This window comes from Streptomyces sp. NPDC007164 (assembly GCF_040634135.1).
Classification (GTDB): Bacteria; Actinomycetota; Actinomycetes; order Streptomycetales; family Streptomycetaceae; genus Streptomyces; species Streptomyces sanglieri.
Map to the genome: position 1 here is coordinate 591,365 of NZ_JBEYFB010000001.1, position 110,824 is coordinate 702,188.

Below are 110,824 nucleotides of genomic sequence, written 5' to 3' on the forward strand. Positions count from 1 at the left end.
ATCACGGCGGCCAGGGCGCAGATCAGCACGGTGTAGAGGGCGTCCCCGGCGTACTCGGCGAGGTCGCCGCCGGTGAACGCCCTGACCCCGAGCCCGGCGAGTACGGTCAGCGCCGCGGCCCCGGCCGCGACCGCTCGTACGCGCAGGGCCGCGACCGCGCGCGGGGCCCTGCGGGACGGCGCCGCCGCTCCCCCGTCCCCCGTCATCGGATCCGTTCCAGCCGGCTGATCGGCCGGGACACCAGCAGCACCGCCACCGCCAGCAGGTTGATCACCGCGCCGGCCAGCAGCACCTCGGGCGCCCCCACCCGGTCCGCGACCGGTCCGGCCAGCGCCCGGCCCGCCGCCAGCATCAGCAACGAGCCCGCCACGTCGTACGCATGCAGCCGGTTCAGCGCCTCCGGCGGCACATGGGTCTGGACCGTCGTCGACCACATCACCAGCCAGAACGCGAACGCCGCGCCCGCCACGAACTGCCCCGCCCCGAGCGCGAGCACCGGCATCCCGAGCCCCAGCGCCACCAGGTTCACACAGACCCCGGACAGCGCCACGGCCCCCGCCGCGAGCGGGCGCCGCGGCCTCAGCCGCAGGGCGAGCAGCCCGCCGACGACGCTGCCCGCGCCGTTCACCGCCATCATCACGCCGTACGTCCCCGAGCCGTGCGCCTCGGTGACCTCGACCGCGGTGAGCGGCAGCATCGGGCCGAGCACCGTGAAGCCGTACACCGTCCAGATCGCGATCACCCCCCACAGCCAGCTTCGCGCCCGGAACTCCCGCCACCCGTCGACCAGTTCGGCGACGAATCCGCCGCGCCCCGCCTCGTCCGAGGGGGCCGGGGCGAGCCGCAGCAGGAACAGGCAGACGCCGGAGACCAGGAACGTCGACGCGTTCGCCGCGTAGACCGCCCCGGCGCTGGCCAGCCCGACGAGCATGCCCGCGAAGGCCGGGCCCGCCATGGTCATCAGCGCCTCGGAGACCCGCAGCACCGCGTTGGCCCGCTGCACGTCCGAGGCCACCCGGGGCACGGTCGAGGCGACGCCCGGCTGGAAGAGCGCGGCACCCACCCCGGCCACCGAACTCAGCGTGTACACCACCCACAGCGGGGGGTTCCCGGTGGCGAAGGTGACCGCCAGCACGGAGGCGCCGACCAGTCGCAGCGCGTCCGCGATGATCATCATCCGGCGGGGGGTGAACCGGTCCGCCAGTACGCCGCCGAAGAGCACGAAGACCGCCAGCGGCCCCATCCAGGCCGCGAGCGCGAACCCCACGGAGGAGTGCGGGCGGCCGGCCCCCAGCAGCCCCGCGGTGAGCGCCACCGGGATCATGCCGTCGCCGAAGAGCGCGGCGGTACGGGCGACGAAGAAGAGCCGGAAGTTACGGTTCCAGAGCCCGTCCGGGCGGCCGTCGCCCATCAGCCGTGCAGGGGATGAACCAGGCAAAAGGGGCTGCACACCATCGCGCTCGGCGGCGGGAATGCGCGGGTGTTCCGCTGACTTTTCCTTCACAGGAGTGACATGTATCAGGGTTGAGGTCTATACCACTAGGGGGAAAGGGAGTCCGCCAATGCCGCACCGAATAGCCGTCCTGGCCCTCGACGGGCTGCTCCCCTTCGAACTGGGCATCCCCCAGCGGATATTCGGCCGCGCGTTCGGCCAGGAGCCGCACGACGAGGGCCGCAGTCTGTACGAAGTCGTGACCTGTTCCGTCCGTGCGCCGGGGCCGGTCCGCACCGACGCGGACTTCACGATCACCGTCGGGCACGGCCCCGAGGCCCTGGCCACCGCCGACACGGTGGTGATTCCCGCCAGCTACGAACTCGGCCCCGTGTTCGACGAGGGCAGGCTCACCGACGAACTGGCCGCCGCGTTCACCCACATCCGGCCGGGGACCAGGATGGTCTCCATCTGCACGGGCAGCTATGTGCTGGCCGCCGCCGGATATCTCGACGGCCGCCCCGCCACCACCCACTGGTCGCACGCCGACCACTTCCAGCAGCTCTTCCCCGAGATCCGGGTCGACCCGGACGTCCTGTTCATCGACGACGGGGAGGTGCTGACCTCCGCCGGGGTCGCCGCCGGGATCGACCTCTGCCTGCACATCGTGCGCCGCGACCACGGCACCGCCGTCGCCAATGACGTGGCCCGCCGCACGGTGGTGCCCCCGCACCGGGACGGCGGGCAGGCGCAGTACATCCGACGCCCCGTGCCCGACACGCAGTTCGCGACCACGACCACGGCGCGCACCTGGGCGCTCGGGCGGCTGGAACGGCCGATCCTGCTGCGCGACATGGCGCAGCAGGAGTCGATGAGCGTACGGACCTTCACCCGCCGGTTCCGGGAGGAGGTCGGCGTCAGCCCGGTCCAGTGGCTGACCAGGCAGCGGGTCGAACGGGCCCGGCAACTGCTGGAGTCGACGGACCTGTCGATCGACCAGGTGGCACGGGACGCGGGCTTCGGCACGCCCACGTCGCTGCGGCAGCACCTCCAGGCGGCGCTGGGGGTCTCCCCGACGGTGTACCGGCGCACGTTCCGGGCCGCCGGGAGCGGCTGACTCCCCGGGAGGCGTTCAGAACACCAGCACTCCTCGCGCCACCCGGCCCTGGTGCGCGTCGTCCGCCGCCCTGTCGAAGTCCTCCACCGGGTAGGTGGTGGTGACGAGTTCGTCCAGGAGCAGCCGGCCCTCCCGGTACAGCTCCGCGTAGAGCGCGATGTCCCGCTGCGGGCGCGAGGAGCCGTACCGGCAGCCCAGGATCGACTTGTCCAGGTACATCGACGAGACGAGGAACGACGCCTCCGCAGTGGCCGCCGGGACACCCAGCAGGATCGCCTGGCCGTGCCGGTCCAGCAGGTCGATCGCGGTACGGATCAGCTCCGTACGGCCGACGCACTCGAAGGCGTGGTCGGCGCCGTTCGGCAGGATGTCCCGCACCCCGTCCGCCGAGGTCAGGAAGTGTGTCGCGCCGAACTGCCGGGCCGCCGCCTCCTTCGCCGGGTTGGCGTCCACGGCGACGATCGTCAGCGCGCCCGCGATCCGGGCGCCCTGGATCACGTTGAGCCCGATGCCGCCGGTGCCGATCACCACGACCGTGTCGCCCCGGTCGACCTTCGCCCGGTTGAGCACGGCGCCGACCCCGGTCAGCACCCCGCAGCCGATCAGGGCCGCCGAGGTGAGCGGCAGCTCGTCCGGGATCTTCACCGCCTGCACGGCCTTGACCAGGGTCCGTTCGGCGAAGGCCGAGTTGGAGGCGAACTGGTACAGCGGCTTCCCGCGCCGCGAGAACGGCTGCCCCGGCATCCCGATCGCCTTGCGGCACATCGTCGGACGCCCCCGGTCGCACTGGGCGCACGCCCCGCAGTTGGCCAGCGTGGACAGCGACACGTGGTCGCCGGGCGCCACATGACGGACGCCCGCGCCGACCGCCTCGACCACCCCCGCGCCCTCGTGCCCGAGCACCACCGGCGGCGGGAACGGAATCGTGCCGTCGATCACCGAGAGGTCGCTGTGGCACAGCCCGGCCGCGGCCACCGCCACCAGCACCTCGCCGGGGCCCGGATCGCGTATCTCCAGGTCGTCGACGACCTCGGTCCGCTTGCCGTCGAAGACGACGCCTCTCATCTCGGCTCCCTCGGTAGGCCGAGCACCCGCTCGGCGATGATGTTCCGCTGGATCTCGTCCGAGCCGCCGTAGATGGTGTCGGACCGGGTGAACAGGAACAGGCGCTGCGCCTCGTCGAGTCCGTACGGTGCCTTCGCCGACCAGTCGTCCGGGCCGACGGCCGCCGCCGCGCCCCTGACCTGCACGGCCAGCTCCCCGAGGCGCTGGTGCCAGCCGCCCCAGAGCAGCTTCGCCACACTGGGCGCGCCCGGGTCGCCGGTGGAGCCGAGGGTGCGCAGGGCGTTCCAGCGCATGGTGCGCAGCTGCGCCCACTGGCGTACGAGGCGTTCGCGCAGGACCGGGTCGGTGACGGCGCCGCCGTCGACGGCCGCCCGCACCACCCGGCCCAGTTCGGCGGCGAAGCCGATCTGCTGGACGAGCGTGGAAACGCCGCGCTCCAGGGCCAGCAGCCCCATGGCGACCGTCCAGCCGTTGCCCTCGCCGCCGACGCACTCCTCGGCGTGCGCCCCGTCGAAGAAGACCTCGTTGAACTCGCTGGTCCCGGACATCTGCCGGATCGGCCGCACCTCGATCCTGCCGGGCTGGTCCATCGGTACGAGGAGGAACGAAAGGCCGTGGTGGCGGCTGGAGCCGGGCTCGGTACGGGCCAGCACGAAGCACCAGTCGGCCTCCTTCGCCAGTGACGTCCAGATCTTCTGCCCGGTCACCCGGTGGCCGCCGCCGCTCCGGTCGGGCACGGCGGCGGTGCGCACCGCGGCGAGGTCCGATCCGGCGTCCGGTTCGCTGTAGCCCTGGCACCAGAGCGCTTCGCCGCGGGCCACCGGGGGCAGGAAGCGCCGCTGCTGTTCCTCGCTGCCGTAGGCGATCAGGGTCGGGGCGAGGAGGTTCTCGCCGATGTGGCCGACCCGGGCGGGGGCGGCGGCGCGGGCGTACTCCTCGGCCCAGACGACCTGCTGGGTGAGGCTCGCGCGGCGGTTGCCGTGGCCGGCGGCGCCGTGGTCGTCCCAGCCGATGCCGATCCAGCCGTCCCGGCCCAGTTCGCGTTCCCAGGCGCGGCGGACCGCGACGCCCTCGTGCTCGCTGCCGGGACCGCCGGTGCCGGCGGCGGCCGCGTACTCGCCCACGAGATGCGCTTCCAGCCAGCCACGTGCCTCCGCGCGGAACGCGGTGTCGTCCGGACCGAAGGTGAAGTCCACGGTGCCTCCTGCCGTTGCCGCTCGCCGTCCAGGCCTCACGTGCCGTTGCCACTCGCCGTCCAGGGCCTCACGCGTTGGGGCGCGCCTTCGCCGCGGCCGCCGCGGCCATCTCCTCCAGCCGGGCCAGCATCGGCATCGGGTCGGTGCCCACCGTCCCCGGCAGGAAGTCCGCGATCCGTTCCGGGGTCCACGCCCCCTCGACGTACCCGGCCCGCAGCTCCCTCGGCTGGGCCCAGACCGCGATCTTCGGCCCCGCGACGGTGTACACCTGGCCGGTGATCTTCTCCTGGCGGGCCCGTTCGCTGAGCAGGTAGACGACGAGCGCCGCCACGTCCTCCGGCTCGCCGATCTCCTTGAGCTCCATGGGCACGTTGGCGGACATCCGGGTGCGGGCGACCGGGGCGACGGCGTTGGCCGTGACGCCGTACTTGTGCAGGCCGAGGGCCGCGCTCCGGACCAGCGAGATGATCCCGCCCTTCGCGGCGCTGTAGTTGGCCTGGGCGACGCTGCCCTGGTGGTTGCCGCTGGTGAAGCCGATCAGGGTGCCGCCGCCGTCCTGCTTGCGCATCACCGCCGACGCGGCCCGGAAGACGGTGAAGGTGCCCTTGAGGTGGGTGGCGACCACCGGGTCCCACTCCTGCTCGGACATGTTGAACAGCATCCGTTCACGCAGGATCCCGGCCACGCACACGACCCCGTCGATCCGGCCGAACCGGGCGAGCGCCGTGTCCACGATCCGCTGGCCGCCCGCCATCGTGGAGATGTCGTCGGCGACCGCCACCGCCTCGCCGCCCACCGCCTCGATCTCCTTGACGACCGACTCGGCCACCTCGCTGCTGGGCTCGCCGCCCTCGATGGAGACGCCGTAGTCGTTGACGATCACCCGCGCCCCCTCGGCCGCCGCCGCGAGCGCGACCGCCCGCCCGATGCCGCGCCCGGCACCCGTGACGGCCACCACCTTGCCTGCCAAGAAGTTCCCCATGCCCGGCCCCTTCCCGCGGTTTCTGACGGACCGTTAGATTTTATGGGCCATCAGGTCCACGAGCACAAGCCCCAGGAGGCGCCATGTCACTGCCGGCCGAGTTCCACGACATCGCGAAGCGGGTCAGCAACTGGGGCCGCTGGGGCGACGACGACGAGATCGGGACGCTCAACCTGATCACCGACGCCGTGGTGCGCGAGGCCGCCGCCACCGTCCGCAGCGGCCTGCGGATCCCGCTCGCGCTCCCGCTCCAGCAGGACGGCGTGCAGAGCGGACTGATCCCGGGACGGGTCAACCCGCTGCACACCATGATCCAGATAAACCAGGAGCTCTTCGGCCCCGGCACCGTCGCCACCAGCGACGACACGGCCGTACTGAGCCTGCAGACGGCCACCCACTGGGACGCCCTCACCCACGCCTCGCACTCGGGGAAGATCTACAACGGCCGCCCGGCGGCGACGATCACCGCCCACGGCGGCGCGCAGTTCAGCGGGATCGACAAGGCGCCGCACATCGTCTCGCGCGGGGTGCTGCTCGACGTGGCGCGCGCCCACGGCGTGGACCGGCTGCCCGGCGGCCACGCGGTCACCCCCGAGGACCTGGACGCGGCCGAGGAACTGGCGGGGGTACGGGTCCGCTCCGGCGACATCGTGCTCGTACGGACCGGGCAGGTGCAGGTGTATCTGGCGGGCGACAAGCACGCGTACGGCTATCCGTCGCCCGGACTGTCGATCCGGACACCCGAGTGGTTCCGCGCGCGCGATGCGGCGGCGGTCGCCAACGACACCCTGACCTTCGAGATCTTCCCGCCGGAGATCGAGGACCTGTGGCTGGGGGTGCACGCCCTGGACCTCGTCGAGATGGGCATGCTCCAGGGCCAGAACTGGAATCTGGAGGCGCTGTCCACAGCCTGTGCACAGGAGAAGCGGTACGCCTTCCTGCTCTCCGCGATGCCGGAGCCGTTCGTCGGCGCGACCGGCACCCCGGTCGCGCCGGTCGCCGTCCTGTGACGGGACCGGCCGGCGCCGGACAGCAGTCCGAAAGAACTGCTTTAACCTTTATGCAAGGTTCGTGATGGCCTTCGATGCCTTGTGGGCATCACAACACGTGTCCCCCGCGCGGGGCGCGACGCCCTGTGCGCCGGAGTGCAGCGGCAGCCGGCTCAGCGGCGCGCCCCGGTCGACCTCGCACCAGATGCGCTTGCCCGCGCCCTCCGGCTGCCAGCCCCAGCGGTCCGCGAGGCCGTCGACCAGCTCCAGGCCCCGGCCGTTGGTGTCCTCGCCGGCCGCGTGGCGCTGCTGCGGCGGGCGGCAGCTGGTGTCGGCCACCTCGACCCGGACCGTCCCGGGCACACCGGCCGAGCCGGTCAGGCCGAACAGCATCCGCAGCACCGCCGGGCACCCGGTGTGCACCACCGCGTTGGTGACCAGCTCCGAGATCAGCAGGATGAGCGTCTCGGCCAGCGGCTCGTCGTCCCTTATCCCGGACCCGACCAGTCTCGACCGGGCCCATCTACGGGCCCGCCCGACCTCCGCGGGATCCGGCCCGACCTCCAGCTGAACCTGAAGCACCTGCACCGCTCACACCATCCGAACCGGCGGACACATCGCCTCGCGCCTCCTCGGGGTCACGGAACGTGATTCCCCTGCGAGACAGCATGGTTGACGTACAGTCACCGCAACAAGCGCTTCGGGCATATTCCAGCGCGAAGGAGTACGCGTGATGCATACTGTGCGACGCACGTTGCGGGGAGTCGAACAGAGGCACGCGGAGGCCGCCCGAACCGCCTCCCGGGCGCTCCCGGCGCTTCTGCCAGGAACGCGAGCAGGGCACCGCTCCGGACCCGGAGTCACCGCACGGGCAACCTCCGGATCGCCCGGTTCCAGTTCCTGTCGCATCCAACGGAGAGTACCCGAGCCCGGCGCCGACTCCACCCCGTGACAAAGAACGTGAAGGCCGGAGACCGGCCCCCGCGCCCGCCGACTGCACTGCGTAACTCCGCAGCGTGAGGCTCGTGGCCCTGTCTGTCACCTCCATGCACGGTGCATACACCCGCTGCCGGGCGCCGAAATCCTGCACGGAAACCCTCCGGATTCAGCACAGGTCCCCCGCAAGCGCCTCCTCGGCCGCCGCCGCCGTGAGCCACTGCCCGGACCGCAGCCAGGCCCGTTTGAGGTGCAGGTGAACATCTGCCTCCCAGGTGAAGCCCATGCCTCCGTGCACCTGGAGGCAGTCCCGCGCGTTGCGGACCGCCGCGTCGTCGGCGAGCAGTTTCGCGCCCGCGATCTCGACCGGGTCCGCCGTCACGGCCGCCGCGTACACGGCACAGCGGGCCAGTTCCGCCCGGACCAGCATTCCGGCGCACAGATGTTTGACCGCCTGGAAGGAGCCGATCGGCGAGCCGAACTGTTCGCGCTCTCCGGCGTGTTGGACGGCCATCTCGGTCGTCCGGGCGGCACTGCCGAGCTGTTCGGCGGCGGCCAGCAGCGCCCCCTCGTCGCGCAGCCGCCCGCCCCCGGGCAGCGGTTCGCCGGCCTCCACCGGATCCTCGGCCCGCCACAGGGGCGTGAACGGGTCGATCGAACGTACGGGGGTGGCGTCGCCCCGTACCCGGGTGACGTCCACCGACGCGGCGGACGCCCGCGGCCCGTCGCCGGGGCCGTCGCGGGGGCCGAGGACCAGCAGCGCGTCCGCCTCCCCCAGGTGCGCCACCGGCTGCCCCGGGTCGAGCACGGCGACCACCGTCCCGCCCTGCGCCGCGCCCTTCACCGGACCGGCCGCGAGGTGGGTGGCGATCAGCGGCCCCGGCAGCAGCGAGCGCCCCACCTCCTCGAAGAGCAGCACCGATTCCGGCAGCCCGAGCCCGACGCCCCCCTCCGCCTCCGGCAGCCGCAGCGCGAAGAAGCCGGCTTCGCCGAGCTCCCGCCACAGTGCCCGGTCGACGCCCGTGCCGTCGTCGAGCGCCGCCCGCATCCGGTCCCTGCGGAACCGCCCGGCGAGGAGTTCCCGCACCCCCGCCCGCAGGGCCCGCTGGTCGTCCGAGAGCTGGAAGTCCATGAGTGCGTCAGCGCCCCTTCGGCAGGCCGAGCATGCGTTCGGCGACGATGTTCCGCTGGATCTGCGAGGTGCCCGCGGCGATGGTGTACGAGAGCGAGGAGAGCCGGTCCAGGACCCATTCCCGGTCCAGGTCCGCGCTGTCGGCGCCGAGCACCTCGGCGGCCGCCTCGTACAGCTCCTGGCGGGCGTGCGAGTAGCGCAGCTTGAAGACCGAGCCGCCGATGCCGGGCACGCCGCCGCCACCGGCCCGCTGCGCCTCGCTGACGTTCCACTGGGTGAGCCGCCACAGCGCCCGGAATTCGGCGTTCAGCCTGCCCAGCCTGCGGCGCAGGACCGGATCGTCCCAGCGTCCGCTGCGCCGGGCCTCGGCGGCCAGCTCGTCCAGGGTGCGGCGGCAGGCGACGACCTCGCCGACGAAGGCCGTACCGCGCTCGAAGGAGAGGGTGACCATGGTGACCCGCCAGCCGTCGTTCTCCGCGCCGACCCGGTGCGAGAGCGGCACCCGCACCTCGTCGAGGAACATCTCGGCGAACTCGGTGGACCCGGCGAGGGTGCGCAGCGGGCGGACGGTGACCCCGGGCGCGTCCATCTCCATCGCGAGCCAGCTGATCCCGCGGTGCTTGGGCGCCGCCGGGTCCGTACGCACCAGGAGTTCGCACCAGTCGGCGACCTCCGCGTGCGAGGTCCAGATCTTGCTGCCGCTCACCACGTAGTGGTCGCCGTCGCGCACCGCCCTGGTCCGCAGCGCGGCGAGGTCGGAGCCGGCGTCGGGCTCGCTGAACCCCTGGCACCAGATCTCGTCGCCGCGCAGCACCGGCGGCAGCCAGCGCGCCCGCTGCTCCGCCGTGCCCTCGGCCGCGATCGTCGGGCCGGCGTGCAGCAGCCCGACGAAGTTCGCGCCGACGTACGGGGCGCCGGCCTTCTCCGTCTCCTCCAGGAAGATCAGGTGCTGGGTCGGGGTCGCGCCCCGGCCGCCCGCGTCGACGGGCCAGTGCAGACCCGCGTAGCCGGCGTCGTGGAGCAGCCGCTGCCACGCCGTGTCGTACGCGCGGCGCCCCGGCCAGTCGTCGGGGCGGGGCTTCGGCGGCAGTCCGGGCAGCACTTCACCGAGCCACTCGCGCAGCCGCGCCCGGAACTCCCGCTCCTCCTCCGTGTACGCGAGGTCCATCGCGGGCCTACTTCGCGCGGTCCCGGTCGAGGTCCAGACCGAGCATCCGGATCGCGTTTCCGCGCATCAGTTTGTAGACGGTCTCGTCGTCCAGTCCCTTGACGTGGTCCAGGGCGACCTCCTTGGTGTGCGGGAAGGTCGAGTCGACGTGCGGGTAGTCGGTCTCGAAGGTGGCGTTGTCCCGCCCGACGACGTCGAGCGAGGCGACGCCGTGCTTGTCCCGGAAGAAGCAGCAGAAGATCTGCCGGTAGTAGTACGCGGACGGCGGCTCGGGGATCAGATCGCGCACCCCGCCCCACGCCCGGTGCTCCTCCCAGACGTCGTCGGCGCGCTCCAGGGCGTACGGGATCCAGCCCATCTGCCCTTCGCTGTAGGCGAGCTTGAGCTGCGGGAACTTCACCAGGACCCCGCTGAACAGGAAGTCCATCATCGAGGCCATGGCGTTGTTGAAGGAGAGGCTGGCCTGTACGGCGGGCGGGGCGTCCGGCGACGCGGCGGGCATCTGCGAGCTGGACCCGATGTGCATGTTGACGACCGTGCCGGTCTCCTGGCAGGCCGCGAAGAACGGGTCCCAGTACCCGGTGTGGATCGACGGCAGTCCGAGGTGGGTGGGGATCTCGGAGAAGGTCACCGCGCGCACCCCGCGCGCCGCGTTCCGGTGGATCTCCGCGACCGCGAGGCCGATGTCCCAGAGCGGGATGATGCAGAGCGGGATGAGCCGGCCGCCGCTGTCGCCGCACCACTCCTCCACCATCCAGTCGTTGTAGGCGCGCACGCAGGCCAGCGCGACCTCCTTGTCATGTGCCTCGGCGAAGGTCTGGCCGCAGAAGCGCGGGAAGGTCGGGAAGCAGAGGCTCGCCTCGACGTGGTTGAGGTCCATGTCCTTGAGCCGCTCGACCGGATCCCAGCAGCCGCGCCGCATCTCCGCCCGGGTGATGCCCTCCAGCGTCATGTCGTCGCGGTCGAAGCCGACGGCGGCGATGTTGCGCTTGTACGGGAACTTCAGGTCCTCGTAGATCCACCAGTCGGTGGGCGGGCCGTCCGGGTCCATCGTGATGACGTATTTGCCGCCCGTGTAGGCCAGCTCGCCGATGCCGGCGGTGAGCGGCTGCGGGCCGCGCTCGCGGTACTTGGCGGGCAGCCAGGCCGAGAAGAGGTGCGGCGGCTCGATCACATGGTCGTCGACGCTGACGATCCGAGGCAGTTCCGTCATGGTGTCCCCTCCGGCGCACGATTTTCTGATGGCCCGTCAGATTTACGCACCCAGGCTAGCCCCGCACCCCTGGACCGACAAGGCGCGGCGCTCTACGCTCTCCGCACTATCTGACTGTTCGTCAGCTGTGAGGGGTACGCCGTGACCGAGACCGCGCACGCCCTGGGTGCATCGGGCACCTTCTGGGAACTCGTCGAACGCCGGGCCGGCCTGACTCCGGACCGCCTGTTCCTGATCCAGGACGACCGCACCCTGACCTTCGGCGAGCTGCGCGAGCGCGGCGAGCGGGTCGCGGCCGGGCTGTGGGGGATGGGCGTACGCCCCGGCAGCGTCGTCGCCTGGCAGCTGCCGACCCGGATCGAGACGGTACTGCTGTCGTTCGCGCTGACCCGGATCGGGGCCGTGCAGTCGCCCGTCATCCCGTTCTACCGGGACCGCGAGGTGGGATTCGCGCTGCGCGAGTCGAAGGCGGAGTTCTTCGCCGTACCGGGCACCTGGCGGGGCTTCGACCACACCGCGATGGCCGGACGGCTGACGGCGGACCGGCCGGTGACGGTGTTCGAGGCGTACGCGTCACTGCCGGACGGCGACCCGTCGGTGCTGCCGCCGCCGCCCGGCGACGGTACGGCGGTGCGCTGGATCTACTGGACCTCGGGCACCACCTCCGACCCGAAGGGGGTGCTGCACACCGACCGCAGCCTGATCGCGGGCGGCTCCTGCCTGGCCCACGCGCTGCGGCTGTCGGCCGACGACATCGGCTCGATGGCCTTCCCGTTCGCCCATGTCGCCGGGCCGGACTACGCGATGATGCTGCTGCTGTACGGGTTCCCCGCGGTGCTGTTCGAACACTTCGCGATGCCGGACGCGCTGGAGGGCTACCGGCGCCACGGGGTGACGGTCGCGGGCGGATCCACCGCGTTCTACTCGATGTTCCTGACCGAACAGCGCAAGGCCCCGGACCGCAGGCTGATCCCCACCCTGCGGCTGCTGGCGGGCGGCGGGGCCCCGAAGCCGCCGGAGATCTACCACGCGGTGGTCCGGGAGATGGGCGTACAGCTCACCCACGGGTACGGCATGACCGAGGTCCCGATGATCACGATGGGCGCCCCCGACGACACGGTGGAACACCTCGCCGGGACGGAGGGGCGCCCGCCCGCGGGCATGGAGATCCGGATCACCGACGAGGACGGCAAGCCGCTGCCGCACGGCACGGACGGCGAGGTGCGGCTGCGCGGGGAGGCCGTCTGCAAGGGCTATCTGGACCCGGCGGCGTCCGCGTCGGTCTTCGACGCGGAGGGATTCCTGATCACCGGCGACGTCGGCCACGTCAGGGAGAGCGGGCATCTGGTGCTCACCGGGCGGCTGAAGGACATCATCATCCGCAAGGGCGAGAACATCTCCGCGAAGGAGATAGAGGACCTGCTGCACCGGCACCCGGACGTCGGGGACGCGGCGGTGATCGGGCTGCCGGACCCGGAGCGGGGCGAGCTGGTCTGCGCCGTCGTGGAGCAGCCGGCGGGCGCGGCACCGCTGACGCTGGCGCAGCTCACCGGGTACCTGCGGGCCGAGGGGCTCTCCGTGCACAAGCTGCCGGAGCGGCTGGAGGTGGTCGCCGCGCTGCCGCGCAACGACGCCCTGCGCAAGGTGCTGAAGTACCGGCTGCGGGAACAGTTCGCCTGAGAGCCCGACGAGGGTGCGGGGGCCGCCCCCGCACCCTCTCGGCCCTACGCGTCCGGGGCGATCACCGTGAAGTAGCCGGCCAGCGCCGACACCGCCTCGTCCTCCGCGATCCTGCCGTCCTGGTCCGCGTCCAGGCTCCGGGCCGCGAGCCGCGCCGTCGCGGCGTCCGCGCCGAGCACCTGGAGCGCCCGTTCCACGGCGGGTACGGCCGCCGTGCCCCGGTCGTCCCGGTCCGCCACGGCGATCGCCGCGCGCAGGAAGGGGCGGGCGATCTCCGCGAAGCGCTCCGGGTTGTCGCGCAGCCGTTTCACGGCCCCGCCCACGAACTCCTCACGGGTGACGCGCTGGTCCCCGTCGACATCGGCGATGCCCGCCATGCCCTGCCAGAACGCCTCGGCCCCGATGTAGAGCGCCTGACCCTTGTCGCAGCGCGCCGTCGTACCGAATTCGGCGAGCAGACGGGCCGCGGCGGCACTGAAATCCGCGCGATCGATGTATCCGTTGCCGTCCTGGTCGAAGGCGGCGAAGCGGAAAGCGATCTTGCGCTCATACTCTGCGCTGTCCATGCGGGGAGCGTACGACGCCGGAGGGCGTCACGTGTCACATACGCGCTCCACCGGTGTGACGACCCGGTCGTCACCGCCCCCCGCCGCCCCCGCGGACGGCGCCCCGGAGCGGCTTCACGCGGAGAGCGGCCTGGCCCGGTCGTCGACGGCGGTGTCCCAGTCGGGGTAGACCTCGAAGAGCCGGCGTACGCCGAGGGCGGCGAGCACCCGGTTGACGTGCGAGCCCTCCTCCGCGCCCCGGGCCGGCAGGATCAGCCGCAGCCGGCCCCCGCAGGAACGCATCAGCCGGCGGGAGGCGATCAGCACACCGACCCCGCTGGAGTCGCAGAACAGCACCTCGGAGAGGTCGAGCACCACATCGTGGCGGCCGACGGCGACCGCGTCATGGACGGACTGGCGCACCGCGGGCGATGTCAGCAGATCCAGTTCGCCGCGTATGTGCAGTACGGTCCATTCGCCCTGCACGGTCTCGGCCACTTTTAGTGTCACGCCACTGGGCCTCTCGTTCCGGGGCTTCCGACGATCCGGAAGTTTCCGTTCCTTCTCGCGGCTGCCCCAGCCGCACCCCTATGAAACACCGGGCGGCCTGGCAGGACACAGCCGGATTCGAACAGAAATGATCGGTTCAGGTCCGATTCAGCCGGAGCCGACCGACGCATTCCCTATCATCCCGGGCCTCTTGATGGGCGTACTTGCCGTAAAGAGAGGCATGTGGTCGCCGGCGCCGACTACATTCGGTGTGACGAGGGGAACAGAGCGGACGGAACAGGGTCGGGGGTCGCATGGCCAAAAACGCACCACCCCGCTGGGACCGCAAGATGCAGCAGCGGCTGGCACGCGGTGAGGCGGCGGCACTCGGCGAGCTCTACGACCGGTTCGCCTCGCTCGTGCACAGCCAGGCCCACCGGATGCTGGACGACGAGACCGCCGCCGACCTGGTGACCCGCGAGGTCTTCGGCTACGTGTGGGAGAACCCGGACGCGTACGACCCCAAGGAGGGCTCGATGCGCTCCTGGGTGGCCCGGCTCACGCACCGCCAGTCCGTGCGGCGGCTGCGCGAGGAGAGCGGCCTGCGCGAGGAGAGCGGCCTGCGCGAGGAGAGCGGCCTGCGCGACGACCCGGACGAGGACGGGAGCGGTCTGGAGGAGCGGGTGCACCGGGCCACGGTCGCGGCCCGGGCCGACTACATCGTCGCGTCCATGCCCGCCCCGCTGCGGGCCGCCCTGGAGCTCGCGTACATCCAGCGCCGGGACTACCGGCAGACCGCGGCCGACCTCGGGGTCACCGAGGACGAGGCCCGCCGCCGGCTCCGGCTCGGGCTGCAACTGCTCTCCACCGCGCACACCCGTCCGCTCGAAGGGATGTCGCCGCCCGGATACGGACGGCCCCTGTGACCGACGACGAGGCGGACGGCCGCGGGGACGGCGGACGCGACGACGAGGTCCGGGGCGCACGGCGCATACCGGGACCCAGGGCCGCCGCGGACGACTTCGACCTCTCCGCCGTACCCCTGCCTCCGCCCGTACCCGCGACCCCGCCCGAGGAGCCGGGCACGACCTCGCGGCCGACAGCACCGGAACCGGAAACCGCCGTGTCACCACCGGCCCCATCGGCCCCGTCGGACCCGCCGGTTCCGGCGCATCGCGTCCTCCGGGCGCTCCTCGGCGCGTGGGCCCTGGCGGCCTGCTCGGCGGAGGAGACCGAGGCCGTCGAGGCGCATCTGACCGAGTGCGCCGCCTGCGCGGACGAGGCCCTGCGGCTGCGGGACGCGGTCGGGCTGCTGCACACCGACCGCAGCCTGGATCTCGATCCGACGCTGCGGACCCGGGTGATCGACGCCTGCCTGAGCCGCCGCCCGGCCGACATCCCGGTGCCGGACTGGGCCGCTCCGTACGACGCGGAGACCGCGCGGCTCGACGCGCTGCTCCGTGACATCGGCAGCTCTGAGTGGCACGCCCCGGTGCGGCTGAAGTGGTTCGAGGGCGAGCAGGAGGCCGGCCGCAGGACCACGGTCGCGGGCGTCATCGGCCATCTCATGGCCGTCGACGGACTGATCGGCACCGCCCTCGACATCGATGTGCCGCTCGGCGACGGAGTCCTCGGCCGGGGCGCCGACTGGCCGCTCTCGCCCACCGCCCGCACCGAGCGGTACTGGTCCGCCGCGCTGCGACCGCCCACCCGCACGGTCCACGAGCCGTGGCGGGCGCAGAGCCACACCCTCATCCGTACGGTGTCGTTCGCCGGCCGCGGGGTCTCCGAGCTCTCCGTCTCGTACGGGGACTTCGCCCTCCCGATGCACGACGCCCTGCTGGACCGGGCCTTCGAGTGCTGGGTGCACGGCGGCGACATCGCCCGGGCGGTGGACTATCCGTACGAGGCTCCGTCCGCCGCCCACCTCAACCGGATGATCGACCTGGCGGCCCGGCTGCTGCCCGCCGCCCTCGCCGAGCGCCGCAGGACCGGTCTGGCCGGGCCCGCCCGCCATCTGGTGACGGCCGGTTCGCCGGGCCGTTCGCTGCATCTGGAGGTCGAGGGTTCGGGCGGCGGCGACTGGTACATCCCGCTGGACTCCCCGGCCGCGCTCGGCTCCCCCGCGCACACCGTGGCGCAGGTCGCGCTGGACGGCGTGGAGTTCTGCCAGCTGGTGGCCGGGCACGTACCGCCCGTCGAGGCGGCGGCCGGTCAGGAGGGCGACCGCGAGGCGATCCGCGACGTGCTCTCCGCCGCGGCCTCGCTGAGCCGCCTGTAGTTGCTGTCGTGCCCGGCTTCGTGCCCGGCTTCGTGCCCGGCGTCGTGCCCGGCTTCGTGCCCGGTGCTCAGGCGAAGACCACCGTGCGGCGGCCGTTGAGCAGGATGCGGCGCTCCGCGTGCCACTTCACGGCCCGCGCCAGCGCCTGGCACTCCACGTCGCGCCCGATGGCGACCAGCTGGTCCGGTGTGACGCCGTGGCCCACCCGCTCGACCTCCTGCTCGATGATCGGCCCCTCGTCGAGGTCCGCGGTCACGTAGTGCGCCGTCGCACCGATCAGCTTCACACCCCGGGCGTGCGCCTGGTGGTACGGCTTCGCGCCCTTGAAGCTCGGCAGGAAGGAGTGGTGGATGTTGATGATCCGGCCGCTCAGCTGCTTGCAGAGGTCGTCCGAGAGGACCTGCATGTAGCGGGCGAGTACGACCAGCTCGACGTTCTCCTCACGCACCAGCTCCAGCAGCTCGGCCTCGGCCGCCGCCTTGGTGTCCCTGGTCACCGGGATGTGCCGGAAGGGGACGTTGTACGAGGCGACCAGCTCGGCGAAGTCCGTGTGGTTGGAGACGACGGCGGCGATGTCGACCGGCAGCGCCCCGATCCGGGAACGGAACAGCAGGTCGTTGAGGCAGTGCCCGAACCTGCTGACCATCAGCACGACCCGCATCCGGTCCGAGGAGCGGTGGATCTGCCAGTCCATCCGGAAGGAGTCGCCGACGGCGGCGAAACTGGCCCGCAGCTTCTCCACGGTCACCGGGGCGTGCGCCGAGAAGTGGACCCGCATGAAGAACAGACCCGTGTCGTGGTCGCCGAACTGCTGGCTGTCCTCGATGTTGCAGCCGGTCATGAAGAGATAGCTCGACACGGCGTGCACGATGCCCTGCTTGTCGGGGCAGGAAAGAGTGAGGACGTACTGCTCGGGGTCGGCGTCGGCAGGCCGTGGCACAGTCATCCTCGTAGCGTGCCACACCGGCCCGGTATCAGGCAGACCTGGTCATGATGCGGAGCACGTCGAGGGAGCGCGGCGGTGTGTCGGGGTCCTCGCCGTCGTTGCCGGCGAGCAGCACATGGGCCTCGCGGGCGGCCCGTATCGCCTCCTGCCAGCCGTGGTGCTCCAGATACGCCGAGACCGGGGCGTCCGCGCCGACCTGATGCATGATGCGCAGCACCCGGAGCACGGCGACGTCGACGAGAGCGGCCTCGTCGGTGTCGCGGAAGATCGTCCCGACGTACTTCTCGGCGGACCAGTTGTCCAGCCAGGTGTCCTCGACCAGGCGGTACACGGCGTCGGTGACGTCGCCGTACCCCTCCCGGCCGACCAGCCAGCACTCGTGGTGGAAGACGGGGTCGGAGAGCATGTGCAGCGCCGAGCGCACGTTGCTGCGCCAGCGCCACCAAGGCATGTCATTCAGCGGCATGCCGCCCATGGTGGAGGAGCGACGGCCGCGACGGGAAGAGTTCTCCGAACCTTGCTGCACGGTCATCGATCGTACGTTCCCTTTTCCGCCGCCCACACCGGCCCCTGCAATTCACCTGGATGTCACTGAGCGTTGAGCGGGGCACACTGTGGCGTTACCCCGCGGCCGGAAATGTTCGTGTCCATGACCGGACGGCGACGCCCCACCTTCCCCCGCCCCTACAAGCTCCTCACAAGTGCGGCGGCGGCCGGGGCGTTGCTGGTCACCGGCTGCGGCGCACTCCCTGGGGCCACGGGGGGCTCCAGGGAGCCCGTCACCGTCGTGACATGGGCCCCCGACGGCGCCACGGGGCCGGACGCGGCGAACATGGCGGGCATGACCGCCATGGCCCGCACCTACGCCCGCTGGGCCAACGACAACGGCGGGCTGGCCGGTCACAAGCTGCGGGTCGTCACCTGCGACGAACAGGACACCTCGATCGGGGCGGCGAACTGCGCGCGGCTGGCCATCAAGCAGAAGGCGGTGGCGGTGGTCGGCTCGTACAGCCGGCACGGCACGGCGTTCATGCCACCGCTGGAGGGCGCCGGAATCCCCTACATCGGCGGGTACGGCGCTTCCGACGAGGAGTTCAGCAGCTACGTCTCGTTCCCGGTCAACGGCGGCCAGCCCGCCCTGCTCGCGGGCAACGCCCGGCAGCTGTCCCGCAGTTGCGAGCGGGTGTCCGTGGTCCGTCCCGACACCCTGGCCGGCGAGGGCCAGGCCTGGCTCCTCAGGACCGGCCTCACCGAGGCCGGCCGGCCCGCGCCCGCCGACATCCGGGCGCCCGAGTCGGCCACTTCGTACGACGAGGCCGCCGCCCCCGCGCTCCAGGCGGCGGGGGCGTCCGACGGCTGTGTGACGGCGGTGCTCGGGAAGCGCACGGAGACCTTCTTCGACTCCTTCCGGCGGCTCGAACCGTCGTACGGGAACGTCCGGATCTCCTCCGTGCTGGGCAGCGTCGATCAGCCGCTGATCGACAGCACCGGCGGCCGGAACAGCCCGTTCGAGGGGGCGTACATCACCGGCTGGTACCCGGACGCGGGCGACGCCCGCTGGGACCAGATGCGGAACGTGATCCGCAAGCACGCCTTCGGCGACAACCGGATCGACCCGGACGACACGGGCGTGCAGACCACCTGGATCGCGTACACCGTGCTGAAGGAGATCGTGGAGTCGGTCGACTCCGCGCAGATCACTTCCTGGAAGCTGACCTCCGCCCTCAACCAGGGCACCCCGGCGGAGACCGGCGGCCTCACCCCGGTGCTGCGCTGGGGCTTCACGGACGTGCTGGGCTCGTCCTCGTACCCCCGGATCGTCAACACCAGAGTGACGTATCAGGTGGTGCGCAACGGCCGGCTCGTCGCGGACCGGAAGGGCTTCATGGACGTCTCGAAGACCTTGTCGGACGCCAGCGCTAGGAGCTGACCCGCGGCGCCCGCCCGGATGCCTGGGACGGGGCACCACGGGACCGGGCCCACGGGACCGGGCGCCGCGGGACGGGCCGTCAGAGCGCCGTGGCCGCCCGCTGGGTCAGTCCGTACTTCGACGCGATCGAGTTCCACAGCCCGGACGCCTGCCGCTTCTGCTTGCTCGCCTCTTCGCTCTGCTGGGTGGCCGCCTGCGTCTCGGAGGTCGTACGCGCCTTCCCGTGCTTGCACACCTTCTTGCCGTGCTTGGCCTGCGCGGCCCACGCGGCGTAGTGCTCGTCGGCGGCGGCGGAGGCCCGCCAGGCCTTGGTGAGGGAGGAGGTCAACTGGGCGTGGTTCGGCAGCTTGTCGACGGACAGCCCCTCCAGCCGCGTCACCAGATCGCGGCGCTGCTGGGCGGCGCCCTTCAGATCGGTCACGGCCTGGTCCAGATCCGTGCAGCTCTTGGTCTTCTCGACGGCCCCGATGACCGCGGCACGGCTGTTGTTGCTGTCCGCGAGGAGCTTGTCGAGCGCCTCGGCCTGCGGCTTCGCCGGATCGGCGGCGGCCTGCGTGGAGGGCTTCTGGACCGGTGAACTCGCCGCGGCGACCGGCTGCTTGTCGTCCTGGTCCTTGTCGTCGCCGCCGCTCAGCAGCGCACCGGCGCCGAGCCCGACCACCGCGCAGCCGACCACGACCGCCGCGATCAGCGTGACGTGGGCCCGCTTCCTGCGCGGCGGCTGCGGCTCCTCGCCCACCGGCTGGTACGGGGCCTGCGGGGGCTGCTGCGCCTGCGGGGCGCCCTGGTACTGCGGGCTGCCCTGGTACTGCTGACCGGGGTGCCGGCCCGGGTCGAGCCGGGGCATCTGCTGGGTGGCGCCCGCCGGTTCGTCGTTGCGGAACAGGTTGTCGAACTCGGCGGGCGGCTGCCGGTCGCCCGGGGCGCCGGGCCTGATGCCGTAAGGCGTGGAGCCGGGGACCGGCGGGATGAACTGGGTCGCCTCGGCGTCACCGCCGTTGCCGGGCTGCTGCTGGTACGCCTGCTGCTGCGGCGGCACCCCGTGGCCGAGGAACGTCGTCGACTCCGCGGGGCTCTCCGGCGGCAGCCCGCCCGGCACGGGCCCACCGGGCACCGGCGCGATGTACTGCGTGGCCTCCGCGTCCCCGGCCATGCTCATCCCGGGCACGGCCTCGGGCGGCAACGGCTGCGCGAACGGCTGCGGCGGCTGCGGCTGTTGCTGCATCTGCTGAGGCTGCTGCATCTGCTGCATCTGCTGCATCTGCTGCATCTGCTGCGGTTGTACGGGGGGCAGCGGCTGGGCCTGCGGCATCTGGGCGTGCTGCGGGGCGGGCGGCTGCCCGTACTGCCCCTGGCCCGGCTGTCCCTGGCCGTACTGCCCCTGCCCGTACGCCCCCTGGCCCTGGGCGTGCCCCTGGGGCTGGTGCGGGGGCTGTTGCGAGGGGTCCTGGTGCGCCGCCTGCGGCCCCCAGGGCTGCCCCCACGGCTGGCCGCCCGCCGGGGCGGCCTGATCCGCGGGGCCCCCCGGTATCCAGGGCTCGCCGCCACCCGCGGGCAGCACGACACCTTCGTGCGTGGGCCGTACAGCAGGGAGCTGCTGCTCGTCACCCTGTCCGCTCTGCGTCACCGGGACTCCTACGTGTAAACCTACGGAATCGTCGGCTCACGCTATCGGGTGGTTGCCGCCGTCCGCCAAGCGTGTGTTGTCACTCACCAGCCCTTCACAGGCGCTGTAACGCTCAGCGCTCTTAAGACGCAGTTAATGGAACGCCCGGACGCGCCCGCCGGCCGGGCCCCCGTTCCCCGGCCCCGGTCAGGCCGCCTGGAGCTCCAGCCGGGCACCGAACTCGCGCACCGCCGACTCGTCCCCGTACGGGATCAGCCGCTGCTGGAGGTCGTCCAGATACTCCGCTCCCCGGCTGGAGCGCACCGACCCCAGCAGCTCCATCGCCCGCGTGCCCGTGTGGCAGGCCTGCTCCACCTCGCGCATCTGGACCTGGGCCGTGGCCAGCAGCACCAGGCCGATGCCGCGACGGCGGGTCCGGGACTCCGGGTGGCCGGCCAGCGACTCCTTCGCACGGCGCGCGGCGGCCTCCGCCTGGCCGAGGTCGCGGTGGCAGTGCGCCAGCTCGTCCGCGAGATAGGCACGGTCGAAGTGGGCGATCCAGTCGGGGTCGTCGCCCGTGCCCGGTTCGGCCCGCTCCATGGCGGCCAGCGCGCGGCCCGTCACCGCCTGGCAGGAGCGGGCGTCGCCGAGCAGGGCGTGTCCGCGCGCCTCCGCCGCGTAGAACATCGCCTCCGCCCGGGGGGTCACGCGCCCGCGCGCGCCCTCCTGGGCGGCCCGGGCCAGCTGGGCGATCTCCCTGGGATTGCCGAGCTGCGCGGCGAGATGGCTCATCGAGGCGGCCAGCACATAGCCGCCGTACGCCCGGTCGCCCGCCGCCTGGGCCAGCCGCAGCGCCTGGATGTAGTAGCGCTGGGCGAGCCCCGGCTGGCCGGTGTCGACCGCCATGTACCCGGCGAGTTCGGTGAGCCGGGAGACCGCCCCGAACAGCTGCCGGCCGACCGCTTCCCGGTACGCCCCGGAGAGCAGCCCGGAGACCACGCTGTTCAAGTAGTGCACCAGGACCGGCCGGACGTGTCCGCTGCCGAACCGGTGGTCGAGGTCGATCAGCGCGGTCGTCATCGCCCGCACCGCCTCGACGTCCGGCATCCCGACGCGGGCCCCGGCGGCCCGTGCCACCTGCGGGTCGGCGCCGGTGATCAGCCAGTCACGGCTGGGTTCGACGAGCGCGGAGGAGGCGACCGCCGAACCGGACAGGAAGTCCCGGCGGCCGACATCGCTGCGCCACAGCTCGCAGACCTGCTCGATCGCGCCGATCACGGTCGGGGCGAACTGGAGGCCGACGCCGGACGCCAGATTCTTGCCGTTGGCCATCCCGATCTCGTCGATCGTGACCGTACGGCCGAGCTTGCGGCCGAGCGCCTCGGCGATGATTCCCGGCGCCCTGCCGCGTGGTTGCTGCCCGCGTAGCCAACGGGCCACGGACGTCTTGTCGTAGCGCAGGTCGAGCCCGCGTTCCGCGCCGACCATGTTGACGCGGCGGGCGAGGCCGGCGTTGGAGCATCCGGCTTCCTGGATGAGCGCCTGGAGCCGTTCGTTCGGCTGGCGGGCGACGAGAGGCCTGGCTGCCATGTTTCCCCCTGAGGCCGCAGTGATCATTGAGCCGATCACTGCCCGGCGAATACGCGGAAAATGCACAGATTCATCGTGTTCGTCACGTGCGTCTTGTTCCTTGTCATTCATGTCGGCATATGACAGAGGCCGACCGTTACGGACCCGCGCAGGGGCGGTCCGGCGGTTGCCCGTATGTGGCTACCCGCCCTGCCGGGCACCGCCTCACGCGCGCCCCCGCCCATGCATCCATGCGCCCCGTGTGCCGGATCGATACGCCGGGACCGCACCCGTCACGCCCGTAACCCCAAGTGTTGGCCGTAGTTGTGCTGAGCGTGGAAGAGCCCATCGCAGTCGAAGAGCCCGTCGGAGTCATGGAAGCCGCGAAGGTCCCCCAACAGCGGGGCGAGCAACTGCTCGACGCGGCGGTGCGGTACGCGGAGGAGCGGCACTGGGACGTGTGCCCCGGCACCTGGCTGGAGGCGGCGGAGGGGGCCGAGCGGTGCTCCTGCGGCGCCGACGGCTGCGCCGCCCCCGGCGCCCATCCCACCGGACCCGACTGGGCGGGCCAGGCGACCGGGAGCGGGGCCGCGGCCCGCCGGATGTGGTCCAGGCAGCCGAAGGCGTCGATCCTGCTGCCCACCGGCCGCGGCTTCGACGCGATCGAAGTACCGGAGTCCGCCGGCTTCCTGGCGCTGGCCCGGATGGAGCGGATGGGCCTGCCGCTGGGCCCCGTCACCTGCAGCCCCGACCGGCGGATGTTCTTCTTTGTGCTGCCGGGCGCGGCGGCCAGGTCGGACGGCCTCGTGCGGAAGCTGGGCTGGCGGGCCGCCGCCATCGACCTGGCCGCCCGCGGCGAGGGCCACTACGTCACGGGGCCGCCGACCCGGGTCGGCGGTCGCGGCGCGGTGCAGTGGGCCCGCCGCCCCACCCCCGCCAACCGCTGGCTGCCGGACGCGGAGGAGCTCATCAGCCCGCTCGCCTACGCCTGCGCCAGGGAAGCGGCCGACGCGCGGACCCGCCTCTGACGCAGCGCCCTTTCGTAGGCTGGTCCCGGAACACGGGGCCACCGAAAGGCAGAGGAATCATGCGTGACCGCGCAGAGAGCGACAGAGCGGCAGGGGCGGACGGAGCGGACGCGGCGGGCGGAGCCGGTGGGGCGGCGCCCGCCGTTCGCGTACAGGGGCTGTGGAAACGGTTCGGGGAACAGACCGCGGTGGCCGGGATCGATCTGGAGCTGCCCGCAGGCAGGTTCATCGGTCTGGTCGGGCCCAACGGGGCGGGCAAGACCACCACGTTGTCGATGGTCACCGGGCTGCTCCGGCCCGACCAGGGCAAGGTCGAGGTGGCCGGACACGACGTGTGGCGCGACCCGGTCGAGGTGAAGTCCAGGATCGGCGTGCTCCCGGAGGGACTGCGGCTCTTCGAGCGGCTCTCGGGGCGCGAACTCCTCGCGTACACCGGCAGGTTGCGCGGGCTGCCGGGCGCCGAGGTGGACAAGCGGGCCACCCAGCTCCTGGACGTGCTCGATCTGGCGGGTGCCCAGCACAAACTGGTCGTCGACTACTCGACCGGCATGCGGAAGAAGATCGGGCTCGCGGCCGCGCTGCTGCACAATCCCGAAGTGCTGTTCCTGGACGAGCCGTTCGAGGGCGTCGACCCGGTTTCGGCGCAGACCATCCGCGAGGTCCTGGAGCGGTACACCCGCTCGGGGGCGACCGTCGTCTTCTCCAGCCATGTCATGGAGCTCGTGGAGTCCCTCTGCGACTGGGTGGCCGTCATGGCGGCGGGCCGGATCCGGGCCCAGGGCACCCTGGCCCAGGTGCGCGGCGAGGCACCCTCGTTGCAGAACGCCTTCCTCGAACTCGTCGGCGCCGGCTCCCGCGCCACCGACGACTCCCTCGACTGGCTGGACGGCAAGCGATGAGCGTGCTCGACGCCCCCGTGGGGGCCGCCCCCGGCCGGGCCGCGAACGAGAGCCTCGTCCCCGTCTTCGTACGGCTGAAGCTGACCCTGCTGCGCAACGGGCTGCGGCAGTCGGCCGGCCGGCGGGTCGCGTACATCGCCTCCGTCGTCGTCACCCTGCTGTTCGCCGCGGGCCAGCTGATCGGGCTGATCGCGCTGCGCGGGTACGCCCACACCGACTCCCTCGTGGTGCTGCTGGCGGCGGTGCTGGCGGTCGGCTGGGCCGTGATGCCGCTGTTCTTCCCCAGCGGCGACGAGACGCTGGACCCGAGCCGGCTGGTGATGCTGCCGCTGCGCCCGCGCCCGCTGATCTCGGCGCTGCTGGCGTCCTCGCTGGTCGGGATCGGCCCGCTGTTCACGCTCTGCCTGACGGCGGGGTCGGTGTTCGCGGTGGCGCGCGGGGCGGCGGGCGCGGTGTTCGCCGTGGTGGCCGCGCCGCTCGCGCTGCTGGTGTGCGTGGCGCTGGCGCGGGCGGTGGCCACGGCCAACACCCGGCTGCTGACGTCCCGCAAGGGCCGCGACCTCGCGGTGCTCAGCGGGCTGGTGATCGCGGTGGGCTTCCAGGTCGTCAACTTCGGCGCCCAGCGGCTCGGCCGGGCGGGCGGGCTGGCCGCACTCGACCCGGTCACGGACGTGGTGCGCTGGCTGCCGCCCGCCTCGGCGATCGGGGCGGTGGACTCGGCGTCGCGGGGCTCGTACGGGCAGGCGTCGGTACAGCTGCTGCTCTCCGTCGCGGCGCTGGCCGCGCTGCTGTGGCTGTGGCAGCGGAGCCTGGTGAAGCTGATGACGGCCCCGGACGGCTCGACCCTGGCGGCTGCCGGGCCGGGCCGCGAGAAGGGCGGCAAGGGCGGCTCCGGGCTCGCCGCGCTGCTGCCCCAGGGGCGCACCGGGACGGTGATGGAGCGCAGTCTGCGGTACATCGCGCGCGATCCGAAGACCAAGGCCGCCTGGGTCACGGCGCTGGCGGTCGGGCTGATCGTGCCGGTCCTCAACGCGCTCCAGGGCACCGGCTCGGTCTACTTCGCCTGTTTCGCCGCCTGGATGCTCGGCATCCAGATGTACAACCAGTTCGGACAGGACACCTCGGCGTTCTGGATGGTGGCGCTGACGATCTCCTCCACCCGTGACGCCTTCCTGGAACTGCGGGCGCGGGCACTGGCGTTGCTGCTGATCACGCTGCCCTACACGATCGTGGTGACGGTGGTGACGGCCGCGCTGCTCGACGACTGGGCCGCGCTGCCGGAGGTCATGGGGCTGTCGCTCGCGCTGCTGGGCGGGATGCTGGCGACGGGCGCGGTGGCGTCGGCGAACTTCCCGTACTCGATCCCGCAGGACGGGGCGTTCAAGAACGTGGCGCCGGGGCAGGCCGGGCTCGCCTGGATCTCGATCTTCGGCGGCATGGTCTCGGCGGGGCTGCTCTGCGCGCCGTTGATCGCGGTGACGATCTGGCTGCACGTCGCGGACCACGAGCAGTGGCTGTGGCTGCTGCTGCCGGTGGGGGCGGTGTACGGGGCGCTGATCTCCTGGGCGGGACTGCGGGTGGCCGCCCCGCGCACGGCGGACCGGCTCCCGGAGATCCTGGCGGCGGTCAGCAAGGGCTGAGGGCGGACGCGGCCGGACCCGCGGGCCCGGCCGCGCCGCTCCCTCGCACCACCCGGTCAGGACGGGACGGGTTCGCGCTCCTCCTGGGGATCCTCGGCGAACTGCTCCAGGAAGGGTTCGACCGCGGCGCGCCAGCCCTCGGGCTGGTCGTAGTGGACGAGATGGCCGGCGTCGGCCACTTCCGCGTACTGCCCGCGCGGCAGTACGCGGACCATCTCCTGGGCCTCCGCCCGGCCCAGCTCGCCGTCGAGCCCGCGGAGCACCAGGGTCGGGCAGCGGACCTGTGCCAGTTCCTCCCAGTGCGCGTCGAACACCCAGGTCGCGCGGGAGCGGAGCATCTGGCGGCGGGAGAAGACGGGGCGCCAGCCGTCGGCCCGCTCGGCCATCACCTCGGCGAAGAACTCGCCGCGGGCCGGGTTGGGCCGCTCCACCCAGGGGTCGTCCTCGCCGAACCACTTCCGTACGTCGGAGAGCGTCGCGAACGGCACCGGCCAGGACTTGAACCAGTCCTCCCACTCGCGCTGCGAGGCCGCGCCGAGCGCGGAGGCCCGCATGTCGCAGATGACCAGGGCCCGCACCAGGTCGGGGCGCTTCGCGGCGAGCTGCCAGGCCGTCAGCGCCCCCATGGAATGCCCGACGAGGGTGACGGGTGCGAGGCCGAGCTGTTCGATCGCGGCCTCGGCGTCGGCGACGTACGCGTCACGGGTGTACGGGCCTTCGGCCGGCTTGTCGCTGCGGCCGTGCCCGCGCTGGTCGAGGCCGACGGCCCGGTGCCGCTCCGCGAGCCAGCGGGCGGTCGGGGCCCAGTGCGCGGCCCGGCCCATCAGGCCGTGGAGCAGTAAGACCCCAGGGGCGCGCTCGCCCTCCGTGCGCCCCTTGGGCGGGTCGGCGAACTCCCAGGCCGCGAGGCGTAAGCCGTCGGTCCCGGTCACATCGATGCGCCGCACCATATGTCCTGGCACCCCCTTCTGGTCCTCGATCACCGCTTGATCACTGCCTCGATCACCGCGTGGTCGCGTCACGCCAGACTATCGAACTTGTATTCGAAAACCGGGATCTGCCATCCAACACCGCTCGTTCGAGTGACCGGCCCCAAGGATTGACCGCGGCGGCGGAGGGGAGACCTTCTCCGGGAGGCGGGCCACTCGGGGATGAGGGCCCGTGGGGACTGACCTTGAGAGCTCGGGGCTCCAGGTCAGAGCAGGGGAGGACAGGCCCCGGCGCCGCGAGGCGCCGGGGCCCTCTGCTTTCCGGGGAGCTGCCGGAGGCGATGCGCACCGGCGGGCGCCGCCACCGGTCCACCGGGCGGCGGAGTGCGATTCGGCGGCGGTGTGCGATTCATGGGCACGGGCGCGCGGTACGCGGGCGGCCGGGACCGCGGCAGCCACCTTCCGGTGCGCGTGCCGGACATGCCGGACACGCGAATTCGACGGGCGCATGCACCTGCTCCCTCCCCGACCGCGCGACCAGTTGGCCGACACTCTCAGGTATGCCTCAGCCACAGCCTGGCACGCGAACCGTCCGGGCGCTGCAATTCCGGACGGAAATCGGTAAGCGGACGCCCCGCTTCAACGCTCCGGCGGCGCCCCGACAACGACATCCGGCCAAGCAGCGCCCCGGAGGCGGGAATCCGGCCGAAGAGCGTCCGCCCGACCGCACCCCCCGCCCGGCGCCGCCTCGGCGGCATCCGCCCGGGGAGCCCGGCCGACGGCGGACCTCAGCGGCGGGGCACTCAGCGCTTGGCGACGAACACGTGCGACGCGACCTCGGTGTCCAGCTCCGCCGCCTCGCCACTGCTGCCGACCAGCACACCGCCGGGCGACTGCGTCACGCTGACCACGGAACCGGGCTGCACACCCGCACGCCGCAACGTGTACATCAGCTGGGCGTCCGTCTGGATCGGCTCACCGATCCGGCGCACGACCACCGTCTTGCCGTCCGCCCCCGGGTCGAGCTCCGACAGGCTCACCATGCCCTCGTCCAGGAACGGGTCGGCCTCGGCCTTCTCGCCCAGCTCCTCCAGGCCCGGGATCGGATTCCCGTACGGGGACTCCGTCGGGTGACGCAGCAGCTCCAGCACCCGCCGCTCCACCGCCTCGCTCATCACATGCTCCCAGCGGCACGCCTCGGCGTGGACCTGCTCCCACTCCAGGCCGATCACATCGACCAGCAGGCACTCGGCGAGCCGGTGCTTGCGCATCACCCGCGTCGCCAGGCGGCGCCCCTCGTCGGTCAGCTCCAGGTGCCGGTCGCCCGCGACCCGCACCAGGCCGTCGCGCTCCATCCGCGCCACCGTCTGGCTGACCGTCGGACCGCTCTGGTCCAGCCGTTCCGCAATCCGGGCGCGCATGGGGACCACGCCTTCCTCTTCGAGTTCGAGGATGGTGCGGAGATACATCTCCGTGGTGTCGATCAGTCCGGACATTCGTGCCCCTCGATGCTGTGACAGGAAAACGTCGTAAGCGCAGTGCGCTGGCCCTCCCCCAATTCTGACGCATACCGCCGACAACCGTGCCGGGCCGGTCGAACGGCGGACGCCGGAGCCCGGCAGGCGGTATTGACATGTCACTGGTCCAGACCGCAACGTGATCCGCGGCACGGACACCATGAACACTTCCATGAACACCTCCGTGAACACCTCCGTGAACACTTCTTCCCGCCGGAAAGGGCCTCCTCGATGAGCGACAGCAAGCTGGCCGGTCAGTTCTTCGACGCAGCGATCGGCCTGCTGGAGCGGGTACGCGACGAGGAGTCCGGCAACATCGCGGCCGCCGGTGCCGCGATCGCCGACACCGTCGAGGCGGGCGGCAGGCTCTTCGCCTTCGGCGCCGGGCACTCCTCGCTCGCCGCGCAGGACGTCGTCTACCGCGCCGGCGGCCTCGCCCTGATGAACCTGATGGCCGTCCCCGGAACGGTCGGCGTCGACGTCATGCCGGCGACGCTCGGCTCCGCGCTGGAGCGGGTCGACGGACTGGCGGGCGCCGTGCTGGACTCCAGCCCCGCCACCGCCGGCGACGTCCTCGTGATCATCTCGCTCTCCGGCCGCAACGCGCTCCCGGTGGAGATGGCGCTGAACGCACGTGCCCTCGGCCTGAAGGTCATCGGCGTGACCTCGGTGGCGTACGCGGACGCCACCCGCTCCCGGCACACCTCGGGCGGCTTCCTGCGGGACCACTGCGACATCGTGCTCGACAGCAAGATCGCCATCGGCGACGCGGAGCTGAACCTCGACGGGATCGAGGCGCCGTTCGCCCCCGCGTCGACGGTCGTCACCAGCGCTCTGATGCAGGCCATGATGGCCGCCGCGGCGGAACAGCTGGTCGCGCGGGGCATCGAACCGCCCCTGCTGCGCTCGGGCAACGTCGACGGCGGCCACGAGTGGAACGGCCGCGTCATGACGGAGTACCGGGACCGGATCTTCTACCGCCGCTGATCGAGCCGGGCCGTCGGCCACCCCCCGGCTCCCCTCCGCGGACACGCCGGCGCCTACAGGCAGGCCGGCAGCACGACCCGGACCGTCAGACCGCCTTCCGGGTTCGCCGTCGCGCTCGCCTCGCCGCCGTGCGCCCTCGCGATCGACGCCACGATGGACAGCCCCAGGCCGGCCCCCTCACCGGGGGCGTGGCGGCGGGCCTGCGCCCGGTGGAACGGCTCGAACAGCAGCGGCACGGTCGCCGGGTCCACCACCGGCCCGGTGTTGGCGACCTCCAGACCGCTTGGCCCCACCCGGACCCGTACCGTTCCGCCGGGGTGGTTGTGGCGCAGCGCGTTGGTGACCAGGTTGTGCACGAGATGGTCCAGCAGGACCGGGTCGCCCTCCACCGGCAGCGGCCGGGCTTCCGTCTCGATGGCGATGGACCGTTTCTCCGCCTCCGGCTCCAGCGCCTTGGTCACCGTGGCGGCGGACGCGTCCAGCGCGACCCGTTCGCGCCGCCGCAGGTCCTGGTCGGAGACCGCGAGGAGCAGCAGTCCCTCGATGAGCTGCTCGCTGTCGGCGGCGGTGTCGATGAGTTTGTCCCGGATCCAGGCGACCTTCTCGGGCGGCGGGTCGTCGGCGAGGCCGATCTCGGCTGCGGCCCGCTGCACGGCGAGCGGGGTGCGCAGTTCGTGGGCTGCGTTGGCGGCGAACCGCTGCCGGGCGGCGACCAGCTCCTCGATCCGGTCGAGCATCCCGTCGAAGGTGTCGGCCAGTTCCTTGAGCTCGCCGGGCGGGGCCTTCAGCGCGAGGCGTTCGTGCAGGTTGCTGCCGGACAGCCGGCGGGCGCGGGCAGTGATGACGCCGACCGGCCGCAGCACCCGGCCCGCCATCCACCAGGCGAGCGCGACGGAGAGCGCCGAGTAGACGGCGAGGGAGACCCCGGAGACCGTCAGCAGCTGGCTGAGCGCGGCGTCCCCGGCGGCGGTACTGACCCGCTGCGCCGCCGCGTACTGCCCGGGTTGCATGACCACGGTCTGCGCCCAGTCCGACGTCGGCAGGGCGGGCGAGACGGTGCCCGACCGGACGGCGGAGGCGGTGGCCCCGGCGGGCACCGCCGGGGCCACCGCGGTCAGCACGCTGGCGTAGAGCCCCTCGCTGACCAGCAGGTAGACCAGCCCCACGAGCAGCGCGCCGGCCAGCACCAGCAGTCCTCCGTACAGCGCGGTGAGCCGGGCGCGCTCGCTGCTCACCGGCTCTCCCCCGGCCGGTCCGCGGAGCCGTCGTCCGGCCGGCCCGCCGGCCCGTTCACCGGCCCGTTCACCGGCCCGGTCGCGGGGCCGTGGTCCCCCGGCCGGTCGGCGAGCCCGCCCCCGATGCGGTAGCCGGCCCCGGGGACCGTCTCGATCACCGGGGGCGCGCCCAGTTTTGCGCGGAGCTTGGACAGGGTGACCCGGACCGCGTTGGTGCGGTAGCTGGTGTCCTCCTCCCACACCTCCTCGATCAGGTCGTCGCCGCTGACGACCGCGCCCTCGGCCCGCAACAGGGCCTCCAGCACGGCGAACTCCTTGCGGGAGAGCGAGAGGTAGCGTCCGTCGCGGCAGACCTGGCGGCGGGCGGTGTCGAGCGTCAGCCCGGCCCGTTCCAGGACCGGCGGGAGAGCGGGGCGGGCGCGGCGGCCGAGCGCCAGGACCCGGGCGAGGAGTTCGTCGTACGCGAACGGCTTGGTCAGGTAGTCGTCGGCGCCGAGCCCGAGGCCGGCCACCCGGTCCCGTACCGTCCCGGACGCGGTGAGCATCAGGATCCGGGTCAGCAGGCGCATCCCGACGACCCGTCGGCACACCTCGTCGCCGTGCAGCCCCGGCAGATCGCGGTCGAGGATCATCACGTCGTACGCGCCGAAGCGGAGCCGGTCCAGCGCCGCCCGGCCGTCGGCGGCGATGTCCACCGCGACGGCGTCACGGCGCAGCCCCTCGGCAATCATCCCGGCCAGGAATTCCTCGTCCTCCACCACCAGCACACGCATGCGCCCTGTTTAGCCGAAAGCGACGTTTCGTCGGTGTAAGCACCCGGGCTGAGAGAAACGAAACCGCGTCCTCGCACACGCTCGGGCCGTACACACCCGGCTTGCCGGCAACGGACGAGGAGCCCTCATGAACCCCGCCATTTTCCACCGGACCACCTCCCGCGAACGGAGTCGCGGCGTCGTCGCCGCCTGCCTGATCGCCGCCGCCGTCGTCCTGTCGGCCACCGCCTGCTCGGGCGACGGAAGCGGAAGCGGAACCAAGAGCGGCGGATCCGCTTCGGGCAGCAAGAAGTCGGACGAGGACCAGGCCCTGGAGCACCGCAAGTGTCTGCGGGAGCACGGCCTGGACGTCGCGGAGCCGAAGCCGGGCGAGGACAGCCGCGGAATCACCATCAACGGCGGCGGAAAGAGCAGGACGGAGATGGAGAAGGCGTTCAAGGCCTGCCAGGACAAATCGGTCGGTGGCGGACCCAAGGAGCTCACCCAAACCGAGAAGGACAGGATGCTCGCCTTCGCCCGGTGCATGCGCAAGAACGGCATCGACATGCCCGACCCGAAGTTCGACGGCGGGATGGCGCAGGCGCCCGCGATGCAGCAGAAGGACATGAAGAAGTTCGAGAAGGCCAACGCGGCGTGCGAAAGCGCCGGGCGGTGAGGCGCGGACGCGTCATGGTGGCCGCCGCCGCGGTGCTCGCCGTGGCAGCGGGGTCACTGGCTCTCACCCGGCTCGGCTCCGCCGGGGAGACGGGCGGCCCGGAGAACACCGGTCTGCCCCCGGCCACCGCCGCGGTCGAGCGCGGCGACCTGCGCGACAGCGCCCAGGTGGACGGGACACTCGGCTACGACAGGCAGCGCAAGGTCAACGCGGGCGCGGCAGGCACCATGACCTGGACCCCGCGCACCGGCTCGACCATCAAGCGGAACGAGCGGCTGTACGAGGTCGACGGCCGAGCGGTGTGGCTGATGTACGGCTCGGGGCCGATGTACCGGACGCTGAAGCCGGGCGACCGGGGCCGGGACGTGGAGCAGCTGGAGCGCAATCTCGTGGAGCTCGGCTACACCGGCTTCACCCCGGACGACGAGTACACCGAGCTGACCGCGGCCGCCGTCGAGCGCTGGCAGAAGTCCCACGCCGGCCAGCGGACCGGGACGGTGGGACCGAAGGACATCGCCTTCGCCCCGGCGGAGGTCCGGATCAAGAGCGTCGAGGCGGCCGTCGGCGTACTGGCCCAGCCCGGCGCTCCGGTCCTCACCACGACCGGCTCCGAGCGCATCGTGACATTCGAGCTCGACGCCGCCGAGACCCAGCTGGCCAAGGCGGGCACCGAGGTCACCGTCGATCTGCCGGACGGCGGCAGCGCGGCCGGGTCGGTCTCCTCGGTCGGCCGGACGGCGAAGCCCGGCAAGGACCCGCAGGACAACAGCCCCAAGGTCACCCTGACCGTCTCCTTCGACAAGCCGGACAAGGTCGGCGGCTTCGACCAGGCACCGGTCACGGTGAACCTGACCGGCGAACTCCACAAGGACGTCCTCAGCGTCCCGGTGAACGCGCTGCTCGCGCTGCCCGGCGGCGGCTTCGGCCTCCAGGTCGTCCAGGACGGCACGGTCCGCGATGTGAAGGTCGAGCTCGGCATGTTCGCCGAGGGCCGGGTCGAGGTGTCCGGCGGCGGGCTGCGCGCGGGCATGAAGGTCGGGGTGCCGAAGATATGAGCACGGTCGTCGGCCTCAGGGCCGTCACCAAGGAGTACCCGGGCCCGGTCGCCGCGCTGCGTGGGGTGGATCTCACCGTCGAGGAGGGCGAACTCCTCGGCATCGTCGGCCCGTCCGGCTCCGGCAAGTCCACGCTGCTGCACATCATCGGTACCCTGGACCGCCCCACCACCGGGTCCGTCCACATCGCCGGGCACGACGTGGCGGCACTCTCCGACCGCAGGCTCTCCGCGCTGCGTGCCCAGCACATCGGCTTCGTCTTCCAGGCGTTCCACCTGGTGCCGGGCGTCAGCGCCCGCGACAACGTCGCGGAGGGCCTGCTGTACTCGGGTCTGTCCCGTGCCGTGCGCCGCCGCAGGGCCGCCGCCGCGCTGGAACGGGTCGGGCTCGCCGACCGCCTCGACCACAAGCCGCACCAGCTCTCCGGCGGACAGAAACAGCGGGTCGCCATTGCGCGGGCCGTCGTGGGGGAACCCGCGCTGCTGCTGGCCGACGAACCGACCGGGGCGCTCGACTCGGCGTCCGGGGAAGCGGTGATGCAGCTGCTGCGCGACCTCAACGGGGAGGGCGCCACCATCGCGGTCATCACGCACGACACCGAGATCGCCCGGGACCTGCCGCGCGAGGTGCGCATCCGGGACGGCCGGGTGGTCGCGGACGTACGCACTCCCTCCGCGGACGCACGCGATGGATCCGGGAGCGTCCGCCCCCCCGCCGCGACGGGGGCGGACCAGTGAGGGCGCGGCGCGCGGACCGGGAGGCCGGCAGCCGGGGCCGGGAGCGGCTGAAAGCGGCCCGGCTCCGCCCCCGGGACGTACTGCACGTCGGCTCCGCGGGGCTGCGCAGCCGACCGATGCGGGTCGTGCTCTCCGCCCTGGGCATCGCCATCGGCATCGCGACGATGATCTCGGTGGTGGGCATCTCCGCCTCCAGCCAGGCCCAACTGCTCCGGGAGCTCGACAAACTGGGCACCAACCTGCTCGTGGCCTCCCCCGGCGATTCGATGTTCGCCGGGCAGGACGTCGAGCTGCCCGAGGAAGCGGTCGGGATGGTGGGCCGCATCAAGGGCGTCCAGGAGGTGGGCGCGACCGCCGACCTCGACGCGACCGCACGCCGCAACGAGAAGATCGACAAGGACGACACGGGCGGGATCACCGTCAGGGCGACCACCAGCGACCTGCTGCGGGTGCTGCGCGGCGAGGTCCGCAGCGGCCGCTGGCTCAACAACGCGACCGGACGCTACCCCTCCGTCGTGCTCGGCCATGTCTCGGCGGAGCGTCTCGGCATCACCGCTCCGGGCCGGCAGGTGTGGATCGGCGGCCGGTACTTCACCGTGGTCGGCATCCTCGCCCCGCTGCCGCTCGCGCCGGAGATCGAGCGCTCCGCCCTGGTCGGCTGGGAGGGTGCGAAGCGCCTGCTGGGCTTCGAGGGCCACCCGACATCGGTGTACGAACGCTCGGCCGATGCGGCGGTGCAGGACGTGCGCAAGGTCATGGCGGCGACGGTCGACCCCCAGAACCCGCAGAACGTGAAGGTCACCGACCCGTCGTCGGCGCTCCAGGCCAAGGCGGCGACCGAAGGGGCGTTCAGCAGCATGCTGCTGGGCCTGGGCGGCATCGCACTGCTCGTCGGCGGCGTCGGGGTCGCCAACACCATGATCATCTCGGTGCTGGAGCGGCGGTACGAGATCGGGCTGCGCCGTTCGATCGGCGCGACCCGGGGCCAGATCCGTATCCAGTTCGTCACCGAGTCGCTGATGCTCTCCGGCCTGGGCGGCCTGGCGGGCGTGGCGCTCGGTGCGGCGGCGACCGGGGTGTACGCGTACGCCGGCGGGCTGCCCTGGGTAGTGCCGCCGTGGGCGGTCGGCGGTGGCTTCGGCGCGACGCTGGTGATCGGCACGATCGCGGGCCTCTACCCGGCGGTGCGGGCCTCCTGTCTCTCACCGACGCTGGCGCTGCACGCGGCGTGAGCCCGGGGGCGGTGCCGGGCCCCGGCACCGTCCCCGGGTACCCCCTGGCCGGACCGCGTCACCCACGGCCGCCGCATCGCCCACTGCCGCGGACAGACCGGGCTAAGGCCGCTCCAGCACCTGCGCCAGGTCCACCGCCGCCGCCACCCGCACCGCCACGCTCTCCGCGTACGCCGCGTCCGGGCGCTCGAAGGCGGCGCGGTGGGCGGAACGCAGAAACGTCACCACGCCCAGCGTGCGCCCCCGGCTCCGCAGCACCGCGCACAGCGCGTGCACGGCGTCGCCCGGCCACTGCCGCTCGGCCGCCCACACCCCGGCCCCCGGCCCGGCACCCGCACTGGCCCGCACCGACCCCGTACGGTCCACCGCCTGGAGGGCCGGGTGCCCCGCCGCGTACCGCAGCGGAATGGAACCGCCGGCCACCGGCAGACACGGCCCCGGCTCACCGGACGGCGTCGCCGCCATCCGCACCAGCCGCTCCCCCGCCACCACATCGACCAGCGCATGATCCGCGAAACCGGCAAGGGCGTAGTCCAGATGGGACGTCGCCGCCTCCATCGGGTCCTCGCACTCGGACGCCGACCGCGAGGCCCGGTGCAACTGGTTCGACCGGAACCGCACCCGGTCCGCCTCCTGCGCCGCCAGCTTCTGGTCCGTCACGTCCTGGAACAGCCAGCCCACCCCCAACGGAACCGGCTCCTGGGCCAGCGGCGAGGTCAGCCGCAGAAAACCGCTGCGCCAGCACCGCCGCCGCTCCCCCTGCGCCGTCCGCAGCGTCACCCACAGCTCGGCGGGCGCCGGTGGTGCGCCCTCGGCGAGCACATGCTGCAACGCGCCCTCCAGGTCCTCCACGCCCTGCCCGATCAGCTCCCCCAGCGGGAGCCCCAGCAGCGTCCTACGGCCGCCGCCCAGCGCCCGCGCCGCGTGCGCGTTGACGACCGTCGGCCGCAGGTCCGCGTCGACCAGCACCACACCCCAGGACGCGTCCTCGAACAGCGCCTCGCTCAGCGCGATCGACCGCTCCAGATCGATCTGCGCATGCACCTCGCCGAACGCGCAGTACACCCCGGCCGGCCTGCCGTCCGCGCCCCGCACCCCGGCCGACTGGGTCCGTACGAGCACCCGCCCGCCGTCCTTGCGCAGCAGCGCGAACTCATGCACCTGACGCCCCGGCGCATCCATGACCGCCATCAGCCGCCCCTGCACCTCCTCGGCGTCCGCCCGCCGCACCGCCCACCCCGCGAACCCGGCCCGCCCCACGGCCTCCCCGGCGGACCAGCCGAGAATCCGCTCGGCCTCGCGGTTCCAGTGGGTGATCGTGCCGTGCGCGTCGAAGGCGCAGAGCGCGGCGTCCATTCCGTCGAGCAACGCGGCGAGCAGTACGGCCCCGGACCCGCCCTCCGGCCCCTCGTCGGGCCCGAGCGCCTCGGCCGTTCCACTGCTTGTGGACGCACTCACCCCGTACCTCCCGCAGGACGCATCCGGCATTTCCGCACGTCAGACCATTGAACTCGAAGGCGCCCCGGCCCACGTCGACTTCCCGGAAATCGACCGGCGCATTAATTCGCTTGTGCGGTGCCGGAGGCGTTCCTAGGCTGCTGCCAGCGAAGAAAGGAGGTGTTCCAGAAGTGATTTCTTCTCGGACTCGTGAGGTGGCTGCGGGCTGACGCCCGTTGTCGCGCACTTTGCAGTGCAGGCCGGACGTCGGCCAATCCCAAGCAGTCACCGACCCGCAGGCTCGCCGGTAAGTCCGGCCGGCTCCTCCGCAAGGAGGGTCCAGAGCCTGCGGGTCTCTGCATGTCCGGGCGGGGCCGCTACGGACACAGGCGCTCGACGCGCCACTGATCGCCCTCGCGCACGTACCGCAGCCGGTCGTGCAGCCGGTTCTCGTGGCCCTGCCAGAACTCGATCGTGTCGGGGACGACGCGGAAGCCGCCCCAGTTCGGGGGTGCGGGGATCTGTTCGCCCTCGGGGTAGCGGGCCGCGAGCTCCTCGTAGCGGGCGAGCAGCTCGTCGCGGGAGCCGATCACCGTGGACTGGGGGCTCGCCCAGGCGCCGAGCTGGGAGCCGTGCGGGCGGGTGCGGAAGTAGGCGGCCGTCTCGTCGCGGCCGGTGCGGCCCGCCCGGCCGGTGACGATGACCTGGCGGGCCATCGGGTGCCAGGGGAAGAGCAGCGAGACGTACGGGTTGGCGGTCAGTTCGCGGCCCTTGCGGGATTCGTAGTTGGTGAAGAAGACGAAGCCGCGCTCGTCGTACTTCTTCAGCAGCACGGTGCGCGAGGACGGCCGTCCCTCGGGGGTGGCGGTGGAGACCACCATGGCGTTGGGCTCGTGGAGCAGCCCGCCGACGGCGACCTGCCGGAACCAGTGGGCGAACTGCTGCATCGGGTCGGCGGCCAGCCTGTCCTCGGTGAAGCCCTCGGAGCGGTACTGCTCGCGCATCGCGGCCGGATCGGTGGTGGAATCGGAGGGGGAATCTGCGGTGGGCACGGGGTCATCCTGCCGCAGGGGCAGGCACGGCCCGGCAAGGAGGGGTGTTGCGGGGCGGGGCCGATTCGGGGTGCTGTGCCGGATGTCACGCTTCCCCGCGTCCCGGGTGACCCGCCAGTATCTGAGGCAGGCCACTGTGGCCTCCGCAGAGCCGCCGACCGAGGGAGCCGCCATGTCCGACTTCGTACCGGGACTAGAGGGAGTCGTCGCGTTCGAGACGGAGATCGCCGAACCGGACAAGGAAGGCGGTTCGCTCCGTTACCGGGGTGTCGACATCGAGGATCTCGTCGGCCATGTGTCGTTCGGGAACGTCTGGGGTCTGCTGGTCGACGGGGCGTTCAACCCCGGTCTGCCGCCGGCCGAACCGTTCCCGATCCCGGTGCACTCCGGGGACATCCGGGTCGATGTGCAGTCCGCGCTGGCGATGCTCGCCCCCGTGTGGGGTCTGAAGCCGCTGCTCGACATCGACGAGGAGACGGCGCGCAACAACCTGGCGCGGGCCGCCGTGATGGCGCTGTCGTACGTCGCCCAGTCGGCGCGCGGACAGGGACTGCCGATGGTTCCGCAGAGCGAGATCGACAAGGCCGGTTCCGTGGTCGAGCGGTTCATGATCCGCTGGCGCGGCGAGCCGGACCCCAAGCACGTGAAGGCCGTCGACGCGTACTGGACGTCGGCCGCCGAGCACGGCATGAACGCCTCGACGTTCACCGCCCGGGTCATCGCGTCGACCGGCGCCGATGTGGCGGCGGCGCTGTCGGGCGCGGTCGGCGCGATGTCGGGGCCGCTGCACGGCGGTGCGCCGTCCCGGGTGCTCGGGATGATCGAGGAGATCGAGCGGACCGGCGATGCCACCGCGTACGTGAAGAAGGCCCTGGACAAGGGCGAGCGGCTGATGGGCTTCGGGCACCGGGTCTACCGGGCGGAGGACCCGCGGGCGCGGGTGCTGCGGCGCACGGCCGAGGAGTTGGGCGCGCCGCGCTTCGAGGTGGCGCAGGCGCTGGAGAAGGCCGCTCTGGAGGAGCTGCACGCACGGCGCCCGGACCGGGTGCTGGCGACGAACGTGGAGTTCTGGGCGGCGATCATGCTGGACTTCGCGGAGGTTCCGGCGCACATGTTCACGTCGATGTTCACGTGTGCGCGTACGGCGGGCTGGTCGGCGCACATCCTGGAGCAGAAGCGGACGGGGCGGCTGGTGCGTCCGTCGGCGCGGTACGTGGGTCCGGGCTCGCGGAATCCGCGGGAGATCGAGGGGTACGACCAGCTGGCCGATCTGGCCAACTGAGGACCGGGTCCGGACGGACGGGAGGCGCCGCGGCACCCCCGTCCGTGCCGTGTTCGGCGAGGCAGGCAGGCCGCAGGAGCCACGCCCTCCGAGCCGTGCCGCGCCCGTCACGCACCCGTGCCGCACCCCTCGCGCGCCCTGTGCCGCGCCTGTGCCGTGTCTGTGCCGTGCCTGTGGCGATTCTGTGTCATTCCCGGCTCAGTCTGAGATGGCCGCGCGGCGCGCCTCGTTGACGCACCGCCGTCGTCGTGCCGCGCCGGCGCGCCCGGTCACATGGCCGGGCGCTTCGCCCAGTTGAACGTTCCGGCTGCCGCATGGGCACCCCTCACTGCCAGTTAGGTCAAAATGACACACAAGGGACGCATCGTCTCCGCAGTTGCCCTCACCACCCTGACGCTCGGGCTCACGGCCTGCAACGACGGCGAGGACGCGGCATCGCCGCAGGAATCACCTTCGGCCTCCGCCCCGGCGTCGTCCGACCCGGGCGGCAAGAGCCCGTCCGCGGACCCCAGCGACGACGCTGCCGCTCCGGCCGGTGGTGACGTCGCCGCACCGGGCACGAAGTTCAAGATCGGTGACCGGGCGGTCCTGCCGTTCAAGTACGGGACCACCAAGAAGGGCACCGTCGCCGTGACCGTCACGGCGATCGAGAAGGGCGCCGAGGCCGACATGGCCCCATTCGGTGACAAGGCGAAGGGCATGACGCCCTACTACATCCGGATGAAGGTGGAGAACGTCGGCGGCACCGACCTGTCGTACGCGTCGCTGAGGCTGCGCGGCAAGCTGGCAGGCGGCGGCCCCACAGGCGTCATTCTGGTCGGCGACCTCCCGGGCAAGTGCGACAGCGAGACGGCACCCCGCGACTTCACCACCAAGGGCGCGTCGTACGAGACCTGCTCGCTCAGCGCCACGAAGACCGATCCCATCGCGGTTGCCTCGTTCGAGGAGGGTGACGCGTACAGCGCCGGCCCGGTCCTCTGGACCAGCTGATCAGCCGTTCCCGTGGGCCGCGGGCCGGGCATCCCGTCCCTGACGGCACGCCCGGCCCGCGGCCCACGCTCTACAGCTTCCCGGCGAGGAGCACGGTGCGGTGGCCGCCCAGCCTGCGGCCGATCTCCCGGGTGAAGCCGGACGTGAGCTCCGCCCAGCCCCAGAACGTGAACCCGAGGTGCCCGCACGCGTAGTAGTCGTCCTCCCAGCTCCACCGGTCGATCCCGGACGGCCGGGCGCAGGACGGGCAGCGCACGATCCCTTCGCCACCGTCCTCGGCCCAGTCCTGGAACCGCCCCTCGAAGGGACCCCAGGCGGACTCGATGGGCTCCCACACCTCGTCGACCAGCCGGATCTCGGTCCGGCAGAGCGGGCAGACGGCCGCGCTCGCGTCTCCCTGGCCGCTGTCGAAGACCGTACGGCCGGTCTGGACGTGAAACCCGTTGGACCACAGGTCGACCGGGTCCGGGTCATCGACGGCCTTGGTGAAGTGCGGGCCGGGGGCGTGACCGTATCCGTCACCGCCCAGGACGCAGTCGGTGCGCTCGGCCGCCACGATCCCTTCCGCGATCAGCCAGTCCAGGACCCGGGCCCCGAGCTCCTGTGCGTCCCGCTCGGTGGCGTCGAGGTCGACGATCGTCTGGAAGTAGTCCCCCATGATTCCCCCGGTTCCTCAGCGGCCCACGTGTGCGGTGAAAGCGGCCCGGGCGGCGGGCGCGAGCGCGAGGGCCGGGCCCTCGGGGTTCTTGGAGTCGCGGACGTGTACGGGTACGGCGGCGGGGTACGCGGCGACCTCGACGCAGGCACCGCCCTCGTCACCGCTGCAGCTGGACTTGAACCACGCGCGTGCAGTGCTCATCGCTCTCCCCGCAGACGGTCCGACAGGCCCAGGGTGTCTTCGGGGCTGAGGGCCTGAGCCCGCAGCATCGCATACACGTGCTGCTGAATTTCCGGGTAGCCAATCATCGTTCGATCCGCGAGGAGCAAGAACTCCGGCTCCATCCCGACTACGACGCGGACCGCCCGCTGAGTACGGAGGGCAAGGAGCGGGAAGCAAACCCCGCCACCGGCATGTGGAAGCCGGCGCTCGCCATCGGTGGTCCGGCGTAGCGGAAGCCCTCACCCCAGCGCGTCCTCCACCAGCGCGGCCCACTGCGACACGACCCTGCGCCGCCGGGCCGTGTCGTCCGTGAGGACGTTGGCGAGTCCCAGGCCGCGGGCCATGTCGAGGAGGCCCTGGACCGTTTCCCGTACGCCGGGGCGGGTCTCGTCGGCGTGCAGGAGGCCGACCGCGATGCGGTGGGTCTCGCGGCCTACGCGGGCTTCGAGTTCGGTGACGCGGGGGCGCAGCTGCGGCTCGTTGGAGGCGGCGACCCAGAGCTGGAGGGCGGCGCGGAAGAGCGGGCCGGTGTAGAGGTCGACGAGGGCGGCGACGACGGCGGCCCGGTCCTGGTCGGGGACGGCGCGCAGGGCGGCGGAGCGTTCCTCGGCGACGTATTCGACGGCTGCGGTGAACAGGTCCTCGCGGGTGGGGAAGTGGTGCTGGGCGGCGCCCCGTGAGACGCCCGCGCGTTCGGCGACGACGGAGACGGTGGAGCCCGCCCAGCCGTGTTCGGCGAGGCAGGCGACGGCGGCTTCGAGGAGCCGGCGGCGGGTGGCCCGGCTGCGGTCCTGCTTGGGGGTCCGGTCGGTGGGGGGCGTCACAACACCCATGCGGGCTCCCGTCGTTCGAGGAAGGCCGTCATCCCTTCCCGTGCCTCGGCGGAGGCGAAGAGGGCCGCCGAGCGGGCGATGAGGTCTTCGGCATGCTGGTCGAAATTCTTCAGCACAGTAGCCGTGACCAGCTCCTTCGATGCCGTCAGCCCCTGGGCGGACGCCTTGCGCAGGCCGTCCAGGACGGGGGCGAGGCCCTGGTCCACCTCTTCGGCGGCGAGCGTGATCAGGCCGATGCGGGCGGCCTCGGTGGCGTCGAAGCGCTCTCCGGTGAGGTAGTAGCGGGCGGCGGCTCGGGGGTCGATACGGGACAGCAGGGGCAGGGAGATGACGGCGGGGGCGAGGCCGAGCCGGGACTCGGTGAGGGCGAAGGTGGCCCCGGGGCCGGCCGCGGCGATGTCGCAGGCACCGAGCAGGCCGAGGCCGCCCGCCCGTACATGACCGGTGACCCGGGCGACGACGGGTTTGGGCAGGGCGATGATCTGCCGCATCAGGGCGACGAGGGCGTGCGGCTCGGGCGGTGCGGTGAGGTCGGCGCCGGCGCAGAAGGTGTTGCCGGTGTGGGTGAGGACGACGGCCCGTACGGTGTCGTCGGCCGCGCAGTCGTCCAGGGCGGTGGCGAGCTCGCCGACCAGGGCCGCGGAGAGTGCGTTGCGGTTGGCGGGCGAGTCGAGGGTGAGGGTGGTGATGCCCCGGTCGTGGGTGGGTGGGGCGAGCAGCGTCATACGGGTTGTCTCCTTGTGCCGGGCCGGGCCGGGCCGTCGAGCTTGGCAGTGGGGAACAGAACGATCAAGCGCGCTTGCATGGTTGCGGGGCCCGCACGACACGGCGGCCCGCCCCGGGATGTGGGGCGGTCCGCCGCTCTGCCGCGCCGCCTGCCACAGACCGGCCCGACGTGCCGCGTCAACCGGGCATCCGTCAGTACGACTTGGGTAGTCCCAGGGACTGGTGGGACACGTAGTTCAGGATCATTTCGCGGCTGACGGGGGCGATCCGGGCGACGCGGGCCGCCGTGATGAGGGAGGCGAGGCCGTATTCGCGGGTGAGGCCGTTGCCGCCGAGGGTGTGCACGGCCTGGTCGACGGCCTTGACGCAGGCTTCGCCGGCCGCGTACTTCGCCATGTTGGCGGCCTCGCCGGCGCCGATATCGTCGCCGTCGTCGTAGAGCCGGGCGGCCTTCTGCATCATCAGCCGGGCCAGTTCGAGTTCGATGTGGGCCTGGGCGAGGGGGTGGGCGATGGCCTGGTGGGAGCCGATGGGTTCCTTCCAGACCTGGCGGGTCTTGGCGTACTCGACGGCGCGGGCGAGGGCGTAGCGGCCCATGCCGATACCGAAGGCGGCGGTCATGATGCGTTCGGGGTTGAGCCCGGCGAATAGCTGGAGGAGCCCGGCGTCCTCTCCCCCACTCTCGGCTTCGCTCGAGCGGGAGGTGCCCCCTCCCACCAGGGCGTCGGCGGGGAGGCGTACGTCGTCGAGGACGAGTTCGAACTGCTTCTCCGGGGCCTGGAGTTCCATGTCGATCTGCGAGCGGCCGAAGCCGGGGGCGTCGCGCGGGACGATGAAGAGGCAGGCCTTGAGCTTGCCGGTCCTGGCGTCCTCGGTGCGGCCGACGACGAGGGTGGCGTCGGCGATGTCGACGCCGGAGACGAAGACCTTGCGGCCGGTGAGCAGCCAGTCGGCGTCCGCCCCGGAGCCGTCCCGGCGGGCGGTGGTGGTGATGCGGTGGGAGTTGGATCCGGCGTCGGGTTCGGTGATGCCGAAGGCCATGGTGAGGCTGCCGTCGGCGAGGCCGGGGAGCCACTGCCGCTTCTGGGCGTCGGTGCCGAAGCGGGCTATGACGGTGCCGCAGATCGCCGGGGAGACCACCATCATCAGCAGCGGGCTGCCGGCCGCACCCAACTCCTCCAGGACGATGGAGAGTTCGGCCATTCCGCTGCCTCCGCCGCCGTACTCCTCGGGGAGGTTCACGCCGAGGTAGCCGAGCTTGGCGGCCTCGGCCCACAGTTCGCTCGGGTGGGCGCCGTCGCGTACGACGGAGGTCATGTAGTCGCGTCCGTAGCGCTTTCCGAGTGCGGCGACGGCGGCGCGCAGTGCCTGGTGCTCTTCGGTTTCGAGGACGGTGCTCATTGCTTCGGTTCCTCCTGTACGTCTTGCACGACGGCGAGCAGGGCGCCGACCTCCACCTGGAGGCCGGGTGCGGCGTGGAGCGCGGTGAGGGTGCCGGAGGCGGGGGCGAGGATGCGGTGTTCCATCTTCATCGCCTCCAGCCAGATCAGTGGCTGTCCGGCCGTGACGGCCGTCCCGGTGGTGAGGCCGTCCGCGAGGCGGACGACGGTGCCGGGCATGGGGGCGAGCAGGGAGCCGGGTTCGGTGCGGTCGGTGGGGTCGGTGAAGCGGGGCAGGGCGGTGAGGGTGTACGAGCCGGTGGCGGTGTCCACGTACGCCTTGTCGCCGTGGACGGCGATGTCGTAGTGGCGGGTGAGGCCGTCGCCGGTTTCGAGGGTGACGCGGTCGGGGGCGGTGGCGACGACGCGTTCGCCGGTCTCGGGGGCGGGGCCGGTGCGGGTGGTGCGGTAGGCGGCCTCGTGTTCGGTGCCGCCGGGTTCGGCGCGGTAGCGCTTGGTCCGGGGCTGGGAGGAGATGTTGCGCCAGGCGCCGAAGCGGGCCGGGCCGGGGCCGGGTGCCTGCTGCCGGGCGGCGGCGTCGGCGAGCGCGGCGGCCAGGGCGGCGAGGCGGGGTTCGGGATCGGCCGGGGACGGGGCCGGGGTGAGGCCGCCGAGGTGGCGGTCGTAGAAGCCGGTGTCGGGGCGGGCGGCGAGGAAGTCGGGGTGGCGCAGGGACCGTACGAGCAGTTCGCGGTTGGTGACCGGGCCGTGGATGCGGGCGCGTTCCAGGGTGCGGGCGAGCAGGCGTACGGCTTCGGTGCGGGTGGGGGCGTGGGCGACGACCTTGGCGAGCATCGGGTCGTAGTGGACGCCGATGGTGTCGCCGTCGGTGTAGCCGGTGTCCAGGCGGATGCCGGGTTCGCCGGGTACGTGGAACGTGTGCAGGGGGCCGGTCTGCGGCTGCCAGTCGTGGGCGGGGTCCTCGGCGTAGAGGCGGGCCTCGACGGCGTGGCCGTGCGGTGCGGGGGGTGCGGTGGCGGGCAGCGGTGCGCCTTCGGCGATGCGCAGTTGGAGGGCGACGAGGTCGAGGCCGAAGACCGCTTCGGTGACGGGGTGTTCGACCTGGAGGCGGGTGTTCATCTCCAGGAAGTACGGGCGTCCGTCGGCGGTGAGCAGGAATTCGACGGTGCCCGCGCCCCGGTAGCCGACGGCGTGCGCGGCGGCCACGGCGGCGTCGTGCAGCCGGGTGCGCAGCGCGTCGTCGAGTCCGGGGGCGGGGGCTTCCTCGATGACTTTCTGGTGGCGTCGCTGGAGCGAGCAGTCGCGGGTGCCGAGCGCCCAGACCCCGCCGTGCGCGTCGGCCATGATCTGGACCTCGACGTGCCGGCCGCGCTCCACGTACGGCTCGGCGAAGACCTCGCCGTCCCCGAACGCGGACACCGCCTCCGCGGTGGCTGCCGTCAACTCGGCGGGCAGGTCGGCGAGTTCGCGTACGATCCGCATTCCGCGTCCGCCGCCGCCGGCCGCCGCCTTGAGCAGCAGCGGCAGGTCGTCGGCGGTGGCCTCCGCCGGGTCGACGGGGGCGAGCAGCGGCACCCCGGCGGCGGCCATCAGTTCCTTGGCGCGGGTCTTGGACGCCATCAGCTCGATGGCCTTGACCGGGGGCCCCACCCAGAGGAGTCCGGCGTCCTGCACGGCGCGGGCGAATCCGGCGTTCTCGGAGAGGAAGCCGTAGCCGGGGTGGACGGCGTCGGCGCCGGCCGCGAGCGCGGCGCGCACCACGAGGTCGGTGCGGAGGTAGGTGTCGGAGGGGGCGGCGCCGGGCAGCCGTACGGCGGTGTCGGCCTCCCGTACGTGGAGGGCGTCGGCGTCGGCGTCGGAGTACACCGCGACGGTGGATATGCCGAGCGCCCGGCAGGTGCGGAAGATCCGGCAGGCGATCTCGCCCCGGTTGGCCACCAGCAGTGTGGAGATCATCTCGGTCATCCCTCGCCTCACATCCGGAAGATTCCGAAGCCGCCGCGGGCTCCTTCGACCGGGGCGGTGTGGATCGCGGACAGGCACATCCCGAGGACGGTCCTGGTGTCGCGCGGGTCGATGACCCCGTCGTCGTACAGCCGCCCGGAGAGGAACATCGGCAGCGACTCGGACTCGATCTGCTGCTCGACCATGGCGCGGAGTCCGGCGTCGGCCTCGTCGTCGTACGGCTGCCCCTTGGCGGCGGCGGAGGCGCGGGCGACGATGGAGAGCACCCCGGCGAGCTGCTGCGGGCCCATGACGGCGGACTTGCTGCTGGGCCAGGCGAAGAGGAAGCGCGGGTCGTACGCCCGGCCGCACATGCCGTAGTGCCCGGCCCCGTACGAGGCGCCCATCAGCACGGACAGGTGCGGGACCTTCGAGTTGGACACCGCGTTGATCATCATCGCGCCGTGCTTGATGATGCCGCCCTGTTCGTACTCCTTGCCGACCATGTAGCCGGTGGTGTTGTGGAGGAAGAGCAGCGGGATGTCGCGCTGGTTGGCGAGCTGGATGAACTGGGCGGCCTTCTGCGACTCCTCGCTGAACAGCACGCCCTGCGCGTTGGCGAGGATGCCGACGGGGTAGCCGTGGAGCCTCGCCCAGCCGGTGACCAGGCTGGTCCCGTACAGCGGTTTGAACGCGTCGAAGTCGGAGCCGTCGACGAGCCGGGCGATGACCTCGCGGGGGTCGAAGGGCACCTTCAGGTCGCCGGGCACGATGCCGATCAGCTCGTCCTCGTCGTACTTGGGCGGCTCGGCGGGGCCCGGATCGGTGTGTGCCTTGCGCCAGTTGAGGCGGGCGACGATCCGGCGGGCCCGGCGCAGCGCGTCCTGCTCGTCCACGGCGAAGTGATCGGCGAGCCCGGAGGTGCGGGCGTGCATCTCGGCGCCGCCGAGCGATTCGTCGTCGCTCTCCTCGCCGGTCGCCATCTTGACGAGGGGCGGTCCGCCGAGGAAGACCTTGGACCGTTCCTTGATCATGACGGTGTGGTCGGACATGCCGGGGACGTACGCCCCGCCCGCCGTCGAGTTGCCGAAGACCACGGCGACGGTCGGGATGCCGGCCGCCGAGAGCCGGGTGATGTCGCGGAACAGCGCCCCGCCGGGTATGAAGATCTCCTTCTGGGACGGCAGATCGGCGCCGCCGGACTCCACGAGGCTCAGGCAGGGCAGCCGGTTGGCGAAGGCGATCTCGTTGGCCCGCAGGGCCTTCTTGAGGGTCCAGGGGTTGGAGGCGCCGCCGCGTACGGTCGGGTCGTTGGCGGTGATCAGGCACTCCACGCCCTCGATCACCCCGATCCCGGTGATGAGCGAGGCGCCGACTGTGTACCCGGGGGCCTCACTGCCCCAGGCGGCGAGCGGCGACAGCTCCAGGAACGGGGTGTCCTCGTCGATCAGCAGCTCGATCCGCTCGCGGGCCAGGAGCTTGCCGCGCGAGCGGTGCCGCGCCATGTACTTCTCGCCGCCGCCCGCCTGCGCCTTGGTGTGCTCGCCGGCCAGTTCGTCGAGCTTGGCGAGCATGGCCGTGCGGTTGGCGGCGTATTCGGGGCTCGCCGGGTCGAGCGCGGTGGGCAGGACGGTCATGCGTGCGCCTCCGGTGCGTGGACGGTCATGCGTGCGCCTCCGGTACGTGGACGGTCTCCAGCAGCGATACGGGGATGGGCAGGTGCCGGGAGCGCAGCCACTCCCCCACCGCCTTGGCCTGCGGGTCGAAGCGGTGCTGGGCGGCGACGCCCTCGCCGAGCAGTCCGTGGACGGTGAAGTTCAGGGCGCGCAGGTTCGGCAGGAGGTGGCGTACGACGGTGAGCGGGGCAGTCTCCGGCAGCAGTTCCCGGAACCGTTCGACGGTCAGTTCGTGGGCCAGCCAGCGCCAGGCGTCGTCGTCGACGGCCCACACCCCCACGTTGGCGTCGCCGCCCTTGTCGCCGCTGCGGGCGCCCGCGATCCGGCCGAGCGGGGCGGGCCGGGTGGGCCCGGGGTCCGGCAGGGGGTCGGGCAGCGGCGGTTCGTCGGCGTCCCGGAGCGGCCGCGTCGTCGCGGGCGGGGCCAGGCTCAGTCGCCGCCCGTCGGGGAGCACGGCGATGTGCGGGACCTCGTCGGCCGGTACGTACCGGGCCTCGAACACCCCGTACGGGGCTCCCTTGCCGGGCGGGGCGGTGACGTGGAAGCCGGGGTAGCTGCCGAGGGCCAGCTCGATCGCGGCGCCGGACACCGCGCGCCCCACGGCCTCCTGGTCCCGGTCGCGGACCACGAGCCGGAGCAGGGCACTCGCGCTCTCCTCGGTGGCGGCGTCGGCCCGGTCGGTCCGGGACAGCTCCCAGCGCACCTCGTCGGGTTCGGTGCCGGAGCGGGCGAGCGCGTCCGCGAACTGCTCCCGCACCAGCCGTTCCTTGGCCTCGATGTCGAGTCCGGTGAGCACGAAGACGACCTCGTTGCGCCAGCCGCCGAGCCGGTTCAGCCCGGCCTTGAGGGTGGGCGGCGGGGCCTCGCCGCGCACTCCGGAGATCCTGACCCGGTCGGGTCCGTCCTGGTCCAGCCGTACGGTGTCGAGCCGGGCGGTGACGTCCGGTCCGGCGTACCGGGCGCCGCCGGTCTCGTACAGCAGTTGCGCGGTGACGGTGCCGATGTCGACGACGCCGCCGGTGCCGTCGTGCTTGGTGATGACGCAGGAGCCGTCGGCGTGGATCTCCGCGACGGGGAAGCCGGGCCGGCGCAGGTCGTGGCCCCGGAAGAAGGAGTAGTTGCCGCCGGTGGCCTGGGTTCCGCACTCCAGTACGTGTCCGGCGACGACGGCCCCGGCGAGCGCGTCCAGGTCGCCGGGCCCCCAGCCGAATCGGGCGGCGGCGGGCCCGGTGACGAGGGCCGCGTCGGTGACCCGTCCGGTGACGACGATGTCTGCTCCGGCGGTGAGGCAGGCGGCGATCCCGGCGCCGCCGAGGTAGGCGTTGGCGGTGAGGAACCCCTCGGGCACGGGCAGGCTGTCGCCCTCCACATGGGCGACCCGCGCCGGGACGCCGGCCTTCGCCGCCAACTCCCTTACCGCGTCGGCCAGTCCGGCCGGGTTGAGGCCGCCCGCGTTGGCGACGATCCTGACCCCGCGCTCATGGGCGAGCCCGAGCCCCTCTTCGAGCTGGCGCAGGAAGGTGGTGGCGTAGCCGCGCTTCGGGTCCTTGAGTCTGCTCCGGCCGAGGATGAGCATGGTCAGCTCGGCCAGGTAGTCCCCGGTGAGGACGTCGAGGGGGCCGCCGGTGAGCATCTCGCGCACGGCGTCGAAGCGGTCGCCGTAGAACCCGGAGGCGTTGCCGATCCGCAGCGGTGCGGTCACTCGCCCGCTCCCCGGGGTGCGCGGCCCGGTCCGGGGGGTCCGGCGAACGCCTGGGCGATGCCGAGCCACTGGTCGGCGTCGGGGCCGACGGCCCGGACGGCGAGGTCGTCGCGGTGCGCGCGCTGGGTGACGAGGAGGCAGAAGTCGACGAGCGGCCCGGTGACGCGCTGCGGTGCGTCCGGCGCCCCGAAGGCGATCAACTCTCCGTCAGGGGTGTGCAGTTCGACCCGGAATTCCTGATCGGGCGCCTTGATGCCCCGTACCAGGTAGGCGTAGTCGCGGGCCCGCACCCCGATCCGGGCGACGTGCCGCAGCCGGGCGGTGGGGGTCCTGGTGACGCCGAGGGCGTCGGCGATGTCCTGGCCGTGCGCCCAGCTCTCCATGATCCGGGCGGTCGCCATGGACGCGACGCTCATCGGCGGCCCGTACCAGGGGAACTTCACACCCTGCGGGGCCGCGCGCAGGGCCTTGTGCAGCCGGGCCCGGCCCTCGCGCCACCGGACGAGCAGTTCCTCGGCCGACAGCAGCGCGACGAGCTCCCCGGCGGCCTCGTCGACGAAACTCTCGGGGTGCGCGAGCGCCTTCTCGGCCTCGGCGGCGAAGGCGTCCGGTTCGGTGACGGCGATCAGGGCGACCTCGTCGGTCCAGTTCAGGTGCGCGATCTGATGGGCGACGGTCCACCCCTCGGCCGGGGTCGGCCTCGCCCAGTGGGCCGCGTCCGCCCCGGCGACCAACCGGTCGAGTTCCTCGCTCTCCTGACGCAGGTCGTCGAGTACGGCGACGGTCACAGCCGATGCATCGGACACGGTGCACTCCCTCGGGGCGTGGCGGTGTGCCCAGGAGCATGGCAGCGGACCCATAAACAATCAAGCACGCTTGCATGATTCTCCGCCCGCAAAACTGCCTCGATTTGGCGGGAACCGATCGGCCGGGCCTCCATGAACGGAAGCGGAGGATCCTACCTCCCAGTAGCACCGTTCGGAAGACTCTCAACCGCAGGATTCAAGTCAATTACGCGCTGCTACTAGCCGGATCTCATTCCCTCTGAAAGCGTGAACGCAGTTCCAACGGGGGAACAAAAGACTGACGCCTATGTGCGTTCCCCCTGCCCTGACCACGCAGGAGACGATATGACGCACTTGAGCCGGATCTCGCCGGACATCGCACGAAGGGTCCTCCTCCCTACCCGGTTCGGCGGCGAGAATCGGACAACAGAGGTTCTGCGGCTCACCACCGGCTCGCAATTCACTGCGTACCTGTGAGAGGACCCCTGTTGATCCAGTCCCCACAGACCGACCCTCCCGACGGATCCGCTCCCCACGCCGTCGGGAACGAGCCGGCCCCGGCCGGCTGCTCCACCCCTGCGACACCGCCCGACACCCACGACGAACGCCCGGATCCGCGCTTCGGCGTCCTCGGGCAGCTCTCGGTCCACGGCAGGACCATGTCGGTCACCTCACCCGTCCGGCGCGCGGTCCTCACCGCGTGCCTCCTCCGGTACGGGCGGCCCATCGGCAACGCGGAATTCAGCGAGATCCTCTGGGACGATCCGCCGGTTTCGGCCACGGCGAACCTCCGCAGCCATGTGACCGGACTGCGCCGGGACCTCGACGAGGTCGAACCCGGGCTCGGCGACCGAATGCGGACCTACCGCGGCGCCCAGTGCGGGTACGGACTGGAGATCGCGCCCGACGAGTTCGACCTGCCCCGGTTCACCGCCGCGGTCCAGCGTGGCCGGAACTGGCTGTTACGCGGCTCCCACAAGTCGGCGGTCGACGCCCTGGAACAGGCCGTGGGTCTCTGGAACGGTCCCTTCGGACAGGACCTCCCGCCCACTCGGTGGTTCAACGCCCACATAGCGGGGCTCAACAACGCCCGGCTGGACGCCTATCAGGACCTGTTCACCGCGTCCGTCCTCGCGGGCCGCACCACCATGCTGGCCTACCGCATCGAGAGCGTGATCGCCGAGGCTCCCTACCGCCAGCACCTGTGGGAGCTGCTCGCGGCGGTGCACTGCCTGCACGGCGACACCGTCAGCACGCTGTCGGTGGTCAGCCGCTGCCAGAAGCTGTTCGCGGAGGATCTGGGGCTCGATCTGCCCCCCGGTATCGAGGCCATGCGGAAGGCGGCCCTCAACTGGGACCGTGAGGAGGCCATGCGGCTCGTCGCGTCCCGGACCCAGGACTCCGCGGAGCGGTGCCAATGCCGAAGACCCCCGCGTCCTTCTTCCTGACGCGGAGGCCTCGCACCTGAGGGTCCGGTGGCCGTCCGGCCACCGGACCCTCAGGTCACGTCCCGCCGGAGCAGCAGCAGCGTTCCCGTGAGGCCGCCGGCCAGGCTGTAGGCGACGAGCACCACGGCGCCCGTCCAGGGAGCGGGGGCCCCGGCGAAGAGCTCACCGGGTGTGGTCATGATCTGGGACGCCACTCCGGGCAGCAGCACCTGGGCCTGGAGCACCCAGTCCTTCTCCAGGACCAGGTCGTGCACGACCTGGAAGGCGAACGCGACGACGACCGAGGACAGGAAGTACAGCACCGCCGCGGTGACGGTGGCGGCGGTCTGGCTGCGGATGAGCACCCCGAGGCCGAAGCCGAACACGCCCCACACCAGGTAGGCGGCCAGGTTCAGCAGGACCGCGCCGAGCACGTCCCCGCTCCCGAGCCCGAGACCGGCGCCCTGAGAGGTCAGGAAGATCCCGCCGACCACGAGGCTTCCCAGCGTCGCCGCCAGCCACAGCCCGGCCGAGGAGATGAGGACCACGACGAGCTTGGCCGTGACGACGCGGCCCCGGCGGGGCGCCGCCAGGAACGTGGCCGTCAGGGTCCGGTACTGGTACTCGTTGGTCACCAACAGGACGGCCAGCACACCCGCCAGCAGCAGGCCGAGGGTCTGCCCGGAGGTGTAGAGGGTCGCGGCGATGCGGCCGGGGGCCGACTGGGTCTCCCAGAGGTTGTGCATCGTGCCGACCTGCTCGGCGGACATGTCCTCGCGGGGGGTCAGGATCGCCCCTGCCAGATAGTCCTCGAACGGCTGCATGAAGGTGTGGGCCTGCCAGCTGTTCCACAGTGCCAGCAGCACCGCCGCCGCGGCCATCGCCGCGCCCGCGATCCACCAGGTGGGCAGCGTACGGAGCTTGAGCAGCTCGCTGCGGATCAGCCCCCTCATCGGATCTCCGCCTTTCCTTGTGTGAGCCGCAGGAACGCCTGTTCCAGATCGGGCGTGTCCTCGGCCAGTTCGTACAGTTCCCCGCCGTGGGCGGCTGCCGCCGCGGCCACCGCTCCCGTCCCGAGGCCGGTCACGATCAGGAGTCCGTCCCCGGCGGGCGGACGCGTCACGGCCGCTCCCGCCGAGGTGAGCGCCGCCGCCAGTTCCGCGGGCCGTGCGGCACGGACCCGCACCCGGGCCTCGCCCCGCACCCGGGCGGCGATCTCGCGGCTCGACCCCTCGGCCACCAGCCGGCCCTGACTGATGATCACGAGGTCGTCGGCGGTCTGCTCGACCTCGGATATCAGGTGGCTGGAAACGAGCACCGTACGGCCTTCGGCGGCCAGCGTCCGCAGCAGGGCCCGCATCCAGGCGATCCCTTCGGGGTCGAGCCCGTTGGAGGGTTCGTCGAGGATCAGGACGGGTGGATCGCCGAGCAGCGCCTGGGCGAGGTTGAGGCGTTGCCGCATGCCGAGGGAGTACTCCCCGTAACGCCGCCCGCCGGCCTGGGCCAGTCCGACGTGGTCGAGCACCTCGTCGGCCCGGCGGGCCGGCAGGCCCGTCGCCGCGCACTGCACACGCAGATGGTCACGGCCGGTCCGCCTGCGGTGTGTGCCGGACTCGTCGAGCATCGCCCCGACGGTTCTGAGCGGCTGTGCCAGGTCCCGGTACGGCCGTCCGCCGACGGTCGCGGTGCCGGACGTCGGGGCCGTCAGGCCGAGGAGCATCCGGAGCGTCGTGGTCTTGCCCGCACCGTTCGGGCCGAGGAAGCCCGTGACGCGTCCGGGCGCGACCGTGAAGGACAGGTCCTGCACGGCCCATCTGTCGCGGTACCGCTTCGACAGGCCGCGGAACTCGATCGGCCGGCCGTCGGCCCGGCCCTTCTCGTCCCGCGCGTCCCGCGCGTCCTTCGTTTCCGGCGCGTCCGGCGCTTCCGGTGGGGTCATGAACTCTGTTCCTTACGTTCGCGCGGCTGCCGTGCCGGGCGTCACGGGCACGGGCGTCGGGGCCGCTGGAATCGTGCGTGGGGCCGTCAGGTCCGTACGTGCCGGTCGCGGTGGGCGCGCAGGTCCTCCGCCAGGTGCGATCTGCGCAGCCGGCGGGTGCGCAGCAGCCTGCGCCAGTCCGCCGCGGTGTCGTGCATCAGCTGCCGGTGGAAGTAGTTGACGTACTCCGCCAGGCCCAGGCCGTACAGCACGAGGCCGGGGGCCCAGTCGGACGGCGGCCGTCCCGGGAGGGCCGGAACGATGACCGCGAGGCCGGCCACCAGGGCCAGGGCACACAGCGGCCGGAGCGGGCGGAACACCCCGATCGCGGGCGGTCGCCGTGCTCCGGTGCGCAGTTGACGTGCCTTCAGCGCCCAGTACCCGGACCCGATGAGCAGGAGCCCGGCCACCAGGGCGAAGCCCACCGCGTTCGCGGTGCTGAAGGGGGCGCCGAGGGCCGCGAACACCGCCCAGCCGATCAGGGCGATGTTCGCCGCTTCGAGGAGGGTCAGCGTGCGCAGCCGCCTCAGAAGCGCCGGCCGGGAGCGTGTCGCGGGGGTCATGCTCCCAGCATCGCGTGCCACGCCGGGCCCGGGGGACGTGCGCGGGAATCGGTCAGTCATGGACCAGTTGCTGGCCGACGAGGGCCGCGTACGCACCCCCTCGCGCGACCAGCTCCTCGTGGTCGCCGTCCTCGACGATCCGGCCTCGGTCGATGACGAGGATGCGGTCCGCGTCGCGCACGGTGCTCAGCCGGTGCGCGATGACGATGCGGGTGCAGTCGAGTTCCGAGAGGTTCTCGTGCACGACCGCCTCGGTGGTCGCGTCCAGGTGACTGGTGGCCTCGTCCAGCAGCAGAACCCTCGGCCGGTGCACGACGGCGCGGGCCAGGGCGACCCGCTGCCGCTGCCCGCCGGAGAGACCGTTGCCGCCTTCGCCGAGGATCGTCTCGTACCCCATCGGCATGTGTGTGATGTCCTCGTGGACCGCCGCGAGGCGGGCCGCCTCGACGACATCGTCCAGGGTGGCATCGGGCATGACCAGCGCGATGTTGGTCAGCACCGAGCCGCTGAAGATGTCCGCGTCCTGGGTGACGACGCCGCACTGCCGGCGCAGGTGTCCGAGGTCCAGCTCGGTCAGCGGGGTGGCACCGTAGGTGATCTCCCCGTCCGTCGGGTCGTAGAGCCCGAGAATGAGACGGGCCAGGGTGGACTTTCCCGAACCGCTGCTGCCGACGATGGCGATCTTCTCGCCCGGCCGGACGGTGAGGGAGATGCCCGACAGGGCCTCCGGTCCGTCCCCGGAGTAGCGGAAGCTGACGTCGGTCAGGGTGATCGGCTTGCTCAGGTCCGCCTTCCCGGACCCCTGCCCCAGGGACTCCGGGGGTTCGTTCAGCACGTCGCGCAGCCGGTCTAGGTGGACCCGGATGGTCTGGAACGTCTTGATGCTGCGGCCCAGTTGGGCCACCGGGGCGAGTGCGGAGCCGGCCAGGGCGATGAGCGCGAGCATCGTTCCCAGCGACAGGTTGTCGCTGAGGACGAGGTAGGCGCCGAGTACGAGCATGAGCAGCGGAGAAGCGGTGCCCAGCATGCCGAGGACGCCGTCGATCGCGTTGTCCAGTCTGCTCCGGCGTACGGAGGACTCCAACTGCTCGGTGAACTTCTGCGACCACCGGCGCACCACGACGTGTTCGGCGCCGGAGGACTTGACCGTCTCGGCGCCGGTCACCGCTTCCAGGAGCGTGCTCTGCGCCTCCCCGAGCGCCTGGAGTTCGCGTTCGGTCAGCCGCTGCGCGGTCCGGGCGGAGGCGAACATGATGACGAGCTGGACAGTGGCGACGGCAAGGATCGCGGCGACGAACAGCAGGGACTTGAAGCCGATCACCACGAGGTAGACGCCGAGCAGGGCCACGTCCAGGAGGACCGCCAGAAGCTGACTGGAGACGGCGTCACGGACGTACGTCATGCTCGACACCCGTACGAGCAGGTCGCCCCCGGTGCGCAACTGGAAGAACTTGTACGGCAGGGACATCAGGTGTCTGAGGAACGTGCCCATCATCGACCAGTCCATCCTGGTCTGCAGCCACAGCAGCAGCTCGGCCCTGGCCAGCGTCATCAGACCGTGGCTCACGGTGTACGCGACGAGACCGGCCGCCAGGACGAGCAGGGTGTCCTCGCCGCGCCCCGGCAGGACGCGGTCGACGATGTACGCCGTCAGGAAGGCCGGGAGCAGTCCGAGCAGCGTGAGCGCGGCGGAGGCGCCGATGACCCCGGAGACGACGGGCACGGAACGCGGCAGGAAGGGCCGGACGAAGGACCACAGTCCTGCCTCGGCGCCGTCGCGGCGTTCGAGCTCCTCGGTCGGCTCCAGCTCCAGCGCCACCCCGGTGAAGGAAGCGTCCAGTTCCGCGTAGCTGATGTGCCGCCGTCCGGACGCCGGGTCGACGATGTCGACCCCGCGGCGGGTGAAGCGCTCGATGACGACGAAGTGGTTCATGCCCCAGTGCGCGATCAGCGGCAGGACGAGCCCCCGCAGCGCCTCCGGTTCCGCGCGGAACGCCCGTACCTTCAGGCCCAGTTCGCGCGCCTGCCGGGCGATCGAGGCGGCGCTCGCCCCGTCGCGCGAGAGCACCATCCGGTCGCGCAGCTCCGCGACGGTGGTGGCGCGGCCGTGGTGGCCGAGCACCATGGCGAGGGCGGCGACACCGCACTCGACCGAGGTGGACTGCAACCGCACGGGCACCCTGCGGCGGATGATGCTCACTGGTTGCCCCTTCCGTCCCAGATGTCCATGAGCAGCGGGCGGGTGCCCTGGTCGAGGACCACGGACGCGCCCTCCTTCAGTCCGCCGGCGACGCCACCGGGAAGTTCGACGAGCACCATGGTGACCTGGGACCCGCCCTGACCGGTCTGGAAGTCCTTCACCCGGCCCTCCACAGGCCGGCCGTCCACGCGCAGCAGGATGTCGCTGCCCTTCGCGGGCGGGCCGAAGCCCGGGAAGGCGAGCACGCCCTGGCGTCCGTTGACGCCGGCCAGGGTGCCGGTCGGCCCGACCGGCACCCGCACCATGAGGCCGGCCACCACCGTGGCGGCCAGCAGCAGGGCCCCGGCCAGGGCCCATCGCCACCGCGGCCGCATCTGTTCGGGGTGGAAGCCGGTACGGACCGCGCCACGCGGGTTGGCACGGTAGGCCGCCACCATGCTCGGCCGGTAGACGCCTTCGGAGAGGGCGCCGTCCGGTGGGGCCGCCGGTGCGGACCCGCCGTTCAGCACGTCTTCCCCCGGGTGTCGGGGCCGGCGAGCGTCAGCAGGTCCGGCACCCGCTCGGGTGCGGCCTTGCGCGCCAGTCCCCAGGCGATGCCGGCCAGACCGGTCATGAGACCGGGTGTCTCCACGCCCTTCGGGACGCCGCACAGCCAGCCGTTCTCCCGGCCCTCGTGGAGCAGCGTGTTCCACACCCGGGGCAGCAGGCCGGCGACCTCCGGCTCCTGGTCGGCTCTGCTGCTCTCGTCGATGATGAGCAGATTGCCGATGTCCCCGTGGCACAGGCTGTGGTTGCCGAGACCGGACACCGGGTCGAGGTCGAGGCCGGTCGAGATGGCGGCGAGGACCGCCATGTGCCGGTCGCTCTCGATCAGGTCGGCCAGTTCCGGGACGGTGCCCAGCTCCTGGAAGGCGTTGCGGGCCATCGCGATGCCCGGGGCGCCGTGGCACCAGGCGTTCATGACCGTACGCCCGCCGAGGTTGGCCGGCCGCAGGTCGCGCCAGGTGCGCAGCTCCGGGTCGAAGGCGGTCCGTTCGTACATGAGCGCGTGCCGGACGGCCTCCTTGTACTCCGGGCGGGGGGCGGCCCGGTCGAGCCGGGCGAACGCGTACGCGATGCCGGAGGCGCCGTGCGAGAAGCCGGCGAGCGGCTCCTCGGGGTTGATGGGGGTGGCCCAGCCCCATCCCTCGCCGCGTTCCTGCCGGGTGGCCAGCAGGCGGTCGGCGCAGCGCGCCGCGATCCGGGCCGCTCCGATGCCCGGCCGGGCGGTCTCCAGCGAGAGGAGGGCGAGGATCGCGCCCGCCGAGCCGGAGACGATGTCCAGGAGGGGGTCCTCGTCGACGAGTTCGTCGATGGCGGGCAGCAGGGCGGCGGCGGCCTCGGCGTACTCGGGCCGGTCGTGGCGCACGGCGGCGTGCGCCAGGGCGTAGACGGCACCGCCGAACGGGCCGAACGCGCCGATGCCGAACTCCGCGGCTCCCGGCTTCTTCGCCAGGCTCGCCAGCGTCTCGGCGATGAGCACCGACCGCTTCGCCACCTGGTCGAAGGCGGCCTGGGCCAGCTCGCCGGTCCGCTCGTCGCCGGTCACGGCCGCGACGGCGTCCAGGGCGTGCGCGATGCCGGCGGTCCCGGTGTAGAGGCCGATCGGTGCGGGCGCGTACTGCCAGTACTTCTCGTCGACCAGGTCAAGCCCGATCCAGCCCAGCCCGTGTTCGTCGCGGATGCACAGGTCCGACAGCCGGTGCGCGAGGCGCAGCGCCTCCTCGGCGAAGTCGCCGGGGTCGGCCGCGCCGTCCAGCCGGGGGCGGTGCCAGTTGGGCCAGCGGGCGTCGCTCTCGCCCATGGCGGTGGCGGCGACGCAGGAGCGGATGACCCGCGCCTGGAAGGCGAGGTCGGCGTCGCCGAGGGCGACGAGGCGTTCGCGTACGGCGGTGAGCGGCGGGTAGCGGGTACCCATCGGCAGGCCGTCCAGTCCGCCGCGCAGGGTCCCGGAGTCCGCGTCGACGGTGAACATGGGGATGTCTCCGAGGGTGAGCTCGGCGACCTCGTCCAGGATCATCGCGTTGCGGGACTCCGGCATCTCGATGTGTCCGCCCGCCAGCCGGGCGAGCGAGCGGGAGTGGTCGAGGCCGTCGCGCATGAAGTCCGGGTGGGTGCTCTCCAGCAGCAGCCGGCCGTAGATGTGGGTCGGCCTGGCGATGAGCCGGGTCCGGACGAGGCCGAAGGGGGTCAGCGGCCCCTGGTCGGCGAGGAGTTCGTCCCGGCCCGCTTCCAGCAGCCGGTAGACGTGGGTGAATCCTTCGACGAACGAGTCGACCCGGCCGACCAGGTCGATCGGTTCGCCGTCGGCGGTCATCGGGTGGTTGCGCTCGGCGTCCATCTCCATCCGGCGCTTGACCAGCCGCATCCGGTCGGTTCCGGTGTCCTCCCAGGTGGGCACCGGCATGGGGGTCAACTGCCCGCCGTGGCCGGCCAGTCCGCTGACGTCCAGGCCGAAGGTGCCGTCCTCGCCGCGCACCAGCAGGTGGTTGGGGAGGATGCCCACGGACTGGACGGAGTCGGCGAGGGTGACCGCGGCGATGTCCGTCTCGCCGTCGATCTTGACGACGGCCGCGGTCTTGTCGTTGTGCAGCAGCGCCTCCAGGTCGACGAGAACCGGGTGCTCGCCCGCGGCCAGCACGTTCTCGAAGTGGAAGTCCGTGGCGTGCAGCAGATAGAGGAGTGACGTCAGGGCACCGAGCCGCCAGGCGTAGCGGTCGCCGCCCTCGGCGTCGGTGGTCGCGGTGGTGTCGACCTGTTCGACCCACCCGTGGCTGCCGCGGTCCACGATGCCGATCCGGGCCAGGTCGTGCGGGGCATCCTGCTGGTTGACCCAGTCCAGGAGCCCGTCGAAGGCGGTGTCCATGGCCAGCGGGCGGGGCTTGAAGACCAGGGTGGTGGTGTCGAATTCGACCATGGCGACGGAGCGGCCCCGCCGGTGCTTGTCGCCGGCGCCGAACTCCAGGCGTTCGAGCCGCTGGGGTCCCGGGGCGGCGAGCAGGCTCTCGCGCAGTACGGGGAGGTCGGCGACGAGCGCCTCGATCAGCTCGACCCGCGTGTCGATCCAGAAGCGGAGCTGGGTCACGATCAGCCGTGCCAGGACCGGGTATTCGTCCCAGAGCGCGAGGGCGTTGCCCTCCGAGCGGAGCAGTTCGACGTACGAGGAGAAGCGCTCCTCGGAGGTCTCGCCGCCGAGCCGGTCCTCGACGCGGGCGATGTTGAGTTCGAGTACGAGGGTCCGCTGCACATGGCCGAGCAGGTCGGCGGCCGGGGCGGTCGCGCGGACGACGTCGAGGATGTGGCCCGGGTCGGCCATGAGGGGGTCGTCGCTGTTCCGCACACGTTCCTCGACGAGCGCGTCGAGTTCGTGGACGGCGCCCTCCACGAGGGGGCGGATCACTTCCAGGAGGCCCATGTCGGGGTCGAGGCGGCGGTCGGCGTCCGTGGTGGCCATGCCCTCGGCCCACCAGCGCCTGAAGACCTGGTGCCAGTCGGGTTCGTCCGCCAGGCGGGCGGCGAGGGACGTGTCGCTCTCGCCGAGCAGAGCGGCCAGTTCGTCGGCGCCGACGCCCAGCGGTGCGAGCCGTGCGTCCAGCGTGGCGCGCTCACCGGTCAGCGGCGCCAGCTCCCGCCACATGGCCAGGCGCTTCTCGCCTCGCACCGGGTCGGACTGCGACGGCGTCCCGACGAGTCTTTCGCTCAGGGTGGCGGCCCGGTGCCAGGGGAGGTGGGCCCCGGCCGACCCGCTGGTGGGGTGCTCGCTTGCGACGTCAGGCATTCCGCTCTTCCTCCTGGGGCATGAACGCGACCGGCGGGGGCGCACAGTCGCCCGCCCCTGCCGGTCACGCCGTTTCTTCGGTACGCTGCTAGTTCTTGCAGGGCTTACCGGGGTCGCAGGCGAGACCACATACGGTCCAGCCCGAATACCACGGCAGGCACGAGCAGCACCCGAGAGTGCCGAGAACTCCGGAGCCGGCTCCGTTGATCTCGGTCAGCTCCTCGTCGGTGATTGCGGTGAGGCCTTCGCCCGACGGATGGGCGGGGGCCTCACTCCCGAGGGACAGCCGGTAGTCGGCGTCCTTCCAGGACCGGACTATGTCCACGAACATCACTCCTTGTAGGAAACTGTCAGGCTCAGCAACAGCCGCGCGTGCCCATGTTGCAGCTGCCGCAGAGGGTCCCGGTCGGGGAGCACACCGTCACGGTCAGAGTGATCGTGGCGCACGCCCACGTGGTCCCGCCCGCAACGCCGTCGAGCTGATCGTCGGCCAGCTCGACGAGGCCGGCCGGGTTGGCGGGAGCCTCGCTGAGGGTGGCCCGGTACTCGGGGTCCTTCCATGCGCGAACAAGGTTCATTTGTCTGTCACCTCCTTTCGCTGAGGATGTGAACCGGGCCTGTGGGGCCTGGTTCCGAGTGCCATCCTCAGCGGCCCTCATGCAGCCGGAATATCGCGCGGGCGGCTCCGTGCGCACACGCGGCGCATACGCCGACGATCGCCGCCGCGGATCCGCGGTGGGTCCGCCGTGGATCCGCCGCGATTCCCGAACCCCGCCCGGTGACACCGCACTTGGGCGGCGGGCGTGGTGTACCGAGGGCGGCGCGTACCGGAAGTGGGCACGGGGAGGCGGCGCGTACCGGAGAAGGGCACGGAAACGCGGCGCACACCGGAAAGGGAGCGGCGCACACCGGAAAGGAAGGGAGAAGGAAGGGAGGGGAAGGGAGGGGAAGGGAGGGGAAGGGAACGCGGCGCGACGACGGACAGCCCGTACTCCGGCTCCGTCAGCCCCGGATGCGCGGCGCCCCGGCGGCCGGGCGGTGCCGGGCCGTACTCAGGGGATGAGGGCGATGACGAACGCCGAGACCAGGGCGAAGAAGCTGCACGCCGCGGTGATCAGGGCCCTGGCGTGGCGCATTCCGAAGGACGGGGCCCGGGTGGTCGCGTCCTTCGGGTTCGCGGCGCCGTAGTAGACGGTCACGGAGTCGCCCAGGGCCGGGGTGAGGCGCGACTGGCGTTCCTCGAAGCTGACGGTGTGCCCGTCGGCCGTACGGAACTCCAGGGTGGGGTGGGTCTGCGCGAGGGGGCCGCCCTCGGGGCTCTGGACTTCCTCGGCGCGCAGGGAGACGCACCGGGCCTCGGCGGTGAGCCCCTCGGCCCAGGCGGCCCGGAGCCGGGGGCCCTGGAGCTGCCGGTCCAGGTTCTTCCCGAACATCACGGCCGCGCCGACGGCGAGGACGAAATAGACGGCGGCGATGACCATGGACTCCCCCTGCGGGATCTCGTGTATCGGGCCGCCATGATCCCGTGCGCGGCGGCGGGCCGACAAGGGCCCGCCCGGGGACGTCAGACCGTCCCCGGGACGTCAGCCCCGCTCGCGCGGCTTCGCGCGCCGCGTCTGGCTCCGTACCGCGCCCATGCTCGCCCCGATGACGAGGGCGATCGCCAGTGCGTCGGTGGTCGTCAGGGCCTGGTCCAGGATCAGGAAGCCGGCCGTGGCGGCGATCGCCGGTTCCAGGCTCATCAGGATCGCGAAGGTGGGCGCGGGCAGGCGGCGCAGCGCCATGAGTTCGAGGGTGTACGGAAGCACCGAGCTCAGCAGCGCCACCGCCGCGCCCATCCCCAGCGTGGAGGGGACCAGTAGCTTCGAGCCCGACTCCATGACGCCGAGAGGCAGGGAGAGCAGCGCGGCGACGACCAGGGCCAGGGCCAGGCCGTCCGCCTGGGGGAAGCGGCGGCCGGTGCGGGCGCTGAAGACGATGTACGCCGCCCACATGGCGCCCGCGCCGAGCGCGTAGGCGGCGCCGACCGGATCGAGGCGGTCGAAACCTCCCCCGCCCAGCAGCACGACGCCGCCCAGCGCGAGCCCGGCCCAGACCACGTTGATCAGGCGCCTGGAAGCGAAGACCGAGAGGGCGAGCGGGCCCAGCACCTCCAGGGTGACGGCGGCGCCCAGCGGAATGCGGTCGGCGGCCTGGTAGAAGAGCGTGTTCATGCCGCCCATGGCCAGCCCGAAGGCGAGGACCGTGCCCCAGTCGGCGCGCGAGTGCCCGCGCAGCGTCGGGCGGCAGACGACCAGCATCACGAGCGCGGCCACGGCCAGGCGCAGGGTGACGACGCCGAGCGCACCGGCCCGGGGCATCAGCAGGACCGCGACGGCGGAGCCGAACTGGACGGAGAGGCCGCCCGCGACCACCAGCGCGACCGGGGCGAGCGCCGCGCCCCGGCCCTTGGGGCGCGCGGGGCCCGCCGCGTCGCCCAGGGCGGAAGCCGCCTCGGGTACGACGACGGCCGCGGCCTGCTCGGCGGCCGCCGCCCCTGCTGCACTGCGCTGGTCGTTCACCTGCGGTGTTCCTCCCGAATCCGGCAGTTCAATTCAATGCACTGCTCGATTGAAGATACTGCACTCCGCACACACGGTACGTCCTCTTAAGGTAGGTACCTCCGCGTGCCACGTGAAATGTCGATCGCGCTCCGGTTATGCTCCCGGCGCATGAGCATCGGGCCCTCCGGACAAAGCACCGGTCGCGGTATCGAAGTCCGCCATCTGCGCGCCTTCCTCGCCGTCGCCGACGAGGGCAACGTCACCCGCGCCGCCGCCCGCCTCCGCCTCACCCAGCCCGCGGTCTCCCGCACCCTCGCCGCCCTGGAGCGCCACCTCGGCATCCGGCTGGTCGACCGCTCCACCCACCATCTCGCCCTCACCCCCGAGGGCGTCGCCTTCCGGGACCGGGCCGCCGTCGCGGTAGCCGCGTTCGACGAGGCGCTCGACCCCGGCGGGCCGCCCCGCCGGCCGCTGCGGCTCGGGCACGCCTGGTCGGCGTTCGGCCCGTACACCACACCGCTGCTGCGCCGCTGGCAGGAGCTGTGTCCGCAGACCCCGCTGGAACTCCTGCGCATCGACGACCGCACCGCCGGGCTCACCCGCGGCGAGGTCGACGCCGCACTGCTGCGGGGGCCCGTGGAGGCGCCCGGCCTCGTCACCGAAGTGCTGTTCGAGGAGGACCGGGTGGCGGCGGTCGCGGCGGACGGCCCGCTCGCGGACCGCACGTCACTCCGCCTCACCGACCTGGCGGCCGAGACCATCGTCCTGAACACCGTCTCCGGCACCACCACCGTGGACCTGTGGCCCCCGTCCGCCCGCCCCACCGCGACCCTCACCGTCGCGAACACCGACGACTGGCTGACCGCCATCGCGGCGGGCCGGGGCGTCGGAGTCTCCGCCGCGTCCACCGCCGACATGCACCCGCACTCCGGTGTCGCCTACCGCCCGCTCGTCGACGCCCCGTCCGTACCCGTACTCCTCGCCCGGCGGGACGTCCCCGGGCACCCGGCACTCCCAGACCTGGTCGCGCTGGCGCGCGAGGTGGTGGGGCGGCAGAAGGTACTCAAAAGGCAGTCCCAAGCCCATGGCGAGCACCCCGACCAGGCCCGCTGACAAGAGACCGCCGATCAATCAGATCGGACGGGATCTCACGAACTCTTCCTCAGCGAACTCAAGAACAGCCGCGGGCCGGGAGGCTGCGAAGTCCCATCGCCGCCTCACCCGAGGCATGGGCCGCACGCGCATCAACGCCTGCAGCAGCACACGCCCGACCGGCTCAGGACGGGACGGCCACGCCGCCTCGATAGTGAGGCGCGCCGCGCCGACTGGGCCAGTCAGTGGTGAATGGTCTGCTCGTTGACGGTCACGGCCTGCTGAGTAGCCCATTGGACGGTCTCACGATCGGTGTGCGTCGCACTGCGGTCCGCATGATGTGTGTCAATTCCTTTCCGGCCACACAGGGGGGTGCTCGGCGGCAAGGTGGTCGATGATCGAGTGGGCGAGCAGAGGAAAGAAATCGACGAAGTCGACGCTACCGGATCCTCCTCTGAGGACGTAGGAGAAGAACCGGTCCATCGCGCCTTCATCGTTCTGGAACAGCGCCAGGGCCTCATAGCTTTCGGCAGCCAGACCGGGCAGCCTCCACATACAGAGAGGATGAGCTTCCTCGATAATCAAGGCAATTCCCTCCTCGATGGTCGAGAACTGCATGTCATCGGAGATCACCACCCCATCCTGCCCGAAGTAAATAGGCATGAACTGACTGAAGCGCGGGAACCTGAGCGAGATCTCATAAGCTGTCATTTGACCCTGCCGATATTTATCGTCAAGCAACAACCCCTTCCGCTCAAGAATATACGCAGCAATATCACGATAAACCTCGGGAGTCCGACCGGGAGGAACTGCTGCCGGGATGTGATCCAGGGCTCGCGAACTCGGATCAGCACTGAAGATATCCGCAGCCCTGAGCAGTTGGGAGGAGACCTCATAGCCATTCCTCCCGCCCTCGTCCCTGGCGTAGTACAAGCCGCGCACCGTGGGCGCCAGTCTCATTTTCCACTCAGATGAATCATCGGGAATGCCCGTGGAAGAAAATGGAGCAAGCGCGATTCTGGCACCCTGCAGGCTGAAATAATCCATCAAATCCTGCCGCAACACACCGCTTCTCTCCCGGTTCGATGTCATTTACTCTCCGGAATCCTTCGGGTCGGCCGGCTGCCCGCTTGCGGTGCACCGTACTCGGCAGACTCCGCCAGCCATTCCCACGCCCGCTCATACAGGCGTACGTCCTCGTCGTTGGTGAGCCACAGTTCCTCGGAGATCGTCTCGACGATGGTCAACCGACTGTCGTAGATCCAGAACGCATGGGGTGCGGTACGCCGCAGCTGCGCAGCGAACGGGATGATGCCCAGCTCGATGCGCTGCTGGCCGACAAGGTTGTAGAGGCGGTCGAGTTGCTCGGCCATCACCTGGCTCGGGCATGGCCGGTGGTACAGAGCGGCCTCGCAGATCAGGAACCGGAACGTCTTCTCCGGGTCGTACAGGGCCTCTTGCCTGCGCATCCGCTTCTCAACGGCGGCCTCGGTCGTCGCGGGGATGCCCCTGAACTCGGCGAGGGAGTCGAAGACGACGCGCGCGTACTCCGGAGTCTGGAACAGGCCGGGAATCCGCGAGACCTCCATGCCACGGATCTGCTTCGTGTTCCCGGTGAGCCTGACCGCGATCTCCTGCCTGTTACGGATGCCTCCGGCCAACTGCTTGCGCCATGAGCGGTTGCGTTGCTTCATGTCCAGTCCGACCAGCAGGCCGTGCAACTCGGGCTCGACAACCGATTGTTCGACGGCATGCGCCCACGCGGTGAGATCGGCACGCGTAGGGGTCTGCTTGCCGTTCTGGAGCCGTGAGACCTTCGAAGTCTGCCAGCCGAGCCGCGCGGCGAGTTCCTTCCCTTCAAGCCCGGCCTCGGCGCGCAGCTCCCGCAGGCGCGCGCCGAGGGCTTCGCGGGCTGTCTGGAAGTCGGTCGTCACACAGTCGAAGCTACAGCGAATTGCCGGGTGGGCACCGCGTGATGCCAGGCCGCATCGCGGGCCTGGCAGGCGGCAAGCACCTCGGCCGGATCCTCCGTTACGTACACACCGAGCGTGGTGTCGCTCTCGTCGAACGCGAATCGAGCCACGGTCCTGGAATCGAACAGCCAGAAGTCGTAGTCGGGCAGCCGCAACTGTTCGGCCCGCGCACGGGTGAGGTTGCGGATGTCCTCGCCGGCTCGCACATTGCCGGGCGCACTCGCGAGAAGGAACCGTTGGCCTTCGGTGGGCGGCTCGTCGACCAGGCGTACTCGCTCGATCCGCTTCCCGGCCGCTGTCTGTCCGGCGACGTTCTCCAGCCACGCGCTCGTGCCGCCGGCGATATCCTCGCCGGCCTGCCAGTGCGCCCACTTCGGGCTGTTCCTGTCGGAGGCGTACCCGCCACGGGTCTCCAGCCGCCACGCCGTGTGCCGAAACTCGCGGAACAGATGGGAAACCGAGGAGAACGGCTGCAACTCCGGCTCCTCGGCCCGCGGCGCGAACCGGGTGAGCAGGCTGCGCGGGACGCGGACGAACGTCTCGCGCGGCTTCACGTCTCGGAGCTGCACCAGGTGTTCGGGGTTGGTCTCACGGTCGCCCTGTACAAGGACCTCGTCCGTGCCCTCGATCTCGTACAGGGTGGGACAGTCGCCTTCGTCGCTGGTCGAACCGATGAACCTGAGTGTCATGTCACCCTCCACGTTTGCGGGGTCGGAGATCCAGGAGGGCGTCGCCGGGGCGGGCGGGGATTGCGGCGAGTTGCGTCCTCCCCGAGTGGCTGCGTGACGGGCGGCGCAATTGGGCGCAATAGACCTGCTCACCGCCTCGGGGCACCGGTGACGGGCTGCGTCCCAGCGGTGGACTCGTCACAGGTAGAGCTGTCGCTCGCAGGCCCGGCAGAAGGTCTTGCCGTGGCGACTCACGGTCCGCCGGTGCTCGCACACCGTCGTCCCGGGCGCGTGCGCGGGCACGGCGAGCCTCGCCGATCGCGGGGCGCGATCACCGGCCCCGTCCCGTCCGTGTGCCTGGGCCCGCACCATGGCGTCGAGTTCTACCAGGCACGGGCCGCACGCGTACACGTCGCCCGTCGCGCCGGGGGTGTTCACGGAGCCGACCCACAGCACGCGCACGCCTTCGCGTCGGCAGTACAGCCAACAGGCCCCCGTCCCCCATGGGTTGCCGTCATCGGTCTGCGCGACGAGCGGCCACGCGTCGCGCCACGGCCGTCCGGCAGCGGGGGCGAGCATCACGACGTGCCTCCGTACGTCAACGGCCGCAGCACCGCGTAGTCGCCGAAGTTTCCGGCGGTAGCGTCGGTGCCCCGTCTCCTGCGTGTGCCTGCGCTGCCACTCCTCCACCGGTCCGGGGTCGTTGCACGCACCGGACTCCACACCGCACTCGATCTCGCCGCCGGACACACAGCGGGCCTCGTACTCCGGTTCCGCCGTCGCGTCCTGCTCGACGGAGAACGGAACGTAGCGGAACACCCGCCGGGTCACCGCGCCGCCTCCTGCCGGGGTCCGGCGCCCCGGGGCCGGAGCGCGGCGGCGAGCGCGTGGGCCGTCGCCACGTTGCAGCGCCCCAGGTCGACCAGAACGCGCGGGGCGGTCCCGGCGCAGGAGACGGCGTCGAGGGACAGGGACGGCAGCTTCACCCCCGCCGCCTTGAGCGCCTCGCTCAGTTCATCGCGCGCCCGCTCGGCGTCCCCGATCCCGACTCCCGCCGCCTGCCGCCCGTTGCCTGTCGTCGCCATATCTGCCACTCCGTACGCCATTGACCGTTCGGTCCCGCTCGCTCTGTGTGACTCCCTACTCACACCATGACTTGGAGCCACGTACGCTCGATAGATCTGGACCCATTCCAACGCAGGCTGAATACCAGGGAGTTGAACAGGTGAGCGAAGGGGCTGACCAGGCACGGGAGCCCGCGAACGGTGCCGTGTACTTCGGCGAGGAGACCAAAGCACTGCGTGAAGCCCTGGTGCTCTCGCAGGAACAGTTCGCGGACAAGCTGCACTACCGGCAGGCACAGGTCAGCAAGGTGGAGAACGGTGCCGTGCTCGCGTCTGAGGCCTTCGCGGAGGCCATGGACCGCGTGGCCAGCACGCCGGGTGTGTACATGCGTCTGCGTGCCAAACTGAGCAAGCAGGGGCATCCCGAATGGTTCGTGCCGTACATCACCCTTGAGGAGTCCGCGAGCGGGATCACGGACTACTCGTGCACGTTTCTCATGGGCCTGTTACAGACCCCGGAGTACGCGACGGCCGTCATCCGCGCCGCCTTCCCTCGCGAGACGACGGAACAAATCGAACGGCGCGTCGAGCTGCGCATCAGGCGGCAGGTCGTCATAGAGCGCGACGCGCCACCGCTCCTGTGGGTCGTGATCCACGAGGCCGTCCTGCGCGCATGCGTCGGCGGCCGGAGCGTCATGATCGGGCAGCTTGAACACCTGATCGCGCAGATGACATCGCCCCACGTCACGGTCCAAGTGCTGCCGTACAAAGCAGGTGCCGCGCCCAGCCACCTGCCGTTTACGCTGCTCTCGTTGAACGACGCCCCCCACGCCGTCTACACCGAGACTCCCACCCATGGCGGACAGGTGGACGACACCTCTAGCGTGGTGGCGACAGCCGTCAGCATGTTCGACCGGCTTCGCATGGCGGCGCTGTCCGAGGAAGAGTCACTGACCCTGATTCGCAAGATCATGGAGGATCACACCACATGAGCAGCACTCCCGACCCTCGGTCCATACGGTGGGTCAAGAGCACCTACAGCGGCGGCGAAGGACAGTGCATCGAGTGGGCGCCCGACCACGCGCGCGCAGCCGGTGAGTTCCTGATCCGCGACAGCAAGAACCCCAACGGCCCGCACCTGACCCTGACGAACGAGGGGTTCACCGGACTCGTGGAGTTCGCCAAGCACCACGGATGACCGGCCCTCGCCCCACCACCCCCGCCGGGCGCGCGAGGTGGTGGGGCGGGAGCACCGGCTGAAGCAATGTGGCTCGGAGGCCGTCAGCCTGGGGTCACGCCCCGGTTCGAACCGGACGACGGGCACCCGGCGGCGGTTCAGTTCCGCGATGACCAGATCAGCGGTCGCGTCCTCGCGCTCGGTGCAGACCATCACCGGGCTCCGCCCATGGCGGCGCTTCCTGGGAACTGTCCGGCGGATACTTCGGCTCAGTACGCCAGGGTCGGGTTCACGCGAACGACGGCCACCGATCGGCGGCCCACTCCGACCATCCCGACCACCCAGGAGGCGGACCTGCAATTTCATGCCCACCGAGTTCGGCGGTGTCTGGCTTCTCGAAGAGCGTGTTCCAGTGCGCGAGGTCTGCTTCGCTCATCGGGAAGGTCTGATCCGGGGTGACCGACTGGCGATGGGCGATTCGAGCACGTTGGGTCTCCTGGTCCAGCGGCATGTACACAAGTCGGCAGGATGCCCCCACGGACTCCGCCAACCAGCGGATCGCGGACCTCTCGTCACGGGACCAGCATCCGAAATCCAGGATCACACTGGTACCGAGTCTCAGCGCCTCCAGACCGAGCCAGAGCAGCCGGCCTTCCAGCACGTCGCGCTTCCCATCCGCCTCCGCCTCGCCGAACAGCGGAATCATCCACTCGTCCGGCGTCAGCCGCAGGGCGCTGTGCTCCTCGGCGAGTTGCCGGGCTCTTGTGGTCTTCCCGGCCCCGGGCAGGCCGACGGTCAGGAACAACGTCGTCACACCCGGATCGTAATCCGGAAGACCGGGTGCAGGGCGACTGCTTTTCGGGGCGCCGGTCTCCCTCGTCAGGCCGGGCCGGTTTCGCGGCACGGCCTGCACAGGCCGTCGTGGAAGGCCTCGGGCCTCCCCGGCGCGCCGCACTCGGTGCACTCGACCATCAGGCGGCGTACGGGAGTTGCCTGCGCGGCCGGGGTCGTGGCGGGCAGGCGGGGCGGGAGCTTGTCGCGGAGGCGGCGGCGGACGAAGCCGAAGGGTGAGTCGACGGACGCGGGGAGCCCGGCGGTCAGGGCGTGCGTCAGGTAGTCGGCGTCCACACCGCGCGCGAACCACTCGGCCGCCGCCTGCTCCAGCGCCGCACAGTCCGCTGCCGAGAGTGCCAGGCGGGAGTCCGTACGGCCGAGGCGGGCCAGGGCGGCGAAGGCGGGAGAGGGGTCCCCCGCCGCCATGTGGACCGGCGCCGACGCCCGCTCCGCAGTTCGCTGCTGCGGGACCACCGGGGCGGGTGGCTGTGCCGGTACGGGTGCGGGAGCAGGTTCGGGCTCCGGTGCTTCGCCCGGGGCAGGTGCGCCTGCCTCCGTGGCCTCCTGCGGTGCGGGGTGGTGTTCCTCGGCGGCCAGGAAGGCGGTCCACCACTCGTTGTCATGGGCGGTGCGGGACCAGAACGTGCGGGTCACCCAGCGGACCTGGTCGCCCTCGCCGCTCAGGCAGCGGACGTGGCGCAGATGACCGGCCACGCCCAGGGCCCGCAGCGCGCTGCCGACGGCCATCTGTCCATACAGCGGCTGGCTCCTGGCCAGCGACTTGATGTCCATCGCCGCGCCCTCGGGCAGCGCGTCCACGTAACCGGCGATGTGCCGCTCGCGTTCGGGGAGGAGCGTGAAGTCACCCTCGCCGTCGCGGCGTTGCTTCGGTACGGATCGCTTTCCGTAGCCGGGCTTGGCCTTCGGGTGGGAGCGCGAGGATGCGGGCGCGTGCAGGGCAGGGCTAAGGTTTGAAACAGCCACGGGATCGCCTTCGAGTTATCGATCTTGGGGTCAGGCCCCGGCCGGTGCTGAGAACACCGCGTCGGGGTCGTTACGTTGGGCACCGTAAGCAGCCGCGACTCCGCGCCGCAAGTTGGTCACGACTAGTCATACTTGCTGGCCGTGACGGGGCGGGGAGGGTGGGGAGGTTTTCCCAACCACCTTTATTTCCCTACCGGTTGTATGACATCGCTCGAATCCCGACGTCCGGATCCCGGCTCCCGAAGCCCGAAGCTCAAGACCCGGCCCCGAGCCATTCCTCGTACCCACGAAAGAGTGAACGGGCCGTCCCGGAGCTCGGAACCCGGAGCTCGGAACCCGACTCCCGGAACCCGAGCTTCGCGGTCGCCCAGGGTGAGCAATAGGACCGAATCTGTCCGATATCGGCCCTACGGTGTGCCGCGCAACGACGCCTTCAACCGAGCACCCACCCCGAGGAACACGTCATGGACTTCGTCTCGATCCGCATCATCACCGCCGACGTCGCGCGCCTCGTCGCGTTCTACGAGCGGATCACCGGGATCCCGGCCGACCGGGCCACCGAGGACTTCGCGGAGCTGCGCCTGCCCCATGCCACGCTCGCGATCGGCAGCGAACGCACCGTGCCGCTGTTCGCCCCCGGCTCGGCCCGGCCCTCGGCGAACAGCAGCGTCATCATCGAGTTCCTCGTCGACGACGTGGACCGCGTCCACCGGAACCTGACCGAGTTCGTCGGCGACTTCGTCAAGGAGCCGACGACCATGCCGTGGGGGAACCGGGCGCTGCTCTTCCGCGACCCCGACGGGAACCTCGTCAACTTCTTCACTCCCGTCACTCCGGAGGCCATCGCGAGGTTCACCCCGCGCCGCACCTCGTAATCACTCGGTCCTCTCCTCCAAGCCCTCGGCCAGTACCTCCGCCAGGTGCCGGGCCCGTACGCCGCCCAGTTGTTCCAGTTGGGTCCGGCAGGAGAAGCCGTCCGCCAGGAGCTCCGTGCCCGGCTCGGCGGCCCGTACCGAGGGCAGCAGGGTCTCCTCCGCGCAGGCCACCGACACGTCCCAGTGGCCGCGCTCGAAGCCGAAGTTCCCGGCCAGGCCGCAACAGCCGCCGCTCAACTCGCCTGCCAGTCCCGCGCGTTCACGCAGCCGGCGTTCCGCCGCGTCGCCCAGGACCGCGTGCTGGTGGCAGTGGGTCTGGCCGACGACCGGGCGGTCCAGGCGGGGTGGCTGCCAGTCGGGGGCGTACTCCTCCAGGTACTGGGCCAAGGTCCGGACGGACGACGCCAGTTCGGCGGACCTCGGGTCGTCGGGGAGGAGTTCGGGCAGGTCGGTACGGAGGGTGGCGGCGCAGCTCGGTTCGAGAACGACCATGGGGGTGCCGAGCGTGCCGCCCAGCCGGTCCAGGGTGCGGCGCATGACCTTGCGGGCCTTGTCCAGCTGGCCCGTCGATACGTAGGTGAGGCCGCAGCACAGCCCGCGTCCGGCGGGGATCGTGTGGCGGCCCGCCGCCTCCAGGACCAGCACCGCCGCCCGGCCCACCTCGGGCGAGAGGTGTTCGGTGAAGGTGTCGGGCCAGACCATGGCCACCTCGTCGTTCGAGAAGATGAACGTGCCCTTGCCCCAGCGCCGGTTCAGCCACCGGGTGAACGTCTCCCGCGCCAGGACCGGGATCCCGCGCTCCGGTGCGATGCCCGCCAGCCGCTTGGCGAGGGACGCGAGGAGGCGGATCCGGGCCAGGGCGTTGAGGACGGGGGCGAAGGGGGACGCGAGGCGCAGCCATGCCGGCAGCCGGCCCATCGTGTAGTGGGAGGCCGGGCGCAGCCGTCGCCGGTAGTGGTGGTGCAGGAACTCCGCCTTGTACGTGGCCATGTCGACGCCCACCGGGCAGTCGCTGCGGCAGCCCTTGCAGGACAGGCAGAGGTCGAGCGCGTCCCGTACCTCCGTCGAGCGCCAGCCGTCCGTGATCACCGCCGCCGCGCCGTCAGTCTGGCCCGCATCACCCACCCCGCCCGCGCCGCCCGCCAGCATCTCGTGCAGCAGCCGGGCCCGGCCCCGGGTGGAGTGGGCCTCCTCGCCGGTCGCCCGGAACGACGGGCACATCACGCCGGTGCCCGTCGGCTGCGCCGTACGGCACTTGGCGACGCCCACGCACCGCCGCACCGCCGCCGAGAAGTCGCCGCCGTCGTGCGGGTAGCCGAACTCGACGTCCACCGGGCCCTTCGGCAGCACCTCGAAGCGTAGGTTCTCGTCGAGCAAGGCGGGGCGGGCGAGGATGCCGGGGTTCATGCCGCCGTCCGGGTCCCAGATGTCCTTGAACCGGGCGAAGAGGGCGACGAGTTCGTCCCCGTACATGCGCGGGAGCAGTTCGGCGCGGGCCTGGCCGTCGCCGTGTTCGCCGCTCAGTGAGCCGCCGTGCGCGACGACCAGGTCCGCGAGCTCCTCGGAGAAGCGGCGGAAGCGGGCGACGCCCGGCAGGCTCAGCAGGTCGAAGTCGATGCGGACGTGGATGCAGCCGTCGCCGAAGTGCCCGTACGGGGTGCCGCGCAGTCCGTGCTCGGTGAGCAGGGCGCGGAAGTCGCGGAGATAGGGGCCGAGGCGGGCGGGCGGTACGGCGCAGTCCTCCCAGCCGGGCCAGGCCTCGGTGCCGTCGGGCATCCGGGTCGCGGTGCCCGCGGCGTCCTCGCGGATGCGCCACAGGGCCCGTTGTCCGGCGGGGTCGGTGACGACGGTGCCGTCCAGGGCGTCGGCCGCCCGGAGGATGCGCTCGGCGTGCGCCCGCGCCTCGGCGGGGGTGGCGCCGCCCGTCTCCGCGAAGAGCCAGGCGCCGCCGCGCGGCAGCCCGGCCGGTTCCCGTACGAGGTCGGCGGCCATGCCCTCGACGGTGAGCGGGCGGTACGGGAGCAGGCCGGGGGCGGCCTCGGCGGCGGCGGCCTCGTCGGCGTAGCCGAGTACGGCCAGCGCGCGGGCCGCCGGGGCCTCGACCAGTCGTACGGTCGCCTCCGTCACCACGCCGAGCGTCCCCTCGCTGCCGCAGAAGGCGCGGACGAGATCGGTGCCGCGTTCGGGCAGGAGGGCGTCCAGGGCGTATCCGGAGATGCGGCGCGGGAGTTCCGGGAAGCGGGTGCGGAGCGGGGCGAGGTTCGTACGGATGAGTTCGGGGAGGCCGGGCAGGGCCTCGGGGAGGGTGTCGGGGAGGGTTCCCCGCTCCAGGCGCAGGGTGTCGCCGCCGTAGCGGGCCACGGTCAGGGCGTGCGAGTTGTCGGCGGTGGTGCCCCAGGCGACCGAGTGCGCGCCGCAGGAGTTGTTGCCGATCATGCCGCCCAGCGTGCAGCGGCTGTGCGTGGACGGGTCGGGGCCGAAGGTGAGGCCGTGCGGGGCGGCGGCGGCGCGCAGCTCGTCCAGGATCACACCCGGCTGGACGACAGCGGTGCGGGCGACCGGGTCCAGCTCGACGATCTTCCGCAGGTGGCGGGTGAGATCGAGCACGACGCCGGTGCCCGTGGCCTGCCCCGCGATGGAGGTGCCGCCGCCGCGCGGCACCACGGACACCCCGTGCGTGCGGCAGACCGCGAGCGCGGCGGCCACGTCGTCGGCGTCCCGCGGGGTGACGACGCCGAGCGGTACGCGGCGGTAGTTGGAGGCGTCCATCGTCGTCAACGCCCGGGCGGTGGCACCGAAGTCGGCCTCGCCGCGGACCGCGGCGCGCAGGGCCTGTGCGAGTTCGGCGTGTTCCGTCGGATTCTGGGGTGCGGCCATGCGGCCCAGGATGCCGTTGATCGGGCCAATCGGTCGTTCGGTGCCGTACGTTTCCCCCGAATACGCCAATACGTCGGCATACGTCGGACGCGTAGTCACATACGTAACAGAGAACGCTACAAGGTCTTCCCAAAGAGAGCGTCAATTCTCATATAGTGACCAGGACTTACCTTGGAATTGTCAGCTCCAGTTACCACGCTCCGTCCAACTGTTCCGAACTGTCCCGATCTGGGCCATTCGGTTCGCCCCGCTTGCCCGATCCGTCCGTACCCGTCCGCCCCCTAGGACTCCCTTTGAGCCCCTCATCTCGGCCGACCGCAGTGGCCCTGCTGATATCGCTGGCCGTCACCGGATCCCTGTGTCTGTGGGCGGTCGCCGCGGCCCCCGACTCGGCACGGCCCGAGCTGGCCTGGGGGGCGGGGGCCGGCGCCGTACTGCTGTCCGCCGCCGTCGCCGTCGCCGTCCGTGCCCGCACCGAGGCGAACCGTCTGCGCGCCCGGCTCGCCTCGGAGACCCAGCGGTTCACCGGCGAGATCAGCCGCCTCGTCTCCACCTCTGCGGCCGAGGGCCAGCGATTCACCGCCGAGACCGCCCGGATCAAGTCCGCCGCGGCGGCCGAGACGGCGCGGCTCAGGTCCGCGGCCGAGACCGAGACCGCACGGATCACCGCACAGGCCGCCGCCGAGACCGAACGGCTCACCGCCGACAACAAGCGGCTCACCGCCCGCGCGACCCGCAGCGAGACCGAGCGCTCCGCCGCGGTCGCCGCCTGCGCCAACGCCGCGGGCCGGATGCAGGCCCTGTCCACCAGCATGCTCGCCGACCTGCGCGAGATGGAGCACCGGCACGCCTCCGAGGACGTGCTCGGCGACCTGCTCCATCTCGACCACCGCACCGCCCAGGCGGGCCGGCTCGCCGACTCCATCGCCGTGCTGACCGGTGCCCGCTCCGGCCGGCGCTGGGCGAAGCCGATCGTGATGGAGTCGATCCTGCGCGGCGCGATGGGCCGGATCAGCGGCTACCAGCGGGTGCGGCTCCACTCGACCAGTGATGTCGCGGTCGCCGGGCACGCCGCCGAGGGCGTCATGCACGCGCTCGCCGAACTCCTCGACAACGCCGCCAACTTCTCGCCGCCCACGGCCGAGGTCCATGTGTACGTCGAGGAGGTGCCGGCCGGCATCGTCCTGACCGTCGAGGACAGCGGCCTGGTCATGAGCGATGTGCAGCTGCGCCGCGCCGAGCGTGCGGTGTCGGCCACCCACCAGGACCTGACGGGGCTCTCCGGCACCCGGCTCGGCCTCGCCGTCGTCGGCCGGCTGGCCCGCAAGCACGGTCTGACCGTCTCGTTCCGGCCGTCCGCGCGCGGCGGTACGGGCGCCCTGATGATGCTCCCGCAGGAGCTCCTCACCCGGGCCTCCGCACTGGTCCCGGTCCCGGCGTCCCGGCCGGCCCCCGAGCCGGAGCCCGCGCACGGCAACGCGTCGGCGGTCCGGCCGGCTGCCCCGGCGGCGACCGCCACCACGGCCACCACTGCCGCGGCCGCGACGCCGACCACCACGGCCGGCGCACAGCAGCCGCAGCACTCCCAGCAGCCACAGCACTCCTCGTACGCCCCGGCCGACCCCGCCCCGGCGAACCCCCCGGCCACCCCCGCCGAGGACTCCCCCGCCTCCGATACCACCGGCAACCTGCCCCGGTTCGGCGAGAGCGGGCTGCCCAAGCGCCCCCGCGGCCGTACCCTCGCCGCCGCCGAGGCCCGCGCCAACGCCCACACCGACGGCGCCGAGGCCCCCCGGCCCCGCACCTCCGACCCCAAGGAACAGGCGGCCCGCTTCAGCAGCTTCCGCCAGGCTGTTCGGGCCAACTCCCCGCACCCGGAAGAAGGCAACACCCGATGACCGCGACCACCGACGAGAAGCTCAACTGGCTGCTGGAGGGGCTCCTGGAGCGCACCCCCGGCACTCGTCATGCCCTCGTCCTGTCCAGGGACGGCCTCAAGCTGTGCCGCACCCCCGAGCTCTCCGTCGATCAGGCCGACCAGCTGGCCGCGATCTCGGCCGGCATCCAGAGCCTGTCGCACGGCGCGTCCGTCGAGTTCGGTGACGGCACCGGCGGCGTACGGTCGGCGATGGCCGAGTTCTACGGCGGCGTGCTGTTCATCGTCGAGGCGGGCGCGGGCGCCCATCTCGCGGTCGTCGCCTCCGAGGAATCCGACGTCGGCCTCATCGGCCACAACATGAGCGAGCTCGTCGAGCAGCTCGGCGAGCACCTCAGTGCCCCGCCGCGCTCCCCCTCGGCCTCCGACGTCACCGCCACCGACGCCACCGCGGCCGTATGACCCGCCCCCGCCGCCCCGGCCGGGATGACGATCCGGACCGGCTGTACACCCTCACCGGAGGGCGCAGCCGGTCCGACTCGGACGCGTTCGACCTGGTGACGCTCGTGGTCTCCGAGTGCGAGCCGGCCCCCGGCATGCAGTCGGAGCACGTCACGATCCTGCGGATGTGCCAACTGCCCACCGCGGTCGTGGAGATCGCGGCGGCACTCGGCCTGCCCGTGAGCATCGTCCGGATCATGCTGTCCGATCTGCTGGACACCGGACGTATCAGCGCCCGTCACCCCCGTACTGCCCGTGTCGCGGACCGGCTCCCCGACCCCGACATCCTGGAACAGGTGCTCGTTGGACTCCGCAACCTCTGACCGTGCCGCCCTGCGGGCGACGGCCGACAACGGACTGAAGATCGTCGTCGTCGGCGGCTTCGGCGTCGGCAAGACCACCATGGTCCGCTCCGTCAGCGAGATCCGTCCGCTGAACACGGAAGAGACCATGACCCGCGCGGGCGAGGCCGTCGACCACCTCGACGGCGTGCACTCGAAGACGTCCACGACCGTCGCCTTCGACTTCGGCCGGATCTCGCTCGACGAACGCTCCGTGCTGTACCTCTTCGGCGCCCCCGGCCAGGAGCGCTTCTGGTTCCTGTGGGACCGGCTGTTCTCCGGCACGCTCGGCGCCGTCGTGCTCGTCGACACCCGCCGGCTCGCCGACTCCTGGTACGCGATCGACCGGCTGGAGCACCACGGCACGCCGTTCATCGTGGCCTGCAACGACTTCGGCGGCCCGCTCCACACCGAGCAGCAGATACGCGAGGCGCTCGCCCTCTCGGACGACGTGCCGCTGGTGGAGTGCGACGCCCGGGACCGTTCGTCCAGCAAGTACGTACTGATCACTCTGGTCGAGTACCTCCACACCCTCTCGCAGGGCGGGGCCGCCGCCCGCTCCGCCGCCGCCCGTCCGGAGATCGCGCCGGAGAAGACCCCGGAGCCCACCCCGTGACCCAGCCCCCGGCACCATCCTCCGGCTGCCCCGTCTCCCAGGGCCGCGTGCCGCTCTCCGGCCCCCGGTTCCAGACCGATCCGACCGGGCTCTACCGGGACATGCGCCGCGACCACGGGTCCGTGGCGCCGGTCGTCCTCGACGGCGACATCCCCGCCTGGCTCGTGCTCGGCTACCGCGAACTGCACCAGGTCACCGGCGACCCGGTGCTGTTCAGCCGCGACTCCGACCTGTGGAACCAGTGGGACCGGATCCCCGGCGACTGGCCGCTGCTGCCGATGATCGGCCGCAAGCAGCCGTCGATCCTGTACACGGTCGGCCCCCGGCACACCGAGCGCGCCACGATGATCAGCAACGCGCTGGAGGCCGTCGACCCGTTCGCGCTGAAGCGGTACGCGGAGGAGTTCGCCGACGGTCTCATCGACCGGTTCTGCGCCACCGGAAGCACCGAGGTCATCGCCGAGTACGCGATGCTGCTGCCCGCCCTCGTGCTGGCGAAGATCTACGGCTTCAGCGACACCGTCGGCCACGCGCTCGTCGGCTCGCTCAACGACATGATCGACGGCCGGGAGCGGGCCCTGGCCGGGCAGCAGCACCTCGCCTCGTCCATGTTCCAGCTGCTGGCCGACAAGCACGCCGAGCCCAGCGACGACGTCGCCTCGCGGATGCTCGCCGACCGCGGCCACTTCACCGACGAGGAGGTCGCGCAGGACCTGATGGTCATGATGGCCGCCGGCCACCAGCCGACCGCCGACTGGATCGGCAACTCGCTGCGGCTGATGCTCACCGACGACCGGTTCGCCGCCTCCCTCTCGGGCGGCCGGCACAGTGTCGCCGAGGCCATGAACGAGGTCCTGTGGGAGGACACCCCGACGCAGAACGTCGCGGGGCGCTGGGCCTCGCGCGACACCCGTCTCGGCGGCCGCCACATCCAGGCGGGCGACCTGCTGCTGCTGGGCATCGCCGCCGCCAACGCCGACCCGCAGGTCCGCACCGACGGCTCCGCCCTGACCGGCGGCAACAACGCGTTCCTCTCCTTCGGCCACGGCGAGCACCGCTGCCCGTTCACCGCCCAGGAGACCGCCGAGGTCATCGCCCGTACCGGCATCGAGGTACTGCTCGACCGGCTCCCGGACATCGACCTCGCCGTCCCCGCCGAACAGCTCACCCGGCGCCCGTCCCCGTGGCTGCGGGGGCTGACCGATCTGCCGTTGACCTTCACGCCCACCCTCGCCCTGGGACCCGCCGCGGGAACCGCCACCGGAGGCCAGAGATGACCCGGATCGCCCTCGACCCCTTCGTCGCCGACCTCGACGGCGAGAGCGCCCGGCTGCGGGCCGCGGGCCCACTCGCCGAGGTGGAGCTGCCCGGCGGGGTGCACTGCTACGCGGTCACCCACCACGCCGAGGCGCGGCAGCTGCTCACCGACAGCCGGATCGTGAAGGACATCAACGTCTGGAACGCCTGGCAGCGCGGCGAGATACCGATGGACTGGCCGCTGATCGGCCTCGCCAACCCGGGCCGCTCCATGCTGACGGTCGACGGCGCGGACCACCGCCGGCTGCGCACCCTGGTCGCCCAGGCGCTGACCGTGAAGCGGGTGGAGCGGCTGCGGGCCGGCATCGAGGCGCTGACCACGGCGAGCCTGGACCGGCTGGCCGCGCTGCCGGAGGGCGAGCCGGTCGACCTGAAGGCGGAGTTCGCCTACCCGCTGCCGATGAACGTGATCAGCGAGCTGATGGGCGTGGACAGCGCGGACCACCCTCGGCTGAAGGAGCTGTTCGAGAAGTTCTTCTCGACGCAGACCCCGCCGGAAGAGGTCCCGCAGATGATGGCGGACCTCGGCGCGCTCTTCACGAAGATCGTCGACGGCAAGCGGGAGAACCCCGGCGACGACCTCACCAGCGCCCTGATCGCGGCCTCCGAGAACGGTGACCAGCTCACCGACGAGGAGATCGTCAATACCCTCCAGCTGATCATCGCGGCCGGCCACGAGACCACGATCAGCCTGATCGTGAACGCGGTCGTCGCGCTCCAGACCCACCCCGAGCAGCGCAAGCAGGTGCTGGCGGGAGAGGTGCCGTGGGAGAACGTGATCGAGGAGACGCTGCGCTGGAACACCCCCACGTCGCACGTCCTGATCCGGTTCGCCACCGAGGACGTCGAGGTGGGCGACAAGGTCCTGCCGAAGGGCGAGGCGCTGATCGTGTCCTTCGGCGCGCTCGGCCGCGACGAGACCCAGCACGGTCCCACGGCCGGTGACTTCGACATCACCCGCTCGCCCAACCGCCACATCGCGTTCGGCCACGGCCCGCACGTCTGTCCGGGTGCGGCGCTCTCCCGGCTGGAGGCGGGCGTGGCACTGCCCGCGCTGTACGAGCGGTTCCCGGAACTGAAGCTCGCGGTACCCGCGTCCGAGCTGCGGAACAAGCCGATCGTCACCCAGAACGACCTGCACGACCTGCCGGTGGAGCTGGGCTGAGCACCACTCCCGTACGCGGTCCCGTACGCGGTCCCGTACGCGGTCCCGTACGCGGTCCCGTACGCGGTCCGGTACGCGGTCCACGGACCGGAGCGGGCGTCTCATCCGACGGACACGGTGCTCGGCCGCGTCCATGAGGCACTACGCTCCGGTTCGTGGCCGATATCCAGATTCCCGCTGACATCAAGCCCGCCGACGGACGCTTCGGCGCCGGTCCTTCCAAGGTGCGGACGGAGGCGCTCGACGCGCTCGCCGCCACCGGCACGTCTCTTCTCGGTACGTCCCACCGCCAGGCCCCGGTCAAGAACCTGGTCGGCGCGGTGCGTCAGGGCGTGCGCGACCTCTTCTCCCTTCCCGAGGGCTACGAGGTGATCCTGGGCAACGGCGGCTCCACCGCCTTCTGGGACATCGCGACGCACGGGCTCATCGAGACGAAGTCCCAGCACCTCAACTTCGGCGAGTTCTCCTCGAAGTTCGCGAAGGCCGCAAAGCTCGCCCCGTGGCTGGCCGACCCGACCGTGATCGCCTCCGACCCGGGCACCCACCCCGACCCGCAGGCCGAGGCGGGCGTCGACGTCTACGCCTTCACGCACAACGAGACCTCGACCGGTGTCGCCGCGCCGATCAAGCGCGTCGCGGGCGCCGACGAGGGCTCCCTGGTCCTGGTGGACGCCACCTCCGGCGCGGGCGGCCTGCCCGTCGACATCGCCGAGACGGACGTCTACTACTTCGCCCCGCAGAAGTCCTTCGCCTCCGACGGCGGCCTGTGGATCGGTGTCTTCTCCCCGGAGGCCCTGGAGCGCGCCGCGCGCGTCCACGCCTCGGGCCGGCACATCCCGGAGTTCTTCTCGCTGCCGACGGCGATCGACAACTCCCTGAAGAACCAGACGTACAACACCCCCGCCCTGGCCACGCTGTTCCTCCTGAACGAGCAGCTGACCTGGATGAACACCCAGGGCGGCCTGGACTTCACGGTCCGCCGCACGGCCACCTCGGCGCGCACCCTGTACGGCTGGGCCGAGGACTCCAAGTACGCGACCCCGTTCGTCACCGACCCGGCGAAGCGCTCGCAGGTCATCGGCACGATCGACTTCGCGGACGAGATCGACGCCGCCGCCGTCGCCAAGGTGCTGCGCGCCAACGGCATCGTCGACACCGAGCCGTACCGCAAGCTGGGCCGCAACCAGCTGCGCGTGGCGATGTTCCCGGCGATCGACCCGGCCGACATCCAGGCGCTGACCGCCTGCATCGACTACGTGATCGAGAAGCTGTAACACGTACCCACAGGTCGAAGGGCTCCGCGCCGGTGCGCGGGGCCCTTCGTCGTTCACTCGGTCGAGTGGCGGAACGACTTTCGGGCCCTGCCGAGCGGATCGGCCTACGATGATGACCTCGACATCAACCCTTCAGGAGGCCCGCAATGTCTGCAGCAGCAGTCGAGCACCCCTGTGACGGTGAACCGGAATCGCTGCTCGACACGGCCAACAGCCTGATGGAACAGAACCCGGGATACCGCGTCGAGATCATCGGAGGCGTCATCACCGTGGCCCCATCCCCGGATGCCCCGCACGCCCGAGTGCTGACCAAGATCATGCGTCCGTTCATCACAGCCGGTCTCGACGACGGCGAGGCAGAGGTCCTTCAAGGGATCGGCCTGTGGCTCCCGAGCGGCCCCGAGGACTACGCCATCCCCGACCTGGCGATCGTCGACGCCGATCTCGACGAGCATCTGATCGAGAACAACTGCTACGACCCCGCCGTCTTCCGCCTCGTCCTCGAAGTCACGTCCAGCAACTACCGGAGCGACCTGCGCAACAAGGTGGTCGCCTACGCCGAGGCCAAGATCCCGGTGTACGTGATCGTCGACCGTAAGCACGGCCGGCTGCACGTCCTGACCGAGCCCATGAGCGGCGGTTACGACAACCACCAGGTGTACGCCCCCGGCCAGACCGCCACCCTCCCCGAGTCGATCGGCGCCCCCGTGACCCTCGACGTCGACACGCTCATCCGGGCAGGCCGCCGCCGCGCCTGATCACCCGCCCGCCGCCACCAGCACCTCCCGGAGCCGGGCTATGCCCGGGGCCCATTCCTTGTCCTCCGCTTCGTCCCACAGCTCGCGCAGCTCCGAGTCCTCGCCCAGCACCGCGTCGAGGGCCTTCACCGCGAGGAGACGCAGGTCCGTCGCGAGGACGGGCAGCGGCTTGTCGGGTCCGTACGCGGTGGTCACCGGCTCACCTCCCGGGCACTGCGAGGCGACCAGCGCGGCCGACGCGACGGCGATCACGGCCTCGTCGCTGTCCAGGTAGTCCGTGGGGGCGATCGCCCGCTCCAGGGCCTTGCGGATCACTGCTTCCTTACCGGCCTCCGGCGTGTCGTCGATCCGCCCCGAGAAGTCCGCAGCGGTGTCGTTGTCGAAATGGCCGGTGTCCCAGGTGCCCATGAGGTCCCCTCCGCAAGTGCTGTGACTACGTACGCCACTCTGGCATCCACCACTGACAACGGCGGGTCAGTCCTCCCCCGCGCCCCGCTCCCAGCGCCGTTCGCCGTCGCACCACTCCTCCATCGGCACCAGTCCCGCCGCACCGGCCACGGCGGCGGAGGCACCGTGGTCCGGATGGATGTGGGCGAGGACCGTACGCACCACCACCGGCCCCGCTCCCGCACCCGCACCCGCTCCCGCTCCCGCTCCCGCCAGCAGGTGTGCCACCAGCCCCTCCGCGGCCTCCCTCGCGTACCCGCGCCCCTGCCACCGCGTCCCGACCACCCAGGCGACCTCCGCCTCCGCGCCCGGCACGTCCACCGTCGCCTGGACGTATCCGGCCAGGCGGCCCTCGTCGCGTACCCGCAGCACCCAGTTCCACCACCGCACCCCGGGATCCGGCGAACCGGCGGTCTGACGTCCGTAGCGGGCCCTCAGCTCGTCGGCGGTCTCCGGGGCGCCCCCGGTGTACGTGTGGAGGGCCGGGTCGCCGAGCACCGCCGCCATCTCGTCCGCGTACGCGACCCGCAACGGCAGCGCGTCCAGCCGTGCTGTCATGAAAGGTCCGGGTCCAAGGTTCATTCCCTCATTTTCCCTTCCGCCGCCGCCCCATGAGCACCAGGAAGCCGATCCCCGCGACGACGAGCACCCCGGTCAGGGTCGTCCCCTTCACGTCCCCGCTGCCGCCGCTCCCCGCTCCGGCGGAGGAGGCCGACGAGTCGCCACCCCTGGACGGCGACTGCCCGCCGCCCCCGCCGCGTTCGACGTCCACCCGCTCCACGTCACTCTGCTCCCCCTCCGAGCCGAACATCAGCGCCGAGCCGTCCGCCGTGTACGTCACGGACTCCGCCTGCCGCTGGATCGGCGCCCGGACCGCGTGGTCGGCGCCGAGCCTGCCGTTCTCGAAGACGTAGCCCCGGGCACTGAAGTAGGAGCGCAGCACCAGCTCCCTGCCGTCCGGCGAGAACGCCCCGTCCGTCACCCACGGCACCTCGCCCACCCGCCGGAACACATTGGCGCCGCCGGTGGTCAGCTTCGCGGGGCCCTCGTACAGCCCGCCGCCGTCCTCGTTCTTCGAGGCGATGTAGACGCGGCCGGTCTTCGGGTGGACCATCAGCGCCTCGGCGTTGCGCGGGCCGTCCGCGTACTTCACGTCGAACTGGGTGGCCCGGACCGTCGCGTCCTTCAGCTCCTTCGGCTCCGGGAAGCGGTAGATCCAGACGTGGTCCCAGCTGCCGTTGAGGTTGTCGCCGATGTCACCGACGTACAGATCGCCGTCCGGCCCCAACGAGATGGCCTCCACGTCGCGGGGTTCGCCCACCCCCTTCATGGTGATGGTCGCGACGGTCTTCCCGGTCCGGGAGTCGACGGCGTAGACGTACGGCCCGTCGTCGCTGTCGTTGTGCGTCCAGTAGATGCCGGGGTGGGCACGGCTCGCGGCGAGGCCGCTGGACTCGGTGATCCGGGGGTCCTCGATCGTGAAGCTCCGGTCGGCTCCGTCGTCGGCCACGGCCGGAGCCGGCCCGGCGAACAGGAGCAGCGCGGCGGCTCCGGACACAGTCAGGTACGAACGCATGGCACAAGTGTCCATCGTCACGTCGCAGGCGGCGCGAGTGATCCGCGATGATGACGCCATGCGGTTCACGTTTGTCGGCGATTCCATGACCATCGGCTGCGCCGGCGACTTCACCTGGCGCTACCGGATGTGGCAGCACCTCGATGCCACTCTCGGTGCTCCGTTCACGATCGTCGGACCGCGCAGCGAGCTGTACGACACCGGAGCGGCCGGGCCCGTCAGTCACGAGTACGGCGCGCCGGACTTCCCCGCCGGGGCCCGCACCCACCTGGCCGGCTGGGGCGAGGGCTGGCTGCACATGGCGCCGGTGATCGCCGACACGGTGACCGCGCACGGCACGGACGTGCTGCTCGTCTCGCTCGGCCTGATAGACCTCGGGTTCTACACGGACAGTGGCCAGACGGCGCTGAACGCAAGGGCGTTCATCGCGGCGGCGCGCACCGCGAACCCGCGCGTGAAGATGGTCCTGATGCCCGTGATACCGAACATCCGGGCCGAGTCGGACGCCCCGTTCGCCGCCGAGTGCGACCGCTTCAACGAGCTCCTGGCGAAGGCCGTCGCCGACCTGGACGACCCGATGTCACCGGTCCTGCTGGCCTCCCGCCCGCCGGGGTACGACATCCACGAGGACACCTACGACGGCACGCACCCCGGGCCGACCGGCGAGCACGCGCTGGCGGCGGCGTTCGCCGACGCGATGCACCAGGCGTGGGGGCTGGGCGGCCCGTACACGCCCCGGCCGTGAGAAGACCTGGCACGACCCGGAACGAAAGAACCTAGCGGTCCGAAGAGGGCCGGGCCCGTACGTGCATCCGCTCGCCCTGCTGCCCGAACAGGCTGAGGAATTCCACCGGGTCGGGCCCGGCGCTGGCCCACGCGTGCGGGGTACGCGTGTCGAACTCGGCGGCCTCACCGGCCGTGAGCACCAGATCGTGCTCGCCCAGCAGCAGCCGCAACCGCCCGGCCAGCACGTACAGCCACTCGTACCCCTCGTGCACCCGCTGCTCCAGTGGCCCGGTGGCGCCACGGCCGCCGGGCAGGATCTGCTTGTACGCGTGCAGCCCGCCGAGGTGCCGGGTGAGGGGTACGAACGTCATGCCGTCGCGGACGAAGGGGCGGAAGTGGATGCGCGGGTCGCCGGTGGCCGGGGCGCCGACCAGCTCGTCCAGCTGGACCCCGTACGCCTTGGCCAGCGGCAGCAGCAGTTCGAGCGTGGGCTTGCGGCCGCCCGACTCCAGGCGCGAGAGGGTGCTCAGCGAGATCCCGGTCGTCTCGCTGAGCTGGGCCAGGGTCGTGCCGCGCTCCTGGCGCAGGGCCCGCAGGCGCGGGCCGACGCCTGTCAGGACGGTCGTGATCTCGTCGTCCGGTTGTTCCGCGTGCTGTGCGCCGTCGTCCATCCGTCCATTATTTGCCGTCCCGGCAAGCGGGCGCGTCAGGACGGCAGGATCATGGCCAGCGAGAGCCGGGTCAGCTCGTCGGTCAGCCACTCGGCGTCGACCTGGCGGGGGCGGCGGCCGTGGTGGGCCATGAGCTCGTCCACCGCATGGTTCAGCACCGTGACGGTCACCTTGTGGTCGCTCGGCTCCGCCTCGCCCCGGCGCACGGCCCGCTCGGCCTCGGACGTCAGGAACTCGATCCACATCGCCCGCCAGGTCGCGAGGTGGTTGTCCACCTCCCGGCTCACCCCGAGCACCTCGACGAAGGCTACCCGGGCCGCGCACGGGTCCTCGGTGACCGCCTTCACATAGGCGGCGAAGAGCAGCCGGACCCGATCCGCCGTCGAGCAGTCCTCCATGCCCTCCGCCATCAGGGCGTTCTCGGCCGCGCGCAGCCCGTGGGTCGCCACCTCGTCGTAGAGCGCCATCAGCAGCACTTCCCGGGAGAGGAACTCCTGCTGGAAGACGTGGCCGGGCACCTTCGCGCGGGCGCACAACTCCTCGACCCCGGTGTGCGCGTACCCGTACGCACCGAACAACTCGCGCCCCGCCCTCAGGAGTCGGTCCCGTGCTCCCAGGAGCTCCATGGGCTGCCGCACCGTCTTCCTCCGCCGGCTCGCCACGACACCCGCCATCGGTCCTCCTTCGTCGTCCTTACCGCTGCTGCCACTCTTCCCGCTCCGCCACGTCGGTGGTGGGTCCGCCACGCACTCCGGACTCCATCACTTCCCGGGCTCCCCCGCCTCCGGAACTCCCCAAGAAACAACCCTCGGGGGGCGCGAGACCTGCCCCTTCACGCCTCGGCGCAGGCGCCCCCACCCCCGATGCGGGCCGGGGTGAACGGGGTTGTCGGCCCCGCCCGTTCCCGTCCGCCGGGCTGCCGCCGGGAGGTTTCGCGGGCCTCCGCCCAATTGGGCCCGGAGGCCCTGCGAATCTACGATTCGAACGTGTGGAAAGGGGGTCCGCGTGGACCGGAACATATGCACGACGGATGACGTACTGCGGCTCATGGACGGCCTGTTCGCACAGGACGGCGACCGGTGGACGGCCGGGGCGGGCTCCTGGTGGGACGGTTTCTACGCGGACCGGGAGCGGCCCGTGCCGTTCTTCGTGGCGAAGCCGGACGAGAACCTCGCCTCGTACGTGGACCGTGGTCTGATCGCCCCTGGGCGCGTCCTCGAACTCGGCTGCGGGCCGGGCCGCAACGCCATCCATCTGGCATCCCTGGGCTTCGAGGCCGACGCGGTGGACCTGTCCCCGTCCGCCCTCGCCTGGGCCGAGGAGCGGGCCGACGAGGCGGGGGCCGATGTCCGGTTCCACCAGGGCGACATCTTCGAGCTCACGGCGACGGAGCTGACCGGACCGTACGACCTCGTGTACGACTCCGGCTGCTTCCACCACCTGCCGCCGCACCGGCGCGTCAGCTATCTCGCCCTGCTCGACAGGGTCCTCGCCCCCGGCGGCGGCTTCGCCCTCACCTGCTTCGCGGCCGGCGAGGGCGGCATGGGATCCGAGCTCCCCGACGCGGCCTTCTACGAGAGGGGCGGGCTCCAGGGCGGTCTCGCCTACACGCCGGAGTCGCTGCGCCGGATCTTCTCCGGCCTGACGGAGATCGAACTGCGCCGGATGCACGACGAACCGTCCGGCTCCCCGCTCTTCGGCGAACCCTTCCTCTGGACGGCCCTGTTCCGCCGGTCCGCAGAAAGGGCCGAACACCCGCCTGCCGAAAGGGCCGCCTGACGGAACACCCGCCTGCCGAAAGGCCCGTACGGCGAAAAACCGGCCCGCCGAAAGCCCGGCCTCCCGGGCACGGGCGCGCCGGGGGCGGGCGTCAGGGGGCCGTGGTGCCGCCCCGGGCCCCGTCCGCGTCCAGCGCCGGGGCGATCACGGCGAACGCCCGGTCCAGCAGCGCGGCCGGGTCCTCTTCGCCGTCGCTGTCGCTCCACCGCCGCAGCACCGTATCGAAGGCGGCCAGCGCCATTCCGGCGGCCAGTCGCGGGTACAGATCCGGGTCGGGCCCGAGCCCCGTACGGTCCGCCAGCTCCGCCGTCAGATCGTCGCTCCACTGCGCCTGACGCTCCATGAAGCGTGCCCGCAGGGCGGGCGTGCGCAGGATCAGCCGGACCACGCGCAGTGCCCGCTCCGAGTGGTCGGGGTGGGCGCAGGCGGCGAGGGAGACGGAGACGGCGCGCAGCAGCGCCACGGACGGGCGCTCCCCCGCGGGCCGGGCCGCCAGCTCCTCGCACATGCCGGCGCCCATGTCGGCCAGGAACTGGACGACCACGTCCTCCTTGGACGCGAAGTACCGGAAGAACGTCCGCTTGGACACACCGGCGGCGGCCACGATCTCGTCGACGGTCACCGCGTCGAACCCCTTCGACGCCAGCAGTTGCAGCGCCGCCTCGGTCAGTTCGCCCGAGACGAGGAGGCGTTTGCGCTGGGCCATGGTCAATTCGGGGCGGGAGCTCACCAGCCAATGGTAACCCCATGCCTCGCGTGACACTCAGCCACATATTGACACCGAGTGCCATGCGGGGCAACGTGTGTCACATGACACGGCAACAGCACTGGACCACCGAGCAGATCCCGGACCAGACCGGGCGGGTGTCCGTCGTCACCGGGGCCAACAGCGGCCTGGGCCTGGCGACCGCGCGGGCGCTGGCCCTCCGGGGCGGACATGTGATCCTCGCCGTACGCAACGAGGAGAAGGGCCACCGGGCGGCGGCGGAGATCACCGCCGGGCGGCCGGACGCGGCTCTGGAGGTGCGCCGGCTCGATCTGGCGGATCTCGACTCCGTCCGGGCCTTCGCCGACCGGCTGCACGCCGACCACCGGCGACTGGACGTGCTCGTCAACAACGCCGGGGTGATGGCACCGCCCCGGTCGCTGAGCGCCCAGGGCCATGAACTCCAGTTCGCGAGCAACCACCTGGGCCACTTCGCGCTCACCGGACTGCTGCTGGATCTGCTGGCGGTCGGGCGCGATCCCCGTGTGGTCACGGTGAGTTCGGCCAACCACCGGCAGGGGCGGCTCTTCTTCGACGACCTCACGGGCGAGCGCACATACTCGCCGATGGGGTTCTACAACCAGTCGAAGTTCGCCAACGCCGTCTTCGGCCGGGAACTCCATCTGCGGCTGACCGCCTCCGCCAGTCCGGTGCTCAGCCTCCTCGCCCACCCCGGCTACACCGCCACCAACCTGCAGACGAGTGCGCCGGTCGGCCTGGTGAAGCTGCTGTACGGCCGGGTGCTCACCCCACTCGCCCAGACCCCGGCGCGCGGCGCCCTGCCACAGCTGTACGCGGCGACCCACCCGGACGTGCGGGGCGGTGAGTTCCTCGGCCCGGACGGCCCCGGCGAGCTGCGCGGCCGGCCGACCAGGGTGCGGCTGTCCCCCGGGGCGGCGGACAGCGGTACCGGCCGCCGTCTGTGGGAGCTGTCGGAACGGCTGACGGACGTACGGTTCACGTTCCCGGCCCCGGTGTAGAACCGCTCGCCCGGCGGACACACCTCGGCCGGTGAAGCGCCGCTCGCTCCACCGGCCGGGGCAGGTGCGTCAGGACCTGTACGTCACCGTGTCCGTCACGCCTTGCCGGTGCAGATCGCGTCGTAGGGCCGTCCCGGGCTCGGGAACAGCTCCAGGGGCTTGCTTCCGGTCGGGCACTGCTCGGCGGTCTTCGTCAGGTCGAGCACCTTGGTCACACCGCTGCCACCACTCCCGCAGGCGACCTCCTTGGCCTGGTCGTCCACGCAGTCGCCCTTCACCAACTGCCCGCCGCCCGCACCCGCGTCACCGGGGTGGTCGCCGCTCAGGTTGCGGCCGCAGATGGTCTTGCTGGGAATCCCGGCACTGGCGTCGCCCGAACCGAAGGAGACCTTCACCGAGATGATCGCGTCCGTGCCGGCCGGGCACTGGATGGAGCCGGAGAAGATGGCGCCGTCCTTGATCTCCAGCGCCTTGAGCGTCGCCTTGGAGTCGTCGCAGTCCAGCGGCTGGTAGGCGTCCTTCTTGGCGGCGTCGGGCCCGGCGCAGTCGCCGACCTTCCATTCCTTGGCCGCGTGCGTTCCGTCGTCGGACGACTTGCTGCACGCGGTGGCGGCCGCCAGGACGAGTGCGAGGGCCAACACCGCCTTCGAGCCGTTCAGGAGAGTCGCACGAGAGCCTCGGCGCGGCGAGGAGACGGTGCTTCTTCGGCTGCCGCTGAGGGGTCGCGTGCTGCCGTTAACGCTCATGCTGCTCCTTGGTCCGTGTGTGTGGCGCGGCCGCACGGCACTCGGTGCGGGTCCGCGCTTGGTGGCGCGGGCGTGATGACGACAGGAGCGGGCACCGCGGTTCCCGGACCACGCCGACCGGTCCGATCCGCCGGTGCGCGTGCGCGGCGCGCATCAGCCGGTTCAGCCGGTTCGCGGTGCACGGTCCGCGTCAGCCGGTCCGATCCGCCGGTGCGCGGTCCGCGTCGGCCGGTTCAGCCGGTTCGCTCCGGCGGTGCGGTGAAGGCCACGTCCGCGGCGTGCGCGACGACTTCGAGGTCACTGCCGAGGGCCCACTCGGCGACCCGCGAGACCGCCGCGGCCGGGATCCGGTCGCTGATTCCGGGCGCGGCCGGGATGTCGTGCGTCGCGTGGGCGTCGTGCGGCATGACGACCCGGTACCCCAGCTCCAGGGCGGTACGGGCCGTCGCCTGTACGCACATCTCCGACATCACCCCGCAGATGGCGAGCGCCCGCACCCCCGAATCGGCCAGCAGGCCGCCCAGGGGCGTCCCGTGGAACCCGTCGTCCCGGGTCTTGCGGACCACGACCTCCGTACCCGAGGCATCGACGCGATGGTGGAGCTCCCACCCGGCGGTACCCGGCTCGTCCCCCGCCCCGGGCTGCCCGTCGTTCTGTACGTGGACGACGAGCGCCCCGCCGCTGCGCGCCCGCGCGATCAGATCCGCCGTCCGGTCCAGCAGCCGGACCGCCTCGGGCACCGCCCGGTCCCCCTCGACCGCGTCCGCCTGGACGTCCACAACGAGCAGTGCCTGTACGGGGAGTGCATGATCGCTCATGCCGTCATCATGTCCGCAGGCACCGGTGCGGCTCCACATGTTTTGAACCGGAGGGACCGACCCCGCAGACTGCCGAGCCCGTTGGCAGGGGCTGCAGCTCGATGTGATGTGAACGCATGCGTGGAACGGGGAGAGCCGGGATGGAGCAGGCGTCAGATTCGGGTGATCAGGAGCGTGCGACAACGCGCGGCAGCACATGTCTGCGGCGAATCACGACGCGGCTCCCTTCGGCGGCCGGTGACAACCGGGGGTTGGAGGCCGAGGTCCGGGGCTTCCTCTCGAACCCGCGGGCGCGGTCCTACTCGCTCAGTCCCACAACGCCCCATCCCCGCCCCGCGGCTTCGGTGAGGATGCGGCCCCACTCCGTCAGCAGGAGGGCGAACGAGTCGAAGTCGCCGCCCCGGCCGTCGGGTACGGCGGAGTACACGGTGAAGGTCTCGCGCAATCCGTCGAGCCGTGGCCGTACGTCCTCCCAGAGCGCGGCCAGCCTACGGACGTTGTCCGGTGAGCGTGCGATCAGCAGGCCGTACGCGACTTCCGGTTCGCCGGAGAAGAAGTCGGCGTCCGTTTCCCCCGACTCGCCGTCCATGCCGTCCCAGATCAGCCCGAGCAGGAAGGCGTCCAGCCCGGCCCGCAGCGGCGGACCGGTGTGGTCGCGGACGCGTTCCCAGTGGTGCGTGGCCCAGAAGTGCGGCTTGTACGAGCCGAGGGTCTGCAGGAACTCGTAGAGGGCGAAGCAGCCGCCGTTCGGGCCCTTCGGCCATACCCAGTCGCCCTCGACCGTCGGTGTGTCGTACTCCCACAGGCCGGTCTCGTCGGCGTACCAGGCATTCCTCAGCCGCAACAGCCGTTCGTGTTCGGGCACTTCGCCCAGCCATGACCAGTCGGCGATCACCACCGTGATGTCGAGCCCCATGGCGCGAGGCTACCGGGCGGGTCGGGGCGCCGCTCCGTCCGCTTCCTGCGTGGGCGATGCCGCGGCCTTCGGCACCACGGCGCTCCGGGGCCGTTCCGATCGCCGGGCCGACGGCGCTCGAAGGACACCCCGGACCGTGTCCCCCGACCGCGGCGTGAGAGCGTCCTGCTCATGGCGGAGTCGTGGAGCCTTGCCGGCGACAGTGGTGGTGATGGTGATGCCGGTGGTGCCGGTGCCGTGGCCGCCGACGCGGTGGCGGAGGCGCTCCGGGGGAGGATCGCCTGCGGGAAGCTGGAATCGCTGCTGGAGAGTTCGTCCGGGCGGACCCTGTACGTCGTGAGCAACACCGAGCGGGCCATGGTGATGCTGATCGACCACCCGGGCGATCCGGGCGAGCACGCCGCGGACCCCGGAGCGCAGGAGTGGAGCGACGGGTTCGAGCTGTCGAACGGGCAGGCCGACGAGTATCCCGACGCGGACACCGTGCCGCTCGACGAGGCCCTCCGGATCGTCCGCCACATCCTCGCCACCGGCCGGCCGCCGGCCGACGCGGCGTGGGTGGTCGACCGCTGAACCGGAGCGCCCGCGTGGACCGATGCCTCCGCGTGAACCGGAGCGCCCGTGTGAACCGGCGCCTCCGCGGATCAGGGCTTCGGCTTCAGGACGGGCATTCCGTCAGTTTGGGCTTGTTCGGCGGGCTCACCCTGTTCAGCAGCGGGGCGAGGTGGTCGGCGTACAGCTTCTCCCAGACGCCGTCCGTCATGATCTTCTTCAGCGACGAACACACCTCCCCCTTCAGCCCCTTCTCGTCCGGGTTCATCGCGACGCCGTAGCCCTCCGCACCCGGGCCGCTGGCCAGCCGCTTCAGCTCGGTGGGGTTGTTCCTGACGAACCCGGCGAGGATGACGTCGTCCGTGCTCACCGCGTACACCGGCGACATCGGGTCCAGCAGGTCGTGCACGCACCGGTCGTAGCCGCTCGGCAGCGACTCCGTCATGTTGTAGCCCGCCTTGGGCAGCCATGCCTCGTACGTCGAACTCCTCGCCGTACACACTTCGAGCTGCTTCTTCTCCAGCACCCTGGTGTCGTCGATCGACACCGCCTTCGCCTTCTTGCGGACCATGAAGCTCCGGCTCGCCACGTAGTACGGACCGGCGAACGCGACGCTGTAGTCGGGGGCCTCGGCGTGCTTGCGCTCCTCCGTGATGCTGTAGGTGGCGATGACCAGATCCACATCTCCCTTCTGCAGTATCGTGCTCCGGTTCTCGCTGCTCACCGGCTCGAAGGTGACCTGCTCGCGGGTGTAGCCCATGTCCTGCGCGATGGCGTAGGCCACATCGATCTCGTACCCGCGGTACTTCCCGTCCTTGGTCTTCTCGCTCAGTCCGGGCTGGTCGGCCTTGACGCCCACCTTCAGGACCGGGTGCGTCTTGATGTACGGCTCCGCCACGGGCCCCTGGCCCGGACGGCCGCCCGCGCCCGGATCGTCGTCCCCCCGCATCTGCTCCACGGCGAACCATCCGAGACCGGCCACCAGCGCCGCGCACACCGCGACCGCCAAGAGCTTCTGCCGGCCGGGGACGCGCTTGCGCGATGCCTGCGGCGGGGAGGGGCGCGGCACCTGCGGCGGTACGGGGACGGGGGCGGGGGCGGGTGCCTCCGGCTCCCCGGCCTCCCCGGCCTCCGCCTGCGGCTTCGTCGCCTTCTCCTCCATCGGGGCCGGCGGGCGTACCGGATCCGGTTTCGGGGTGGTGGTGCGGAGGATCTCCTGAAGCATTTCCTCCGCGCGCTCCGCGCTCAGCCGCCGGTGCGGGTCCTTGTGCATCAGCTGCCCCACCACCTCGGCCAGCTCCTCGCCGTGTTCCATCGGAAGCGGGTCGGACTGGCAGGCGGCGACCAGGAGTTCGTATTCGTTCGGCCGGTCGAAGGGGTGCCGGCCCTCGACCATCTCGTACAGCGTGACGCCCAGCGACCACAGGTCGGACGCGGGGGTCGCGGCGCTCTCCTGCGACGTCTGGCCGAGCAGTTCGGGCGCCAGGTACTTGAAGGTGCCGATGAGTTCACCGGCCCTGGTGAGCGGGACGGCGCCGTCGAAGGTCGCGATGCCGAAGTCCGCCAGGATCGCGAAGTCGTCCTTGGCGAACAGGATGTTGGCCGGCTTCACGTCGCGGTGGACCACCCGCGCCTCGTGGACCGCCCGCAGCCCGCCCAGCACCTGGAGCCCGATCGCGGCCGTCCGCCGTGCCGGAAGCCGCCGCTCCTCGCGCATCAGGTCCGCCAGGGAGCGCGCGTTGAGCAGGTCCATCACGATCCAGACCTGGTTGCCGGACTCGACCCTGTCGTGCACCGCCACCACGTTCTGGTGCCTGATCTTGGCGATGGCCGCGGCCTCCCGCCGGGCCCGCTGCATCATCTGCTCCTGCGTGGCCGCCCCGATGGCGTCCCGGCCGAGCAGGCCCTTCACCGCGACGTGCCGGTCGAGGCGGGTGTCCAGAGCCTTCCAGACCTCGCCCATGCCGCCGCGTCCGAGGCTGTGCAGCAGCTCGTAACGGCCGTCGATCACCTTGTGCGGTGCGGGGGCGGCCGCCTGGCCGGACGGCTCGGACGACTCCTGCGTCGGCTGCGTCTCCGGCCACGGCCGAGCGTGTTCGGTGGAGTCGCTCCGGAGGAAGTCGCCGGCCCTACGGGGGGAGCCGTCGCCCTGCCCGTGGTCCGAATCGCGACCGGCCGTACCCTCGCTGTGCATGCGACCCCCTGTGGACTACATGGAGGCAACAGACTAGACGCTCGGCCATATCCGGGCCTGCTCACGGCACTTGCGATTCGGTCACTTCCGGCAGGCCGCACCGGCGATCCGGACCCCGCCGCTTCCCCCGCCGCTCCCCCGCCGCTTCCCCGCCTCGTCCCCGCCGCTCACCCCGTCGCGAACCGCTCCCCGCACCGGCTGCAGAACACCGGCTCCGGGTCCCGCGAGAGCCGGCCGCACCCCGGGCAGACCAGGTCCAGCATGCAGGGCGCCTCGCCGCCCTCGTACGACGGGGCGCGCACCGGCGCGGGCACGGCCGGGGCCGAAGCCGGGGGCTGGATGGTGAGGCCGGGGCGGCGTCGGTGGACGGTCAGGTAGGCGAGGCCGTCCGGGCCGGCCGCGAGGGCACGGCGGGAGGTCCGGGGCAGCCAGGCGACGGTGCCGGGGGTCAACTCCAGCGGATCGTCCCCCGCCTCGATCCGGCCGTCGCCCGCGACGACGACCAGGAGCACGTCCAGTACGTCCTCCTGATGCGCACCGACCGCACCGCCCGGCGGCAGACGCACCAGGTTGGCATCCAACTCCCGGCCCTGCTCGGCCAGTTGCCACAGGGCCCCGCGCCGGTCGGGGGTCGCTTCCCGGAGCAGCTCGTCGAATACGGCAAGAACGCGCGGTACGGAAGTCACGGCAGCCAGGCTACGCCCGGCCGGGGGCCGTGCCGGGATGTCGCACAGGCATGGGAAGCTGTGCTTCCGCTGTGTGCGCGCGCCGGTACTCGTACCCCCCACTGGTCACCTGTGACCTGTGCCGTCGCCTGCCCCAGCGGTTCATGACCCGAACATCGAAGACGATCCTTGGGGTACGACTTGAGATCGAAGCGCAGAATCAGCAACCAGCCCTTTTCGAAGCGAAGAATCTGGATCACGGCCGCCGTGGCGACCTCGGCCGTCGCCGGTGTCCTGGTCTTCGAGGGGGTGACGGGCAACTCGTCGGTGGACACCGACGCCAAGTCCGGCCCGCCGAAGACCGATGTGCGCGCCACCTCGCTGAAGGTCGGCGACGACGGCACGTCCGCCGTCCTGGGCAAGCGGGACACCGCGCCGTTCAGCATGCTGGGCATCACCTGGACCGACCCGGCGGCCAAGGTCACCGGAGCCGTGGAGGTCCGCACCAAGTCCGCGGCCAGCGGGAACTGGACGTCCTGGGTGCCACTCGAAACCGACCTGGACGGGCGTACGGAAACCGGCCGGGCCGGCGTCCGGGGGAGCACCGAACCCCGCTGGGTGGGGCCCTCCAACGGTGTGGAGGTACGGATCAACGCGGGCGGCAAGGTCTCCGCCGAGCTGCCCGCGGGGCTGCGGCTGGACACCGTGGCCCCGGGCCGGGGCAGCGCGCTCGCCGCCGAACCGGCCGCTTTCGCTGCCGACCTGCCCGCCGAGGACCCCTCGGCCACGCCCTCCACCGACCCGGTGGAGCCGGTCCCGTCGGACCCGGCCGCGCCGGGCGACGGCACGGAGACGCCCGCCGGACCCACGCCGACCGAACCGGAGTCACCGGCCCCGTCCGGACCGGCCACCGAGGAGCCCACTCCCCCGGCGAGCCCGAGCCCCTCGGCGTCGCCGAGCTCCTCCCCGGCCGAGACCCTGCCGCCCGCGCCGCCGTCGACCGTGCCGAAGCCGCCGATCGTCTCGCGGGCCGGCTGGGGCGCCGACGAGTCGATCAGCCCGGAGGCGCCGGAGTACCTGGACGGCGTCAAGGCCGTGTTCGTCCACCACACCGCGGGAAGCAACACCTACACCTGCGCCGACTCCGCGGCGGTGGTGCGCAGCCTGTACGCGTACCACGTCCAGAGCGAGAAGTGGAAGGACATCGGCTACAACTTCCTGGTCGACAAGTGCGGGACGGTCTTCGAGGGCCGTAAGGGCGGTGTGGACCGGCCGGTGTTCGGTGCGCACACCTACGGCTTCAACCGGGAGTCGGCCGGTATCGCGGTCATCGGCACGTACACGGACGCGACCGCGCCCGCCGCGGTAACCACGGCGGTGGCCCGGGTCGCCGCGTGGAAGCTCGGCCAGTACAAGGGCGACCCGGCGGGCAGCACCATGCTCACCGCGGGCGCCACCGGCGGCAACTACTTCGGCACGAAGTTCACCGCCGGTACGAAGTACTCCTTCAAGCAGATCTCCGGGCACCGCGACGGCTTCAACACCCAGTGCCCCGGCAACCTGCTGTACGGGCAGCTGAAGTCGGTCCGCGATCTCGCCGCGGGCCCCGTCACCGGGCTGGCCGTCAAGTCGGTGACCGGCGCCGGGCTCTCGGGCACCACGTACTACACCAGGTCCGCGATCACCGTGGGCTGGTCGGCGAGCACCCCCAGCGCGTTCGTCTCCAAGTACGAGCTGCTGGTCGACGGCAGGTCCGTCGCCACCACCCCGGGCACCGCGGCCTCCGCGCCGGCCACCCTCGCCATCGGGACCCACCAGGTGCAGGTCCGCGCCACCCACCAGTCGGGCAAGGTCACCACGTCGGCGGCGGCCACCGTGGTCGCCGAGCAGACGGCGCCCACGTTCACCACCAAGCCGAACCTCGCGCTGCGCACCGGCACGGTGAACACCACGGCCGTCCCGCTCACCCTCAAGTGGAAGGCCACCGACGCCGCTTCGCTCAAGGAGGTCCGGCTCACCGCACCGGTGGCCAGGACCTACGGCCCGACGACCGCCAGCGCCTCGCACACCGCCAAGTCCGGCGTGGCGACCACCTGGTCCATGAAGGCGTACGACCGGGCGGGCAACACCGCCACCGCCTCGGTCGCCGGTACGCCGGTCATCGTGCAGGAGAGCTCGGCGACGAAGTCCGGTACGTGGACGACGCGGTCCTCGGCGAGCTACCTCGGCGGCAAGTCGTACTCCAGCTCGTCGAAGGGTGCCTCGCTGAGCTGGACGTTCACCGGCCGCTCGGTCGCCCTGGTGGCGTCCCGGGCGACCACCTCCGGCCAGGCGTACGTCTATGTGGACGGAGTGAAGGTGTCCACGGTGGATCTGAAGTCCAGCACCACCAAGTACCGCGACGCGCTGTGGACGAAGAGCTGGTCGTCCAGTGCCAAGCACACCGTCAAGATCGTTGTCGTCGCCACCTCGGGCCGGCCGACGATCACCACCGACGGCATCGTGTACCTGAAGTAGCCCGCCCCGTGGGACTGCCCCCGGCCCCTTCGCCGGGGGCGGTCCCGTACGGCCGCCCTTGCTTCGAGCGGGCTCGAAGGCGTTGGCTTGACGCCCATGGAGTACACACAGCTCGGACGCACCGGACTCAAGGTCAGCCGCCTCGTCCTCGGCACCATGAACTTCGGCCCGCAGACCAATGAGGTGGACAGCCACGCCATCATGGACGCGGCGCTGGACACGGGGCTGAACTTCTTCGACACCGCGAACGTGTACGGCTGGGGCGAGAACAAGGGCCGCACCGAGGAGATCATCGGCACCTGGTTCGCCAAGGGCGGCGAGCGCCGCGACAAGGTGGTCCTGGCCACCAAGATGTACGGGAACATGGGCACGGACGGCGAGCCCTGGCCCAATCACGACAAGCTCTCGGCCGTGAACATCCGGCGCTCCGTCGACGCCTCGCTGAAGCGGCTCCAGACGGACCACATCGACCTCTACCAGTTCCACCACGTCGACCGGAACACCCCGTTCGAGGAGATCTGGCAGGCGATCGACGTCCTGGTCCAGCAGGGCAAGATCCTTTACGCGGGCTCGTCGAACTTCGCCGGTTACAAGATCGCCCAGGCCAATGAACTGGCCGCCCGGCGCGGCTCGTTGGGCCTGGTCAGCGAGCAGTGCATCTACAACCTGATCGAGCGCCGCGCCGAGATGGAGGTCATCCCGGCCGCGCAGGACTACGGCCTCGGCGTCATCCCGTGGTCCCCGCTGCACGGCGGACTGCTGGGCGGTGTGCTCCGCAAGGAGCGCGAGGGCACGACCGGGCGGTCGGCCTCCGGCCGCAGCGCGGACGCGCTGAAGGACTCGGCGCAGCGCGAGAAGATCCAGGCGTACGAGGACCTGCTCGACGAGCACGCCCTGGAGCCGGGCGAGGTCGGCCTGGCCTGGCTGCTCACCAGGCCGGGGGTGACGGGGCCGATCGTCGGGCCGCGCAACCGGGAGCAGCTGGACTCGGCGCTGCGGGCGCTGGAGCTCGACCTTTCGGCGGAGCTGCTGGCGTCGCTGGAAAGGATCTTCCCGGGGCCCGGGCCTTCGCCGGAGGCGTTCGCCTGGTGAGTACCCGCTCGCGAAGAGCTCCTCATGAGGGCGTGCTTATGACCTGGCTCGTAAGGACCTGCTCGTGAGGACCTGCTGACGGGCCGCCGCCACCCTCGCCTCCGGCGGGGCGGCGGCGGCCCTCTTCCGTACCCCGGTTCAGGACGCGTCGAGTTCCTTCAGCGTCGCCGCCAGCCAGTCCAGCTCCGCCTCGCCGGTCGCGCGGGCGATCCTCAGCAGCCCGCGCCGGAACGGGTCGTCGAACGACTCGGCGCCCAGCGGCCGTTCCCCCTCGTAGAAGAAGCTGCTCGGCTCCTCCAGGAACGCGAGCCGGCGCCGCAGTACATCGGCCTGTTCGGCCGGGGACGACAGGTGGCGCAGGAAGGCGAGGACGGTGAACCAGCGGTTCTCGTCGCTGATGTCCGCCTCGTCGGCCTCCCGCAGCCGTCGCCGCAGCTCCTCGCGCCCCGGGCCGGTCAGGGTGAGGGTGTGGCGGGGGGCGGCCCTGCTGCCGGGTTCGGTGCGGCGCTCCAGCCATCCGGCGCGCTCCAGGCGCTTGATCGCGGGGTACAGCGTGCCGTCCGCGATGGGGCGGACGTGTCCGGTGAGGTGGGCGACCCGGCGCTTCAGCTCGTAGCCGTGCAGCGGTTGCTCGTACAGAAATCCAAGGATGGCCAGTTCCAGCATGTGCGTATCCTCCCCGATGCCTCTAGATATACCTCGGCATCGATGTATAGTCTCGCCGATGGTTGAAGAGGGAGCGGAGGAGGAGTCATGCACAACGCCCAGGTGACGGCGGACGGCGCGCGTATCAGGTGGGTGGAGCTTCCCGGCCGGCCCGGCGGCGCCCGGACCCGGGTCTATCTGCACGGGCTGGGGGCCTCGTCCGGCCCGTACTTCACCGCGAGCGCCGCCCATCCGCTGCTGGCGGACAGCCGCTCGCTGCTCATGGACATGCTCGGCTTCGGGATCAGCGACCGCCCCACGGAGTTCGGCTACACGCTGGAGGAGCACGCCGACGCGGTGGCGGCGGCACTGGAGACGGCCGAGGCGTACGGCACCGACGTGATCGCGCACAGCATGGGCGGCGCGGTGGCCATCGTGCTCGCGGCGCGCCATCCGCACCTGGTGGCCCGGCTGGTCCTGGTCGACGCCAATCTGGACCCGGTCGCGCCCGGCCCCGCCCGGCCGGGCAGCAGCGGCATCGCGGCGTACTCGGAGGAGGAGTTCCTGGCGCACGGCCGGTCCGAGGTGCGCGACCGGGTCGGGCCGCACTGGTGGGCGACCATGCGCCTGGCCGGCCACGAGGCGCTGCACCGCAGCGCGGTGCACCTCGCCCGGGGGACGACTCCGACGATGCGGGAGCTCCTGCTGGACCTGAAGATCCCGCGTACGTTCCTGCGCCCGTCGGCCGACGGGCCGCTGCCCGGCGAGGGGGCGCTCGTCGAACACGGGGTACGCGTCGTGGCGGTCCCGGACTGCGGGCACAACATCATGCTGGACAACCCGGAGGCGTTCGCCCGGGAGACGGCGTCGGCGCTCACTGTCTGAGGGGCACGAAGAGGTCCTAAGCTCGCGGCATGGACGAAGTCGTGCCGCTCCTGGTCATCGTCGCGGCCCTGACCGCGGTCATGGGCTTCTTCACCTGGCTCGCGGTCGTCGCCCGTCGGCGCGGGGTCGCGGGCTCGGCCCTGAGCGCCGCACTGGCCTCGTACAACGAGGCGTACCAGGGCACCGCCCATCAGGCGTACCACGAGATCCGGGCCCAGGCGGAGCGCCAGGTGCCGGTCCTCTCACCGGACGGCGCATGGCGGCCGCTGCCACCGGACGCCGAGGGCGTACGCCGTGGGCGGCCGCCCACGCGCAGGCCGCTGCGGGGACTGCGGCGCCGGTTCGGCCGGCTGCGCCGCGGCCGCTGAGACCCGTCCGGTCAGGTCGCCCGCCGGTCACGCCCCGACGGCGGCCGCCACGGCGACGACGACGAACATCAGCACGAGCACGGCCGCCATGATGCGGTTTCTGGTCTTCGGGTCCACCCTTTGAGCGTAACCGCCGCCCTCAGTGCCCCAGCGACCAGGATGCGACCACCTCGTACCGGGGCCGCTCGCCCGGCACCCCGCTGTCCGGCAGATTGCTGCGTACGAGGGCCATCTCGCCGACCTCCCACCCGGTGCCCTCGAAGCCTCCGAGCGCCTCGGTGCAGGGGCGCAGGTCGATCTCGGCGCGGCGGCTGCGGGCGAGGGTGAGGTGCGGGTGGTAGCGGCGGTGCTCGTCCATCGGGATGCCGGTGCGGCGGGCGGCGGCGTCGGCGCGCTCGGCGAGCAGCCGCAGTGTGTCCAGCGCCCCCGCGGCCCCCGCCCAGAGCGCCCGCCCGCCGAACCGGCCGGCGCCGTGGATCCGCAGCGGGAAGGGCTCGGTGCGGCGGGCGGCCCGCGCGAGGCGCTCCTCCAGCTCGGGCAGCAGTTCCTCGTCCACGAGCCCGAGGAAGGCCAGCGTGAAGTGCCAGCCGGGCACCCCGGTCCAGCGAAGATGCCCGGCCTCGGGCAGTGCGTGCAGCGGGGCGACGGCGCGGCGCAGTTCCTCGACGGCGGGGGCGGGCGGCAGCACGGCGACGAAGAGTCTGAGACGGCTCATGCGCCGAGTGTCGCACCGTACCGGCGCGTCCAGGTCTCCATGCGTGGGCATATGGCAGGGCCCCGACCGGTGCTCACCGGTCGGGGCCCTGCCATATGCCTCGTGAAACGGCGCTCACGCCGCCGTGGCCAGCCCCTCCCGGGGGACGAACCGGACGTGCGGGCGGCCGGGCCGCAGGTCGACGCGGAGGCGCAGGCCTCCCACGCGGGCCAGCATCAGGCCGACGCCGAGTGCGGCCACCAGCGAGAACGCCCCGCCGACGGCCATGCCGGTACGGACCCCGTAGGCGTCGCTGATCCAGCCGACGATCGGGGCGCCCACCGGCGTACCACCGGCGAAGACCATCATGTACAGGCTCATGACCCGGCCGCGCATGGCCGGGTCGGCGGCCATCTGGACGCTGGTGTTCGCGCTGATGTTGGTCGTCAGGCCGATCATGCCGATCGGGACCAGCAAGATCGAGAAGAGCCAGACGGACGGCGACAGCGACGCGATGATCTCCAGCACGCCGAACGCCGTGCCCGCGGCCACCAGCATCCGCAGCCGGGAGGAGCGGCGGCGGGCGGCGAGCAGGGCGCCGGCCAGGGAGCCGGCCGCCATCAGGATGTTGAAGAAGGAGTACATCCCGGCGCCGCCGTGGAAGATCTCGTCCGCGTAGGCGGTCAGCCAGATCGGGAAGTTGAACCCGAACGTGCCGACGAAGCCGACCAGGACGATCGGCCAGATCAGCTCGGGGCGGCCGGAGACGTAACGCAGGCCCTCCCGCAGCTGTCCCTTGGCGCGCGGTACGACGGTGGCCCTGTGCAGCTCGCTCGTGCGCATCAGCATCAGGCCGATGAGCGGGGCGACGAACGACAGGCCGTTGAACATGAAGGCCCAGCCGCTGCCGACCGTGGTGATCAGGACACCGGCGACGGCCGGGCCGATGAGCCGGGCGGACTGGAAGTTCGCCGAGTTGAGGCTGACCGCGTTGCGCAGCTGGGCGGGGCCGACCATCTCGGACACGAACGACTGGCGGGCCGGGTTGTCGACCACCGTCACCATGCCGAGCAGGAACGCGATGAGGTAGACGTGCCACACCTGGACGACACCGGAGAGCGTGAGCACCGCGAGGGCGATCCCGCAGAGGCCGAGCGCCGCCTGGCTGAAGAGGAGCAGCTTCCGCTTCGGCAGGCGGTCCGCGATGACACCACCGTAGAGGCCGAACAGAAGCATCGGGAGGAACTGGAGCGCCGTGGTGATGCCGACGGCGGCGGCGGACCCGGTGAGACTCAGGACGAGCCAGTCCTGCGTGATGCGGGACATCCAGGTACCGGTGTTGGAGATCACGGCGCCCGTGGCGAACAGGCGGTAGTTACGGATCTTCAGCGACGAGAAGGTCCCGCCGGGCTTGCTCTCGTGGGTGGAAGTCGGTGCGGGGGCGGAGTCTGCTCCGGATCCCGTACTCAAAAGGGTTCGCCTCCTCGGGCGTATACGTTTCGCTGACTGACGGGGTGCGGCGGGGCGGGCGGCGCGCCGGCTGTGGTCCGGCGCGGTCCGTACCGCTACAGGTGGGCGAGCTTCTCCAGCACGGGCGCCGCCTTGCGCAGCGTCTCCCACTCGTCCTCGTCCAGGCCCTCGGCGAGGGCGGTCAGCCAGGCGTTCCGCTTGGAGCGGCTCTCTTCGAGCATGGCTTCGGCCTGCTCGGTCTGGCTGACCACCTTCTGGCGACGGTCATCGGGGTGCGGTTCCAGTCTGACCAGCCCCTTCGCTTCCAGCAGCGCGACGATGCGGGTCATCGACGGAGGCTGCACATGCTCCTTGCGGGCGAGCTCGCCCGGCGTGGCCGAGCCGCACCTGGCGAGCGTGCCGAGCACCGACATCTCGGTGGGGCTCAGCGACTCGTCGACGCGCTGGTGCTTGAGGCGTCGGCTGAGCAGCATCACGGCGGAGCGGAGGGAGCTCACGGCGGCCGCACTGTCGCCGTCGTGGATCAGGTCAGGCATGTTTATTAGCGTAACTCATTAGTCGTCCTAAAGACCATTCGTGTTACACGCGCGAGAGGCACTTCACCCAATCGGTCACCCGAACGAGTGAGTCGGATCCGTAAAGTGACGCGAAGCGACCCGCTGGGCCGTAACCCTGCTTGCCATGGGATCGACTGTGCTCAGCCTGCGGATAGACGGTGAGCTGCTCGACCGGCTCCGGCAGCATGCCGCCAAACGCGGAATGAGCGTCCAGGACTATGTGGTCCGGACGCTCATTCGCGATGATTTCGACGAGCGCTTCAAGGCGGCCGTCGACGAGACGGAGAGGTTCTACGGCCCGGAGGGGACCGCGGGGATCAGGGCCGGAGAGGTCACGTGAGGCCGAGGGCCGGCATCGCGTAGTAGAAGACGAAGACCGCGGAGACCACGTACATGGGCACCGGCACCTCGCGCCAGCGCCCGGCCACCACGCGCAGCACGGAGAAGGCGATGAAGCCGATGCCGATGCCGTTGGTGATCGAGTACGTGAACGGCATCATCAGCATGGCGAGGAAGGCCGGAATGGCGAGCGTGTAGTCGCTCCAGTCGATGTCCCGCACCGAGCCCGAGATGATCAGGAAGCCCACCGCCAGCAGCGCGGGGGTGGCCGCCTGCGACGGGACCATGGTCGCCAGCGGCGTGAGGAACAGCGCCACCGTGAACAGCAGACCCGTCACGATGCTCGCGAAGCCGGTGCGGGCGCCCTCGCCGACACCCGCCGTGGACTCCACGAAGCAGGTGCCCGCGGAGGCGGAGGTCGCACCGCCCGCGGCGACCGCGATGCCGTCCACGAACAGCACCTTGTTGATGCCGGGGAAGTTGCCGTCCTTGTCCGTCAGCTTCGCCTCGTCGCCGACCCCGAGGATGGTGCCCATCGCGTCGAAGAAGCAGGACAGCAGGACCGTGAAGACGAACAGGATGCCGGTGAGCACACCGACCTTGCTGAAGCCGCCGAACAGACTGGCCTGACCGAACAGCCCGAAGTCCGGCGTGGCGACCGGGTTGCCCGGCCACTGCGGGACGGTCAGGCCCCACGCTCCGGCCGGCAGATCGGCGATCGCGTCGATGACCATCGCGACGACCGTCATCGCGACGATGGAGATCAGGATCGCGCCCGGCACCTTGCGGACGATCAGCGCGAGGGTGAGCAGCGCGCCGATGACGAAGACCAGGACCGGCCAGCCGTTGAGGTGGCCGTCGCTGCCGAGCTGGAGCGGCACCGTGGTGTGCGCGGCGTCCGGGACGCGGGAGACGAAGCCCGAGTCGACCAGACCGATGAGCAGGATGAAGAGGCCGATGCCGATCGCGATGCCCTTGCGGAGCGACGTCGGCACGGCGTGCATCACGCGTTCCCGCAGCCCGGTCGCGACCAGCAGCATCACCACGATGCCCGCGAGGACGACCATGCCCATGGCGTCCGGCCAGCTCATCCGCGGGGCGAGCTGGAGGGCGACGACGGTGTTGACGCCGAGGCCGGCCGCCAGCGCGATCGGCACATTGCCGATGACGCCCATCAGGAGCGTGGAGAACGCGGCGGTCAGCACGGTGGCGGTGACCAGCTGGCCGCCGTCGAGCTGATGACCGTACATGTCCTTGGCACTGCCGAGAATGATCGGGTTCAGCACGATGATGTACGCCATCGCGAAGAACGTGGCGAATCCGCCACGGATCTCGCGGGCGACCGACGACCCCCGCCCGGAGATCCTGAAGAAACGATCCAGGCCGCCCTGCGGCTGGGGGGCCGCGGGCTGCTGGGCATCGACCGGAGCGGTGGCCGAGGGGGACATGTATGACCTCAGTCGTACGTAGAGGGGGGAAGAAAGTGGTCAGCTTTGGACTTTCACACGAGCAATTCGAGTCAGCCTTAAGCAGATTCAGTATGAATACATAGGGCGAAGATCGCTATCTCCGCGCGTAGACCCTTGGGCCACCGGCCCGAGCGGGCTTCGCACAGGGGCCCCATACACTGAGTCCATGGCGAAGTGGACACCGAAGCACGAGGCACCCGAGCCCCTGGAGGGGCCCGTCGTCGCCACCATCACCGGCGGCACGATCCTCTGGTTCGTCCTCTTCCTGGTCCAGCTCCCCTTCTACGGCTGGTTCGACGACCACGGACATCTGTGGTGGGTGTGGACCTGCCTGGCCGGTGCGGGACTCGGCCTGATCGGCATCTGGTACGTGCGGGGGCGCGACGCGGCGATCAGGCGGGCGGCCGAAGCCGCGGCCCCGGGCGACACCGGAAAGGGCGCCTCCACCTGAGGGTCCGGCACCCGACCCGTACGACCGCAGGACCATCCCCCTCCTCCCCCGGTCTGATCTTCGGACCACCCAGTGGGTGAATCGGACCATCCACCCGTACCGTCGGAACCATGACGCAGCGGGCATCCCATTCCTTCGGCGAGCAGACCCCCGAAGCAAGCGGCTCCACCGGCCATCCGATTTCGGCCATGATCGACGCCGGGGCGGAGCTCGACCCGGTCCACCCGGTCAAGTTGCCCGCCCCGGCCGTGGACCCCCGCGGGCTGACCGCCGCCGAGGTCGCCGAGCGGATCGCCCGCGGCGAGGTCAACGACGTACCCATCCGCTCGTCCCGCTCCGTCCGCGAGATCGTCCGCGCCAACGTCTTCACCCGGTTCAACCTGATCATCGGCGTGCTCTGGCTGATCATGCTGTTCGTCGCGCCGATCCAGGACAGCCTCTTCGGCTTCGTGATCATCGCCAACACCGGCATCGGCATCGTCCAGGAGTGGCGGGCCAAGAAGACCCTGGACAGCCTCGCGGTCATCGGCGAGGCAAAACCGACGGTGCGCCGCGACGGCGTCGCGGCCGAGATCTCCACCTCCGAGATCGTCCTCGGCGACCTCGTCGAGCTGGGCCCCGGCGACAAGGCCGTCGTGGACGGCACGGTCGCCGAGGCCGACAGCCTGGAGATCGACGAGTCGCTGCTCACCGGCGAGGCCGACCCGGTACTGAAACGGCCCGGCGACCCCGTGATGTCCGGCAGCTTCGTGGTCGCCGGCGGCGGCGCCTTCACCGCCACCAAGGTCGGCCGCGAGGCCTACGCCGCGCAGCTCGCCGAGGAGGCGTCCCGCTTCACCCTCGTCCAGTCCGAGCTGCGCACCGGCATCTCCACGATCCTCAAGTACATCACCTGGATGATGGTGCCGACCGCGATCGGCCTGGTCATCAGCCAGCTCGTCGTCAACGACAACGACCTCAAGGGATCGATCGCCCGCACCGTCGGCGGCATCGTCCCGATGATCCCCGAGGGCCTGGTGCTGCTCACCTCGGTCGCGTTCGCGATCGGCGTCGTACGGCTCGGCCGCAAGCAGTGCCTGGTGCAGGAGCTCCCCGCCATCGAGGGGCTGGCCCGCGTCGACGTCGTCTGCCTGGACAAGACCGGCACCCTCACCGAGGGCAGCATGGACGTCACCGAGGTCCGGACGCTGGGCGGGGCGGACGACGCGTACATCCGGAGCGTGCTGGGCGCCCTCGGCTCGTCCGACCCCCGGCCCAACGCCAGCCTCCAGGCCATCGTGGACGCCTACCCGGACGGCGAGAAGTGGCTGTGCACCCAGACGCTGCCGTTCTCCTCGGCCCGCAAGTACAGCGGCGCCGCGTTCGACGAGGGCGGCGGCCGGGAGTCGTCCTGGCTGCTCGGCGCCCCCGATGTGCTGCTGCCCGAGCAGGACCCGGCGCTCACCGAGATCGAGCAGCTCAACGAGCAGGGCCTGCGGGTGCTGCTGCTGGCCCGCGCGCAGGGGGCGCTCGACGGGCCGGACAGCGCGGCCGGGGCGGTGCCGAGCGCGCTGGTCGTCCTGGAGCAGCGGCTGCGGCCCGACGCCGCGGCGACCCTGGCCTACTTCGACGACCAGCGGGTCGCCACGAAGGTGATCTCCGGCGACAACGCGGTCTCCGTCGGCGCGGTCGCCGGAAAGCTGGGCCTGCCGGGCGCCGAGCACACCCTGGACGCCCGCCGGATGCCCACCGACCCGGACGAGATGGCCACGGCCATGGAGGAGAACGCGGTCTTCGGCCGGGTCACCCCGCAGCAGAAGCGGGACATGGTCGCCGCCCTCCAGTCCCGCGGCCACACCGTCGCCATGACCGGTGACGGGGTCAACGACGTACTCGCGCTGAAGGACGCCGACATCGGCGTCTCCATGGGATCGGGTTCCGAGGCGACCCGGGCCGTCGCCCAGATCGTGCTGCTGAACAACAGTTTCGCGACGCTGCCGTCCGTGGTCGCCGAGGGCCGCCGGGTGATCGGCAACATCACCCGGGTCGCCACCCTGTTCCTGACCAAGACCGTCTACTCGGTGCTGCTGGCGGTCCTGGTGGTCTGCACGCAGGTCGACTACCCGTTCCTGCCCCGCCATCTGACCCTGCTGTCGACGCTGACCATCGGCATCCCGGCGTTCTTCCTGGCCCTGGCCCCCAACAAGGAGCGCGCCCATCCGCACTTCGTGCGCCGGGTCATGCGGTACGCGATCCCGTCGGGCGTCATCGCGGCCGTCGCCACCTTCGCGACGTATCTGATCGCCCGGCACCACTACTCCGGTCCGGGCGCCCTCGACGCCGAGACCAGCGCGGCCACGCTCACGCTGTTCCTGGTCTCGATGTGGGTGCTGGCGATCATCGCCCGCCCGTACACCTGGTGGCGGGTCGCGCTGGTCGCGGCGATGGGGCTGGCGTTCCTGATCGTGCTGGTGGTGCCGTGGCTTCAGGAGTTCTTCGCGCTGAAGCTGGTGGGGACGACGATGCCGTGGGCGGCGGTGGGCATCGCGGTGGTGGCGTCGGCCGGCCTGGAGTACGCCTGGCGGCTGGTCGGCCGACGCTTCCCGGTGTAGCGGGCGGTCCCGCGCCCCCGTTGCCCCGCGCCGTTACCTCACGTCGACGAAGTCGCCGGCGGTGGTGACGGCCGGGGTGGTGGACGTACCGGCGAAGCTGTAGCGCCAGTAGCCGTCGACCGAGGCCTTGGCCGTGGTCTTCAGGTTCCCCGTGCTGTTCGTCCTGATCGTCTTGACGGTGGAGTACGTGGAGCTGGTCTTCTTGCGGAACTGGAGCTTCACCGACTGGCCGGTGTAGCCGTGGTACGCGTGGTCCTCCCAGTTCGCCCGCGACAGCTTCCCGGTGACCGTGATGGTCCTGCCCTTCTTGACGGGCTCCGGCGAGGCGTTGACGGTCAGCTTCGACAGCCGCTGGATCTTCGCCGTGGCGGCGTAGTCCGAGTAGTAGCTGGAGCCGTCCTTGGCCTCCGCACCCGCGAGCACGTGCCAGGAGCCGGCCAGCGCGTTCTTGTACAGGTCGACCCTGGGGTCGATGGTGATGGTGAGGGAGCAGGTGCTGGTGGTCGCGCTCGCGGCCTTGCAGGTCGCTTCGTCCTCGTTGGGCAGCAGCGCGCCGTCCATGCCCTCTTCCTGGTCCTTGCCGTGCCACAGGATCAGCCAGCCGGTCTCGATGCCGGTGGCGTGCGAGGCGGTCACCGAGACGGTGACGGTCTTCTTGGCGGTGGTGCCCAGGACCACGTCCTTGCCGCCGTTGACGGTGATCCTGGAGATGACGGGATCGGCCGATGCCGCGTGCGCCGCCGGTACGGCGAGGGCGGACAGGACCAGGGCGCCGGAGGCTGCGGCGACGGTGGCACGAAAGCGCATGGTTTTCTCCGTGGAGAAAGGCCCTGAGGGCCGGACGGGAATGCACGGGACGGCTGCGTGGGCAGCGGGACCCCTCGCGGAGGGATCCCGCTGCCCACGGGGTGGCCGCGGGCGGCCGAGGTGGCCACGGGCGGCCGTGACGGTGCCGGGTGGAACTACTTCACGTCGACGAAGTCACCGGCGGTGGTGACGGCCGGGGTGCTGGCCGTACCGGCGAAGCTGTAGCGCCAGTAACCGTCGACCGAGGCCTTGACCGTGGTCTTCAGGGTGCCGGTGCTGCTCGTCTTGATCGTCTTGATCGTGGAGTACGTGGAGCTGGTCTTCTTGCGGAACTGGAGCTTCACGGACTGCGTGGCGTAGCCGTGGTAGGCCAGGTCGTCGAAGTTGGCCCGCGACAGCTTTCCGGTGACCGTGATGGTCCCGCCCTTCTTGACGGGCTCCGGAGCCGCGTTGACGGTCAGCTTCGAGAAGCGCTGGACCCTGGTGGTGCCCAGGTCGCCCTGGAGCGCGAACCCGAGCTTGGAGGGGTCGGGGTCGTTCCGGTTCTCGCCGTTGTAGTCGACGGCGAAGCCCTGTCCCTTCCACGTGGTGGCGTCGGCGTTGCCGATCAGGTCGTAGACGGGCGAGACGGCGATCCGCCCGGTGCAGGTGGCGACCGTGGCGGAGACCTTCTTGCAGGTGGGGGAGGTATCGCCGTACAGCTCGTTCGCCGGGGCGTCGAACGAGCCGCGGTAGAGGCCGACGCCGAGCTCGAAGTCCGAGGCGAAGATGTCCACGTCGGCGCCGTGCGTCACGGTGAACGTGGTCGGCACGATCTTCGTGGCGGCGGTGCCCACGGCGATCGGCTTGCCGCCGTTGACCGTGAACTTGGAGAAGACCAGGTCGAGCTGGCCCACGGTGTTCGCGGCCGCGAGGGAACGCGCGCCGGACTTCGCGGCGGAGCCGGACTGGGCCGCACGCGCGGCGTCGGCGACGGAGCCGGTCGCGCCGTGCGCGTCGCCGGCCTGGGCGGCCGACGGTACGACGAGGGCGGAAAGAGCCAGGGCGCCGCTGACGGCGGCCACGGTGGCACGAATGCGCATGTTCATTCCCCAAGTTGGAGAAGGGGCCCGCGGAGGCTGACCGCTCCCGCAGACCCAAGATCGTCTCTGAAGCCTGGTGGCTTCAGAGACGAGACCATCCTCAAACGTGAAGGGTTGTGCGGCCATTGGGGTTTTTCCGTAAATTCCCCACGCGTTCGGCCCCGGCCGGTCCAAAGGCTCTCAGTCGAACCAGCGGTCCCGGGCCAGCTCATCCGTCCGGGACGGGTCCTCCAGCAGCGCCGCGACCTCGAAGCGGCGCGGCCACTGGCCCGCCGCCCAGGCCAGGCCCGCCGCGACGCCCTCCAGCGTGGCGGCGTGGACCGTACCGTCGGGTGTGCGGCGCCAGTCCAGTTCGACGCCGCCCGCGCGCAGTTCGCCGTGCTCGACGTACGCGTCCGGCGTCCCCGCGCCGAGCAGCACCCGCACCGCGTCCGGCACCCGGTGCTCCTCGCCCTCCGTCGACACCTCCGCCTCGACGCACTCGCCGAGCCGGCGCACCTGGAACAGCTCGGCCAGCTCCGCCGCGCGCGTCGGGGCGACCGGGAGCAGCGGGAGCCCGTCGGTGAGCGGCAGCAGATCGGGGGCGTCCGCGATCACGGCGTCCGCCGCGTCGACGACCCGCACCTCGCCGTCGACCACGGCCCGCAGCTCGTCCGGCAGCGTGACCTGCTCCGGGTCGAGATCGGCCAGCGCCGTGTACAGGGAGTGCAGTTGTACGGGGCCGACCGGGCGGTCCTCGTCCGCGAGCCGGCCGAGGAGTTCGGCAGCGCCGCCCGGCTCGTCGAGCAGGGCGGCCACGGAGGTCCGTACGCCGAGGGCGCGCAGCACCTGGGCGTCGTCGAAGCCGGTGGCGTCGGCGGAGTCGTAGAGACCGGCCAGCCGGGGGTCGCCGCCCGCGGCCCGCAGCCCGGCGGGGCGGCGGCCGTCGAGCACCGGGTGGTCGCGCAGCCACCAGGCCGTGTACGGGCGCACCGACTGCGTGGTGCCGTCCGGCAGCAGCACCCGCACCGGCTGGGTCAGCGCGTCGCGCAGTGGCGGCCGGGCCAGCATGGCGAGCGCCTGCGGCCAGGCGTCGTCGTCGACCAGGTCCAGGTCGCGGACCGCGACGATCTCGGTGGCGACCGGCGGCACGGGAGTGTCGGGCAGCTGGTCGAGGATGTCCTCGCACCACACGTCCACGGCGTCCAGCAGCCCGGCGTCGTCGGGCTCGGCGAAGTCGCCCTCGCGCGGTTCCAGTTCGTCCGGGTCCAGCACCACGTCGGTGGTCCGTACGAGGGCGAAGGTGGCGAGTACGCCGCAGGCGGTGAGCGGCTGCTCACCCCAGCGGTCGGCCAGCTCCTGGTCGCAGAGCGCCAGTTCGCCCTCGCGCATGATGGCCGCGAACGGGCTCGCGGGCAGCACCAGCTCTCCCGCGGGGGCCGGTTCGCCGTC

Annotated in this window: 108 protein-coding genes and 1 pseudogene (2 of these 109 cut by a window edge); 41 read left to right on the forward strand and 68 right to left on the reverse strand. The window is 71.7% G+C overall.

From position 1 onward, the window contains the following. Nucleotides 1–206, reverse strand: partial view of a DUF2809 domain-containing protein gene (locus tag ABZ622_RS02675; protein ID WP_360539586.1) — the 5' portion only. Its footprint begins 256 nt before the window's first position; only the first 206 of its 462 coding nucleotides appear in the window; its start codon is at nt 204–206; its stop codon lies beyond the left edge, outside the window. Further along, entirely contained in the window at nt 203–1,411 is a 1,209-nt protein-coding gene (locus ABZ622_RS02680) for an MFS transporter (RefSeq protein WP_360539588.1), read from the reverse strand. Before ABZ622_RS02680 ends, ABZ622_RS02675 begins: the two co-directional genes overlap by 4 nt. A gap of 151 nt (nt 1,412–1,562) precedes the next feature. On the opposite strand from ABZ622_RS02680, the gene ABZ622_RS02685 reads away from it, so the two are divergent. Then, complete coding sequence (locus ABZ622_RS02685) at nt 1,563–2,549, forward strand: helix-turn-helix domain-containing protein (protein WP_360539590.1); 987 nt, start codon at nt 1,563–1,565, stop codon at nt 2,547–2,549. Between the two features lie 15 nt (nt 2,550–2,564). Here the strand turns inward: ABZ622_RS02685 and ABZ622_RS02690 are convergent, their stop codons facing one another. The 3 genes from ABZ622_RS02690 to ABZ622_RS02700 all read right to left on the reverse strand — a co-directional run bounded on the left by ABZ622_RS02690 (nt 2,565) and on the right by ABZ622_RS02700 (nt 5,792). After that, nucleotides 2,565–3,614 (reverse strand): Zn-dependent alcohol dehydrogenase, encoded by a 1,050-nt coding sequence (locus tag ABZ622_RS02690; RefSeq protein ID WP_360539592.1) that lies wholly within the window; start codon nt 3,612–3,614, stop codon nt 2,565–2,567. Next, nucleotides 3,611–4,810 (reverse strand): acyl-CoA dehydrogenase family protein, encoded by a 1,200-nt coding sequence (locus ABZ622_RS02695; RefSeq protein ID WP_360539594.1) that lies wholly within the window; start codon nt 4,808–4,810, stop codon nt 3,611–3,613. Before ABZ622_RS02695 ends, ABZ622_RS02690 begins: the two co-directional genes overlap by 4 nt. A gap of 67 nt (nt 4,811–4,877) precedes the next feature. Next, nucleotides 4,878–5,792, reverse strand: coding sequence for an SDR family oxidoreductase (locus ABZ622_RS02700; RefSeq protein ID WP_360539596.1), 915 nt, complete (start codon nt 5,790–5,792; stop codon nt 4,878–4,880). 83 nt (nt 5,793–5,875) lie between these two features. Between ABZ622_RS02700 and ABZ622_RS02705 the strand changes: the two genes are divergently transcribed. Beyond that, entirely contained in the window at nt 5,876–6,802 is a 927-nt protein-coding gene (locus ABZ622_RS02705; RefSeq protein ID WP_360539598.1) for a cyclase family protein, read from the forward strand. Nucleotides 6,803–6,850: 48 nt separating this feature from the next. On the opposite strand, the gene ABZ622_RS02710 is transcribed toward ABZ622_RS02705, so the two are convergent. The 4 genes from ABZ622_RS02710 to ABZ622_RS02725 all read right to left on the reverse strand — a co-directional run bounded on the left by ABZ622_RS02710 (nt 6,851) and on the right by ABZ622_RS02725 (nt 11,230). Beyond that, nucleotides 6,851–7,369 (reverse strand): ATP-binding protein, encoded by a 519-nt coding sequence (locus tag ABZ622_RS02710; RefSeq protein ID WP_360539600.1) that lies wholly within the window; start codon nt 7,367–7,369, stop codon nt 6,851–6,853. A gap of 517 nt (nt 7,370–7,886) precedes the next feature. After that, nucleotides 7,887–8,849, reverse strand: coding sequence for an acyl-CoA dehydrogenase family protein (locus ABZ622_RS02715; protein ID WP_360539602.1), 963 nt, complete (start codon nt 8,847–8,849; stop codon nt 7,887–7,889). A 7-nt stretch (nt 8,850–8,856) separates the two neighbouring features. Then, the gene (locus ABZ622_RS02720) at nt 8,857–10,017 is read right to left on the reverse strand and encodes an acyl-CoA dehydrogenase (RefSeq protein ID WP_360539604.1); all 1,161 of its coding nucleotides are present in this window, start codon (nt 10,015–10,017) and stop codon (nt 8,857–8,859) included. A 7-nt stretch (nt 10,018–10,024) separates the two neighbouring features. Next, nucleotides 10,025–11,230, reverse strand: coding sequence for an amidohydrolase family protein (locus ABZ622_RS02725; RefSeq protein WP_360539606.1), 1,206 nt, complete (start codon nt 11,228–11,230; stop codon nt 10,025–10,027). A 141-nt stretch (nt 11,231–11,371) separates the two neighbouring features. Between ABZ622_RS02725 and ABZ622_RS02730 the strand changes: the two genes are divergently transcribed. Next, complete coding sequence (locus tag ABZ622_RS02730; protein WP_360539608.1) at nt 11,372–12,910, forward strand: AMP-binding protein; 1,539 nt, start codon at nt 11,372–11,374, stop codon at nt 12,908–12,910. Nucleotides 12,911–12,954: 44 nt separating this feature from the next. Here the strand turns inward: ABZ622_RS02730 and ABZ622_RS02735 are convergent, their stop codons facing one another. Beyond that, nucleotides 12,955–13,476 carry an EF-hand domain-containing protein gene (locus tag ABZ622_RS02735; RefSeq protein WP_360539610.1) on the reverse strand — a complete coding sequence of 174 codons (522 nt, stop codon included), beginning with the start codon at nt 13,474–13,476 and terminating at the stop codon, nt 12,955–12,957. A 114-nt stretch (nt 13,477–13,590) separates the two neighbouring features. Then, the gene (locus ABZ622_RS02740) at nt 13,591–13,965 is read right to left on the reverse strand and encodes an STAS domain-containing protein (RefSeq protein ID WP_124717096.1); all 375 of its coding nucleotides are present in this window, start codon (nt 13,963–13,965) and stop codon (nt 13,591–13,593) included. A gap of 293 nt (nt 13,966–14,258) precedes the next feature. Between ABZ622_RS02740 and ABZ622_RS02745 the strand changes: the two genes are divergently transcribed. Then, on the forward strand, nt 14,259–14,870 hold the full coding sequence (locus ABZ622_RS02745; RefSeq protein WP_360539613.1) for a sigma-70 family RNA polymerase sigma factor: 612 nt from the start codon (nt 14,259–14,261) through the stop codon (nt 14,868–14,870). After that, nucleotides 14,867–16,225 carry a zf-HC2 domain-containing protein gene (locus ABZ622_RS02750; RefSeq protein WP_360539615.1) on the forward strand — a complete coding sequence of 453 codons (1,359 nt, stop codon included), beginning with the start codon at nt 14,867–14,869 and terminating at the stop codon, nt 16,223–16,225. The genes ABZ622_RS02745 and ABZ622_RS02750 overlap by 4 nt, the downstream gene beginning before the upstream one ends. 67 nt (nt 16,226–16,292) lie before the next feature. On the opposite strand, the gene purU is transcribed toward ABZ622_RS02750, so the two are convergent. Beyond that, a complete protein-coding gene (purU, locus tag ABZ622_RS02755) occupies nt 16,293–17,171 on the reverse strand; it encodes a formyltetrahydrofolate deformylase (protein ID WP_360539617.1) in 879 nt (292 codons plus the stop codon). 28 nt (nt 17,172–17,199) lie between these two features. Beyond that, nucleotides 17,200–17,703, reverse strand: a complete 504-nt coding sequence (locus ABZ622_RS02760) for a hypothetical protein (RefSeq protein ID WP_360539619.1) — start codon at nt 17,701–17,703, stop codon at nt 17,200–17,202. A 117-nt stretch (nt 17,704–17,820) separates the two neighbouring features. On the opposite strand from ABZ622_RS02760, the gene ABZ622_RS02765 reads away from it, so the two are divergent. Beyond that, entirely contained in the window at nt 17,821–19,101 is a 1,281-nt protein-coding gene (locus ABZ622_RS02765; RefSeq protein WP_360539621.1) for an ABC transporter substrate-binding protein, read from the forward strand. A 79-nt stretch (nt 19,102–19,180) separates the two neighbouring features. Here the strand turns inward: ABZ622_RS02765 and ABZ622_RS02770 are convergent, their stop codons facing one another. After that, entirely contained in the window at nt 19,181–20,728 is a 1,548-nt protein-coding gene (locus tag ABZ622_RS02770) for a hypothetical protein (protein ID WP_360539623.1), read from the reverse strand. Between the two features lie 186 nt (nt 20,729–20,914). Beyond that, nucleotides 20,915–22,297, reverse strand: a complete 1,383-nt coding sequence (locus ABZ622_RS02775) for a transcriptional regulator (RefSeq protein WP_360539625.1) — start codon at nt 22,295–22,297, stop codon at nt 20,915–20,917. 353 nt (nt 22,298–22,650) lie between these two features. Between ABZ622_RS02775 and ABZ622_RS02780 the strand changes: the two genes are divergently transcribed. The 3 genes from ABZ622_RS02780 to ABZ622_RS02790 are packed head-to-tail and all read left to right on the forward strand — an operon-like array spanning nt 22,651 to nt 25,843. Continuing rightward, a complete protein-coding gene (locus tag ABZ622_RS02780; protein WP_360539627.1) occupies nt 22,651–23,304 on the forward strand; it encodes a bifunctional DNA primase/polymerase in 654 nt (217 codons plus the stop codon). Nucleotides 23,305–23,363: 59 nt separating this feature from the next. Next, the gene (locus ABZ622_RS02785; RefSeq protein ID WP_360539629.1) at nt 23,364–24,203 is read left to right on the forward strand and encodes an ABC transporter ATP-binding protein; all 840 of its coding nucleotides are present in this window, start codon (nt 23,364–23,366) and stop codon (nt 24,201–24,203) included. Further along, the gene (locus tag ABZ622_RS02790; RefSeq protein ID WP_360539631.1) at nt 24,200–25,843 is read left to right on the forward strand and encodes a transporter; all 1,644 of its coding nucleotides are present in this window, start codon (nt 24,200–24,202) and stop codon (nt 25,841–25,843) included. Before ABZ622_RS02785 ends, ABZ622_RS02790 begins: the two co-directional genes overlap by 4 nt. Before the next feature lie 56 nt (nt 25,844–25,899). Here the strand turns inward: ABZ622_RS02790 and ABZ622_RS02795 are convergent, their stop codons facing one another. Together ABZ622_RS02795 and ABZ622_RS02800 are read right to left on the reverse strand one after the other, a co-directional pair. Further along, nucleotides 25,900–26,793, reverse strand: a complete 894-nt coding sequence (locus ABZ622_RS02795; RefSeq protein ID WP_266693699.1) for an alpha/beta hydrolase — start codon at nt 26,791–26,793, stop codon at nt 25,900–25,902. A 782-nt stretch (nt 26,794–27,575) separates the two neighbouring features. Next, on the reverse strand, nt 27,576–28,268 hold the full coding sequence (locus tag ABZ622_RS02800) for a metal-dependent transcriptional regulator (protein ID WP_124717106.1): 693 nt from the start codon (nt 28,266–28,268) through the stop codon (nt 27,576–27,578). Between the two features lie 252 nt (nt 28,269–28,520). On the opposite strand from ABZ622_RS02800, the gene ABZ622_RS02805 reads away from it, so the two are divergent. After that, nucleotides 28,521–29,276, forward strand: coding sequence for an SIS domain-containing protein (locus ABZ622_RS02805; RefSeq protein ID WP_360539633.1), 756 nt, complete (start codon nt 28,521–28,523; stop codon nt 29,274–29,276). A 53-nt stretch (nt 29,277–29,329) separates the two neighbouring features. Here ABZ622_RS02805 and ABZ622_RS02810 read toward each other — a convergent pair whose 3' ends face one another. Both ABZ622_RS02810 and ABZ622_RS02815 read right to left on the reverse strand, forming a co-directional pair. Further along, nucleotides 29,330–30,511 carry an ATP-binding protein gene (locus tag ABZ622_RS02810; protein ID WP_360539635.1) on the reverse strand — a complete coding sequence of 394 codons (1,182 nt, stop codon included), beginning with the start codon at nt 30,509–30,511 and terminating at the stop codon, nt 29,330–29,332. After that, complete coding sequence (locus ABZ622_RS02815) at nt 30,508–31,284, reverse strand: response regulator transcription factor (RefSeq protein ID WP_360539637.1); 777 nt, start codon at nt 31,282–31,284, stop codon at nt 30,508–30,510. The genes ABZ622_RS02810 and ABZ622_RS02815 overlap by 4 nt, the downstream gene beginning before the upstream one ends. 127 nt (nt 31,285–31,411) lie before the next feature. Here ABZ622_RS02815 and ABZ622_RS02820 point away from each other — a divergent pair, with 127 nt between their 5' ends. The 4 genes from ABZ622_RS02820 to ABZ622_RS02835 are packed head-to-tail and all read left to right on the forward strand — an operon-like array spanning nt 31,412 to nt 34,963. Further along, a complete protein-coding gene (locus ABZ622_RS02820; protein ID WP_360539639.1) occupies nt 31,412–31,939 on the forward strand; it encodes a hypothetical protein in 528 nt (175 codons plus the stop codon). 14 nt (nt 31,940–31,953) lie between these two features. Further along, nucleotides 31,954–32,994: a peptidoglycan-binding protein gene (locus tag ABZ622_RS02825; RefSeq protein WP_360540257.1), complete on the forward strand. Its 1,041-nt coding sequence runs from the start codon at nt 31,954–31,956 to the stop codon at nt 32,992–32,994. Beyond that, nucleotides 32,991–33,731, forward strand: coding sequence for an ABC transporter ATP-binding protein (locus ABZ622_RS02830; protein WP_360539641.1), 741 nt, complete (start codon nt 32,991–32,993; stop codon nt 33,729–33,731). Before ABZ622_RS02825 ends, ABZ622_RS02830 begins: the two co-directional genes overlap by 4 nt. Continuing rightward, nucleotides 33,728–34,963 (forward strand): ABC transporter permease, encoded by a 1,236-nt coding sequence (locus ABZ622_RS02835; protein ID WP_360539643.1) that lies wholly within the window; start codon nt 33,728–33,730, stop codon nt 34,961–34,963. The genes ABZ622_RS02830 and ABZ622_RS02835 overlap by 4 nt, the downstream gene beginning before the upstream one ends. A 102-nt stretch (nt 34,964–35,065) precedes the next feature. Here ABZ622_RS02835 and ABZ622_RS02840 read toward each other — a convergent pair whose 3' ends face one another. After that, nucleotides 35,066–36,421 (reverse strand): PAS domain-containing protein, encoded by a 1,356-nt coding sequence (locus ABZ622_RS02840; RefSeq protein ID WP_360539645.1) that lies wholly within the window; start codon nt 36,419–36,421, stop codon nt 35,066–35,068. Nucleotides 36,422–36,777: 356 nt separating this feature from the next. Then, nucleotides 36,778–37,404 (reverse strand): pyridoxamine 5'-phosphate oxidase, encoded by a 627-nt coding sequence (pdxH, locus tag ABZ622_RS02845; protein WP_360540259.1) that lies wholly within the window; start codon nt 37,402–37,404, stop codon nt 36,778–36,780. Nucleotides 37,405–37,624: 220 nt separating this feature from the next. Here pdxH and ABZ622_RS02850 point away from each other — a divergent pair, with 220 nt between their 5' ends. Together ABZ622_RS02850 and ABZ622_RS02855 are read left to right on the forward strand one after the other, a co-directional pair. Then, entirely contained in the window at nt 37,625–38,734 is a 1,110-nt protein-coding gene (locus ABZ622_RS02850; RefSeq protein WP_360539647.1) for a citrate synthase 2, read from the forward strand. A 345-nt stretch (nt 38,735–39,079) separates the two neighbouring features. After that, nucleotides 39,080–39,724, forward strand: a complete 645-nt coding sequence (locus tag ABZ622_RS02855) for a hypothetical protein (protein ID WP_360539649.1) — start codon at nt 39,080–39,082, stop codon at nt 39,722–39,724. Between the two features lie 70 nt (nt 39,725–39,794). Here the strand turns inward: ABZ622_RS02855 and ABZ622_RS02860 are convergent, their stop codons facing one another. Together ABZ622_RS02860 and ABZ622_RS02865 are read right to left on the reverse strand one after the other, a co-directional pair. After that, complete coding sequence (locus ABZ622_RS02860; RefSeq protein ID WP_360539651.1) at nt 39,795–40,382, reverse strand: hypothetical protein; 588 nt, start codon at nt 40,380–40,382, stop codon at nt 39,795–39,797. 15 nt (nt 40,383–40,397) lie between these two features. After that, nucleotides 40,398–40,583: a DUF397 domain-containing protein gene (locus tag ABZ622_RS02865; protein WP_360539653.1), complete on the reverse strand. Its 186-nt coding sequence runs from the start codon at nt 40,581–40,583 to the stop codon at nt 40,398–40,400. A 77-nt stretch (nt 40,584–40,660) separates the two neighbouring features. Between ABZ622_RS02865 and ABZ622_RS02870 the strand changes: the two genes are divergently transcribed. Beyond that, on the forward strand, nt 40,661–40,834 hold the full coding sequence (locus tag ABZ622_RS02870) for a hypothetical protein (protein ID WP_360539655.1): 174 nt from the start codon (nt 40,661–40,663) through the stop codon (nt 40,832–40,834). 9 nt (nt 40,835–40,843) lie between these two features. On the opposite strand, the gene ABZ622_RS02875 is transcribed toward ABZ622_RS02870, so the two are convergent. The 7 genes from ABZ622_RS02875 to ABZ622_RS02905 all read right to left on the reverse strand — a co-directional run bounded on the left by ABZ622_RS02875 (nt 40,844) and on the right by ABZ622_RS02905 (nt 49,691). Continuing rightward, a complete protein-coding gene (locus tag ABZ622_RS02875; RefSeq protein WP_360539657.1) occupies nt 40,844–41,437 on the reverse strand; it encodes a TetR/AcrR family transcriptional regulator in 594 nt (197 codons plus the stop codon). After that, nucleotides 41,425–42,162 carry an enoyl-CoA hydratase family protein gene (locus ABZ622_RS02880; RefSeq protein ID WP_360539659.1) on the reverse strand — a complete coding sequence of 246 codons (738 nt, stop codon included), beginning with the start codon at nt 42,160–42,162 and terminating at the stop codon, nt 41,425–41,427. Before ABZ622_RS02880 ends, ABZ622_RS02875 begins: the two co-directional genes overlap by 13 nt. 193 nt (nt 42,163–42,355) lie before the next feature. Further along, nucleotides 42,356–43,564: an acyl-CoA dehydrogenase family protein gene (locus ABZ622_RS02885; protein ID WP_360539661.1), complete on the reverse strand. Its 1,209-nt coding sequence runs from the start codon at nt 43,562–43,564 to the stop codon at nt 42,356–42,358. Further along, on the reverse strand, nt 43,561–45,519 hold the full coding sequence (locus ABZ622_RS02890; RefSeq protein WP_360540261.1) for a biotin carboxylase N-terminal domain-containing protein: 1,959 nt from the start codon (nt 45,517–45,519) through the stop codon (nt 43,561–43,563). The genes ABZ622_RS02885 and ABZ622_RS02890 overlap by 4 nt, the downstream gene beginning before the upstream one ends. Nucleotides 45,520–45,536: 17 nt before the next feature. Then, nucleotides 45,537–47,144: a carboxyl transferase domain-containing protein gene (locus tag ABZ622_RS02895; RefSeq protein WP_360539663.1), complete on the reverse strand. Its 1,608-nt coding sequence runs from the start codon at nt 47,142–47,144 to the stop codon at nt 45,537–45,539. A 25-nt stretch (nt 47,145–47,169) separates the two neighbouring features. After that, nucleotides 47,170–48,885 carry an acyclic terpene utilization AtuA family protein gene (locus ABZ622_RS02900; RefSeq protein ID WP_360539665.1) on the reverse strand — a complete coding sequence of 572 codons (1,716 nt, stop codon included), beginning with the start codon at nt 48,883–48,885 and terminating at the stop codon, nt 47,170–47,172. Further along, a complete protein-coding gene (locus tag ABZ622_RS02905) occupies nt 48,882–49,691 on the reverse strand; it encodes a TIGR03084 family metal-binding protein (RefSeq protein WP_360539667.1) in 810 nt (269 codons plus the stop codon). The genes ABZ622_RS02900 and ABZ622_RS02905 overlap by 4 nt, the downstream gene beginning before the upstream one ends. A gap of 467 nt (nt 49,692–50,158) precedes the next feature. Here ABZ622_RS02905 and ABZ622_RS02910 point away from each other — a divergent pair, with 467 nt between their 5' ends. Further along, a complete protein-coding gene (locus ABZ622_RS02910; protein WP_360539669.1) occupies nt 50,159–51,118 on the forward strand; it encodes a BTAD domain-containing putative transcriptional regulator in 960 nt (319 codons plus the stop codon). Between the two features lie 50 nt (nt 51,119–51,168). Here the strand turns inward: ABZ622_RS02910 and ABZ622_RS02915 are convergent, their stop codons facing one another. The 10 genes from ABZ622_RS02915 to ABZ622_RS02960 form a co-directional block, all read right to left on the reverse strand. Then, nucleotides 51,169–52,050, reverse strand: coding sequence for an ABC transporter permease subunit (locus ABZ622_RS02915; RefSeq protein WP_360539671.1), 882 nt, complete (start codon nt 52,048–52,050; stop codon nt 51,169–51,171). Continuing rightward, nucleotides 52,047–53,036: an ABC transporter ATP-binding protein gene (locus ABZ622_RS02920; RefSeq protein ID WP_360539673.1), complete on the reverse strand. Its 990-nt coding sequence runs from the start codon at nt 53,034–53,036 to the stop codon at nt 52,047–52,049. The genes ABZ622_RS02915 and ABZ622_RS02920 overlap by 4 nt, the downstream gene beginning before the upstream one ends. A gap of 86 nt (nt 53,037–53,122) precedes the next feature. Further along, nucleotides 53,123–53,638, reverse strand: a complete 516-nt coding sequence (locus ABZ622_RS02925) for a multidrug transporter (protein ID WP_360539675.1) — start codon at nt 53,636–53,638, stop codon at nt 53,123–53,125. Nucleotides 53,639–53,690: 52 nt separating this feature from the next. Next, nucleotides 53,691–55,838, reverse strand: a complete 2,148-nt coding sequence (locus ABZ622_RS02930) for a peptidase domain-containing ABC transporter (protein WP_360539677.1) — start codon at nt 55,836–55,838, stop codon at nt 53,691–53,693. Continuing rightward, nucleotides 55,835–56,347 carry a hypothetical protein gene (locus tag ABZ622_RS02935; RefSeq protein ID WP_360539679.1) on the reverse strand — a complete coding sequence of 171 codons (513 nt, stop codon included), beginning with the start codon at nt 56,345–56,347 and terminating at the stop codon, nt 55,835–55,837. Before ABZ622_RS02935 ends, ABZ622_RS02930 begins: the two co-directional genes overlap by 4 nt. Then, nucleotides 56,341–59,655, reverse strand: coding sequence for a type 2 lanthipeptide synthetase LanM family protein (locus ABZ622_RS02940; protein WP_360539681.1), 3,315 nt, complete (start codon nt 59,653–59,655; stop codon nt 56,341–56,343). The genes ABZ622_RS02935 and ABZ622_RS02940 overlap by 7 nt, the downstream gene beginning before the upstream one ends. A gap of 88 nt (nt 59,656–59,743) precedes the next feature. Further along, nucleotides 59,744–59,986 (reverse strand): mersacidin/lichenicidin family type 2 lantibiotic, encoded by a 243-nt coding sequence (locus tag ABZ622_RS02945; protein ID WP_124269439.1) that lies wholly within the window; start codon nt 59,984–59,986, stop codon nt 59,744–59,746. Nucleotides 59,987–60,011: 25 nt separating this feature from the next. Next, nucleotides 60,012–60,233: a mersacidin/lichenicidin family type 2 lantibiotic gene (locus tag ABZ622_RS02950; RefSeq protein WP_266689337.1), complete on the reverse strand. Its 222-nt coding sequence runs from the start codon at nt 60,231–60,233 to the stop codon at nt 60,012–60,014. Nucleotides 60,234–60,707: 474 nt separating this feature from the next. Then, nucleotides 60,708–61,136, reverse strand: coding sequence for a DUF3592 domain-containing protein (locus ABZ622_RS02955; protein ID WP_360539684.1), 429 nt, complete (start codon nt 61,134–61,136; stop codon nt 60,708–60,710). A gap of 102 nt (nt 61,137–61,238) precedes the next feature. Next, entirely contained in the window at nt 61,239–62,216 is a 978-nt protein-coding gene (locus ABZ622_RS02960; RefSeq protein ID WP_360539686.1) for an EamA family transporter, read from the reverse strand. Between the two features lie 150 nt (nt 62,217–62,366). Between ABZ622_RS02960 and ABZ622_RS02965 the strand changes: the two genes are divergently transcribed. After that, nucleotides 62,367–63,311 (forward strand): LysR family transcriptional regulator, encoded by a 945-nt coding sequence (locus ABZ622_RS02965; RefSeq protein ID WP_360539688.1) that lies wholly within the window; start codon nt 62,367–62,369, stop codon nt 63,309–63,311. 129 nt (nt 63,312–63,440) lie between these two features. Here ABZ622_RS02965 and ABZ622_RS02970 read toward each other — a convergent pair. The 6 genes and pseudogenes from ABZ622_RS02970 to ABZ622_RS02995 form a co-directional block, all read right to left on the reverse strand. Then, a pseudogene (locus ABZ622_RS02970) lies at nt 63,441–63,640 on the reverse strand (hypothetical protein); the annotation flags it as partial. Then, nucleotides 63,636–64,382, reverse strand: a complete 747-nt coding sequence (locus ABZ622_RS02975) for a hypothetical protein (RefSeq protein ID WP_360539690.1) — start codon at nt 64,380–64,382, stop codon at nt 63,636–63,638. The pseudogene ABZ622_RS02970 and the gene ABZ622_RS02975, both read right to left, overlap by 5 nt. Then, nucleotides 64,379–65,224: a helix-turn-helix transcriptional regulator gene (locus ABZ622_RS02980; protein ID WP_360539692.1), complete on the reverse strand. Its 846-nt coding sequence runs from the start codon at nt 65,222–65,224 to the stop codon at nt 64,379–64,381. Before ABZ622_RS02980 ends, ABZ622_RS02975 begins: the two co-directional genes overlap by 4 nt. Then, complete coding sequence (locus ABZ622_RS02985) at nt 65,221–65,952, reverse strand: DUF6879 family protein (protein WP_360539694.1); 732 nt, start codon at nt 65,950–65,952, stop codon at nt 65,221–65,223. The genes ABZ622_RS02980 and ABZ622_RS02985 overlap by 4 nt, the downstream gene beginning before the upstream one ends. 177 nt (nt 65,953–66,129) lie before the next feature. Then, nucleotides 66,130–66,762, reverse strand: a complete 633-nt coding sequence (locus ABZ622_RS02990) for a hypothetical protein (protein ID WP_360539696.1) — start codon at nt 66,760–66,762, stop codon at nt 66,130–66,132. Continuing rightward, the gene (locus ABZ622_RS02995) at nt 66,759–67,016 is read right to left on the reverse strand and encodes a hypothetical protein (protein ID WP_360539698.1); all 258 of its coding nucleotides are present in this window, start codon (nt 67,014–67,016) and stop codon (nt 66,759–66,761) included. The genes ABZ622_RS02990 and ABZ622_RS02995 overlap by 4 nt, the downstream gene beginning before the upstream one ends. Before the next feature lie 140 nt (nt 67,017–67,156). On the opposite strand from ABZ622_RS02995, the gene ABZ622_RS03000 reads away from it, so the two are divergent. Further along, nucleotides 67,157–67,987, forward strand: a complete 831-nt coding sequence (locus ABZ622_RS03000; protein ID WP_360539700.1) for a helix-turn-helix transcriptional regulator — start codon at nt 67,157–67,159, stop codon at nt 67,985–67,987. Beyond that, complete coding sequence (locus ABZ622_RS03005) at nt 67,984–68,193, forward strand: DUF397 domain-containing protein (RefSeq protein WP_360539702.1); 210 nt, start codon at nt 67,984–67,986, stop codon at nt 68,191–68,193. Before ABZ622_RS03000 ends, ABZ622_RS03005 begins: the two co-directional genes overlap by 4 nt. Nucleotides 68,194–68,461: 268 nt before the next feature. Here the strand turns inward: ABZ622_RS03005 and ABZ622_RS03010 are convergent, their stop codons facing one another. Beyond that, nucleotides 68,462–68,986 (reverse strand): AAA family ATPase, encoded by a 525-nt coding sequence (locus ABZ622_RS03010; RefSeq protein WP_360539704.1) that lies wholly within the window; start codon nt 68,984–68,986, stop codon nt 68,462–68,464. 65 nt (nt 68,987–69,051) lie between these two features. Continuing rightward, complete coding sequence (locus tag ABZ622_RS03015) at nt 69,052–69,990, reverse strand: MarR family transcriptional regulator (protein WP_360539706.1); 939 nt, start codon at nt 69,988–69,990, stop codon at nt 69,052–69,054. 464 nt (nt 69,991–70,454) lie between these two features. Here ABZ622_RS03015 and ABZ622_RS03020 point away from each other — a divergent pair, with 464 nt between their 5' ends. Then, a complete protein-coding gene (locus ABZ622_RS03020; protein WP_360539708.1) occupies nt 70,455–70,865 on the forward strand; it encodes a VOC family protein in 411 nt (136 codons plus the stop codon). Here ABZ622_RS03020 and ABZ622_RS03025 read toward each other — a convergent pair whose 3' ends face one another. After that, on the reverse strand, nt 70,866–73,742 hold the full coding sequence (locus ABZ622_RS03025; protein WP_360539710.1) for an FAD-binding and (Fe-S)-binding domain-containing protein: 2,877 nt from the start codon (nt 73,740–73,742) through the stop codon (nt 70,866–70,868). 293 nt (nt 73,743–74,035) lie between these two features. Here ABZ622_RS03025 and ABZ622_RS03030 point away from each other — a divergent pair, with 293 nt between their 5' ends. From ABZ622_RS03030 to ABZ622_RS03065, 8 genes are all read left to right on the forward strand, one after another. Next, nucleotides 74,036–75,640, forward strand: coding sequence for an ATP-binding protein (locus tag ABZ622_RS03030; protein ID WP_360539712.1), 1,605 nt, complete (start codon nt 74,036–74,038; stop codon nt 75,638–75,640). Further along, the gene (locus ABZ622_RS03035) at nt 75,637–76,080 is read left to right on the forward strand and encodes a roadblock/LC7 domain-containing protein (protein ID WP_360539714.1); all 444 of its coding nucleotides are present in this window, start codon (nt 75,637–75,639) and stop codon (nt 76,078–76,080) included. Before ABZ622_RS03030 ends, ABZ622_RS03035 begins: the two co-directional genes overlap by 4 nt. After that, the gene (locus ABZ622_RS03040) at nt 76,077–76,442 is read left to right on the forward strand and encodes a DUF742 domain-containing protein (protein WP_360539716.1); all 366 of its coding nucleotides are present in this window, start codon (nt 76,077–76,079) and stop codon (nt 76,440–76,442) included. The genes ABZ622_RS03035 and ABZ622_RS03040 overlap by 4 nt, the downstream gene beginning before the upstream one ends. After that, nucleotides 76,423–77,076 carry an ATP/GTP-binding protein gene (locus ABZ622_RS03045; RefSeq protein WP_360539718.1) on the forward strand — a complete coding sequence of 218 codons (654 nt, stop codon included), beginning with the start codon at nt 76,423–76,425 and terminating at the stop codon, nt 77,074–77,076. The genes ABZ622_RS03040 and ABZ622_RS03045 overlap by 20 nt, the downstream gene beginning before the upstream one ends. Beyond that, nucleotides 77,073–78,353, forward strand: coding sequence for a cytochrome P450 (locus ABZ622_RS03050; RefSeq protein WP_360539720.1), 1,281 nt, complete (start codon nt 77,073–77,075; stop codon nt 78,351–78,353). Before ABZ622_RS03045 ends, ABZ622_RS03050 begins: the two co-directional genes overlap by 4 nt. After that, entirely contained in the window at nt 78,350–79,558 is a 1,209-nt protein-coding gene (locus ABZ622_RS03055) for a cytochrome P450 (protein WP_360539722.1), read from the forward strand. Before ABZ622_RS03050 ends, ABZ622_RS03055 begins: the two co-directional genes overlap by 4 nt. 155 nt (nt 79,559–79,713) lie before the next feature. Then, nucleotides 79,714–80,832 (forward strand): phosphoserine transaminase, encoded by a 1,119-nt coding sequence (gene serC / locus ABZ622_RS03060; protein WP_360539724.1) that lies wholly within the window; start codon nt 79,714–79,716, stop codon nt 80,830–80,832. 146 nt (nt 80,833–80,978) lie between these two features. After that, on the forward strand, nt 80,979–81,590 hold the full coding sequence (locus tag ABZ622_RS03065; protein WP_360539726.1) for a Uma2 family endonuclease: 612 nt from the start codon (nt 80,979–80,981) through the stop codon (nt 81,588–81,590). Here the strand turns inward: ABZ622_RS03065 and ABZ622_RS03070 are convergent, their stop codons facing one another. The 3 genes from ABZ622_RS03070 to ABZ622_RS03080 all read right to left on the reverse strand — a co-directional run bounded on the left by ABZ622_RS03070 (nt 81,591) and on the right by ABZ622_RS03080 (nt 83,613). Continuing rightward, nucleotides 81,591–81,998, reverse strand: a complete 408-nt coding sequence (locus tag ABZ622_RS03070) for a DUF4259 domain-containing protein (protein ID WP_360539728.1) — start codon at nt 81,996–81,998, stop codon at nt 81,591–81,593. 66 nt (nt 81,999–82,064) lie between these two features. Continuing rightward, nucleotides 82,065–82,595: a GNAT family N-acetyltransferase gene (locus ABZ622_RS03075; protein WP_360539730.1), complete on the reverse strand. Its 531-nt coding sequence runs from the start codon at nt 82,593–82,595 to the stop codon at nt 82,065–82,067. A 28-nt stretch (nt 82,596–82,623) separates the two neighbouring features. Then, the gene (locus ABZ622_RS03080) at nt 82,624–83,613 is read right to left on the reverse strand and encodes a WD40 repeat domain-containing protein (protein ID WP_360539732.1); all 990 of its coding nucleotides are present in this window, start codon (nt 83,611–83,613) and stop codon (nt 82,624–82,626) included. Between the two features lie 58 nt (nt 83,614–83,671). Between ABZ622_RS03080 and ABZ622_RS03085 the strand changes: the two genes are divergently transcribed. Beyond that, nucleotides 83,672–84,358, forward strand: a complete 687-nt coding sequence (locus tag ABZ622_RS03085; RefSeq protein WP_360539734.1) for a GDSL-type esterase/lipase family protein — start codon at nt 83,672–83,674, stop codon at nt 84,356–84,358. A 31-nt stretch (nt 84,359–84,389) separates the two neighbouring features. On the opposite strand, the gene ABZ622_RS03090 is transcribed toward ABZ622_RS03085, so the two are convergent. Both ABZ622_RS03090 and ABZ622_RS03095 read right to left on the reverse strand, forming a co-directional pair. Beyond that, entirely contained in the window at nt 84,390–85,010 is a 621-nt protein-coding gene (locus ABZ622_RS03090) for a helix-turn-helix domain-containing protein (RefSeq protein WP_360539735.1), read from the reverse strand. A 35-nt stretch (nt 85,011–85,045) separates the two neighbouring features. Beyond that, complete coding sequence (locus tag ABZ622_RS03095) at nt 85,046–85,636, reverse strand: TetR/AcrR family transcriptional regulator (protein ID WP_360540262.1); 591 nt, start codon at nt 85,634–85,636, stop codon at nt 85,046–85,048. Nucleotides 85,637–86,015: 379 nt separating this feature from the next. Between ABZ622_RS03095 and ABZ622_RS03100 the strand changes: the two genes are divergently transcribed. Then, the gene (locus ABZ622_RS03100; protein WP_360539737.1) at nt 86,016–86,789 is read left to right on the forward strand and encodes a class I SAM-dependent methyltransferase; all 774 of its coding nucleotides are present in this window, start codon (nt 86,016–86,018) and stop codon (nt 86,787–86,789) included. A gap of 91 nt (nt 86,790–86,880) precedes the next feature. Here ABZ622_RS03100 and ABZ622_RS03105 read toward each other — a convergent pair whose 3' ends face one another. Beyond that, on the reverse strand, nt 86,881–87,519 hold the full coding sequence (locus ABZ622_RS03105; protein ID WP_360539739.1) for a TetR family transcriptional regulator: 639 nt from the start codon (nt 87,517–87,519) through the stop codon (nt 86,881–86,883). Nucleotides 87,520–87,599: 80 nt separating this feature from the next. Between ABZ622_RS03105 and ABZ622_RS03110 the strand changes: the two genes are divergently transcribed. Beyond that, a complete protein-coding gene (locus ABZ622_RS03110; RefSeq protein ID WP_360539741.1) occupies nt 87,600–88,535 on the forward strand; it encodes an oxidoreductase in 936 nt (311 codons plus the stop codon). 95 nt (nt 88,536–88,630) lie between these two features. On the opposite strand, the gene ABZ622_RS03115 is transcribed toward ABZ622_RS03110, so the two are convergent. The 3 genes from ABZ622_RS03115 to ABZ622_RS03125 all read right to left on the reverse strand — a co-directional run bounded on the left by ABZ622_RS03115 (nt 88,631) and on the right by ABZ622_RS03125 (nt 91,015). Next, nucleotides 88,631–89,281 carry a hypothetical protein gene (locus ABZ622_RS03115; RefSeq protein ID WP_360539743.1) on the reverse strand — a complete coding sequence of 217 codons (651 nt, stop codon included), beginning with the start codon at nt 89,279–89,281 and terminating at the stop codon, nt 88,631–88,633. Nucleotides 89,282–89,514: 233 nt separating this feature from the next. Beyond that, entirely contained in the window at nt 89,515–90,099 is a 585-nt protein-coding gene (locus tag ABZ622_RS03120; protein WP_360539745.1) for a cysteine hydrolase family protein, read from the reverse strand. A gap of 298 nt (nt 90,100–90,397) precedes the next feature. Then, a complete protein-coding gene (locus ABZ622_RS03125; RefSeq protein ID WP_360539747.1) occupies nt 90,398–91,015 on the reverse strand; it encodes a hypothetical protein in 618 nt (205 codons plus the stop codon). A 171-nt stretch (nt 91,016–91,186) separates the two neighbouring features. Between ABZ622_RS03125 and ABZ622_RS03130 the strand changes: the two genes are divergently transcribed. Beyond that, on the forward strand, nt 91,187–91,588 hold the full coding sequence (locus tag ABZ622_RS03130; protein ID WP_360539749.1) for a hypothetical protein: 402 nt from the start codon (nt 91,187–91,189) through the stop codon (nt 91,586–91,588). A gap of 85 nt (nt 91,589–91,673) precedes the next feature. Here the strand turns inward: ABZ622_RS03130 and ABZ622_RS03135 are convergent, their stop codons facing one another. Further along, complete coding sequence (locus ABZ622_RS03135) at nt 91,674–93,761, reverse strand: serine/threonine-protein kinase (protein WP_360539751.1); 2,088 nt, start codon at nt 93,759–93,761, stop codon at nt 91,674–91,676. Nucleotides 93,762–93,928: 167 nt separating this feature from the next. After that, nucleotides 93,929–94,447, reverse strand: coding sequence for a hypothetical protein (locus ABZ622_RS03140; RefSeq protein ID WP_360539753.1), 519 nt, complete (start codon nt 94,445–94,447; stop codon nt 93,929–93,931). Nucleotides 94,448–94,693: 246 nt separating this feature from the next. Here ABZ622_RS03140 and ABZ622_RS03145 point away from each other — a divergent pair, with 246 nt between their 5' ends. Together ABZ622_RS03145 and ABZ622_RS03150 are read left to right on the forward strand one after the other, a co-directional pair. Continuing rightward, nucleotides 94,694–96,943: an N-acetylmuramoyl-L-alanine amidase gene (locus ABZ622_RS03145; RefSeq protein ID WP_360539755.1), complete on the forward strand. Its 2,250-nt coding sequence runs from the start codon at nt 94,694–94,696 to the stop codon at nt 96,941–96,943. Between the two features lie 96 nt (nt 96,944–97,039). Next, a complete protein-coding gene (locus ABZ622_RS03150; RefSeq protein WP_360539757.1) occupies nt 97,040–98,035 on the forward strand; it encodes an aldo/keto reductase in 996 nt (331 codons plus the stop codon). A 138-nt stretch (nt 98,036–98,173) separates the two neighbouring features. On the opposite strand, the gene ABZ622_RS03155 is transcribed toward ABZ622_RS03150, so the two are convergent. Beyond that, the gene (locus tag ABZ622_RS03155; protein ID WP_360539759.1) at nt 98,174–98,701 is read right to left on the reverse strand and encodes a PadR family transcriptional regulator; all 528 of its coding nucleotides are present in this window, start codon (nt 98,699–98,701) and stop codon (nt 98,174–98,176) included. A gap of 87 nt (nt 98,702–98,788) precedes the next feature. Here ABZ622_RS03155 and ABZ622_RS03160 point away from each other — a divergent pair, with 87 nt between their 5' ends. Both ABZ622_RS03160 and ABZ622_RS03165 read left to right on the forward strand, forming a co-directional pair. Beyond that, nucleotides 98,789–99,565: an alpha/beta hydrolase gene (locus tag ABZ622_RS03160; RefSeq protein WP_360539761.1), complete on the forward strand. Its 777-nt coding sequence runs from the start codon at nt 98,789–98,791 to the stop codon at nt 99,563–99,565. Between the two features lie 29 nt (nt 99,566–99,594). Then, nucleotides 99,595–99,933, forward strand: a complete 339-nt coding sequence (locus ABZ622_RS03165; protein WP_360539763.1) for a hypothetical protein — start codon at nt 99,595–99,597, stop codon at nt 99,931–99,933. A 139-nt stretch (nt 99,934–100,072) separates the two neighbouring features. Here ABZ622_RS03165 and thpR read toward each other — a convergent pair whose 3' ends face one another. The 3 genes from thpR to ABZ622_RS03180 all read right to left on the reverse strand — a co-directional run bounded on the left by thpR (nt 100,073) and on the right by ABZ622_RS03180 (nt 102,633). Further along, a complete protein-coding gene (gene thpR, locus ABZ622_RS03170) occupies nt 100,073–100,648 on the reverse strand; it encodes an RNA 2',3'-cyclic phosphodiesterase (RefSeq protein ID WP_360539765.1) in 576 nt (191 codons plus the stop codon). 114 nt (nt 100,649–100,762) lie between these two features. Next, a complete protein-coding gene (locus tag ABZ622_RS03175; RefSeq protein WP_360539767.1) occupies nt 100,763–102,097 on the reverse strand; it encodes an MFS transporter in 1,335 nt (444 codons plus the stop codon). 95 nt (nt 102,098–102,192) lie between these two features. Beyond that, a complete protein-coding gene (locus tag ABZ622_RS03180; RefSeq protein ID WP_072485764.1) occupies nt 102,193–102,633 on the reverse strand; it encodes a MarR family transcriptional regulator in 441 nt (146 codons plus the stop codon). Between the two features lie 145 nt (nt 102,634–102,778). On the opposite strand from ABZ622_RS03180, the gene ABZ622_RS03185 reads away from it, so the two are divergent. Further along, complete coding sequence (locus ABZ622_RS03185) at nt 102,779–102,994, forward strand: ribbon-helix-helix protein, CopG family (RefSeq protein WP_342285898.1); 216 nt, start codon at nt 102,779–102,781, stop codon at nt 102,992–102,994. On the opposite strand, the gene ABZ622_RS03190 is transcribed toward ABZ622_RS03185, so the two are convergent. After that, nucleotides 102,987–104,441: an NCS2 family permease gene (locus tag ABZ622_RS03190; RefSeq protein ID WP_360539770.1), complete on the reverse strand. Its 1,455-nt coding sequence runs from the start codon at nt 104,439–104,441 to the stop codon at nt 102,987–102,989. The two genes, ABZ622_RS03185 and ABZ622_RS03190, sit on opposite strands and share 8 nt — an antisense overlap. Before the next feature lie 187 nt (nt 104,442–104,628). Between ABZ622_RS03190 and ABZ622_RS03195 the strand changes: the two genes are divergently transcribed. Further along, nucleotides 104,629–104,913: a DUF2530 domain-containing protein gene (locus ABZ622_RS03195; RefSeq protein WP_360539772.1), complete on the forward strand. Its 285-nt coding sequence runs from the start codon at nt 104,629–104,631 to the stop codon at nt 104,911–104,913. A 110-nt stretch (nt 104,914–105,023) separates the two neighbouring features. Further along, nucleotides 105,024–107,504 carry a cation-translocating P-type ATPase gene (locus tag ABZ622_RS03200; protein WP_360539774.1) on the forward strand — a complete coding sequence of 827 codons (2,481 nt, stop codon included), beginning with the start codon at nt 105,024–105,026 and terminating at the stop codon, nt 107,502–107,504. 33 nt (nt 107,505–107,537) lie between these two features. Here the strand turns inward: ABZ622_RS03200 and ABZ622_RS03205 are convergent, their stop codons facing one another. The 3 genes from ABZ622_RS03205 to ABZ622_RS03215 form a co-directional block, all read right to left on the reverse strand. Next, the gene (locus tag ABZ622_RS03205) at nt 107,538–108,311 is read right to left on the reverse strand and encodes a DUF5707 domain-containing protein (protein WP_360539776.1); all 774 of its coding nucleotides are present in this window, start codon (nt 108,309–108,311) and stop codon (nt 107,538–107,540) included. Nucleotides 108,312–108,466: 155 nt separating this feature from the next. Beyond that, complete coding sequence (locus ABZ622_RS03210; RefSeq protein ID WP_360539778.1) at nt 108,467–109,393, reverse strand: hypothetical protein; 927 nt, start codon at nt 109,391–109,393, stop codon at nt 108,467–108,469. 180 nt (nt 109,394–109,573) lie between these two features. Then, nucleotides 109,574–110,824, reverse strand: partial view of a molecular chaperone Hsp90 gene (locus ABZ622_RS03215; RefSeq protein WP_360540264.1) — the end only. Its footprint extends 1,956 nt past the window's final position; the window shows 1,251 of its 3,207 coding nt (coding positions 1,957–3,207); its start codon lies off the right edge, out of view — the gene reads right to left on this strand; its stop codon occupies nt 109,574–109,576.

What these genes read in the sequence shown, in the direction of transcription:
- ABZ622_RS02680 (WP_360539588.1), bottom strand. Translation starts at nt 1,411, where the DNA reads ATGGGCGACGGCCGCCCGGACGGGCTCTGGAACCGTAACTTCCGGCTC.
- ABZ622_RS02685 (WP_360539590.1), top strand. Translation starts at nt 1,563, where the DNA reads ATGCCGCACCGAATAGCCGTCCTGGCCCTCGACGGGCTGCTCCCCTTC.
- ABZ622_RS02690 (WP_360539592.1), bottom strand. Translation starts at nt 3,614, where the DNA reads ATGAGAGGCGTCGTCTTCGACGGCAAGCGGACCGAGGTCGTCGACGAC.
- ABZ622_RS02700 (WP_360539596.1), bottom strand. Translation starts at nt 5,792, where the DNA reads ATGGGGAACTTCTTGGCAGGCAAGGTGGTGGCCGTCACGGGTGCCGGG.
- ABZ622_RS02705 (WP_360539598.1), top strand. Translation starts at nt 5,876, where the DNA reads ATGTCACTGCCGGCCGAGTTCCACGACATCGCGAAGCGGGTCAGCAAC.
- ABZ622_RS02715 (WP_360539602.1), bottom strand. Translation starts at nt 8,849, where the DNA reads ATGGACTTCCAGCTCTCGGACGACCAGCGGGCCCTGCGGGCGGGGGTG.
- ABZ622_RS02720 (WP_360539604.1), bottom strand. Translation starts at nt 10,017, where the DNA reads ATGGACCTCGCGTACACGGAGGAGGAGCGGGAGTTCCGGGCGCGGCTG.
- ABZ622_RS02725 (WP_360539606.1), bottom strand. Translation starts at nt 11,230, where the DNA reads ATGACGGAACTGCCTCGGATCGTCAGCGTCGACGACCATGTGATCGAG.
- ABZ622_RS02735 (WP_360539610.1), bottom strand. Translation starts at nt 13,476, where the DNA reads ATGGACAGCGCAGAGTATGAGCGCAAGATCGCTTTCCGCTTCGCCGCC.
- ABZ622_RS02745 (WP_360539613.1), top strand. Translation starts at nt 14,259, where the DNA reads ATGGCCAAAAACGCACCACCCCGCTGGGACCGCAAGATGCAGCAGCGG.
- purU (WP_360539617.1), bottom strand. Translation starts at nt 17,171, where the DNA reads ATGACTGTGCCACGGCCTGCCGACGCCGACCCCGAGCAGTACGTCCTC.
- ABZ622_RS02760 (WP_360539619.1), bottom strand. Translation starts at nt 17,703, where the DNA reads ATGACCGTGCAGCAAGGTTCGGAGAACTCTTCCCGTCGCGGCCGTCGC.
- ABZ622_RS02765 (WP_360539621.1), top strand. Translation starts at nt 17,821, where the DNA reads ATGACCGGACGGCGACGCCCCACCTTCCCCCGCCCCTACAAGCTCCTC.
- ABZ622_RS02775 (WP_360539625.1), bottom strand. Translation starts at nt 22,297, where the DNA reads ATGGCAGCCAGGCCTCTCGTCGCCCGCCAGCCGAACGAACGGCTCCAG.
- ABZ622_RS02780 (WP_360539627.1), top strand. Translation starts at nt 22,651, where the DNA reads ATGGAAGCCGCGAAGGTCCCCCAACAGCGGGGCGAGCAACTGCTCGAC.
- ABZ622_RS02785 (WP_360539629.1), top strand. Translation starts at nt 23,364, where the DNA reads ATGCGTGACCGCGCAGAGAGCGACAGAGCGGCAGGGGCGGACGGAGCG.
- ABZ622_RS02790 (WP_360539631.1), top strand. Translation starts at nt 24,200, where the DNA reads ATGAGCGTGCTCGACGCCCCCGTGGGGGCCGCCCCCGGCCGGGCCGCG.
- ABZ622_RS02795 (WP_266693699.1), bottom strand. Translation starts at nt 26,793, where the DNA reads ATGGTGCGGCGCATCGATGTGACCGGGACCGACGGCTTACGCCTCGCG.
- ABZ622_RS02800 (WP_124717106.1), bottom strand. Translation starts at nt 28,268, where the DNA reads ATGTCCGGACTGATCGACACCACGGAGATGTATCTCCGCACCATCCTC.
- ABZ622_RS02805 (WP_360539633.1), top strand. Translation starts at nt 28,521, where the DNA reads ATGAGCGACAGCAAGCTGGCCGGTCAGTTCTTCGACGCAGCGATCGGC.
- ABZ622_RS02815 (WP_360539637.1), bottom strand. Translation starts at nt 31,284, where the DNA reads ATGCGTGTGCTGGTGGTGGAGGACGAGGAATTCCTGGCCGGGATGATT.
- ABZ622_RS02820 (WP_360539639.1), top strand. Translation starts at nt 31,412, where the DNA reads ATGAACCCCGCCATTTTCCACCGGACCACCTCCCGCGAACGGAGTCGC.
- ABZ622_RS02825 (WP_360540257.1), top strand. Translation starts at nt 31,954, where the DNA reads ATGGTGGCCGCCGCCGCGGTGCTCGCCGTGGCAGCGGGGTCACTGGCT.
- ABZ622_RS02830 (WP_360539641.1), top strand. Translation starts at nt 32,991, where the DNA reads ATGAGCACGGTCGTCGGCCTCAGGGCCGTCACCAAGGAGTACCCGGGC.
- pdxH (WP_360540259.1), bottom strand. Translation starts at nt 37,404, where the DNA reads ATGCGCGAGCAGTACCGCTCCGAGGGCTTCACCGAGGACAGGCTGGCC.
- ABZ622_RS02850 (WP_360539647.1), top strand. Translation starts at nt 37,625, where the DNA reads ATGTCCGACTTCGTACCGGGACTAGAGGGAGTCGTCGCGTTCGAGACG.
- ABZ622_RS02855 (WP_360539649.1), top strand. Translation starts at nt 39,080, where the DNA reads ATGACACACAAGGGACGCATCGTCTCCGCAGTTGCCCTCACCACCCTG.
- ABZ622_RS02860 (WP_360539651.1), bottom strand. Translation starts at nt 40,382, where the DNA reads ATGGGGGACTACTTCCAGACGATCGTCGACCTCGACGCCACCGAGCGG.
- ABZ622_RS02865 (WP_360539653.1), bottom strand. Translation starts at nt 40,583, where the DNA reads ATGAGCACTGCACGCGCGTGGTTCAAGTCCAGCTGCAGCGGTGACGAG.
- ABZ622_RS02875 (WP_360539657.1), bottom strand. Translation starts at nt 41,437, where the DNA reads ATGGGTGTTGTGACGCCCCCCACCGACCGGACCCCCAAGCAGGACCGC.
- ABZ622_RS02880 (WP_360539659.1), bottom strand. Translation starts at nt 42,162, where the DNA reads ATGACGCTGCTCGCCCCACCCACCCACGACCGGGGCATCACCACCCTC.
- ABZ622_RS02885 (WP_360539661.1), bottom strand. Translation starts at nt 43,564, where the DNA reads ATGAGCACCGTCCTCGAAACCGAAGAGCACCAGGCACTGCGCGCCGCC.
- ABZ622_RS02890 (WP_360540261.1), bottom strand. Translation starts at nt 45,519, where the DNA reads ATGATCTCCACACTGCTGGTGGCCAACCGGGGCGAGATCGCCTGCCGG.
- ABZ622_RS02895 (WP_360539663.1), bottom strand. Translation starts at nt 47,144, where the DNA reads ATGACCGTCCTGCCCACCGCGCTCGACCCGGCGAGCCCCGAATACGCC.
- ABZ622_RS02915 (WP_360539671.1), bottom strand. Translation starts at nt 52,050, where the DNA reads ATGAGGGGGCTGATCCGCAGCGAGCTGCTCAAGCTCCGTACGCTGCCC.
- ABZ622_RS02920 (WP_360539673.1), bottom strand. Translation starts at nt 53,036, where the DNA reads ATGACCCCACCGGAAGCGCCGGACGCGCCGGAAACGAAGGACGCGCGG.
- ABZ622_RS02925 (WP_360539675.1), bottom strand. Translation starts at nt 53,638, where the DNA reads ATGACCCCCGCGACACGCTCCCGGCCGGCGCTTCTGAGGCGGCTGCGC.
- ABZ622_RS02940 (WP_360539681.1), bottom strand. Translation starts at nt 59,655, where the DNA reads ATGCCTGACGTCGCAAGCGAGCACCCCACCAGCGGGTCGGCCGGGGCC.
- ABZ622_RS02945 (WP_124269439.1), bottom strand. Translation starts at nt 59,986, where the DNA reads ATGTTCGTGGACATAGTCCGGTCCTGGAAGGACGCCGACTACCGGCTG.
- ABZ622_RS02950 (WP_266689337.1), bottom strand. Translation starts at nt 60,233, where the DNA reads ATGAACCTTGTTCGCGCATGGAAGGACCCCGAGTACCGGGCCACCCTC.
- ABZ622_RS02955 (WP_360539684.1), bottom strand. Translation starts at nt 61,136, where the DNA reads ATGGTCATCGCCGCCGTCTATTTCGTCCTCGCCGTCGGCGCGGCCGTG.
- ABZ622_RS02965 (WP_360539688.1), top strand. Translation starts at nt 62,367, where the DNA reads ATGAGCATCGGGCCCTCCGGACAAAGCACCGGTCGCGGTATCGAAGTC.
- ABZ622_RS02975 (WP_360539690.1), bottom strand. Translation starts at nt 64,382, where the DNA reads ATGACATCGAACCGGGAGAGAAGCGGTGTGTTGCGGCAGGATTTGATG.
- ABZ622_RS02985 (WP_360539694.1), bottom strand. Translation starts at nt 65,952, where the DNA reads ATGACACTCAGGTTCATCGGTTCGACCAGCGACGAAGGCGACTGTCCC.
- ABZ622_RS02995 (WP_360539698.1), bottom strand. Translation starts at nt 67,016, where the DNA reads ATGGCGACGACAGGCAACGGGCGGCAGGCGGCGGGAGTCGGGATCGGG.
- ABZ622_RS03005 (WP_360539702.1), top strand. Translation starts at nt 67,984, where the DNA reads ATGAGCAGCACTCCCGACCCTCGGTCCATACGGTGGGTCAAGAGCACC.
- ABZ622_RS03020 (WP_360539708.1), top strand. Translation starts at nt 70,455, where the DNA reads ATGGACTTCGTCTCGATCCGCATCATCACCGCCGACGTCGCGCGCCTC.
- ABZ622_RS03025 (WP_360539710.1), bottom strand. Translation starts at nt 73,742, where the DNA reads ATGGCCGCACCCCAGAATCCGACGGAACACGCCGAACTCGCACAGGCC.
- ABZ622_RS03035 (WP_360539714.1), top strand. Translation starts at nt 75,637, where the DNA reads ATGACCGCGACCACCGACGAGAAGCTCAACTGGCTGCTGGAGGGGCTC.
- ABZ622_RS03040 (WP_360539716.1), top strand. Translation starts at nt 76,077, where the DNA reads ATGACCCGCCCCCGCCGCCCCGGCCGGGATGACGATCCGGACCGGCTG.
- ABZ622_RS03055 (WP_360539722.1), top strand. Translation starts at nt 78,350, where the DNA reads ATGACCCGGATCGCCCTCGACCCCTTCGTCGCCGACCTCGACGGCGAG.
- ABZ622_RS03065 (WP_360539726.1), top strand. Translation starts at nt 80,979, where the DNA reads ATGTCTGCAGCAGCAGTCGAGCACCCCTGTGACGGTGAACCGGAATCG.
- ABZ622_RS03070 (WP_360539728.1), bottom strand. Translation starts at nt 81,998, where the DNA reads ATGGGCACCTGGGACACCGGCCATTTCGACAACGACACCGCTGCGGAC.
- ABZ622_RS03075 (WP_360539730.1), bottom strand. Translation starts at nt 82,595, where the DNA reads ATGACAGCACGGCTGGACGCGCTGCCGTTGCGGGTCGCGTACGCGGAC.
- ABZ622_RS03080 (WP_360539732.1), bottom strand. Translation starts at nt 83,613, where the DNA reads ATGCGTTCGTACCTGACTGTGTCCGGAGCCGCCGCGCTGCTCCTGTTC.
- ABZ622_RS03085 (WP_360539734.1), top strand. Translation starts at nt 83,672, where the DNA reads ATGCGGTTCACGTTTGTCGGCGATTCCATGACCATCGGCTGCGCCGGC.
- ABZ622_RS03090 (WP_360539735.1), bottom strand. Translation starts at nt 85,010, where the DNA reads ATGGACGACGGCGCACAGCACGCGGAACAACCGGACGACGAGATCACG.
- ABZ622_RS03095 (WP_360540262.1), bottom strand. Translation starts at nt 85,636, where the DNA reads ATGGAGCTCCTGGGAGCACGGGACCGACTCCTGAGGGCGGGGCGCGAG.
- ABZ622_RS03110 (WP_360539741.1), top strand. Translation starts at nt 87,600, where the DNA reads ATGACACGGCAACAGCACTGGACCACCGAGCAGATCCCGGACCAGACC.
- ABZ622_RS03115 (WP_360539743.1), bottom strand. Translation starts at nt 89,281, where the DNA reads ATGAGCGTTAACGGCAGCACGCGACCCCTCAGCGGCAGCCGAAGAAGC.
- ABZ622_RS03120 (WP_360539745.1), bottom strand. Translation starts at nt 90,099, where the DNA reads ATGAGCGATCATGCACTCCCCGTACAGGCACTGCTCGTTGTGGACGTC.
- ABZ622_RS03125 (WP_360539747.1), bottom strand. Translation starts at nt 91,015, where the DNA reads ATGGGGCTCGACATCACGGTGGTGATCGCCGACTGGTCATGGCTGGGC.
- ABZ622_RS03130 (WP_360539749.1), top strand. Translation starts at nt 91,187, where the DNA reads ATGGCGGAGTCGTGGAGCCTTGCCGGCGACAGTGGTGGTGATGGTGAT.
- ABZ622_RS03135 (WP_360539751.1), bottom strand. Translation starts at nt 93,761, where the DNA reads ATGCACAGCGAGGGTACGGCCGGTCGCGATTCGGACCACGGGCAGGGC.
- ABZ622_RS03150 (WP_360539757.1), top strand. Translation starts at nt 97,040, where the DNA reads ATGGAGTACACACAGCTCGGACGCACCGGACTCAAGGTCAGCCGCCTC.
- ABZ622_RS03155 (WP_360539759.1), bottom strand. Translation starts at nt 98,701, where the DNA reads ATGCTGGAACTGGCCATCCTTGGATTTCTGTACGAGCAACCGCTGCAC.
- ABZ622_RS03160 (WP_360539761.1), top strand. Translation starts at nt 98,789, where the DNA reads ATGCACAACGCCCAGGTGACGGCGGACGGCGCGCGTATCAGGTGGGTG.
- ABZ622_RS03165 (WP_360539763.1), top strand. Translation starts at nt 99,595, where the DNA reads ATGGACGAAGTCGTGCCGCTCCTGGTCATCGTCGCGGCCCTGACCGCG.
- thpR (WP_360539765.1), bottom strand. Translation starts at nt 100,648, where the DNA reads ATGAGCCGTCTCAGACTCTTCGTCGCCGTGCTGCCGCCCGCCCCCGCC.
- ABZ622_RS03180 (WP_072485764.1), bottom strand. Translation starts at nt 102,633, where the DNA reads ATGCCTGACCTGATCCACGACGGCGACAGTGCGGCCGCCGTGAGCTCC.
- ABZ622_RS03185 (WP_342285898.1), top strand. Translation starts at nt 102,779, where the DNA reads ATGGGATCGACTGTGCTCAGCCTGCGGATAGACGGTGAGCTGCTCGAC.
- ABZ622_RS03190 (WP_360539770.1), bottom strand. Translation starts at nt 104,441, where the DNA reads ATGTCCCCCTCGGCCACCGCTCCGGTCGATGCCCAGCAGCCCGCGGCC.
- ABZ622_RS03195 (WP_360539772.1), top strand. Translation starts at nt 104,629, where the DNA reads ATGGCGAAGTGGACACCGAAGCACGAGGCACCCGAGCCCCTGGAGGGG.
- ABZ622_RS03200 (WP_360539774.1), top strand. Translation starts at nt 105,024, where the DNA reads ATGACGCAGCGGGCATCCCATTCCTTCGGCGAGCAGACCCCCGAAGCA.
- ABZ622_RS03205 (WP_360539776.1), bottom strand. Translation starts at nt 108,311, where the DNA reads ATGCGCTTTCGTGCCACCGTCGCCGCAGCCTCCGGCGCCCTGGTCCTG.
- ABZ622_RS03210 (WP_360539778.1), bottom strand. Translation starts at nt 109,393, where the DNA reads ATGCGCATTCGTGCCACCGTGGCCGCCGTCAGCGGCGCCCTGGCTCTT.